Source organism: Streptomyces rimosus (assembly GCF_008704655.1).
Taxonomy (GTDB): Bacteria; Actinomycetota; Actinomycetes; order Streptomycetales; family Streptomycetaceae; genus Streptomyces; species Streptomyces rimosus.
The window spans coordinates 57,672-171,384 of record NZ_CP023688.1 but is presented as its reverse complement, the minus strand read 5'-3'; the positions used below and the strand labels follow the sequence as shown (position 1 = coordinate 171,384).

Genomic DNA, 113,713 nt, shown 5'->3' with positions numbered 1-113,713 from the left:
CGCAGCCAAGCGCAGGTGGCGGGCGCTTCCGGTGGAAGCGGGGGGAGGGGGGACCGCTGGAGGGCGCGGATTCCGGGGCCTGCTCCTTCGCGCATCATGCGCGGTGCGGCGTGACGCCGGGGGCGGTCACTCCCGTACCACGTACGCGCAACTCCCGTACAGTAAAAGTCAGTTGCGGCCTCAACCCGGCATCCGGACAGTGGTCGCATGACCGCGACCGCCCCTCGCACCCCGCCGCCCGGTCTGACCGTGCGACCGGCGACGCCCGACGACGCGGCGGCGGTGTGCGCGCTGCTCAACCAGATCGACGTGTGGGAGATCGGACGTGCCGACACCGACCTGACCGAGGTGCAGGCCGAGCTGAAGCATCCCGAGGCGGACCTGGAGAACGACTCCTGGCTGCTGTTCGACGGCGGCCGGCTGATCGCGTACGGCCTGCTCTGGGACGACTCCGGTGGTGAGCGGATCGACATGGACCACTACACCCTGCCAGGCCGGCTGCCCGGCGCTCTGTACCTGTACGACCTGATGGAGGCACGGGCTGCGGAACGGGCAGCCGCCAACGGAGCCTCGCGCGCGGTGGTACACCTCCACCTCAACGCCACACCGACCATGGACCTGCACGCGCTGCGCGCACGAGGCTGGCGTACGGTGCGCCGCTACCACGTACTGCACCGCCCCCTGTCGGCCGCCACCGACCGGCTTCCCGCGCCGCCGCCCGGTGTGACGCTGCGCTCCTGCCGGACCGAGCCCGACCGCCGGAGCGCCCACGCGCTGCTCCAGGAGTCCTTCGCCGACCATTTCGGCTTCCAGCCGCGGACGTACGAACAGTGGCTGGGCGACATCGACGCCGAACACGCCGACTGGTCGCTCATATGGATCGCCCACCTGCGTGGCCTCGGCGACGTCGCGGCGCTGCGCACCCACAACGCCCGCCCCTCGATGGCCTGGATAAGTTCCCTCGGCGTACTGCCGAAAGCCCGCGGCAACGGCCTCGGCAGCCACCTCCTGCGCCACGCTTTCGGCCACTACGCGGCGCTCGGCCGCCACCGCATCGGCCTCAACGTCGACACGGACAACAGCACTGGCGCACTGGCGCTGTACGAGCGGCATGGCATGACCCTCGACTTCGCCGTGGACGCCTGGGAGCTGATCAAGGAATCGGCGGCCCATACGTAAACAGTGACCGGGGCCGACGGGGCCGTACGCGATGTCCCGTGTGGGCACGTCGCGTACGGCCCCGGCTTCAACCTCGGGTTGCGGTCCGGACTACTCCGTGACCCGAAGGGCCCCGGACGGGCACAGCATGCCGGCCTCGCGCACGGCGTCCCGGTCGTTCTCTCCGATATCGGAGGTCAGGACGGTGACGAGCCCGTCGTCGTCCTGGTCGAAGACGCCGGGCGCGGTCAGGGCGCACATCCCGGCACCGACGCACACGTCGCGGTCGGCGGTCACGTGCATGGTCGCTCCCTTCGCCCCGCTCACCAGGTGACGGGGAGTTCGTTGACGCCCTGGATGGTGCTGCCGGGCCGCAGGGTCAAGCGCTCGACCGGTGTGGCCAGCCGCAGCGTGGGGATGCGTTCGAACAGCGCGCTCAGGATGATTTCGAGTTCGAGGCGGGCCAGATTCTGGCCGAGGCACTGGTGGACGCCGTAGCCGAAGGAGAGGTGGTGGCGGGCCGAGCGGTGAATGTCGAAGGTGTCCGGGTTCTCGAACACCCCGGCGTCGCGGTTGGCGATGGAGTGGACGACGATCACGCCCTCGCCGGCCCGGATGACCTGTCCGTCCACTTCGATGTCGGCGGTGGCGACGCGGGCGCCCGCCACGTCGGCGATGGCGAGGTAGCGCAGCAGTTCCTCGACCGCGCCCGGGATCAGGGACGGATCGTCGCGCAGGGCGGCGTGCTGCTCGGGGTGTTCGAGCAGGGTGATGACGCTCAGGGAGGTCATGGAGGCGGTGGTCTCGTGGCCGGCGACGAGCAGCAGCAGCGCGTTCGAGATCAGTTCGTCGCGGTCGATGGCGCCGTCCGCGAGCTGCCGGGTGACCAGCGCGCCGAGGAGTCCGGGCCCGGGCTCGGACTCCAGGGTGGTGATCAGCCCGTCCAGGTAGCGTTCCAGGTCGTCGCGCGCGCCGGTCGCCTCCTCCGCGCTGGTCGACTGCACCAGGCGCCGACTGGCGTCCTGGAAGAAGTCGTGGTCGGCGTAGGGGACACCGAGCAGTTGGCAGATCACCATGGAGGGCACCGGCAGCGCGAACCGGCTGACCAGGTCGGCGGGCGGGCCCGCGGCGAGCATCTCGTCGAGGAAGCCGTGCACGATTCGCTCGATGTCCGGTCGCATGCCCTTGATGCGCTTGACGGTGAATTCGCTGATCGTCATCCGGCGCCGGGGCCCGTGCTCGGGCGGGTCCATGCTGATGAAGGCGGGGCGGCGATCGCGCAGGCCCGCCAGGCGCGGGGAGGTGAGAGGGAAGTCGGGGTGGGTGCGGTTCGAGGAGAGCCGCGGGTCGGCGAGCAGGGTGCGGGCGGTCTCGTGCTTGGTGACGACCCAGGCGGTGCGGCCGTCGAAGAGGGTCACGGGGCGCAGCGCGTCCTCGCTGTCGCGTAACCGTGCGTACGTCTCGGGCAGCCCGTACGGGCAGGTACGGTCGCTGGGGAAGGCAGGAGCGTCTTGGGCCGGGAAGGCGGTGGAGGTCTCGGTCATCGGTCCCCTCGAAGTCTCTGACACTCGCTTAAGGAACGGTGAGTTCTCTAACTCAGAGGCTAAACTGCGCACTTAGAGAACGCAACGTCCTCTCGGCATACTTCAAGGAGTCACGCTGTCACCGCACGCCGACCGGACCGCCCCGCAGGCCGCCGACCACCGCAAAGGCCCCCGGCGCCGCGGCGAGGAGCTGGAGAACGCGATTTTGACCGCGGCGCTGGAGGAGCTGACGGAGGTGGGTTACGCGGCGCTGACCATGGAACGCGTCGCGGCCCGCGCCCGTACGAGCAAGGCCGCCCTCTACCGCCGCTGGACCGGCCGCGCCGAACTCGTCCTGGATGCCTGCAAGGTACGCGGCTTCTCCGATCTGGACCTGGCCGACACCGGGACGCTGCGCGGCGATGTGATTGCCCTGCTGCGGCAGATGTCGGCGAAGATGGCGACGCCGATCGGAGGCATCCTGCGCGGTCTGCTCGGCGAGATGACCCGCGACCCCGAATTCGCCCGGCTGATCCGCGAACGGATCCACACGGTGGGGCCGGTCGGCATCCGCGGCATCCTGCAACGGGCCGTCGAGCGCGGCGAGGTGCAGCCCTGGGTGCTCGACTCGCGGCGGGCCACCGTCGCCACCGACCTGCTGCGCAACGAGTTCCTGCTGTTCGGCGCCCCCGTCGAGGACGAGACCGTCATCGAGATCGTCGATGACGTGTATCTGCCGCTGGTACTGGCTCCGGCTCCGGAACCGGTGCGGAGCGCGGGGGAGGCGGGGCGGGGCGCTGCGAAGCCGGTGCGGAGTACGGGCGGCCCGGAGGACGACGGTTCGTAGGGCGCGCACCAGCCCGCGCCCTTGTTCATGCCCTGCTCACACACCCGACCCCCGCGCGTACGCCACCGTGCACCCAGCCCCGTGATCTTCGCCAACGGTATGGCCACAGCCCCATGCCGCACGCCTCACGGACACGGAGCCGCACATGGACCGCAGATCCCTTCTCGCCGCCGGCGGAGGTGCCGCACTGGCGGTCGCCGCCGGCGCCCCGCAGGCACAGGCCACCCCGCCGGGGACCATCGGCCGGTGGCCCGGTCGCGACACCGTACGGTTCAACGTCATCAGCGACATCCAAGGGGACCTGGGCGACTTCGGCCGGGCCCTGGACGACATGGCGGCCGTCAACCCGCACAGCGCGGGCCTCGCCGTCGCGGGCGACATCACCCCGCGCGGCTACGACGCCGAGTACGCGCAGGTCGGCGCCGAACTGAAGCGCCACTCCCACCCGCGCGAGGTCGCCTGGGCCATCGGCAACCACGAGTTCTACGTACCGAAGTGGCGCGACCCCGGCACCCTGTCGCAGGACACCTGGCCCAACGGCACCACCGAGGACTCCCTCTTCCGCAGCTTCTACCGCTTCGCCGGGCGCAACACGGTCCACGCGGAAACCTCCTTCGGCGGCATCCCCGTACTGACCCTCGGCACCGAGCGGTACATGCACTACCACGACCCCAAGCTCTGGGACGAGGTCTGGATCAGCGAGGCGCAGTTCGCGTGGCTGGAGAACCGGCTATGGTACTGGTCGCGCCGCCGCCGTCCGGTCATGGTGATCACCCACCACCCCCTGCCCAACACGGTCTCCGGCACCCGCAACAAGCTCTACGCGAGCGACTACCTCCAGGCCGACCGCCTCCTGGGCCTGCTCGGCCGCCACCCCGACGTGTTCCTCTTCTGCGGCCACACCCACTGGGACCTGGAACTCTCCGACTGGGTGGTGCGCCGCGTCGTACCCGGCACCGCGAACCTCAGCGGGTTCACGGTCGTCAACACCGGCGCGATCCAGACGGGTTACCGGGACGACGGCAAGGGCGGCGAAGTCTCCGTCGGCGGCACCTTCAACCAGGGCCTCCAGGTCGAGGTGCGCCGCGACGCTGTCGTCATCAAGGCGCGCGACTTCGCCCGCCGCGCCTGGCTGAAGGAGATCACGGTGCCGCTGGCCGCGTCCTGAGCGCGACCGCGGGCGCTGCCGGTCAGGGCAGATGCGGGTGGGGCGTCTCCGCCCTGTCCCGGTCGTCGCACACCAGGAGCAGTACGGCGGCGCGCTCCGTACCGAGAGAGCGCACTTTGTGCGGCGTGGTCGCCTTGAAGTACGCGGAATCGCCCGGTCCGAGGGTGAGGGACCGGGCGGGGAAGAGCAGCTCGGCCTGACCGTGGTGGACGAAGAGGAATTCCTCTCCCGGGTGGTCCCGGAAGGGCACCGGACCGGTGTCGTGCGGGGGATACAGCATGAACGGGGTCATCTTCTTGGCGCCGGCCTGGAGCGCTATGCCCTCGTAACGGGAGCCGGGCTCGTCGTCGGCGGTGAGCGGCCGCCGGTCCCCGGCCCGGGTGACGGTGACCTCGGTCAGCTCCTCCGTATCGGCGAACAGGTGGTCCAGCGGGACGCCCAGGGCCCTGGCCAGTGAGGCGCCGACGGCGATCGAGGGGACGCTGTGGCCTCGTTCGACCTTGGAGAGATAGCTCTTCGTGACGCCGGAGCGCTCGGCGAGCGCCTCCAGGGTCATCAGCCGCTCCTTGCGCAGCTGCCGTACCCGATTGAACACCGGCCGTTTCCCCCGCTCGCCGACCGCTTCCGCGATCACTGGTCGCCTTCCCGGTCACCGGCGGCTGCCCGTCACGCACACCTTGGTGCGAGGAACACCTTGTGGCATGACACCTTGTGTCCTACGGTGAACCACGTTTCCTCGCAGTGTTGCACGAGACGCGCAGCACCGGAAGACGAGGCCGCCGGCGGACCGGCGCCTCGGAACGGGAGCAGAAGTGGCGAACACCCTGCACGACCCGAAGAACGTACTCATCGACCGCGCCGAGCGGCAGATGGACGACCATTTCGCGGACTCGGACCTGACCACGCGACAGAAGCTGGCCCTGACCTGCCGCATTGCCTACGACGGCGGACACGACTCCGGCCTCGCCGGACAGATCAGCGCCCGCGGACAGCAACCGGGCACCTACTACACCCAGCGCCTGGGCCTCGGCTTCGACGAGATCACCGAGGACAACCTCCTGCTGGTCGACGAGGACCTCCAGGTGCTGGAAGGGGAGGGCATGCCCAACCCCGCGAACCGGTTCCACACCTGGATCTACCGCGCGCGCCCGGACGTCCACTGCATCGTCCACACCCACGCCCTGCACACGGCCGCCCTCGCGATGCTCGAAGTGCCCCTGCTGGTCTCCCAGATGGACACCACACCGCTGTACGACGACTGCGCCTTCCTCAGGGAATGGCCGGGCGTACCGGTGGGCAACGAGGAAGGCGAGATCATCTCCGGCGCCCTCGGCGACAAACGCGCCATCCTCCTGGCCCACCACGGCCAGCTCGTCACCGGCGCCACCGTCGAGGAGGCGTGCAACCTCGCGCTGCTCATCGAGCGCGCCGCCCGCCTCCAGCTGCTCGCCATGTCGGCGGGCACCATCCAGCCCCTGGACCCGGCCCGCGCCCGCGAGGCCCACGACTGGACGTCCACGCACCGGCGCAACCAGGCGAACTTCGCCTACTACGCGCGCAGGGCGCTCCGCAACCACCCCGACTGCCTCACGGACAAGGTGAACCTCTGATGGCCACAGCACCCCTACCGTTACGCGGCATCATCTCCTACCCCGTCACCCCCTTCGCCGCGGACACCGGCGACATCGACCTGGCCGCGCTGCGCCGCCTCGTCGGCGAACTGGTCGACACCGGCAGCCACGCCATCGCCCCGCTGGGCAGCGCCGGCGAAAGCGCGTACCTCACGGAGGGCGAGTGGGACGCCGTCTGCGAGACCACCCTCGACACCGTCGCCGGGCGGCTGCCCACCCTGGTCGGCGTCTCGCACTGGAGCACCGCGGAAACGGTACGCCGCGCCCGCGTGGCCGCCCGCCACGGCGCCACCGCGCTCATGGTGCTGCCGCAGACGTACTGGCAACTGACCGAAGCGGAACTCGAACAGCACTTCGCCACGGTCGCGGCGGCGACCGGCCTCCCGGTGATGCTCTACAACAACCCGGGCACCAGTGGAGTCGACCTCCGTCCGGAAACGGTGGTCGCGCTCGCCCGCAAGATCCCGAACCTCACCATGGTCAAGGAGAGCTCCGGCGACGTCGCCCGCTTCCGGGCCCTCCGTGACCTGTCCGACGGCACACTGTCCGTCTACAACGGGAACAACCCGGTCGCACTCGAAGCCTTCCGTTCAGGCGCCGTCGGCTGGTGCACCGCGGCGCCCTGCCTCGTGCCCCGGTGGTGCACCGAGCTGTACGCCGCGGTGACGGGCGGGGACGAGCAGCGGGCCGACGCGGTGCTGGCGGAGCTCCTGCCGTTCCTGAAGTTCATCGTCGGCCACGGGCTGCCCCGGGCCGTCAAGGCGGGTCTGGAGATCCAGGGCCGAGGGGTCGGACGGCCGCGGCCACCACTGCTGCCGCTGCCGGACGAGGAGACACGGCAGTTGCGCGAGCTGCTGGAACGGCTCGGAAAGGCGGAGGCTGCGGATATGGGGGTGGCGGGGGCGGAGTGAGGTGCGGGGCGGTGCGTACGGACCGGGGCGCGCAGGCAGCCTCCCGGCCGCCGGCCGCCCGTGATCCGTGATCGCCCGTCGTCACCCGCCGGGGGTGACGACGGGCCCGTACGCCCTGGTGCACCCTCGGCGCCGACGCGGGGCAATCCGCACCCGCCTCGGAGACGGAGGGGCCTGCCATGGCCACCACGACCAGCCCGCACCACCGCTCGTCAGGATCCATGGCCGCCGCCGGCGGTCTGACGATCTTCGCCGCGGTGATGCTGTTCATCTCCGGTGTGCTCGACCTCTTCCGGGGCATCATGGGCGTCGCCCAGAACGAGGTCTTCCTCAGCACTCCCAACTATGTGTTCAAATTCGACCTGACCAGCTGGGGATGGATCCACCTGGCCTTCGGGGCCGTCGCCGTGGTCGTGAGCCTCGGTCTGTTCACGGCGGCCACCTGGGCCCGGGTCGTAGCGATCGGCATCGCGGCGCTGCTGATCATCATCAACTTCCTGACCATTCCCTACTACCCGGTCTGGTCGATCACCCTGATCGCGCTGTACGGGTTCACCATCTGGGCCCTGTGCGTGGTCCGCCGCGACACGATCAACGACTAGCCGCGAGGCACCCCGCCCGACCGGTATCAGTCCGCGGGCTTGCACCACACCGAGACGTGCCGGCCGCTCTCGCCGGTAAACGGGGCGCGTGACCAGTCCTCCCACCGGTCGCGCAGCCGCAGCCCGGCGAGCTGGGCCATCAGGTCCAGCTCGGCCGGCCACACGTACCGGAACGGGGTCGACGTGTACTCGGCGCGTCCGTCGACGATCGTCACGTAATGCGAACTCATCGCCTGCGTGGCGACGTCGTACGTGTCGAACGCCCACTGCTTCGGGCCGATACGGAACGGCACCGCGGTCTGGTTGGGCGGCAGCCGGCGCAGCTCCGGTACGCCCACTTCGACGACGAAGCATCCGCCGGGCCGCAAATGGGCCGCGGCATTGCGGAAGCAGGCCACCTGGGCGTCCTGGGTCGTCAGATTGTTGATCGTATTGAAGACGAGATACGCGACCGTGTACGAGCCGTCCGCCCGCGCCGTGGCGAAGTCACCGATCGTCACCCCGATACCGTCCCCGCCCGGCTTGGCGCGCAGCCGTGCCACCATGGCCCGGGACATGTCGATACCGTGCACCGCGATGCCGCGGCCGCTCAGCGGCAGCGCGATCCGCCCGGTGCCGATACCGAACTCCAGGGCCGGGCCGTCACCGGCCAGCTCGGCCAGCAGATCGACCGCCGGGTCCACCGCTTCGGGGCGGAACATGTCCGCCTCCGCCTGGTCGTAGGTGGCCGCGACGCTTTCTCCGAAGTAACCGTCGTCATCGAGCATGTCAGGACCGTACTGACGCAAGAGCGGTCAACGCACGTCATTTTCACCGTAGTTGTTCGAGGGCGGGGCGCGGGGCCTCCCGCCCTCCCACGCTCACCCGGCCCCCGACCGCCGGGCGCCCGCACTCGGTTCCGCCTCACCCGGCGGGCCGGGCTCTGCCTCACCTGGCCCGGGTGAAGAGCCATGGTGCAGGGCGAGCGTGACCGCCGCCTCGTACAGCGCCAGGACGACCGCGATGACGAGGAGGCCCGTCCACGACGAGAGCAGCAGCGCGATCAGGGCCGCGATGATCACGCCGCCGACCCGGAGCGCGTCGGCGTGCTCGCGTACCCACGGGCGCAGAGACGTGCCGGGCTTGCCCAGTCGGCGTCCGGCGCGCGCGGCGAGGCGGCCGGTGGCGCGGGCGCCACGCGACGTGTGGTGGCGCAGGCCGACGGGCAACCGACCAGGACCCACCAGGTACGCCAGGACAGCCAGCACGATGCCGAGCCACAGCAGTTGGTCACCGCGTTCGCGCAGCGTCGTGAAGACCGTCCACAGCGCGTCGCGCGTTCCGTCCCGGTAGACGCCGGACGGCACATGGGCGAGAAGCTGGTCCCGTACCGCCCGCAGCACGCCGGACAGCGCGGTGACAGCGATCACGAGCCACAGGCCCAGCTGGAGCAGCGTACGCCGGGGATTCGGCGAGACCCACAGGGCCAGGCCGAGCAGCAGGGGAACGGAGAGCAGCAGACCCACCAGCGCGCGCTTGAACAGCAGCACGGCCTGTTGCAACTGCCCGAGCGTATGCCGGTCGTAGAGGGTGATCTGCGCGAAGTCGGCCGGCAGCGATACGCCGAGCGCCTTCTCGATCCGGTCGTGCAGGCCGGGCGGGATCTCGCCCGACGACACGGTGGGCAGGTCCAGCCGCTTGCCGAACAGGGTCGGAAGCCGGTCCTCCAGGGCGTTGAGCAGATTGTTGACCAGAGGAAGCAGATTGAGGGTGACCGTGTCGCCTTTTACCTGCACGCCTTCGCTGCGCTGCTCCAGCACCGCGATGATCCGCTCGTGCGCGAGACGGTTGGCGGAACGCCACAGGTCCTGGAACTGCTCCGTCTTGAGCAGCTTGGCGACCGAGTCGCGCATGTAGTCGTGGACGGCGTCGGTGACCGGCGGCGCGATGAACGACGCGCGCGGCGGCAGCGCTCCGGACAGCCGCTGCTCAACGTCCAGCTGGTTGAAGATCTCGTCCGTGAGATAGGCGGCGACGGCCGCGTCCACCGTCGGATCCTCGGGAAGGGCACCCACCGTGGCGACCCAGCGGTCCGTGTTGAGCGCGGTCCGCGCGCCCCATACGCCGACGACCGAGGTGACGGTGAGGACGGCCACCAGGGCGATCACCACGGCGGCAACGACGCGCCGCACGGCCAGCAGCCGTATGCGGCGCTGTTTCCTCGTACTGACGCGGGCCCGCAGCTCCTGTACCTCGGCGCGCAGCCGTTCGAGTTCGCCCCCGCTGCCGTCCTGACGCCCGCTTTCGGGATCGCGCTCACTTCCGGTCGCGGCGCCGCCGGCCGCGCTCGCGTCAGCCGTACCGCCGTGTGCCGTACCGCGATCCGCCGAACCGCCGTGCGCCGTCTCCTCATGGGCCATGGCCTCGCACCTCCGCCGCCACCGTCGCGAAGACCGCGCCATCCGGCCCTCACCTGCGGCGGGTGACGCGGCGTACGGCGCGTACCGGCTGGATGGAGGCCACCCCGTCACCGGGCCCGTCGGAAGGGAGCACCCCATGGCCGGCATCGGCCCCGTACAGTTGCTGACCGTCGCCTTCGGCCCCGACGCGAAGTTCGAGGGCCGCATCATCGAGGAGCTGGGCGTCCTGGAAGCCGGCGAACAGATCCGCGTCCTCGACATGCTCTTCGTCCGCAAGGAGCCGGGCGGGCAGCTCTTCACCCTCGACTACCAGGCGGAGAGCATGGGCGACACCGTCGCCGCACTGCTCGGCCTCTCCGGCGACCGCCCGCCCGTGACAGGGCCGAGGACCCCGTCACCGGACGCCGGTGGCGCCTTCGGCCTGTCCGTATCCGAGATCAGGTCCATGGCCGAAGCCATGGACCCGGGCAGTGCGGCGGCCTTCATCCTCCTCGAACACGTATGGGCAACCGGCCTGAAGCACGCGATCCGCGGTGCGGGCGGGATACCCGTGGCAGAGGGTTTCCTCACCGAAGAGGCACTCGCCCCCGTGGCCGCGGAACTCGCGCTGGCGGCGCGGCGGGTGGAGGAGCGGGGAGCGGGGGCTTAGACGGCCCTGCCGAAGCCATCCGTCGTCGTCACCCCTCACGCACACAAACGGCGGCACGGTGATGCCGAGGCGACTCGGCCTCGTCGAGCAGGGCGACCGCGAAGTCCGCGTACGAGATCCGGTCGGCCGGGTCGCCGTGTTCGGTGATGCGGTAGCGGCCGGTCCGCGCACCACCGTCGTCACCCTGGTCACCCTGGTCATCGTGATTGAAGTCGCCTGCCGGAGCCATGTACGCCCAGTTCAGGCCGGACGACGTCCGCAGTTCCTCCAAGCCTGCCGCGTGGCCGAGAGAGAAGGAGCGGTACTCGTTCGGATAGCCGGGCTCGTCCATCAGGAGGGTGCCGGAGGGCCCCGGCATGATCGACGCGAGCCCGATCGCCACCAGGCGGCCCACCCCCGCCTCCGCCAGTCCGGTGATCAAGGCACGGGCCGACGCCGTGAAGAACTCGGCCGGTGGGGCGGACAGATCCACGGCGGCATTGATGGCGGCATCGTGCCCGACGGCCGCACGGGCGACGCTCAGCGGGTCGGTGACGTCACCGGCCACGATCCGCACGCCGGCCGGGCCGCCGCCGTGGGCCGCGGGATCGCGTACCACGGCGGTGACCCGATGGCCGCGACGGCGCGCCTCGGCAACAGCCTGCCGCCCGGCCCGGCCACCCGCCCCGAAAACCACGATGTCCATGATGAATCGCCTCTCACCTGGGCCGGAGCCCGTTCGCCCGGCCGCTGCCCGGACGCTATCGAGGGGCATGGTTTCCACGGGGATACCGCTGATACGCCACCGAGAGACCGGTGGAGGACCAGCTAGGGTGACGCCATGAGGGAGCCCCTGCCCGCCGACATGTTCGACGAACTGTGCCCTTCGTCGCTCAATCCGATCCGGTTCGGCGACAAATGGGCAGCACTGGTCATCCGCTGTCTGGAGCAGGGGCCGCGCCGTTTCTCCGAGCTACGGGTGCCGCTGAGCCGCGTCACGCCCAAGGTCCTCACCCGGTCGCTGCGGTCCCTCGAACGCGACGGACTGATCAAACGCACCGTCCACGCCGGGTCCACCCCGCACGTCGAGTACGAGCTGACGCCGCTGGGCCGCAGCATGCTCCGCCCGCTGGCGGCGGCCTGCGCCTGGACGGCGGAGCACTGGGACGAACTGCTCGACGCCCGCGAGGCGTACGACAACGCTGCTCGACAGACCGGATAGGTGGGCGACGGGGGACTCGTCAGTCGCGGAGGCTGTCGACGGCCGGGACGACCAGGCCGAACAGGTCCGTGACGGTGGTCAGGGCGGCGGACTGAAGGGCGGCCGCGGACAGAACCGTACCGTCGGGAGCGGTCAGGGCGCGGGTGGCGGTGGTTTCGGCGACGACGGTGGGCCGGTAGCCGAGGTTGAAGGCGCCCTGCGCGGTAAAGGCCACGCACATGTGCGTCATGAAGCCGGCCAGCACGAGATCCCGGCCGCTGCCCGCCCCGAAGCCCAGATCACTCAGGGTCTTCTCCAGCTCCGTCGCGTGGAAGGCGTTGGGGAACTGCTTGACCACGACCGGTTCTCCGTCGACCGGGGAGACCGCGTCGCTGATGGCACCGGTGTGGGCGCGGATGTCGTACGGGGTGTTCGCGCCGCCGTCGTTGATGACGTGAACCACCGGTGTCCCCGCGGCGCGGGCACGTTCCAGCAGGCGGGCGGCGGCCGCGAGGGCCGGTTCGGCGCCGTCCAGGGACATCACGCCGGTGCGGTAGGTGTTCTGGAAGTCGATCATGAGCAAGGCGGATTCGCTCAGCCGAGGAGGCTGCTGGTCCAGTCCGATCACGTTGCGCAGGGTCGTGGAGGGGGAGGAGGTGATGCCGGTCATCGGGAAACCTTTCGCAGGGGAGGGGATGGGGGCATCCGGGCATGACGAAGCCGCACACGCCCCGATGTGTGTAGGTAGTAGGCGCTTATAGATAGGTACTTGTGGATACGGCGGTTCAGGCGGGCCGGGCGCGGAAGCGGCGGCGGTAGGCCGCCGGGGTGGTGGCGAGCTGCCGCCGGAAGGCCCGGTGCAAGGTCTCCGCCGACCCGAGCCCGGCAGCGGCCGCGACCTGGTCGAGCGGGCAGTCGGTGGTCTCCAGCAGCCGCCGCGCCATCTCGACGCGGGCCTCCTCGACGTAGGCGGCGGGACTGCTGCCCGTCTCCTGCTTGAAGACGCGGGCAAAGTGCCGTTCGCTGAGACACATACGGGCGGCCAGCGCCGGCGCGGACAGGTCCGCGTCGAGGTGGTCGGCGATCCACAGGCGCAGCTCGTCGATATCCCGGCGCTCGGCGGCCGGACGGCTCAGCGGTACGGAGAACTGGCTCTGCCCGCCCTGCCGCTTGAGGTACATCACCAGCTGCCGGGCCACCGCCAGGGCCGTCTGCTCGCCCAGATCCTCGGCCACCAGGGCCAGCGCGAGGTCCAGGCAGGCACTGATCCCGGCCCCGGTCCACAGCCGCCCGCAGTCGGAACGGACGAAGATCGGGTCTGCGTCGACCGTGACGTCCGGATGGTCGGCGGCGAGCTGGGCGGCCGTCGACCAGTGGGTGGTCGCCGTCTTCCCGTCCAGCAGCCCGGCCGCGGCCAGCACATGCGCGCCGACACACACCGAAGCCACTCGCCGCGCGTGCGGGGCCATTTCCTTCACCCACGCCACGACCTCGGCATCGATACGGGCAACGGGCCCGTCCTCGCCCATATCGACCGCCCCCGGAACCACCAGGGTGTCCACCTGCCCCCGCACGTCCTCGAAACCCACGTCGGCGAACAGCTGCACCCCCGCCGACGTACGCACCGGCCCGGCAACCGGCCCGGCGAGACGCACCTCATAGCCGGCCCGGCCCCCGGTCTCCCGGTTGGCCAGGGCGAAGACCTCGGCCGGGCCGGTGACATCAAGGAGATCGACATCGGGGAAGACGGCGATGACGACACGGTGTGAAGCGGACATGCATTGATCCTCACCGCTGCCGCCGGCAGCCGCAATGACGATCGACTGTCACATTCGGACACGCCGACCGGCTCGCTCACACCGGGTGCCCGGCGCTACGCAAATACGTTGGCCGCCGCCCCGCGGAACCGGCATAGTGCGCAGATCTGCAGCAGAGAGGACGTATGACGGAATTCGTGTGTGCGGGGTGCGGTGCTGTGCTCAGTGCTCCCCTTTCGCAGGCTGCGCTTCCCGCCCATGCCCATCAGCAATGGGGCAATGGAGTACTGCTCCCGGTTCTCATGGAATCGGGAACCTACGCCGTGGACCCGGAGCCTTCCGGGCCGCCCTGGCGTCCGTGGAGTGAGGTCGGAGAGGAAAAGGCGGCAGACCGCGGCGTGTTCGCGCCGGTCCATACGCTCTCCTTCGGCACCCCGGGAGCGATTGCCATCGCGCCGGGTGACGTTCGCGGCACCGACCTCATTCCGGAAAGGTGCGGCGGCTACTGCTGTGGGCTGGATGGGAGCGACGGCCCCAATCTGGCCTGCGCCCGATGCGGTCTGGCAGTGGCGACCCGTATCGACGACTGCTCATTGTGGCAGGCGGTGTGGTTCGCCCCGGACGCCGTACGCGGCCTGCCCGCCGACGCGTCCACTGGAACGACGGCCGACTGGGATGCGCAGGGGCGCCCGGCAACGCCGCCGATCGATCCCTCCGGGGCCTGGAGCGCGCAGTGGGCCGCGGCGGTCGGAGCTGGACTGGCGCATCTGCTGGCGGCGTCGGGCGGCAGGCCCGTCGCCCTGCCCGACGGCCTCATGACGGACCTGCTCGGCCGCCTGCTCGATGCGTTGCTCCCGTCAGGCACACCGGCGAAGGCAGTGGTTCCGGCAGGGCCGGGCCTTCCCGTCCGGAACTCGGATGACCACATCTTCCTGGTGCCGAAAAATCCACGGACAGGCGAGTTCTGGCGAGCGCCGGGCATCAAGCAGAGCTTCCCTCTGCCTTTTGACATGTGGCGGCACCTGGTCGCCCCTGACGAACGGCTGCTGCTCCCGGCGACAGGAGGACTGCCCGACGGCGTCATACGGGATGATCCGCCGCCGATGCGCCCATGGGAATTGTTCCGGCCCGACAGGAACGTCTTCCTCTACACGCTGGCACGCATACCGGAGGTCCGACAGCCGTGGCTGCGTGAGATCTACGATCGGGTGAATGACCGTGGGTACGCTCACTGCTTCTGACGGCATTCCGTCCTCCACCCCTATGAGCAAGAAACAAAAGAAACAGGGAAGCAACACAATGCCCAGCAGCCCGCCAACGGACGAGGCCGTGCGCCTGCTCGAAGCCGACTTGCGGGCAGAGCGGCAGCCACTCACCGACCTGGACACAGAACACGCCTGGCACGCATTCATCCGCTTCGGCCGACGCCGCTTCGACACACCGAACACTGCCGACGTCGACGGGCAACGATTAGCGCGTTCAAGCCGGTAGGTGTCAGGGTTTTCGAGGAGGCATATAGGCGGCAGGTTGCCAGCGATGGCGAGCTGTCGGCGATACTCAACGTGGCCGGGCCGCCCCCCCCACAGCGACCCGGCCACAACCTCCCCCTACTCCACGCCGATCTGGAACGTAGACGTCGTATTACGAATGTTCTCCGCGTTGTCCCGCAGGGTCAGCCTGCGGAAGGTCGCCTTCCCTGCTGCCGGGCCCTGGCCCGGTTCCGGCATTTCGTTGGCCCAGATTGCGATGCCGGACTTGGCGTTGTACTCGTCGCCGCTCTTCTTCGCGCCGGTGATGGTCACGTCCGAGAATTCGGTGTCTTCGATGCGGTTCTGTGGCTGCTGGCCTGTGTAGTTCGTCTGGAACATGATGCCGTGGTAGGTCGGGTCGGTGATCTGGGCGCCGTTCACCCGGATCGCCCGGAAGGGCTTGGAGGCCGAGAAGAGCCAGATTCCCGGGAAGGTCTGGCCGTTCCAGAAGTGGCCGCCCGCCCGCTCGATGCGGAGGTTTTCGAACGTGGTCCGGCCGGGGCCGAAGCCGTTCATCGGGAAGCCGAAGTCCAGGGAGGAGACGGTCACTCCGGAGTAGACCAGGGTGTCCGCGATGTGGATATTGCGGAAGGTGTTGAGCTGGCCGCCGTAGACGGCCAGGCCCGCGGCCCGCCAGGTGAGTTTGGAGGTGAGGTTTTCGTAGACGTTGTTGCGCTGGTCGCCGCCGCCCGCGTCGAGCGCGGAGAACAGGGCGAAGGAGTCGTCGCCGGTGGACCGGGCCTCGTTGTTGGTCACCAGGTTGTCGGTGGAGCCGTTGGTCATGTTCAGGCCGTCGGCGAAGGTGTCGCGGATACGGTTGTTCCTGAGCGTCATCCGGTCGGTGTTGGCGCCCCAGTAGAGGCAGACCATGTGCTCGGCCCAGATGGTGTCGATGGTGATGCCGGAGATGTTCTGGAAGTCGAATACCTTGCCGGGCCCGTCGATACGGGAGGTGTAGTTGCCGAAGTAGGCGAAGCCGGAGAACGTCGAGCCGTCGGCGCCATCGGCGGCACGGAAGCCCACGTCGGTGTTCTGCTGGCCGGCCGGGGCGTGGAAGCGGGTGAACCACGGCCCGGCGCCGATCACCTTGACCGGCTTGAGGTAGACCTGGAATTTGCTGGAGGTTTCGTAGTCGCCCGGCGGCAGGTAAACGCCCTGGATTTTTCCAGTGGTGTCCATGCGGGCCTTGTCCAGGGCGTTCTGCACGTCCTGGTGACCGAATCCGGTCGGCTGCACGAATGCCTGTGGGTTCGGGTTCGGCGCCGCGGAGACCTTCTCGAAGTCGACGAAGTCGATGGCGTAGGAGGAGGCGTTGTCGGCGTCCTTCTGGAGCCGGATCCTGCTGCCCGCCGGTACGGTGTGGCCGAGGTCGAGGTGCGCCTCGTCGTAGATGTGCCGGGCCGGGCCCGCGCCCGGATCATTCACCGGGGACGCCTCGGGGCCGTAGAGCCAGGCGTACTTGGACGTCAGGTTCAGCGGCTTTGCCTTCGCGCCGTCCACGTACACGTTCAGGGTCGCGTTCGTGCCCCCGCCGCCCGGGGCGTCGGGAATGGAGAAGCGGGTGACCAGGGTGTTGGTCGCCACCGGAGTGGTGAATTCGACGTACTGGCCCGTCTGCTTGAGCGTCACGGCCTTGCGCCCCGACGCCTCGCCCGCCAAGTCGCCGATCTTACGGTTGGGGCCGACCACCTGGGCGCCCCCGCCGACGGCGCCCGATTCCGCCTCGACCGTGGTGTACGGCATGGTGGCGCCGCGAGCGGCCTTGGCGCGCAGCGGCGTGGGCCGGGGCTTTCCGGCTGGGGGAGTGAACGCGGCGCGCGAGGAGCCCTTGCCCGCGGCGACGGTACGGGTGACCGTACGGCTGTCCGGGGACTGGTTGCCCGCCGCGTCCCGGGCCCGCACGCTGTAGACGGTCTTCCGCGCGGCACCGCCGGGCGCCGTGGTGTCCTGCCAATGCGTCGCCGTCGCGGGCAGCCCGGCGCGCAGCCGGCCGTCGGCGTAGATGTCGTACCCGGAGGCTCCGGCGGCACGCTCCCAGCTCAGCGTCGCACCGTTCAGGTGGACGCCGCGGGGCGCCGGTGGGGGCGTGGAGTCGCCCGATGCCGCGCCGTACAGCGCGAGTTCCCCGACCCGATGTGCGCCGACGACCTGGACGTAGCGCACGGGGGCACCGTCCAGGCGCAATGTGACCTTGCCCTTGCGGGCCTGCGTGTCGGACAGGTCCACGAAGTCGCGGCCATTGGCGGAGCCCTGGAGCTTGACCCGCTGGGCCTCGCCGGGCAGGGAGAGCTCAACCCGGTCCAGGCGGCGGGTCGCGCCGAGGTCGGCCCTTATCCAGTGGGAGGCGCTGCCCTTCGCGTACGAGGCCGGATCGCCGTCGTGCGCGCGGGCGGCCCCGTCGCCGCTGAAGGTGGCCGGGAGGGGAGCCGCGCTTCCGCCGTTCGTCGGCGTTCCGGCAGAAGCGGCCTGCCAGCCGCTCAGCATCAGTCCGGTGCTGAGCACGGCGGCCAGTACGGGCCGCCAAGCTCTTCTGCGTGGCGCGGTGCGCTGTGTGGTGTGTTCTGTTGTGCCCATGACGTTCCCTTCTGTGGGGAGAGGGGGCGGTCGTACGCGGGTCAGGCCCGCAGCCAGACCGCCGTGTCCTGCGGCAGCGCGCCTCCTGAAGTCAGGGGGCCGCTCGCTAGGAGGAGTTCTCGGTGGGCGGGGAGGACCATGTCCCGCGGCCCGAAGTTGACGACGCACAGCAAGGTGCTGCCCTCAAGTACGGAGCCACTGCCCAGTACGGCACCACCACGCGCCACCGTCCGCGCGAACGCCAGCGCCTCCGGCGCCTCCGTACGCAGCCAGTGCAGCGGTCCCGCGTCCCGGAAGGAGCGCCGCAGCCGCAGCGCGGTCCGATACAGCGCGAGCATCGAGTCCGGGTCGGCGGCCTGCCGTTCGGCCGCGTAACTCGACCAGTCCGCCGGGCGCGGCAGCCAGCCCGGGCCGTCCTCGCCTTCGGCGCGCCAGGGCAGCGGCACCCGGCAGCCGTCCCGGCCCGGGTCCACCCCGCCGGAACGGGCGTGCATCGGGTCCTGGATCAGCTCGCGCGGGATCTCCGCCTCCGGCAGGCCCAGCTCCTCGCCCTGGTAGAGGTAGACCGAGCCGGGCAGGGCCAGGGTGAGCAGCGCGGCGGCGCGCGCTCGGCGGGTGCCCAGGGCGAGGTCGGTGGGTACGCCGAAACGTTTGCGTTCGAAGGCGAAGCCGGTGTCCTCGGCCCGGCCGTAGCGGGTGACCGTACGGGTCACGTCGTGGTTGGCCAGCACCCAGGTGGCGGGAGCGCCCACGGGGGCGTGCGCGGCCAGCGTGAGGTCGATGGACGCGCGCAGCTCGGCCGTGTCCCAGGGGCGGGCCAGGAAGTCGAAGTTGAAGGCGGTGTGCAGCTCGTCGGGGCGCAGGTAGCGGGCGAAACGCTCGGCGTCCGGCAGCCAGATCTCGCCGATCAGCACGGCCCCGTACTCCTCGGCCAGGCGCCGCCAGGACCGGTAGATGCCGTGCAGTTCCGGCCGGTCGTGGAAGGGGTGCGGGCCGCCGTCGCGGGGCATGTCGGGCAGCCCGTCGGCCTTCGCGAGCAGCGCGGCGGAGTCGATCCGTACGCCTGCCGCGCCGCGCTCGAACCAGAAGCGCAGCACGTCCTCGTGTTCCTGGCGCACCTGTGGGTGGTTCCAGTTGAGATCCGGTTGCTCGGGACTGAACAGGTGCAAATACCACTGCCCGCTCTCGGTACGGGACCAGGGCACGCCGCCGAACTCGCCCACCCAGTCGTTCGGCGGCGCGGGGGAGGGCGGCCGGAAGTGGAACAGCTCCTGTTCCGGCGATCCGGGGCCGGCGGCGAGCGCGGCCTTGAACCATGGATGCTGGTCCGAGACGTGGTTCGGGACGATGTCCACGATGGTACGCAGGCCCAGCTCGCGCGCCTCGGCCAGTAGCGCCTCGGCCTCGGCGAGGGTGCCGAAGGCCGGGTCCACGGTGCGGTAGTCGGCGACGTCGTAACCGCCGTCGGCGAGCGGCGAGAGATACCAGGGGGTGAACCACAGGGCGTCCACGCCGAGCTCCGCCAGGTACGGCAGCCGGGCGCGTACCCCGGCCAGATCGCCGGTCCCGTCACCGTTCGCGTCGGCGAAGGAGCGGACGTACACCTGGTAGATGGCGGCGCTGCGCCACCAGTCCGTGCGGGACAAGGACAGGTCCTTTCGTGCGTGGCGTAGGTACGTATGTGAGGGGGGCAGGCGGGGCAGGCGCCGCCCGCGCCGAGACCCGCGTCAGCCCTTGAGGCACCCCGCGCCGAGACCGGCGATGATCTGTCGCTGGAAGACCAGGAACAGCGCAATCAGCGGCAGCGATGCCATGACCAGGCCCGCGACCAGGCTGTTGAGCGGGGTGTCCTGGGCGACGCGCTGGAGGAACACGCTCAGCGGCTGCTTCGCCGGGTCCGGCAGGACCAGCAGCGGCCAGAGGAAGTCCTTCCACGCGGCGACGACCGACAGGATCGACACCACGGCGAGGATCGGCCGGGACAGCGGCAGCACGATCCGCCACATCGTGCCGAGCGGGCCGGCGCCGTCGATCCGGGCGGCGTCCAGCAGCTCGTCGGGGACGCGGTCGAAGAAGTTCTTCAGAAGGTAGATGTTGAAGGCGTTGGCGGCGGCGGGCAGCCAGACCGCGCTCGGGCTGTTGATGAGATTGCGGTTGACCAGCGGCACGTCGACGACCGTGAGGTAGGCGGGCACCAGCAGCGCGGTGGCGGGCATCATCAGGGTGACCAGCATCAGTCCCAGCACCACGTTCCCGAACCGGGGCCGCAGCTTGGACAGCGCGTACGCGGCCGGTACCTGCACCGCGAGCTGGATCAGCCAGGCGCCGCCTGCCAGCAGCACCGTGTTGAGGAAGTAGCGGGTCAGATCCATCTCGCGCCAGGCGCGGGCGTAGTTCTCCGGGTGCCAGTGCGCGGGGACGTACGTGGGCGGGCTCTGCGCCAGTTCGGCCGAGGATTTCATCGCGCCCGTCGCGGCCCAGTACAGCGGTACGAGAAAGGCGGCGGTGAACAGCGCCAGCGCCACGGCCAGCACCGACCAGTAGACCAGCTTTCCCTTGCGGGTGCGCAGTACGGCCGGGCGGATCAGCGTACGGGCCGAGGCGGCCATCAGTCCTCCTTGGCGCCGCGCGTGACACGCAGGTAGAGGGCGGAGAAGGCGGCGAGGACGAGGAGCAGCAGCAGGCTGAGCGCGCTCGCGGTGCCGAAGTCGTTGTAGACGAAGGCGTAGCGGTAGATGAGGAACATCACCGTGACCGTGGAGTCCTCGGGCCCGCCGCCGGTCATCACGTACGGCTCGGTGAACACCTGCATCGTCGCGACGATCTGGAGGAGCAGGAGGACCAGCAGGACGAACCGGGTCTGCGGGATCGTGACGTGGCGCAGCCGCTGCCACAGGTTCGCGCCGTCCAGCTCCGCCGCCTCGTACAGCTCGCCGGGGATGGTCTGGAGCGCGGCCAGGTAGATCAGTGTGGCGGTGCCCATGTTGGCCCAGGTGGAGACGATCACCAGGGATAACAGTGAGGTCGAGGAGGAATCCAGCCAGTCGGAAGCCGGCAGGTGGAGGGTGCGCAGCACCTCGTTGAACAGCCCGGGGCCCGGGTCGTAGAACCACTTCCACAGCAGCGCCACGACGACCGGCGGCAGCATCACGGGAAGGTAGACCAGGACACGGAAGTACGCGCGGGCGTGCCGGAACTCGTTGAGCAGCACCGCGGTCAAGAACGGTACGAAGAAGCCCAGGACCAGCGCGTATGCGGTGAACAGCGCGGTGTTGCGCCAGGCCGTGGCCAGCAGCGGGTCGTCGAAGAGCTTCTCGAAGTTGGCGGTTCCCGCCCAGGTGCTGCCGGTGGCGAAGTTGACGTGCTGGAAGCTCAGCAGCACATTGCGGATGATCGGCCACCACGAGAACAGCGCGAAGAGCACCACGGCGGCGCACAGGAAGCCGTACGCGGTCAGATGCTCGCGGACGGAACGGCGGAGGCGGGCGGCGCGCCGCTCACGCTCGGCGGTGACCGGGGGCGACACCGGCTTCTCCAGCAGGGGAGCGGTGGCCATCACAGCGCGCTGTAGATCTGGTCGACCTTCTTCTCGGCGGCGGTGAGAAGCGTGTCGATATCGGCGTCCTTCCTGGTGAGCACCGCCTGCATCACGGTGTCGAGCACCGCGTAGACCTGCTGTGCCTCCGGGGGCTCGACCACGCCGGGGACGCGGGGTGCCGCGTCCATGAAGGGCTGGTAATTGGCGACGGGGACGTTGGCGTACTTCCGCTTGGCCTGCTCGACGCGTTCACGGACGGCGCCCTTCCAGATGTCGGGCGTGGGCGGCATGGGCAGCCCGACGGGGAGTTTGGAGTCGATGTTGTCCCGGATGTTCTGCTCGACGAGGTCCGGGTTGAGGTACTTCCACTGGAGCCACTTGATGCCGGCCCTGATCTTCTCGGGAGACGCCTTGGGGTTGAACATGTAACCTTCGCCGCCGATCAGGGTCGACCTGGCGTCGGGGACCGGCGCGAGACCGTAGTCACGGTAGGCGCCGCCGAACTGCTTGGCGATGACGGTGATGTTGTCGGCGGCCGAGACGTACATCCCGAGCTTTCCGCTGCCCATCATCCGCTGCACATCCTCGGCCTGGAGCAGCTGCTTGCTGCCCATCGAGCCGTCCTGCCAGCGCATGGCGTGCAGATCCCGCAGGGTGGCCTTGCCCGCCGCCGAGTTGAACGCGGCCTTCCACTTCCCGTCCCGCTCGGTGGCGATCCGGCCGCCGCGCGAGTACAGCTCGGCGGTGAAGTGCCAGCCGCCCTGGTTGTTCTTGGAGTAGTCGGCGTAGCCGACGGTGCTGTCACCGAGCACCGCGATCCTCTTCGCCGCGGCGCGGACCTCCGCCCAGGTCCGCGGCGGCTTGTCGGGATCCAGCCCGGCCTTCTTGAACAGTGTGCGGTTGTAGAGCAGGCCCATCGAATAGTTGGCGGTCGGCAGACCGTACTGGCGGCCCTTCGCGTCCTGGAACACCTTCATCAGCGCGTCCTGCACATCGCCGCGGTGCGGCATGCCCTTGAGGTGATCGGTGATGTCGGCCGCCTGGTTCCGCCCGATCAGGCCGCGCGTGTCGGTGAAGTAGACGTAAAAGACGTCCTCCAACTGGCCGCCGGCCAGCTTGGCGTTGAACGTCTTCGGGTCCATGAAGCCCTCGTGGGGGACGATGTCGATGTCCGGGTGGGCCTTCTCGAACTGCTCCACGTGCCGGTCGAAGAGCCGCCGCTCGAACGCCTGGGTAGTGGGCGGCTGCCCGTTGACGGAGAGCGTCACCTTGCCGCCCGGCGCGCTCCCGGCGCCGTCGCTGCTGGTGCCGCAGGCGGAGAGCGCGGCCAGGGACACGACGGCGGCGGAGGCGAGCGCGACGGAACGGCTTCTCGTGGATGACATCGGTGGACCCCTCCGGGCGTGAGCGAGGCGTACGGAGTGACGGCGCACACTCAAGCACCGGGGTCAGGGGAGCGCAATATCTCGCGCGATGTCTGCAAAAAATTGACAGAGGTGGAGCGGGGTGTCGGTGGCTTCCCGGAGGGCATGGTGAACTGCCCGGCTGGGCGTGCTTGTTGGCGCGGTGTACGGGGCGAGCCTGCGCGTCCGTACAGAGTGGTGAGCCCGCGCGTCCGTACGGCCCGAGCCCACGCGACCGTGCGGTGGCGACGACCGCACCCGTCAGCCCCGCGCCCCAGGCCCCGCATCCACGACAGCGCGCCGCTTCACCCCGCCCGAACCGGCCCCGTCGACCCCCGTACGACCAGTTCCGGCTCGAAGAGGATCTCGTCGCGGACCACCTCCCTGCCGTCGATCTGCGCCGTCAGCAGCTGTACCGCGGCGCGGCCCAGCGCGTCGATCGGCTGCCGTACGGTCGACAGCGGCGGTTCCGTGACGGTCATCAGCGGCGAGTCGTCGTACCCCACCACCGACACGTCCTGCGGAACCCGCAGCCCGCGCCGGCGTGCGGCGCGCACCGCGCCCAGCGCGATGATGTCGCTGGCGCAGATGACGCCGGTCACTCCGGCGTCCAGCAGCCGGGAGGCCGCCGCGTGACCGCCCTCCATCGAGTACATCCCGCGCACCAGGCGTTCCTCGGGCAGCTCGGCGCCCGCGGACCGCGCCACGGCCTGACCGGCGGCCAGCTTGCGCCGCGAGGGCACGTGGTCGGACGGGCCGAGGGCCAGGCCGATCCGTTCGTGTCCGAGCGAGGCGAGGTGGCGCCATGCCTGCTCCACCGCGACCGCGTCGTCGGTGGAGACGCAGGGGAAGTCGAGCCCCGGAATCGGCGCGTTGACCAGGACCACCGGCAGGTTGCGGTCGTGCAGCAGCCGGTAGTGGTCGTGCGGCGCGTCCGCCTGGGCGTACAGCCCGCCCGCGAACACCACGCCGGAGACCTGCTGCTGGAGCAGGAGATCCACGTAGTCGGTCTCCTGGATGCCGCCCGGCGTCTGGGTGCAGAGCACGGGCGTCAGTCCGCGCTGGGCGAGTGCGCCGCCGACGACCTCGGCGAAGGCGGGGAAGATCGGGTTCGACAGTTCGGGCAGCACCAGGCCGATGAGTTTGCCGCGCTCCCCGCGCAGTTGGGTGGGCCGCTCGTAACCGAGTACGTCCAGGGCCGTGAGCACCGCCTGCCGGGTGCTTTCCGAGACTCCGGGTTTGCCGTTCAGTACCCGGCTGACGGTCGCCTCGGAGACGCCCACCTTCTTCGCCACCTGCGCAAGTCGTCGCGTCATCTGCGCAACACTAGCGCAAGCGTTGCAAGTTGCTTGCGTACGGGGCCGGGCGGGGGCATCGCGGCCGGACGCCCGGGCAGTCGCCGCGTCATCGGCGGCTGCCCGGAGCGTGCCGTTCAGCGGAGCCGGAGGACCGGAAGCCGGGTCAGCGGACGAACTTCCAGGTGACCTGCGGAACCATGTCGGTGCCCGCGGGCACCAGCTTGCGGAAGGCCGCCTGGCTGAGGTCTATGTGGGTCGAGGCACAGGAGGGACACTTGTCCCTGACCGGCACGGTGATGGTCCTGCCGTTGTACGTGACCTGTACCTTCACGCCCGAGCAGAGCGGGTCGTTGTTCGGGTTGGGCGAGGTCCACCAGGCCGCGGAGACGGCGACCAGGTCCTGCGAGGTGGCGTCGATGGGCGTGCCACAGGCGCCGTAGCCCCGGTCGTTGTAGTAGGTCATCTTGCCGTTCATGGTCTGACCGATGGGCACGGCCTGGGCCGTACCCGTACCGAGGGCGATGCCGGTGGCGGCGATCACGCCGCAGACCAGCGTTCTCCAGGGGCGGGAAGTACGCATGGTTTCTCTCCGTCCGAGTGCGTCCGGGGGTGTACCGGTGTCGGCGCGCGCCCGGCAACGCCGGGCGCGGACTTGGGGTACGACGATTCTGAGAGCGCTCTCAGGAACATGAGTGCCATGGACCACGTTCGCCTCACAACCCCCTTTGGGCGCAACAGTCCGGAAATCGCGGGCGTATTCGGCCAGTCTGGCCCGGAATGGCGGACCGGATGGCCGAATTCCGCGGCGTGCGCGGCGAAGATACGGCACGCCATCCGTACCATCGCTCGGGGCCTGCTATCCGAACCACGGCCCAGGCCCTGAAGGAGTCGGTGCGCGAACTCCCGCCGACCGCACGGAAGTCCGGACCCGGTCGGGGCCGGGCCGTTCCGTGCGACCGGTGAGGCGGTACGGGGGTTCACGACCGGGTCACCGGATCAGTAGCACCTCTTGATCTTGTCGATGGCGGTGGGCCAGTTCCACGTGAAGTTCTGCGACCTGTTCTTCTTGACCATGTGGCAGACGAAGTCCCGGCCGCGCTTGAGGTACGCCTTGTACCCGATTTGTACCCGATCTTGCCGCGACACTTGCTCGTGACCTTCAGCTTGTCCGTGAAACCAGAGGCGTTCAGCTTCCCGCGCCGCGCACAGCGGGGTACCGAAGAGTGCCAGGGAATGCGGGCCTTCAGGTCGGCGTCGTGGGGCTTCGCGGTGGTCTGCCGCCGAGGGACGGGCTGTGGTGCCGCGGGAGTTGGCGGCGTTCGCCGGTACGGCGGCACCGGCTCCCAGGGACAGGCTCGCGATCCCCACCCGGACGGCCGTACGTCGGCGACCGGCGGCGACGACGGCGCCGCGCGGCTGTGGGAAGCGGCAAGCGGCCGGCTCAGGGCCACCGACAGCGGATCTTCCGGAAGCGTGATGTCGGTGGCCTTCAGCCCGGACGGCCGCCCCCTGGCCTCCGGCGGCTTTGACGAAGCGGTACGGCTCTGGGACACCCTCACCGAACGGCCGCGCCCGCCCCTGACGGGGCACCGGAGCGCGGTGCACGCGGTGGCCTTCAGCCCGGACGGACGGAGCCTGGCCTCCGACGGCACGGTCCGGCTGTGGGACACCTCCACCCGTAGGTCCCGGACCGTTCTGGCCGGTCACATCGGCGCCGTACGGCCCTGGCCTTCACCCCGGACGGCCGCACCCTCGCGACCGGCGGCGACGACCGTACGGTGTGGCTGTGGGACATCGCCTCGGCCCGGCCGGCAGCAGGTGGCGGGTGACCTCGATGGCCATCAGTCCCGACGGAAGCACGCTGGCCGTGGGACAGACCGACAACAAGGCACATCTGTGGCAGCTGGTCCGGCCGACGCCCGCCGAGGCCACGGCCCCGATCTACCGTACCGTCGGCCGGGACCTGACCGGGCAGGAACGTCTCACTATCTGTCGGGTGTGCCCACCGTGCGGCGTGTCCGCCGTGACACCCGTGGGCCCGTTGAAGGCGCGGTGACGCTACGCCTTCGCCACCGAATTCCGCAGGAACTCGATTCCCTGGTCCAGGGCAGCCTTCAGGTGCTCAAGGCTGCCGGTCGTGATGCGGATCAGGACTCCTCCCTGAATACCGGCTACGAGGGCTTGGGCGCTGCGTTCGGCGTCCAAGCCCGCGTCGATCTCGCCCTGGCTCTGCATACTGCGGATGCCCGCGGCCAATTCCGCCTGCCACTGGGCGAGCAGTTCCGCCGCCACGGCCTGGGCGCCTTCCGTCGTCGGTCTGAGTTGCCCCATAACCGCGTTGAGCGGGCAGTTGGGCCCCTGATTCCGATAACGGTCGACCACTTTGTCGCGCCAGCTCTGCCAGGCGGACCAGGAATCCAGCGCTCCCAGTTCCGGCTGCTGGTCACTGATCACCCCGGCGGCCTCGTGCCGCGCCACGGCGAGGAGCAGCTCGTCCTTTCCGTCGGGGAAGTAGTGGAAAAGCTGGCTCTTGCTCGTCGCGGTGCGCTGCATGACCGCGTCCAGCGTGAAGGAGAAAATGCCCTGCCCGCGGATCTCCGCTGCCGCGCCCTCGATGATGCGCTGCCTGGTGGCGGTTCCCTTGCGCGTCAACGTCATGCGATGCTCACCCAATTCTCGAATCGGCGGCCCGGTCAGGGCACGAGCAGGAGTTTTCCGGTGGTCCGGCGGGATTCGAGGTCGGTGTGGGCCTGTGCGGCGTCCGACAGGGCGTAGCGACCGCCGATGCGCGGCGTCACCTGCCCCTTGCGGATCATGCCGAAGACCTCTCCGCTGCGCTGGACCAGGGCATCGCGCGTGGGCACGTGGTGGTGGACCACGGGGTACGTCAGAAGGATGCTGTTGGGCAGGTCGGTCGGGGTGAGGGACGGGACGCCCATGAACGGCCCGTAGTAGGCGTGCACGCCGTGGGGGCGCAGGGCCAGCTGCGAGGAACGGAAGGTCGCGGCGCCGCCCCCGTCGTACACCACGTGGGCGCCCTCGCCACCCGTCAATTCCCTGACCTTTTCCTCGAATCCGCCCCCACTGGAAACGAGAACGTGATCCGCTCCGGCCTCCCGGGCCAAAGCGGCTTTCTCCTCCCGTGAGACCAGCCCGATCACACGCCCGCCACGGGCTTTGATCATCTGCGTCAGCAGCAGACCGACACCGCCGGCCGCGGCATGCACGACAGCGATATCACCCGGCCTGACGGCATACGTCTCGGTGGTCAAGTGATTGGCCGTCAGGCCCTGCACCATCACCGCGGCCGCGGTCTCGTCGGACACGTCGTCCGGAACTTTGACCAGCGAGGACGCGGGAATGGCGAGCAATTCGGCATAACTGCCGATGTGGTAGAACCAGGCCACGCGGTCCCCTACGGCGAAGTCCTGCACATCGTCACCGAGGGCGGTCACATATCCCATTCCCTCGGCCCCGAGAACCGTGGGCGCGGCCCAGCCGGGGCCGCCGGCCGTCCGTGCTCCCACGTCCATGAAGTTCACGCCGGCGACGGCGAGCCGCACCAGAACTTCGCCCTTTGCGGGTGCCGGATCGGGTAATGCGGTCCACCGCATGACTTCGGGGCCGCCGTGCTGGTCGATGAATATTGCGTGCATGACACGTTCCTTTCCAGGGGGTTGGCCGGGTGCTGTGAGCCTCGGCTGCGAGGAGCGTATGGAGGCAAAAATGGACCCGCAAGTCCACTTTTTCGGCGGGTGTCCGGCCTCTCCGGGGGCCGTCGCACCCGGCTTCTCCGGGCGCCCGGCGCGGCCGGAACACGTCGCCCCCGCTGCGGTCCGGAGCCGTACGGAGGCCGGATGCCACAGGCGACCCGAGCCATGGTGTTACCCTGTCGAACGAACGTGATCTCGGATCGAGGAGACGCAGCCGTGGTGGGTGACGACGACATCTCCGGGTGATACCCGGACCTGATGGCCACCGGCCGGTGCACAGGAGCACCGCCGTGGTGGCCGCCTCGTCGTGCCCTCCACCCGTTCCCGGGCCGCACCGGTGTCCGCCGGGCCGCCCGTTGTGCTTTTCCGAGGTCTTTTCATGTCCGACGCTTCCGTCGTCTGCTCGAACCTGTCCTTCTCCTGGCCCGACGACACCCCCGTCTTCCAGGACCTTTCCTTCACCGTGGGCACCGGCCGCACGGGCCTGGTGGCGCCCAACGGTTCCGGCAAGAGCACCCTGCTCAAGCTGATCGCCGGTGAACTGCGCCCCACCGCGGGCTCCGTGTCCGTCTCCGGCGTCCTCGGCTACCTCCCGCAGAGCCTCCCGCTCGCCGCCGGCCTCACCGTGGCCGAGGTGCTGGGCGTCGCCGACGTGATCCGTGCCCTGGACGCCGTGGAGTCCGGCGATGTGAGCGAGGAGCACTTCACCACCATCGGCGACGACTGGGACATCGAGGAGCGCACCCGGGCCCAGCTCGACCGGCTCGGCCTGACGGGACTGGCCCTCGACCGCGGCCTGAGCACGCTCAGCGGCGGCCAGATCGTCTCGCTCGGCCTGGCGGCGCAGCTCCTCAAGCGCTCCGACGTCCTGCTGCTCGACGAGCCGACCAACAACCTCGACCTCGACGCGCGGCACAAGCTCTACGACGTCCTCGGCGACTGGAACGGCTGCCTGCTCCTGGTCAGCCACGACCGCGCGCTCCTGGACCGCATGGACCGCATCGCCGAACTCGACCGCGGCGCGCTGCGCGTGTACGGCGGCAACTTCACCGCGTACGAGGAAGCCGTACAGGCCGAGCAGGAGGTGGCCGAGAAGAACGTCCGCAACGCGGAGCAGGAACTCAAGCGCGAGAAGCGGGAGTTGCAGCAGGCCCGCGAGCGCGCCGAGCGCCGCGCGAGCAACGCCTCCCGCAACCTCAAGAACGCGGGCCTGCCCCGCATCTTCGCCGGGAACATGAAGCGCGGCGCCCAGGAGTCGGCCGGCCGGGCCGGCCAGATGCACGCCTCGCGGGTCAGCGAGGCCAAGGCCCGCCTGGACGAGGCGGGGCGCGCCGTACGCGAAGAGCAGCGCATCACGCTGGACCTGCCCGCCACCCAGGTGCCCGCGGGGCGCAACCTCTTCCTCGGCGAGGGCCTGCTCGTCCGCCACGGCGAGCGGCCCCTGTTCGCCGGGGACGGCGTCGACCTGACGATCCGCGGCCCCGAACGGATCGCGCTGACCGGCCCCAACGGCGCGGGCAAGACCACGCTGCTGCGCCTGCTCAACGGCGAGCTGGAACCCGACGCGGGCCAGATCAAGCGGGCCGACAGCCGGATCGCCTACCTCTCGCAGCGCCTCGACCTGCTCGACCCGTCCAAGACCGTGGCCGAGAACTTCACCGCGTTCGCCCCGCACCGTACGGAGGCGGAGCGGATGAACCTGCTCGCCCGCTTCCTCTTCCGGGGGCCCCGGGCCCACCTGCCGGTGCACGTACTGTCCGGCGGCGAGCGGCTGCGCGCCACCCTGGCGTGTGTGCTGTGCGCCGAACCGGCCCCGCAACTGCTGCTGCTGGACGAGCCGACGAACAACCTCGACCTGGTCAGCGCCGGGCAGCTGGAAAGCGCGCTGGCCTCCTACCAGGGGGCGTTCGTCGTGGTCAGCCACGACGAACGCTTCCTCGGCCGCATCGGCATCGACCGGTGGCTGCGGCTGGCCGACGGCGAGCTGCGGGAGACGGCGGCCCCCGAGGTGTGAGGCGCCGGCCACGGCCTGGCCCGCGTCCGAGGTGCCTCACCCGGCGGGCCGCGTACCTCCCTCACACCAGGTGGACCACCATGCCCCGACCAGCTCTGCTCGCCTACGACCTCGTCCGCACACTGGGGACCCGACGGGTCCTGGACGGCGTGTCCCTCACCGCCGCACCCGGCCACCGCGTCGGGCTGATCGGCGAGAACGGTGTCGGCAAATCGACACTGCTGCGCCTGCTCGCGGGCGTCGACGAACCCGACGCCGGCCAGGTCACCCGCCCGTACGACCTGGGCTTCCTGCACCAGGAGATGCCGTTCGCCGCTGACGCGACGATCGCCCGGGTCCTGGACGACGCCCTCCGGGAAGCCCGCGCCGACCTGGCCGAACTCGACCGGCTCAGCCGACTGCTCGCCGACACCCCCGAGGACCGCCCCGCCCACGCCGAACTGCTGGAGACGTATGGGCAGCGGCTCGAACAGGCCCAGGAACGCGAAGCCTGGGACGCCGACCGCCGGGCCGCGATCGTCCTCGACGGGCTCGGCCTCGGCGGCATCGCGCACGACCGGACGCTCGGCTCCCTGTCCGGCGGGCAGCGCGGCCGCCTCGCCCTGGCCGCGCTTCTCGTACGCCGCCCCGCGGCCCTCCTCCTGGACGAGCCGACCAACCACCTCGACGACGAAGCGGCCGCCTTCGTGGAAGACCGGCTCCGCCAGCTGCCCGGCGTCGTCGTGGTGGCGAGCCACGACCGGGCGTTTCTCGACGCCGTCTGTACGGAACTGATCGATCTCGACCCGGCCGTGGACGGTCCCGTGCGGTTCGGCGGCAACTACAGCGCCTACCAGGCCGCGAAGCGCGCGGAACGGGAGCGCTGGGAGCGCAGATACGCCGAGGAGCAGGAGGAACTGGAGGCGCTGCGCCGCTCGGCCGGGGTGACCGCGCACCGCGTCGCCCCGGACCGCGGGCGGCGGGACAACGAGAAGATGGGCTACGGCCACCGGGCGGGCCGGGTCCAGCAGCAGATCTCCCGGCGGGTACGCAACGCCACCCGCCGGCTCGAAGAACTGGAGCGGACGCAGGTGGGCGAGCCGCCGCGGCCGTTGCGGCTGCATGTCGGGGCGGTTGCCGTCGAGGCGGAGGAGACGGAGAGGACGGCGGAGACGGCGGAGCTCGTTGACGCCCCTCTCGTAGCGCTGCGGGGCGCATGCGTACCCGGCCGGTTGCACCTCGACCGGCTGGACATCCCGTCCGGAGACCGGCTCCTGGTCACGGGCGGCAACGGTGCCGGAAAATCGACGCTGCTGTCGCTGCTGGCCGGGCGACTCCACGCCGAGGGCGAGGTGCACAGGCGTCCAGGCCTGTCCGTAGGGCTGCTGTCGCAGGACACCACGTTCGAGCGCCCGGACCGTACGGCGCGCGACACCTATACGTACGTACTGGGCGCCGAGCGGGCGGAAGCGGTGCCTCTCGGCTCACTGGGGCTGCTGCACGCCGCGGACCTCGGCAAACCGGTGGGACAGCTGTCGGTCGGCCAGCGCCGCAGGCTCGCGCTCGCCCTCCTGGTGGCGCGCCCGCCGCACCTCCTGCTGCTCGACGAGCCGACGAACCACCTGTCCCCGCGCTTGTGCGACGAGCTGGAGGACGCCCTCGGCGCGGGTCCGGGCACGATCGTCGTGGCCAGCCACGACCGCTGGCTGCGCGGGCGGTGGAACGGCAGGCGGCTGCACCTGCACTCCGGCCGGGCGCACGCGGACGAGAGCGGCGAAGCCCAACTCAGGGGGCGCCCACTGTGTCGCTGACGGGCTTTGCCGCGCCCACGGTCACCCGCCAGAATGGTGACCGTGAATCTCGATCATGTCTTCGTCTGCGGACATCCGGCCCTCGACTTCGCCGCGACGCTCCGGGCCCGGCGCTCCCTGCGCTTCGAGATGTTCGCGGCGCCGGACCGGCTGGACGCGTGGTACGTGGAGTCGACAATCGTGGACTCCGTGGCGCCCAGCCGGCCGTCCGACGTCGAGCGCGCGAAGGCCGTACGGGAAGCGGTCTACGAACTGATCACCGCGCGCCGCCTCGGCGAACCCTTCGGCGACCGGGCCATGGAGGTGCTCAACGCGGCGGCCCGCAAGCCCGCCGCGGCCCCGCAGCTCACCAGGGCCGGGCGCCGGACCGACGCCACCTCGCAGGAAGCGCTGTCCACCGTGGCCCGGCAGGCGGTGGAACTGCTGAGCGGCCCGGACGTACCGCTGCTCAAGGAGTGCGGCAACCCCGAGTGCACCCGCGTCTACATCGACCGCTCGCGGGGCATGCGGCGGCACTGGTGCGGCATGGAATCGTGCGGCAACAAGATCAAGGCCGCTGCGTACCGGGCGCGGAAGAAGAGCGCGCCCGCGACTGCTGCCGGCTAGCTCGCGTTCGCGCGGACGCGGTAGCTGACACCGGGGTAGGGGAGGTCGCCGAAGCTCAGCGAGCCCACCACGTAGACCAGGTCGCCGTTCGTACCGGGGGCGCCCGGACGGCAGCCGGCGTTGAAGTAGACCTCCACGCTCCGGTCGGCGATGGCGCGGAAGGACCGGACGGGAGTGGACAGTTCCTGGCACACGCCGACCTTGTTGAGGTCGGCCTTGACGGCGCTGCCGGTGGTGTTCGCTCCGGTGTAGAAGGTGACTCCCGGAAGCTCGGCCGCACCGGCGGGCGAGCCTGCGGCGCCGAGCATCAGGAGTCCGCTCGCGAGGACTCCGCCGGCAACGGCCGCGAATCTGGTGAACTTTGTGGTCATGTTTCCGCCTTGGGTGGTGGGGATGGGGGGCGGCGCGGACGGTGCGCCGATGGTGTCGGGCTGGGGTCCGGGGCCGAGTCCGGGTCCAGAGCCGGTCAAGCGTCCAGGATGGTTTCGGCCGCCTCGCGCAAGGTGCGGGCGACATCGTGCGGGTCGTCGAGGTATCCGGCCGCCATCGCTCCGTCGCGCAGCACCATGAGCGCCCGCGCCGCCCGGTCCGGGTCGGGGTGCCCGGCATCGTGCGCGACATCGCGCAGAACGCCGCGGAACCAGTCGCGGTGCTCGGCCACGCAGAGGCGTACGTGATGCCGCGGATCGGGATACTCGGCGGCGGCGTTGAGGAATCCGCAGCCGCGGAAGTCCGGCTGCAGAACGCTGTCGGCGATCATGGTGACGATCTCCAGCAGGGCGTCGCGCCCGCGGTGGGCACGGAGGATGGCCTCCACCGCCCGCTTCACCCGGGCGTCCCGCTCCTGCAGGTAGGCGATCACCAGGCCCTCCTTGCCGGCGAAATGGCGGTAGAAGGTGGCCCGGGTAACGCCTGCCTCCCGTACGAGTTGTTCGACTCCCACGGTGTGGATTCCGTTCGCGTAGAACAGCTTTCCCGCGATGTTCAGCAGCCGCTCACGCGGATGGATCGTCCCACTGGCGCTCGAAGTCATGACCACCAGCGTACGGACGGTCCATCGACGCCGGTCGGCCCGTCACCTCAGGGGGCCGTCGGGGCGTCGCCGCTATGTCTTCAGCACATCGTCAGTACGTCGTCACCAGCGGCTTGGTCTCGTCGATGACGTAGGTGGAGAGCATCATCGTCGTCACCGTGCCGACGTTGCGGGCGTTGTGGATCATGCCCGACGGGATGAAGAACGGGTCGCCGGTGCGCAGCCGTTGGGCGGGGCCGTCGTCGAACTCCATCAGCACGTCGCCGCGCACGATGTACCCGACTTCGACTCCCGGGTGGCTGTGGCGGCCGGACTCCTTGCGCTGGGGGATCTCCACGACGGTCTGCACGGTCAGCCAGCCCTTGGCCGGCGACGGGTGCCGCTGGAGTTCGGTCCGGGTGACGCCGCTGGTCGGGTCGTCGGAGGGGGTGGGAGCGGGGTTGGCCGGCGGGGGATCGGGGGTGGCTGCTGTGGTGCTGCCGGAGTGCAGCGGGAGGTGACGGTCGATCATGAGGTGCCCTTCCGGCAGAAAGAACGTTCGTTCTGCCTGATCGCTACGGTACGCAGCTCGCGGACGTCCCGTACAGGCGGAACTTCGGTCAGGTGGGAGGGCGCGGCGACCTGGTGTTTGTGCCCTGGCGGGGTGGCGTGTGGCCGGCTTGCGTCGTGGTGCTCGGGTTCGGAGGTCGGGGGAGTTGTGGGTGCGTGAGTGCACGTCAGGTGCGGTGTGGGTGGTCGGTCTGTGGAGGGTGGGGCAGGCGTTTCTCCCGGTATGCGGGGTGGGTGGGCGTGGATGGCTGGAATTGGTCTTCTGGGGCGAACGTGCCCGTAGTGAAGCGGAGTTGGCGGAAGCCGTGAACGGCTGTCCAGAAGCGGACCTGAACCCGAGCGGGCCTCGCGCATGGGAACGCTTTCGCGTTCGTCACCGTCTTGACCGGTGACGTGATGCCTGCAAGAGTCATGCCGCACTTGGTATGCGGCACGGCATGCGGACGCGGACGGAACAGCACACGGAGGCCCCGATGATCAACAGGCGCACCTTCGGCAAGGCCATGGCGCTGGGTGCCGGCGCGGCAGCCGTATCGCTGACCGGCCCGCAGACCGCACCCGTTGTCGCGGCTCCCCGCTCGGGCGCGAGTACTTCAGGCGGTACGAGCGCATCCGCCCTCCCCGACATCGCCCCCGGTACGCACACGACCTTCGGCCGGATGCGGCACGTCACCGCGGGGCTTTTGAACGTCGGTTACGCGGAGGTGGGCCCCGCGCACGGGCCGGTGGTCATCTGTCTGCATGGCTGGCCCTACGACATTCACAGCTTCGTCGACGTCGCGCCCTTGCTGGCGTCGCATGGCTACCGTGTGATCGTTCCGTACCTGCGCGGTCACGGTTCGACCCGCTTCCGTTCCGCCGCCACGTTCCGCAACGCCCAGCAGTCCGCGGTCGCCCTGGATATCGTCGCCCTGATGGATGCCCTCGGCATCCACCGGGCCGTACTGGCCGGCTTCGACTGGGGCTCCCGGACGGCCGACATCATCGCGGCCCTGTGGCCCGAGCGCGTCAAAGCGCTGGTGTCGGTGAGCGGGTACCTGATCACCAACGTCGAGGCGCAGCAGGAGCCGCTGCCCGCGCGGGCCGAGCACACCTGGTGGTACCAGTACTACTTCTCGACCGAGCGCGGCCGACGCGCGATGGAAGACCGGGACAAGCGCCGCGAACTGTGCCGCCTGGTCTGGGAGACCGTCTCGCCGACATGGGACTTCGACGACGCCACGTTCGCGCGTACCGCCACGGCCTTCGATAACCCCGACTACGCCGACATCGTGATCCACAACTACCGCTGGCGCCTGGGCCTGGCCGAGGGCGAACGCCGTTACGACCGTTACGAGAAGCGGCTCGCCGGCCGGCCGGTCATCACCGTGCCGACCATCACCCTGGACCCCGAGCGCGACCCGTTCACCGCGCCCGGCAACGGCGCCTCGTACCGCGACCGCTTCACCGGCGCGTACGAACACCGCACCCTGACCGGCATCGGCCACAACCTGCCGCAGGAAGCCCCCACCGCCTTCGCCCAGGCGGTCGTGGACGTGGACCACTTCTGATCGACCGACCCTGACTGTTCCCGACCGTCCCTGATTGCCCTGGCTCAAAGACCGGAGGTCGACAATGCAGCACACCACCACCACGCCGGACGGCGCGGCAGCAGCCCGGCACGCGAAGTTCGGCAAGCTGCCCGAGCGCATCCCGTACGAGGACATGGTCACGGAGAAGGCCGTATCGGAGAACCGCCCACAGAACACGTACAACCCCGAAGGATCGTGGAACCACTTCTCCTGCCTGGCGCTGGACCTCGGACTGTAAGGGACATTTGTCAGGTGCATCTGTAGGGGGCACCCGAATATCCGGTGTCTCCGGGGCCATCCGCCCCGCTAGCGTCTCCGCCATGACTCCAGCGGATCTCGCGGCCGTCATCTCCGACGGCGTGCACACGGCCATCCGGTCCGGACACCTCTCCGCAGAGGTGCCTGTGCCCGAGGAGATCCGCGTGGAGCGCCCCCGGCACCGCCACCACGGCGACTACTCGACCAATGTCGCCCTGCGGCTCGCCCCCGCCGCCGGTCTGTCCGCCCGCGCCGTCGCCGAGGTGCTCGCCCCGCTGGTGAGCGCGGCCGACGGCATCGCGAAAGCCGAGGTCGCGGGCCCCGGGTTCCTGAACATCACGCTGGAGAGCGGGGTGCTGGGCGCCCTGGCGCGCGACATCGTGCCGGCCGGTGACGCTTACGGCCGTACCGACCGGCTCGGCGGCGTACGGCTCAACCTGGAGTTCGTCTCGGCGAACCCCACGGGGCCGGTGCACATCGGCGGGGCGCGGTGGGCGGTCGTGGGCGACGTGCTCGCCCGGCTGCTGGAGGCCGCGGGCGCGGACGTGGCGCGGGAGTACTACTTCAACGACGCGGGCGTGCAGATCGACCGGTTCGCGCGCTCGCTGCTCGCCGCGGCGCAGGGCTCGCTGGTGCCGCGGGACGGCTACGGCGGCGCGTACATCGAGGAGATCGCCGCCGCGGTGGTGCGGCGGCGGCCCGGTGTGCTGGAACTGCCCGACTCCGAGGCTGCCCTCGCCGTCTTCCGGGCGGAGGGTACGGCGCTGATGTTCGACGAGATCAAGGCGTCGCTCGCCGCGTTCGGCACCCGTTTCGACGTGTTCTTCAACGAGAAGGACCTGCACGACCGGGGTGACCTGGACGCCGTGGTCGCACGGCTGCGGGAGGGCGGCCATGTCTTCGAGGAGGCGGGCGCGCTCTGGCTGCGCACGACCGAATTCGGTGACGACAAGGACCGGGTACTGGCGAAGAGCGACGGTTCCTGGACGTATTTCACCGCGGACTGCGCGTATTACCTCAACAAGCGGTCCCGGGGCTTCGAGCGGGTCGTCATCATGCTCGGCGCCGACCACGCGGGCTATGTGGGCCGGATGCGTGCCATGGCGGCCTGCTTCGGTGACGACCCGGACACCCACCTGGAGATCCTCATCGGGCAATTGGTCAACCTCGTCAGGGACGGGGAGCCGGTCCGGATGAGCAAGCGGGCGGGCACGGTCGTCACCCTGGACGACCTGGTCGAAGCGGTCGGTGTGGACGCCGCGCGGTACGCGCTCGCGCGGGCCAGTGCGGACGCGGTGATCGATCTCGACATCGACCTGCTCACCCGGCAGTCGAACGACAACCCGGTGCACTACGTCCAGTACGCGCACACTCGGCTGTGCGCCGTGCAGCGCAAGGCACGGGAAGCCGGAATCGACAAGGGCGTGCCGCAGGACTTCGATCCTTCCCTGCTCACCCACCCGCGGGAGGCGGCCCTGCTGGGCATGCTGGCCGAGTTTCCGCAGGTCGTGGCGGGCGCCGCGACGCTGCGTGAACCGCACAGGGTGGCGCACTACCTGGAGGCGCTGGCCGCCACGTATCACCGCTTCTACGACGCATGCCGCGTCCTGCCGCGGACGGGTGAGGACGCGGACGACCGCACCCGGGCCCGGCTGTGGCTGACGGAGGCCAGCAGGGTGGTGCTGCGGAACGGGCTGCGGCTGCTCGGGGTTTCGGCGCCGGAACGGATGTGAGGGGGTTCGGCCGCCCACTGCGGCCGGCCGATCCGAACAGTTACGGGGCCGTCCCCGGCCGGTTTTCCGCCAGCATGCGGGGAATCTCGGTCTGGGCCCAGTGGGAAACGCCGCCGAGCAAGGCGGCGGCCGCATCGATGTCACCCTCTGCCGTAGGGCGTTCCGTCTGGCAGTCGAAGCCTACGAGCCCGGTAATGTCTTCCACGATGCCCGCGAGACGGTACGCCTCCACGACGATCTGCCGCGCCGCCTCGCCGAAATGACGGTACGCGAACTCGATATCGGCCGAGTCCCCGTCATAGTCGAGCTGAATGCGGCCGACGGGCCCGTTGCGATCCAGGGTCAGGTTGCACGGATATTCCTCGACGGATACGGGCCCGATCTCCGCGCTCACCCGGCGCACGATCTCATCCCAAGCGGCGCGCCGATCCGGCGTGAGGTTCATGGGGTTCCGCTCGAAATCCACTTCACCATCCCAAGCCGCGGCCCGCTGGTCGAGCGTTTCCGAGAGCGTACGGCCCGGAAGCCGGCGGACAAGAGTGATCCAATAGGGCATTGGCGCAGCGTACCGGGAGCCAGGCACCGGGCACTATTCCGAATGGGCACGCTCCTCGCGCACGGCGTGCTGAAGCCGATCGCCGATATGGCGAATCAGGTATTCCAGATCCGCGCAGTACACCGAAGGATGATCGAAGCCCGCCCCGTGCACATAACGGTCGGTGTATCTCCCGCCGCCACAGACACCGACCACGGGACAGCTCCGACAGCTGTCGCACAGCGTGGCCAGTCCCCGCATTTGGGCGGCCACGGTATGCGGGTGGTGCAGGGCGTCCTCGAAGTCGTTCCGGAAAATGTCCATTTCCAGGTCGGGCGCGCCCGCGTACGCGGTCTTGAGGGAATCGATGCGTTGAATGGAACCATCGGTGTCGATCACCACAACGGCCAGCGGGGACAGCCCCACCGTCTCGGTCCTGCTCGCCGCGCCGAGTAGCAGCGCCACGATCTCTCCGAACAGGCGCACCTGTACGGGCGGATGGCCGGACGGTGTGTCCCACCACAGGTCGAAGACGTGAGCCAGCCAGTGACCGTACGGGACGGGGCGCGCCGCCCGGCACGCGGGCCCGGCGAACGGGCCGATCCCGGGCGGCGGTTCGGTCCAATTTCCGTACGGCAGCAGGAAATCCAGGCTGGGCGGGCCGAGCGCGACCAAGGACCGGTAGATCTCCCCGGGGCCGGTGTCCACGTCGATGGTGCACAGGATGCCCCCGTACGAGGCGGGGGCATCGGCCAGCAGCCCGGCCGCGCGCCGTACCGAAGGCCACGAGGAGCGTCCGGCGCGGTCGATGCGCCGGCGGTTGAGGTGGGCGCTGCCGCCGTCGAGACTCAGGCCGACGGTGATGCCGGCCGCGCTGAGCCGCTTCAGGATGTCCGCGGTGAGCAGCGTGCCGTTGGTCTGCACCGAGACGGCTGCGGAGCAGTGGTGCGGCAGGGCGTCGCGGACGGTCTGCGCGTAGGCGATGAGTGCGGCGGGGCCGGCGAGCAGGGGCTCCCCGCCGTGCAGGTCGATACGTATCGAACGGAGCCCGTGGGCGGCGACATGCTCGGCGATCCGCTCCGCGGTACGGCGCATGGTGCGCTCGGCCACGCGGACGGGACGCTCGCGCCAGCTCTGGTCGGGGCCCTCGTAGACGTAACAGTAGGTACAAGCGAGGTTGCACCTGCTGTGCACCTTGAGCACGAACTGCCGAAAGGGAACGGGCCGCACCGCCTCACTCATGCAACAGGAGGCGCGTCATCGTAGAACGCGACCGCGCCGCCCGAATCCTCCAGACGCTCGCACACGCCGGGAAGCAGCGTGCTCAGCACCGGATGCTCCGTACAAGACGCCAGCTCCCCGAGCGGCAGAGCACTGAAATCGGGAAGCTGCGCCTCACTCGGCTGTCCGGGCAGGTACGTGTGGGTCATGCCGGCACCTTCCTCGCGCGTGGGGTGCTGTCAGATTGGCATGCTTCGGGGTGGACGCGTGGATGAGTTCGAGCCAAGGCGGGGGGATCAGCGGTGTACCGTTGCCCGCTGGACCGTCTCCGAGAGGCTGGTTTGCCGAATCGTTCGTGGACTGGAGCGACCACTTGACCCCGTATTCTCTCGCGTTCTACATGGACGTGGTGATCTCAGGAACGGTGCTCGGAGCCAGGCCGACGGACAGCCCCGACCGGGTCACCGAGATCCTGGGTTCCGACTTCGCCGAGAACTCCTTCGACGACCACAGCATGTCCCGTGACTATGGAATGGTCGAGTTCTTCTGGCTACGGGATTCGCCGGACCGCCCGTGGGAGGGGCACCACTTCACGCTGGGCGTGCATCAGCTGGCGCGTCACGGCGGCAGCGTCGTCAACGAGGCCATTCGCGAGCGGTACGGCCGCTTCGACCGCCACCTGCGGTTCGACAAACTGGAACGGCTGCTGGGCAAGCGCGGCGTCCCCCTGGAATACGTTCCGGACGCCAACGCGCCGGCGTTCACCCAGCACTGGCAACCCGCTTCACAGGTGTCCGTCCTGGTGTTCCGGGCCCGTGAGGAATGGCAGAAATACCCGCGCAGCGCCGACTGCGTGGGAGACGTGCGCGCCATCTATTCATCGGTGAGCGCTGAGAGCGTGGCCGGGAACAGGAAACGCTATGGGGCTCGCCGGCGCACGGCCTTGACGGGGTAGTTCCCGGGACCGGCTCCCCGTATCTTCGGCCCTATGGCTGACGCATGCTTCGGGCATCCACGGCTCGCCGCGATCTACGATCCGCTCCACCCGGCCCGAGGCGACCTCGACCCGTACGTCCGTTTGGCGACGGAGTTCGGCGCACGTCGCGTGCTCGACATCGGATGCGGGACAGGCGTGTTCGCGCTGCTGTTGGCCGAGCGTGGCGTTGAGGTGACCGGGATCGACCCTGCCCGGGCCTCGATCGATGTGGCCCGCGCCAAACCCGGCGCTGACCGCGTGCGCTGGATTTGTGGTGACGCGACGGCCCTGCCGCCGCTTCGCGTGGATCTCGTGACGATGACGGCGAACGTCGCCCAGGCGATCAGCGATCCGTGGCTGTGGCAGAAGACCCTTCGGGCGGCGTACGCGTCCCTGCGGCCCGGCGGCTGCTTGGTGTTCGAGTCTCGGGACCCTGCCAGGCGCGCCTGGGAAGAGTGGAACCGGGAGTCCTCCTACAAGGTGGCGGACATTCCCGGTGTCGGCCGCGTCGAAAGCTGGGTGCAACTGGTGGAGGTGAGCCTGCCGCTGGTCACGTTTCGTTGGAGTTATGTGTTCGCGGCGGATGGGCAGATCCTGACCTCGGAGTCGACGTTGCGGTTTCGTGAGCGGTCGGAGATCGAGGGGGACCTGTTGTCGCAAGGGTTTGTGGTGGACGACATTCGTGATGCGCCGGACCGGCCGGGGAAAGAATTCGTCTTTCTCGTGCGACGTCCGGAGGCCGGATAAACCATAGGGCACACGGCTCAGGTCACGAACGATGCGCCCCAACAGCGATCAGACGGATCTCCTCAGCTATCAACTCCGGGTCGGTGAGCGGTACATAATGCCCCGACCGGGGAGCGACGACATGCTTGCCCTGCGCGGATTTGGCCGCGCTGCGGGCGTGGGAATCGTTGGCAGCGTGGCGGGTGGACTTGGTCATGCCGTTGCCGGGGAGAGCGCCGGAGATGAGGGTGATGGGAATGTCGCCCAGTTCGGGTGGGGTGTTGCGGAATGTGGCAAGTTCGTCGAGGAAAGTGCGGGCCTGGGCGCGCTGGGTTTTGATCAGGTCGGCGGTGAATCCGTCGCGTTGCATGTCGCGGCGCGCATCCTCGGGCAGGGGTGCGGCTGCGGATCGGTGGACGAGGCCGAGCAGCTGTAGTCGGGCCAGCAGGAGGTTGATCGCGATGGACGTGCGCTCGGCCCGCCGGAACAGCGGGCCGAACAGCAGGTCCGCGCCCTCGTCGGTCGGGTCGACCAGTACCAGGCCGCGGATCCGGTCCAGGCGTCCGGCCGCGGCGAGGCGTACCAGCGGGCCGCCCGCGCTGTGGCCGACGAGTACGTACGGGCCGGGGCCGAAGTGGTCGAGCAGGTCCTGCAAGTCGTCCGCCATGCGACGCATCGTGCGGGAGGCGGGGTCGGCGGGGCTGCGGCCGAGTCCGGCGCGGTCGTAGACGATGGCGCGTGTCCAGGTGCCCACCGTGGGCTGCACCAGGGCCCAGGACGAACGGGTGGCGGCGGCGCCCGCCTCGAAGACGACGGTCGGGACGTCGGAGTCGGCCCCCGTCCCCGCGTCGGAGCCGGTTCCGCCGCGCGGCCCTGCCAGCACCATGGCGTACAGCTTGCGCCCGTCGCGTGTGGGCACCCACTCTGCCTGGCCCTGAATGTGCGTAACAGTGCTGGTGGTTGAGGGCATGGGCTGTCCCGCTCCCCGTTTCGTGGTCGGTCTGGTGACCGTCGGCCCCTGGGGTGGTTAGGGTAGCCTAACCAGGACCCGTGGCCCACCGCCTCACACCACCTGAATCCCCACCAGACACGTGTCGTCATCGGTGTCCGACTTGCTGTGCGTCAGCAGTTGATCGAGCCGGTGTTCCAGCGTGGCCGCGGGGGACTGCGCGGTGGCGAGCAGCTGGGCCAGGGAGTCGTGGATGGCGGTGTCGCGGCGTTCGACCAGGCCGTCCGTGTACATCAGGAGGGTGTCGTCCGCCTCCAGCTGGAGTTCGGCCTCCTCGTAGGCCGCTTGCGCGACGGCTCCCAGGAGCAGGCCGCCGACCAGGGGCAGCCGGGTCGCTTCACGGCCGCGGACCAGGACCGGCGGCAGATGGCCGGCTCTGGCCCAGCGCAGGGTGCGGGTCTCGGGGTCGTACAGGCCGCAGACGGCCGTGGCGGTGACCTGGTCGGTCAGGTGGTGCGCCACGATGTTCAGCCAGGACAGCAGCTGGGCCGGTCCGGCTCCGGTGATGGCGAGACCGCGCAGCGCGTTGCGCAGGACCACCATGCCGGTGGCCGCCTCGATGCCGTGGCCCGCGATGTCACCGACGCAGAGCAGCACGCGCCGGGACGGCAGGACGACCGCGTCGTACCAGTCGCCGCCCACCAGGGACTCGGTTTCCGCGGGCCGGTAACGCACGGCTATCTGGAGGCCGGGCGCGGCGATCGGCCCCCGGGTCGGCGGCATGATGGCCTGCTGGAGTTGCAGCGCGAGACGGTTGCGCTCGGCCGATTCCTGTTCGGTGTGGGCGAGCTGGTCACGGGTGGCGGCGAGCGCCACCTCGGTCCAGTGCTGCGCGGAGATGTCCTGGTAGGCGCCGCGTACGGCGAGGAGGCTGCCGTCGGCGTCGTGTACGGGCTCCGCGATCACCCGGATGTGCCGGGTGACGCCGTCGCGGCGCTGGAGACGGAAGGCGGCCGAGGCGGAGCGCTGGTGGTGCAGTACGGCGCGCAGGAAGCGGCCGATGGCGATGCCGTCGTCCGGGTGCGCGTGGGCGGCCAGGTCGCGCAGCGATACGGGGGTGCCGGTGGGCGGCCGTCCGTACAGGGCGAAGAGCTGCCCGTTCCAGGTGATCTCGTCCGTCAGCAGGTTCTCCTCGAAGCCGCCGATACGGCCGAGGCGCTGGGCGTGCTGGAGCAGGCTGGCGAGCCGGGCGGCCTCGTCCTCGATGCGCCAGATGAGCAGCACGCTGTCCCCGTGGCGGCTGACGCTGATGTCGGCGACGGCGGCCAAGGGGACCTGGTCCACCAGGGCGGTCAGGGTCATCCGCTGGGCGCGGAAGGGCTCTCCGGTGGCGTAGACGCGCTGGACCTTGTCGAAGAGCTCGCTCTCGTCGGCGGCCATCGGGTACGCCTCCAGGAGGAGGGCACCGTTGACGGTGCTGCGGGGGCGGCCCGCCGGGTCCATGAAGCGGCCGTTGGCGTGGTGGATGCGGAAGTCGGTCAGCTCGCCGTCGGGGCCGAGGTGGGGGGTGAGGACGAGGGCGGGGTCGTGGAGTCCGTCGGCCAGGTCCACCAGTTCGGCCACGGCGGGGACGCGCTGGGCGGGGGTGGGGCCGTGCCCGTACGAGGCCGGGGCGGTTTCGAGGGCGTGGGCGCACAGTTCCGCCAGAGCCTCTATCTGACGCATGATCACGGGTGGCTGCGGGGGCAGCGGCTGCTGCCAGCAGATCTCCAGTACGCCGTGGATACGGCCGCCGGTGCCGGCGGGGAGCGCCACGCGGCCGCCGTGCGGGTGGTGTGTCCGGCCGATCGAGGGGATGCCCGTCTCGGACAGGGAGGCGAACCGTACGGTGTCACGTTCGGTCAGCGCCTGGCGGGCGACGGTGACCACGCCGGGAGGCACGTACCGCCAGCGCACCGCCTCGTCGGCGGGAAAGCCCGCGTGACCGGCCAGGGTGAGGGACGTGTCCGAGCCCGCGGTCCAGATGGCGACGGCCGTGGCCCCGAGCGGAGACAGCGCGTGCTGAAGGAGCGAGTCGGCGACGGCTTGCGCGTCACCGGCGGCCAGGGCCGCGCTCTCGGCCGTACGCAGGCGCACTCCGACGGTCGCGCACGCCGCGTCGGCCGGGCCCGTCCCGGCGGGCTCGGTACGGGTGCGGTGCAGGAAGTCACCGGCGATCTCCGCCACGCGGTCGCGGGCCGCCTGGTTGATGATGTCCACGGCCAGCTCCAGCTGGGAGACCGCGGCCTTCTCCGCGAGTTCGGCCAGCTGTCGCGTCGCCTGGGCCGGTCCGCAGCGCAGCCGTTCGACCATGATGCCCTTGGCGAGTTCGATCAGCGCACGCCCGTCGGCCGCCGCATGCGCCGCCTGGACCTCGCTGCGCAGGCGCTCGACCGTGGCGGCCAGCCGGCCGACGGCGGACGTACGGTCCGGCCGGGCGCCGCTGGAGGCGGGGCCGCGCTCCGGCCCGGACGGCACGGGCAGGCCGCCCGGTACGGACGGGCCTCGGCCCGGCCCGTCCTCGGACGCCGGCGACCCGTCGTCCCCGGACGGGGTCCCGACGTGCTCGAAAGGGCTCATGATCGTGTCGATTCCTCGATGCGGTGAGTGCGGCGCGTGCGCGGGTCCCGGACGTGCCCGGCCGACCGGGCACGCCCTCTCAGGAGGCCAGCCACCGGCGGACGCAGGCGATCAGGTCGTCGGTGTCCACCGGCTTGGTGACGTAATCGCTGGCTCCGGAGGCCAGGCTCTTCTCCCGGTCCCCGGGCATGGCCTTGGCCGTGACCGCGATGATGGGCAGCCCGGCGTGTTCCGGCATCCGCCGGATCTCCGCGGTCGCGGTGTAGCCGTCCATCTCGGGCATCATCACGTCCATCAGGATGAGGTCGATGTCCGGGTGTTCGGTGAGCGCCTGGATTCCCTCCCGGCCGTTCTCCGCGTGCCGGACGTGGATGCCGTGCATCTCCAGGATGCCGCTGAGCGCGTACAGGTTGCGGGCGTCGTCGTCCACGACCAGGACGGTACGGCCGCTGAGGCTGTCGTCGACGGGCTGCGGGGCCTCGGGCTCCTCCGGGCGTACCAGCGGCAGCACGTCACCGGGCTGCTCGGCGGACAGATGCAAGGCGATGCGTTCGCGCAGCTCGTCCAGGCTGGAGAGGATTTCCAGCGGCTGGGTACGGGAACGTGCTTGCAGGGTGCGTTCCTGCTCCGCCTCCATACGCCTGCTGTTGTGGGCGAGGACGGCGACGGTGCGTACGGCGGCGTCGCCGTCCATCGCCTCCAGGAAGCGCAGGGCTTCGCCGCCCGACATGTCCAGGTCGAGGACCACGCAGTGGAAGGGCTCAGCGGCCAGTGCTCCGGCGGCCTCCTGGGCGCCGATCGCGGAGATGACCTCGATGGTCTCCGGACGGTCGCCCAGGTCCTGGCCGCCCCCGGCCAGCTCGGCGACCGCGCTCTCGGCCACGTGGGAGAGCAGCCCGCGGGGACGCTCCTCGATCACCAGCAGCCGGCGGGGCGGCGCGGGCGCGGCGGCGGGGGAGTGCGGCCGGCTCTCGCGCCCCGTACCCCACTCGCCCGCCGGTGCCTCGACGGCCGCCGGCCCATCGGTCTGCTCCTGGAAGTCGGCGCGGGCCACGGGCAGATACAGGGTGAAGGTGCTGCCCAGCCCCGGTGTGCTCTGGGCCGTCACCGCGCCGCCCAGGAGGTGGGCGATCTCGCGGCTGATGGACAGGCCGAGGCCGGTGCCCCCGTACTTGCGGCTGGTGGTGCCGTCCGCCTGCTGGAACGCCCCGAAGATCACCGCGAGCTGCTGCTCGGGGATGCCGATGCCGGTGTCCTTGACGCGGAAGGCGACGACGGGGCCACCGCGGCGCACCGTATCGGGCAGTTCGCTGTCGGCGGCGGGCTCGATCCGCAGCTCGACGCTGCCCTCCTCGGTGAACTTGACCGCGTTGGACAGGAGATTGCGCAGGATCTGACGCAACCGGGCATCGTCGGTCAGCAGGTCCACCGGGACGCCGGGCGCGGCACTGATCGTGAAGTCGAGGCTCTTCTGGGTCGTCATCGGCCGGAACGTCGCCTCGACGTAGTCCAGGAGCTGTCGCAGCGCCACCCGCTCCGGATTGATGTCCATCTTGCCCGCCTCGACCTTCGACAGGTCGAGGATGTCGTTGATGAGCTGGAGCAGATCCGAGCCCGCTGAGTGGATGATGCCCGCGTACTCCACCTGCTTGGGCGTGAGGTTTCTGGTCGGGTTCTGCGCGAGCAGCTGCGCCAGGATGAGCAGACTGTTGAGCGGGGTGCGCAGCTCGTGGCTCATGTTGGCCAGGAACTCCGACTTGTACTTCGACGCCAGCGCCAGCTGCTGCGCCCGGTCCTCCAGCTCCTGCCGCGCCTGCTCGATCTCCAGGTTCTTGGTCTCGATGTCGCGGTTCTGGGAGGCGAGCAGTTCGGCCTTCTCCTCCAGCTCCTCGTTGGAGCGCTGGAGTTCCTCCTGCTGCCGCGTCAGCTCCCCGGAGCGCGCCTGCAGCTCCCCGGCCAGGCGCTGCGACTCCTCCAGCAGCTCGTCGGTACGTGCGTTGGCGACGATGGTGTTGACGTTGACGCCCACCATCTCCATGAGCTGTTCGAGGAAGTCCCGGTGCACGGGGGTGAAAGAGGTGAAGGACGCCAGCTCGATGATGCCGAGGACCTGGTCCTCCACGATGATCGGCAGCACGATCAGGCTGCCCGGCGCCGTACGGCCCAGGCCGCTGGAGATGCTGATGTAGTCGCCCGGCACACCGTCGGCGACGATCGTACGGCGGCTGCGCGCGGCCTGGCCGACCAGGGACTCGCCCAGCCCGAACCGGTCGGGCGCGGTGCTGCCGGAGGGACGGCCGTACGCACCGACGAGCCTCAGTACGGTGTCGCCCCCGGTCTCCTCGGCCAGGTAGAAGGCGCCGTACTGGGCCGAGACGAGCGGCGTCAGCTCGTCCATGACCAGCTCGGCGACCACCGCGAGGTCCCGGTGACCCTGCATCAGCCCGGAGATGCGGGCCAGATTGCTCTTGAGCCAGTCCTGCTCCTGGTTGGCCCGGGTGGTCTCGCGCAGGGACCGCACCATGGAGTTGATGTTGTCCTTGAGCTCCGCGACCTCGCCGGAGGCGTCCACCGTGATGGACCGGGTCAGATCGCCCTCGGCGACCGCGCTGGTCACCCCGGCGATGGCCCGTACCTGCCGGGTGAGGTTGCCGGCCAGCTCGTTGACGTTCTCGGTCAGCCGCTTCCAGGTGCCCGATACGCCCTCGACCTCGGCCTGGCCCCCGAGCCGCCCTTCGCTGCCGACCTCGCGGGCCACCCGGGTGACCTCGGAGGCGAACGAGGAGAGCTGGTCGACCATGGTGTTGATGGTGGTCTTGAGCTCCAGGATCTCGCCCCGGGCATCGACGTCGATCTTCTTCGACAGGTCACCGTTGGCGACCGCGGTGGTGACCTGGGCGATATTGCGCACCTGACCGGTCAGGTTGTTGGCCATCGAGTTGACGTTGTCGGTCAGGTCCTTCCACGTACCGGCCACGTTCGGTACGCGGGCCTGGCCGCCGAGCATGCCCTCGGTGCCGACCTCGCGGGCCACCCGGGTGACCTCGTCGGCGAACGCGGAGAGCGTGTCGACCATCGTGTTGATCACACCGGCGAGCGCGGCCACCTCGCCCTTCGCCTCGACCGTGATCTTCTGCGAGAGATCGCCCTTGGCGACCGCCGCGGCCACCTGGGCGATGGAACGCACCTGACCGGTCAGGTTGGAGGCCATCACGTTGACGTTGTCGGTCAGGTCCTTCCAGGTGCCCGACACGCCCCGTACGGTGGCCTGGCCGCCGAGATTGCCCTCGGTGCCGACCTCGCGGGCCACGCGCGTGACCTCGTCGGCGAAGGCCGAGAGCTGATCGACCATCGTGTTGATGGTGTTCTTCAGCTCCAGGATCTCACCGCGGGCATCCACCGTGATCTTCTGCGAGAGATCGCCCTGCGCCACCGAGGTGGCGACCGCCGCGATGGAGCGCACCTGCGACGTCAGGTTCCCGGCCATGAAGTTGACGGAGTCGGTCAGGTCGCGCCAGGTTCCGCCCACTCCGGGCACCTGGGCCTGGCCGCCCAGCCGCCCCTCGGTGCCGACCTCGCGGGCGACGCGCGTGACTTCGTCGGCGAAGGCGGACAGCTGGTCGACCATCGTGTTCACCGTGGTCTTCAGCTCCAGGATCTCGCCCCGGGCGTCCACGGTGATCTTCTGCGAGAGGTCGCCCTTGGCGACCGCGGTGGTGACCTGCGCGATATTGCGTACCTGCGAGGTGAGGTTCCCGGCCATGAAGTTGACGGAGTCGGTCAGGTCGCGCCAGGTTCCGCCCACTCCGGGCACCTGGGCCTGGCCGCCCAGCCGCCCTTCGCTGCCGACCTCGCGGGCGACGCGCGTGACCTCGTCGGCGAACGAGGAAAGCTGGTCCACCATCGTGTTGACGGTGTTCTTCAACTCCAGGATCTCGCCCTGGGCATCGACGTCGATCTTCTGCGAGAGGTCGCCCTTCGCGACGGCGGTGGCCACCTGAGCGATGTCGCGCACCTGGGAGGTGAGGTTGCCGGCCATGGCGTTCACCGAGTCGGTCAGATCCGCCCAGGTGCCCGAGACGCCCGGCACCTGCGCCTGGCCGCCGAGCCGGCCCTCGCTGCCGACCTCGCGCGCCACCCGGGTCACCTCCGAGGTGAACAGGGACAGCTGGTCGACCATGCCGTTGAAGACGGTCGCGATCTCCCCGAGCAGCCCGTCGGCGTCGCCCGGCAGACGGGTCCCGAAGTTCCCGTCGCGTACGGCGGTGAGCCCGGCGAGCAGCTGGCGCAGCTCCGGCTCCCCGACCTTCACCTCGGTGCGCGTCGCCCGCGTCACCGGTCGCGCCTTCTCGCCCGCCGTTCCAGCAGCCATGACCAACCTCGTTCCCTTGACCAGACTGCCAGCGCAAGGCTCGGCGGCGCTATGGTTCCCGCCGCCGAAGGCGCACACCCGTGCCCCGTGCCGACATTTCTCATGACCTTGCCGTACGGCAAATTCGTGAAAGGTTACCCCGAGGCGTCACCGGAAGAAATGATGATCCGCACCTATGGTGTTCCGTCTGTTGTGTCAGGGACCTCGGCGGCCTCCGGGGAGGTATACGGGCGCGGGAGTGCCGTACGGCGATGACTGCAACCACTTGCGGTCCGCCCCTGGTTGAGTGCTGAAATATTGGACGCCCAACGTCGTACGGCTCAAGGGTGCGATGGGGGAATGCACCGCGCCCCCGACGTCTCGGACCGCCGCCGTGGTCGCCGACCGTGTCGTGGCTCAACACGTCCGGCCGTGGGCGCGGGCCTCGGCGGCGGCCTTGAGGTCGCTCAGCCACTGTTCGAGGCCCCTGCGGAGGATCTCCTTGGCGAGGGGGACATTCGATTCGACCTGGGCGCCGCGATGGGTCTCCTCGGTGCTCACGCGGACGCCGCCGGCGACCTTGGTGAAATTCCACACGTGGACGCCCCTGTCGATGCGCAGCCCATCACCGATCGCGGGACCGGTCCAGCGGATGCAGGAGTGGTGCTTGAGCTGCTCGACGGTCGAGGTGATCTCCAGGGTGGTGGCGGGAGTCGTGGGAGTGGCGGGCGCCGGGGTCGTCCACCGGAAAACCGAGCCCTTCCGCAAGGGGCCGTGATCGAGGCGCTTCGCGGTCTCGACAGGAGACTGCCAGGTCGGCCAGCGCTCCACATCGGTCTGGAGCTTCCAAATGGTGTGCAGCGGCGCGTGGATCACGGTTTCGGTCTTCTGCCGGATGAGGGCGTCGGGGTCGACGCCCTTCCCGCGGCAGGTGAGGGACGTGCCGGGGTGGTGAGGGGTGGCTCCGGCGGGCGCGGCGGCGGTGCCGAGGAGGCCGATGACGAGCGGGAGGGTGGACAGGGCGGCGCGGGTGCCGGTTCTGCGGATGCCGGACATGGCGGTCTCCTTGTGGTTGCTCGGTGGGTGGGGCGGGCGTGACGGGCCGTCAGTGGGCGCGGGCGCGGCGGAGGGTGACCAGGAGCGCGGCGGACGCGGCGACGATCAGTCCGGCGAACGCGGGGTGCATGTCCTTGGACAGGCTCTGCGCGCCGTCGGACCGCGCCAGCCATACGGCGAGCGGAGTGGCGTAGGCGACGGCGAGCAGGGCGGCCGCCCGGCGCACCGCCCGGTCGCGGCCGTAACGCAGCGCGCCGGCCGTCGCGATGGCGACCGGGACGACCGCGATCAGGGCGAACTGGCCGACGATCATCACGGGGGCCGCCCAGGAGGAGACGGTCACCGGCAGGGGGATGCGTCGGGTGGTGGGGGTGAGGTGTGAGGTGGCGGTGGTGGTCATGGGGGTTCCTTCGCTCGAAGGGGGCGGAGGGGAGCGCGCTGGGGTGGACGTGTGGTGCGCGTTCCGCATCGGGATAGAAGCTCTCGCGTGAGTTATAGGCTATAACCATTCGGGATGGGAGGGCAAGAGCCGAGGACCCGGGACATCCCGCGCTCGCGGCTCCGGCGCCGGGCTCGGCGAGATCGCCGTATAAGAGATCCATTGCGGGGTATTCGGATCGAGCCGGTCCGACGGAGAGGTGCGGGCCGTGGGATTCCTGGATGCGAGTGCCGGTCACGGCTGCGCGGAAGGTGGGACGTGACATGAGTGTGGGCGTGGAGACGAGATGCGTCCCGGACGCCGAGGACCTGCGGCGGTCGGTGGCGGATCGGTTCGCCACCTGGGCGGATACCGAGGCGCGTGACCTGCCGCTGCCGGGGGCGGGGCGTACGCGGGACCGTTTCGCCGCCTTGTACGCGTTGGGGCGCACCGATCTGTCGCTCGCCCGGCTGGCGGAAGGCCATGCCGACGCCACGGCCATTCTGTGCGAGCTGGGGGAGGCCCCGCCCGGTCCGGGCGAGCGTTGGGGCGTCTGGGCCGCGCAGCCTCCCGGCACCGGGCTCCAGGCGCGCCAGGACGGCGACGGGTGGCTCCTCGAGGGCCGCAAGGCGTACTGCTCGGGGGCGCACTCCTGCACCCACGGCCTGGTCACGGCGGACACCGAGGAAGGCCGCAGGCTGTTCGCCGTACGCACCGATCACCCTGGTTACGCGCCGCTCGAAGGGACTTGGCAGGCCATCGGCATGGCGGGCAGCGACACCCCGGACGTGCGCTTCACGGACGTTCCGGCCCGGCCGGTCGGCGAGGCGGGGACCTACCTGGACCGGCCGGGCTTCCAGCACGGCGGCATCGGCGTCGCCGCCTGCTGGCTCGGCGGGGCGCGGGCGGTCGCCGACACCCTTCAGACCGGTGCCCGTACGGAGGACCCGCTGACCGCCGCGCACCTGGGCGCGGTGGACGTGGCGCTGTACGCCGCGGAAACCGCGCTGTGGGAGGCGGCGCGGGCCATCGACGCCGATCCGCTGGACCGCTCGGGCGCCGCGCGGCTGCGCAGCCTGCGGGTACGGGCGATCGCGGAACGGGCCTGCAGCGACGTACTGGACCGGGTCGGACGGGCGACCGGCGCCGGACCGCTGTGCCACGACCCGCGTCACGCCCGCAACGCCGTCGACCTGACGGTGTACATCCGGCAGCACCACGCCGAACGCAACCTCGCGGAGCTGGGTGCGCTGGTGGGGCAGAAGGCGAGTCCGGAAGTGGGGACGGAAGCGCGATCGGAAGCGGGGCCGAAGCGGTGATCGGTGAGTTCGACCGCACGGCGGCCGCCGAGGCCATCGAGGCGCCCGGCACGCCGGAGGAACAGTGGGCCGCCTGGGCGGAACTGGCGCGGCTGCCCGCCGTACGACCGCCGTCCGGACCCGTCGTGGTGGTCGCCGCCCACCCCGACGACGAGGTCCTGGGCTTCGGCGGCACGATGGCGCAGCTCAGCGGCGAGGTCCGGCTCGTGACCGTCACCGACGGCGAGGGGTCGCACCCGCACCTGGCGGCGGAGCGGATCGCCGCGCTGCGTGCGGCCGAACTGGAGCGTGCGCTCGGCGAACTCGGGCTGCGCGAGCACCGTACGTACCGGCTGCGCATCCCCGACACCGGTGTCGACGCCCACGAGGCGCGGCTGGAACGGGAGCTCGCCGCGGTGCTGCGGGAGACCGGCGCCGCGCTGTGCGTCGCGCCGTGGACGGGCGATCTGCACGCCGACCACGAGGCGGCGGGGCGGGCCGCGGCCGCCGCCGCGCGGGAGACCGGCACGCCCTGCTGGCACTACCCGGTGTGGATGTGGCACTGGGCGTCACCCGGCGATCCGCGCGTCCCGTGGTCCGCCGCCCGACGGCTGCCGCTGTCCCGGCCGGCGCGGACGCGCAAGGAGGCGGCGATCCGCCGCTTCGCCAGCCAGCTCGCGCCCCTCGGCCCCGGTGACGACACGGTGATCCTGCCGCCCGTCGAACTCGCCCACCACACGCGCCCTTTCGAGGTGGTCTTCACATGACGACGAACCGGTCCATCCCGGGTACAGACCGCTCCGTACCCACACCTCCGTCCTACTTCACCACCATGTACGCCGGTTCGGCCGACCCCTGGGATTTGGCGGGCCGGTGGTACGAGCAGCGCAAGTACGCCCTGACTGTCGCCGCGCTGCCCCGCCGCCGCTACCGCCGGGCGTTCGAGCCGGGCTGTTCGGTCGGTGTCCTGACCGGGCTGCTGGCCGAGCGGTGCGACGAGGTGCTGGCCGCCGACCGGGTGCCGGCCGCCGCCGAAGCGGCCGCACGCCGCAACCGCGACCGGCCGCACGTCGAGGTGCGGACCATGGCGATACCGGACGAGTGGCCTGAAGAAACGTTTGACCTGATCGTGCTCTCCGAGCTGCTGTACTACTTCGACGACGCCACCCTGCGCGAGATCCTCAAGCGGACCGTGGCCTGTCTGGAGCCCGGCGGCACCCTCGTGACCGTGCACTGGGACCACCCGGCCGACGGCCACCTCCGTACCGGCACACAGCTCGCCCCGCTGCTCACCGCCGTGGACGAACTCGCGCCCGTCACACAGCTCAACGACGCCGACTTCGTACTGCACGTGTTCACCCGGCGTCTGCCGGACGGCAGTGCCGTCCCCGCGCCCGCGGCAGCCGAGGGGCTGGTGTGAACGGTCCGGTCACCGCACCGGCGGCCCTGGTGGTCGCCGTTCCCGCGCACAACGAGGAGGCGGCGCTGCCCGCCGCGCTCCGGGCCCTGCACACGGCCGCCCGGCAGCCTGAGCTGCTGGCGCGGCGGGTGCGGGTGGTGACGGTGGTCGCCGCCGACGCCTGCTCCGACGGCACCGCGGCGCTCGCCCGCCGGCACGGCGCGCACGTGGTGGAGTTGGAGCGGCGCAATGTCGGCGCGGCCCGGGCCGCCGCCGTCGCGCACGGCCTCGACCTGCTCGGGCCCGCCGCCGATCGGGCCTGGATCGCCACCACCGACGCCGACACGCTGGTGCCCGCCGCTTGGCTCGCCCACCAGGTCGAGCAGGCTGCCGCCGGGTGGGACTGCGTGCTCGGCACCATACGGGTCGCCCCGCACCCCACCTTGAGCGCGGCGGTCGCCCAGCGGCACCGCTCGCTGTACTTCGCCGGGCGGCCCGCCCGCGACCGCGCCTGGGACCACCCGCACGTCCACGGCGCCAACCTGGGGGTCGCCGCCGACGCCTACCTCCGCGCACGAGGGTTCCCCGCTTTGCCGCACAGCGAGGACCACGCGCTGGCGGCCGCCCTGGAACGCGTCGGCGCCCGCATCCTCAGAACGGACCGCTGCCCCGTCCTCACCTCCGGCCGTACGGACTCCCGCGCCGTCCACGGCTTCGGGACGTACCTCCAGGATCTGACCCTCGCGTCCACCACCGGACAGCTCCGCTGAGCGGACGCGACCGGCCGCCCCTCACGGAAACCGGCGCCAGAAGCCCAGGGCATGCTCACGGGCGTAGTCGACCGGGGCGATCCGGTCCGGTGCCAGCGACTGGGTGTACGGACGCGGGTCCGCGGTCCGGTACGGACGCCAGACCGGCAGGCGGGGCCCGTTGGGCGTGCCGGTGCGGGCGAAGGCGGCCCACTGGTCCGTCATGGTGTCCGACAGCCACCGCTGCGCAGCGGTGAAGCGCTTGCTCACCTCCGGCTCCTCGAACACGTAGGGCGTGTCGCCCGCGTGGTAGGCGCCGAAGTCGAAGCGGCCGGGCAGCGGGAGGTACATGGGCGCGTGCCGGTCGGCGAACTCGTAGGCGTATGTCGGGACGTACCGCGAGAGCGCCACGTGCTGCGCGTGAATGCCCCGGGCCCACATCCGGTCGGTGACGACGGCCGACCAGGCGATGGCCGGGGACGGGAACTGCGCCAGCGGGTACCGCGCGCGCACCGCGTCCGCGCGGCCGCCGAACGCCTTGGTGAGCGCCCGGCCGTAATCGTCCCCGGTGAACGGCTTGCCGACGGCGTCGTACAGCATGCCCACGAACGTACGGTGCTCGTCGAGCGTCGCTCCCGAAAGCACCGGCACACGGTGGAAGCGCCCCTCGCGCAGAGCCCTGGCCGGATGCCGCGGCAGCGTCTCGTTGCCGTAGGCCAGGACCTGGAAGGCGTTCATGATGTACGGGACCTTGAGGATCCCCTTGACCGGCAGGGCGCGCAGGCACCGCAGCGTCCGTGCCGGGGCGGGCGCCGTACACCCCAGCGACGAGGTCATCTCCGCGCTGATGTCCTCGGTCTCCCGTGCCGTACGCCAGACGAACCACGGGTATCCGGGCACGTCCGGGCCCATCGTCCCGGCCGGCAGATCCATCATGCCCTCGCCGCTCGACAGGACGGCCCGGTGGAACAGACCGCGCGCCCCGGGTGAGGTGAGGTGTCCCGTGATGGCCGCGGCGCCGAACGAGGAGCCCGCCACGGTCACGTTCCCCGCGTCACCGCCGAACGCCGCCGCGTTGCGCCGCACCCAGCGCAACGCGGCCTGCTGGTCCTGGAGTCCGAAGGTCCCCGACCCCTTCAGTCCCGGGTGGGCGAAGCCGCCGAAGACCCCCAGCCGGTAGTTGACGGTGACGACCACCACGCCGCGATCGGCGAGCCGCCGCGCGTCGAAGAAGCTGCCCGCGCCGACCGACCCGTCACCGTGGATCCACACCAGTACGGGAGCGGGGCGGTGCCGTACGGCGGCCGGCGCGGTGACGTTCAGGAACAGGCAGTCCTCCTCCTCGCTGGACACCTGCGCGTACTGCGACGGCACCTGCGGGCACAGCGCTCCCGGCTTGGCGGCGTCCCTGACTCCCTTCCACGGCCGCACCGGCCGCGGAGCCGCCCACCGATACGCCCCCTTGGGCGCACCGGCATACGGGATGCCCTGGAAGATCCGGTACCGCGCGGACCGTACGCCGCGTACGAGGCCGGCATCGGTCCGTACGGTCACCCGTTCCGCCGCCGCACCGTCACCCGGCCGTACCCCGCCGGGCACCGCCGAGGCGGCGGCGCCCGCACTCAGGAACACCACCGCCAGCGCGGCACCGGCCGGCCTCCTGCGGCCTCTGCGCATCTTCATGCCCCGCTCTCCTCTCACCGACGACACGGCAACGGCGACGGCGACCCTGTGGATACGTGCGCCCGGCCGTCTTCCACGCGGCCACCCTCCCGGGCTACACATCGCACACGCCTCCGGCCGAAACGCCGTTTCTCCCGAAGGCGCGCGATCGCTTCTGGCATCCGCCAGTTCGCGGCACGCGCCCCATGGACAGAGCCGCCTCACGGGAGGCGGCCAGGCCCGGGGAGGCCCCATGGCACCGACCGCACCCGACTTCGGACCGCGCATTGACCCGTACGCGCCGTACGACCCGCAGCGCGACTGCGACCCCGCGGCCAAGCCCGGCGTGACCGGCTTCCGCGACCTGGTCCTCGCCGCCTACCGGGACACCCGGGACCTCGGCATCAGCCGGCCCTGCGGCAGCGGCGGCCAGAGCGAACACAAGGAGGGCCGGGCCTGGGACTGGGGCGTCGAGGTCAACGGCCAGTCCGAGCCGGCGGACGACCTGATCAACTGGCTGCACGCCACCGACCGGCACGGCAACCGCCACGCACTGCTCCGCCGCTTCGGCATCATGTACATGATCTGGAACCGCCGCATCTGGATGGCGAACCGCCCCGACGCCGGCTGGCAGCCGTACCGGGGCAGCAACCCGCACACCAACCACATCCACTTCAGCTTCTCCTGGCCCGGCGCCCGCAAGGAAACCACCTGGTGGACGGACGCGGCTCCCCGGACGAACCCACGGGTGAGTGTGGGGGTGCCGTCGGTGGTGGACACCGGTTCCGGGATGGTGATCTTCGGGGTCGACGGTTCCGGAGGGATCTCGCATCGCTGGCAGAGTGCTACGGGTGGGGCGTGGTCGGCGTGGACTGCGCTGGGGCGTCCCGCGGGGCGTGCGGTGGGGCGGCCGTGGGCTTTGGTCGGCCGGTACGGCAAGTTGGTCGTTTTCGTCCGTGGTGATGACGGCGTGTTGTGGCACACGTGGCAGTCGGAGGCGGGGGAGTGGGCGCCCGAGTGGGTGCCGCTGGGCGGGCGTCTGGCTGGTGATCCGGCGGTGGTGCTGAGTCCGAACGGTGCGTTGTCGGTGTTTGCCCGTGATCCGGAGGGGCGGGTTACGCATACGTGGCAGCGCGGGCCGGAGCAGGGGTACGCGTGGAATGAGACGTGGGCCGATATGGAGGGAGCCGTACGCGGCCGCCCTGTCGTCGTGGTGGGCCGGGACGGCGGGATGGTGCTGTTCGCGCGCGGTACGGACGATGCCCTGCACCATCGTTGGCAGACCGGCACGGGTGGGCCGTGGTCGGCTTGGACCCCGCTGCACGGCCGTTTCACCAGCGACCCCGCCGTCGTCCTGAGTCCGAACGGTGCGCTGTCGGTGTTCGCCCGTGATCCGGACGGGCGTGTCACGCATACGTGGCAGCACGGGCCCGAGCAGGGGTACGCCTGGAACGAGACCTGGGCGGATATGGAGGGTGCGGTCCGGGGGCGGCCCACCGTTCTGGTCGGTCGTGATGGCGGGATGGTGCTGTTCGCGCGCGGTACGGATGACGCCCTGCACCACCGCTGGCAGACCGGCACCGGCGGGCCCTGGTCCGCCTGGACCCCGCTGCACGGCCGTTTCACCAATGACCCCGCCGTCGTCCCGAACCCGAACGGCGCGCTCTCGGTCTTCGCCCGCGATCCGGGAGGCCGCGTCACCCACACCTGGCAGCACGGCCCCGAACAGGGCCATGCCTGGAACGACACCTGGGCCGACATGGAAGGCGATCTGTCCGACGACCCGCCCGAGACCGGGAACACGCCCGCGTCCCCCTCCCACAAGCCGACCGCGGCACCCGCGTAGACAGGAGATCCGCCATGGCCGCCTGCATCGTTCCACCGGACCGTGACCTGGAAGTCACCAAGGCCGTCTACCTCGTCGGACGTGACCTCGGTGTCTCCGGCAAAGTGATGCTCGCCGGCTTCGAGGCCGGCTGGGTCGAGTCACACATGAACAACCTCCCGTGCGGCGACCGCGACTCGCTCGGGGTCTTCCAGCAACGCCCCAGCCAGGGCTGGGGCACCCCGCAACAGATCATGCAGGTGCCCTACGCGGCCACCCAGTTCTTCACGAGGGCCGTCCGCGTCCAGCAGCAGAACCCGCAACTGACCGCCGGCCAGACGGCGCAGCGCGTACAACGCTCCGCGTTTCCCGACCGCTACGACCAGGCCGAGGCCAAGGCCCAGGCGCTGCTCGAAGAGGCACGGAAAGCGGTGGGCCACGTCCCGCAGGCCGCGGCCCGGGTGAGTGTGGGGGTGCCGTCGGTGGTGGACACCGGTTCCGGGATGGTGATCTTCGGGGTCGACGGTTCCGGAGGGATCACCCATCGCTGGCAGAACGCTCCTGGTGGGGCGTGGTCGGCGTGGACTGCGCTGGGGCGTCCCGCGGGGCGTGCGGTGGGGCGGCCGTGGGCTTTGGTCGGCCGGTACGGCAAGTTGGTCGTTTTCGTCCGTGGTGATGACGGCGTGTTGTGGCACACGTGGCAGTCGGAGGCGGGGGAGTGGGCGCCCGAGTGGGTGCCGCTGGGCGGGCGTCTGGCTGGTGATCCGGCGGTGGTGCTGAGTCCGAACGGTGCGTTGTCGGTGTTTGCCCGTGATCCGGAGGGGCGGGTTACGCATACGTGGCAGCGCGGGCCGGAGCAGGGGTACGCGTGGAATGAGACGTGGGCCGATATGGAGGGTGCGGTCCGGGGGCGGCCCACGGTTCTGGTGGGTCGTGACGGTGGCATGGTGCTGTTCGCGCGCGGCGCGGACGATGCCCTGCACCATCGTTGGCAGACCGGCACGGGTGGGCCGTGGTCCGCCTGGACTCCGTTGAACGGTCGTCTGGTCAGTGATCCGGCGGTGGTGCTGAGCCCGAACGGTGCGTTGTCGGTGTTCGCCCGCGATCCGGACGGGCGTGTCACGCATACGTGGCAACGGGGGCCGGAGCAGGGGTACGCGTGGAATGACACCTGGGCCGATATGGAGGGTGCGGTCCGGGGGCGGCCCACCGTTCTTGTCGGTCGCGATGGCGGGATGGTGTTGTTCGCGCGCGGTACGGACGATGCTCTGCACCATCGTTGGCAGACCGGCACCGGCGGGCCCTGGTCCGCCTGGACGCCTCTCCACGGGCGTCTCACCAACGACCCGGCCGTGGTCCTCAACCCGCATGGCACGCTCTCCGCCTTCGGCCGCGGCCCGGACGGCCGTGTCACGCATACGTGGCAGCGCGGTCCCGAGCAGGGGTACGCCTGGAACGACACCTGGGCCGACATGGAAGGCAATCTGGCCGACGACCCGCCCGAGGCCGAGATCGCCTCCCCGGCTGCCTCCTCCCCGGCGTCGGCATAGACGCCGGCAGACCTCCGGGCGGCCGCCCCGCGTGGAACGGGGGTGTGGGGCGACCGTCCGGAGCGCACGGGGGCGGGGGAGCGAGGGTCACAAGCGCCACCGCACCTCGCGGTCCGGCGCGTAGCGGCACATCGCGCCGGTCGACACGGCTGCCTGGAGGTGGGAGGCGAGTTCGGGGTGATGGTCTCGCAGGCGGCGCAGGGTGTCCCGGATGCGGGCCGTGACGTTCTTGCGGGCGCGGTCGGTCTCGTCGCCCAGGCGGCGGGAGCGACCGGCCAGTCCGGCGGCCTTGTGGAGTTCGGCGAGCAGGGCTTCCCGTTCGCGGCCGTACTCCGTGGCCGTGTGGCCGTCGCCGCGTACGGCTGCCCTGTCGATCTCCTCGTCGAGCAATTCCAGGCGCTGCCTGTAGCGGGTCTTCGCCTCCTCGTCCAGGACCATGTCACTTCCGAGGGCGCCCGCCGCCGCTGCCAGGTGCGCGCTGTCCGGGTACAGCAGGCGTACGGCCGGGACCTCCTGGCCGGGACGGCCGAGCAGCGTGTGCAGGTCGGCGAGTCCCTTGGCGTCGGGTACATGGACGGTGCGGCCCGCGTAACGCAAGCGCCACACAGCACCGTTACGTACGAACTCCCTCTCCGCCTGGCTGACTTGGGGGCGCGGGGTGGGGGAGGGCAGGAGGCGCCGGGCGCGTTCGACGATGTGCGTCATGCCCAGTTCGCGGGCCTCCGCTTCCGTGTCGCGCAGGAGCGTGGTGGCTCGGTTCGTGTCGTCGGGGCCCGCGCGGGCGAGCAAGGCGCGGGCCAGTTCCGTACGGGCGCGTACCGACCAGGGGCGGGCGTGCAGCCGGTCGGCGGACCGTTCGGCGGTGGTGAGGTCCCGTACCGCTGCTTCCCACCGCTCCTCGGCGGCGTGCAGCACGCCCGACCACAGGGCTGCCGGGCCGCCGATGTCCCAGCCGAACAAGGAGACCAGCCATTGCCCCCGGTACGGTTCCAGTACCGCGTGCGCCTGCTCGCAGCTCACCGGGTCCCGGGACGCCGCCGCGCTCTGCGACTGGAGCCGGACCCGCAGGGGAGCGATGCCGCGTTCCAGCACGCTGTCGTCGGACGAGCCGCCCTCGGACCATAGCGCCGGACCGTGCGGGGTGGCGTCCTGTTCCAACTCGGTGATGCCCGCCAGCACTTGGGTGTACAGGTGGTCCTGTTCCCGCATCGCGTGGTGGGCCTGCTCCGCTTCCGGGAAGCGGCCCTGGAGGAGGGCCAGTGCCCAGCGGTGGTGGCCGATGAAGTACTGGTAGTAGTTGGCATGGGTGCCGCTGAGAGCCAGTGTCTGCGCGAGCAGGTCGTCGGCCTCGGGGAAGCGGCCCATGAACGCGTACACGACGCTGCGGTCGATGACCGAGATCATGCTGGTACGGGGCAGTCCGCAGGCGTCCGCTCCGGCCACCATGTCGGAGAACTGCCGCAGAAATCTGGGGTCGTCCTGCTCCAGCAGGGCGACCCACCGCATCGACGCCGCCAGATGCTCCATCCACACATCGGCCCGGCGGCGGGACACTTCCATCAGCTCCCCGGCCACGTGGACCCGCTGTGCGGCCGTGCCGGGTGCCCACACCGCGTGCAGGCGGGCCCACAGCCCCAGGTGCAGGGCGTCGTCGTCCCCGGCGGCACGGGCGGCCGCCACGACGCGACGGGCCACCTCGTCGACCGGGCCCGCGTCAGGTGCGTCGACCGGGCCCGCGCCGGACTCGTCGGCCGCGGGGCGAGGCCCGGGAACCAGCGCGCGGTGTGCCTCGCGCAGCGCCCGGGTCTTGAGCCCCGTTCCGTCGCCCCGGCCGTCCGCATGGTGCAGCGTGAGCGCCACCCGGCCCACGAGTCCGGCGTCGCCCGTACCGGACGCCAGCGCGGCGGCGTCCTCGTACACCAGCCAGGAGCGTTCGTGTTCGCCGAGGAGCTGGAGTTCGGCGCCGAGGTCGAGGGCGAGCAGCACGTGGCGGCGTGGATCGCCGGTCCCGAGCCGTTCCAGCGCGCGCCGGTAGTGCGCCACGGCCTCCTCACTGGCCAGCCTGCTCACCGCGTGCCGGGCGGCGGCCACCAGGATGTCCACCGCCTCGTCGGCGTCGAGGTCCGGGCCGGCGAAGTACGCGTGCCGGGCCAGGTCGGTCGGCCGCGCCCGGTCCCCGGCGCCGGCGGTGTCCCGCAGGGCGCGTACGGCGGCGGCGTGCAGGTGGCGGAGCCGGTCCTCCGCCAGCCCGTCGTACAGGGTCTCCCGCACCAGGTCGTGGGTGAAGACGTACGCGTCCGCCGACGACTCCAGCAGCCCGGCCGCGACCGCCTCCCCCAGGAGGCCGGTGGTGACGGCTTCCGGCGTTCCGGCCGTACGGGCCAGCGTCCGCCGCTCGAACCGGCGGCCCAGCACGGCCGCGGCGCCGAGCAGCCGTACGGCCGGTTGGCCGAGCAGCGCCAGCCGCCGGTGCACCACGGCGCGTACGCCGGGCGCGACGGCGGCCACGGGCTGGCCGGCGGACCACAGGCGGGCCGTCTCCTCCACGAAGTACGGATTGCCGCCGGTGCGTGCGAACATCCCCGCGGTCATGGCCGCGTCCGGGCGGGCCCCGACCGTACGCGCGACCAGCTCGGCGACCTGAGGCGGGGTCAGGCCGGTCAGTGCGAGCGTGGTGGCCTTCGCCGCCAGTCGCGGCAGCAACGGCCGCAGCGGATGGTCGGGCCGCTGCACCTCCACGTCGCGGTACGTCCCGATCACCAGCAGCCGCTCGAACCAGGTGTGCTGCGCCGTGAACTCAAGCAGGCTCAACGAAGCGGCGTCCGCCCAGTGCAGGTCCTCCAGCACCACGGTCACCGGGCGGCGCTGCGACAGGACGGTCAGCAGGGTCGTCACCGCGTCGAACAGCTCGAAGCGCAGCGCTTCCCCGGTGCCCGTGCCGTCACCCAGCAGGACGGAGAGCGCTCCTCCGGCGGCCGTCGCCGCCTCCTCCCACTCCCCGGCGGACGCACCGCGCCGCAAGCTCCGTACGGCCTGCGTCCACGGCCAGAAACCGGGCGTGCTGTCGGAGTCCCAGCAGGTTCCGCGCACCACCAGCATGCCGCCGCGCTCCCGCTCCTCGTCCACCGCGCTGCGTACCAGCGACGTCTTGCCGATGCCCGCCTCGCCCGTGACCAGCACCAGCCCGCCGTGACTGGCGCGCGCCCGCTCCAGGCGGGACCGCAGCATCCGTACGCTGTGCTCCCGCCCGATCAGCGCGGTGTCCATTCGTCCTCCCGGGAGTGGGCTCGCGGTACCTCCACGCCCGGCCGCACGCCGCGTCAGCGGTACGGCGGTCCGCGGCCGGGTGCGCCCTCGCCGCCTTGATAGCCCCGGGACGGGAGGCGCCGTGGCGTTACGTACCGATGTCACCTTCCCGAGTGCAACGGGACCGCGCCCGGCTCCTCAGTGGCACCTCCCGCTGCCGCTGTAGCAGGGTGTGTAAGCGGGGTCGGGCTTGGGCGCGGGGCCCGGGTGGGCGCGGTCGTACTCGTGCTGGGCGAGCAGGAGCAGCGCGGCCACCACTCCGGCGGCAAGCACCTGCGACACCACCGTCCACGGGGCGCGGGACAGCAGCGCGAGCCCGGCGATCACGATCAAGGCGATGAGGAAGTGCTGCGTCCAGGCGAGCTGCGCGAGCTGGGCCGCTTCGATGCGCGCCCGCCTGCCCTGCGCGGCCCACACCTCCATGCCGTACCCGAAGCCGACCCACAGGAATACGGCGGCCTCCACGAGGAACAGCACGATGCCGAGGGCGATGTCCCGGCCCAGCGGCGTCCTGCGCGACCAGGGCAGTCGTCCGGGCCGGGGCGGAGGGGTGGGGGGCGGTGCGTACGTCATGTCGGCACCCTGCCGGGTGGCCGTGGGGCGCGCATGAGTACGCGCACTCAGTTTGTGATCAAGAATGGGTCACTGTGCTCAAAAACGGGTCGCATGAGCGGATCGCCGCGGCGGCGCCCGACTTCTAAAGCCCCTTCGGCTCCCTGTTCTACGGGTGGCTCGTTGGGGTGTGTGTTTCCGGGGATGTCATGGTGACGTGCAAAGTGGAAATGCTTCCTCATGGTAGGGGCGTTCCGCCCCGAGACCGGAAACAGCGATCGAGCCACGGCTCATTCCTTGCTCGCACCGACGTTCCGGCTGACGCTCCCGGCTCAGTCGGCGGTTTTCCCGCCTGAAGAGTTCGGGTGCGTCAGGTAATCCGTCAGCACGGCCCGCTGCGCGGAATCGATCAGATGGGGCCTGCGGCGCGTGGTGTTCCAGCAAGCGGACAGCACGTGTGCTTCGGCGAACGGTGTGTCCGCGCAGCCGACGAGGGCGTGCAGTTCCACGGCGGACGGTCTGATCCGCAGCACGCGAAGGGAGATGATCAGCGGTTCGGCCTGCCAGTGAAGAGGCCGGTGATAGTCGATGTGCTGGCGCAGAGTGAGGTAGGCCAGTCGGGGCGTCGAGCCTGAACTCGGAATGGCATGGTGCGCGAGTTTCATGACCAGCGCACCGCGTGCTTCTTCGATGTAGGAGGCGATGGCCGCGTCGCCGACGATTGCGTGGGCGTTCATGTCGGACCAGCGGACGGTCACGCCGTGCAGGAACGCGTTCATGGGCGTTTTCCTTTTCCCGCCGGCCCGGTGCCGGCTGCCGGAAGCTACCCGCGGTGCGGGAAGACCATCCCCGCGGAGCGCGACCAAGGAGGATTTGTGGCTGCACACGCCGATGAGCCGATCCGCCTGGCGGTGGGGGAACTGGCACGGTTTCTCGGCGCGGACGTCGACGACCCCGCCTTTCTGACCGATCCTCACAGATGTCTGACGCCCGGGATACGCGAGAAATCCGTGCACCGGCTGCCCGGAGGCGCCCTGGCCGTTCTCGGTTACACGGCGTGCGCCGAGGTGCTGCGTGATACACGGTTCGGCCACGGTGCCCGCGAACTGTACGAGACCACCCTGCTGGGGCTGCCGGCCCGGTCTTTTCTCCAACTGGACGCACCGGGGCACACCCGGCTGCGCGGCCAGGTCGCGCGGCATTTCACCGCACGGCGAGTACGGGCCTTGGCCGAGAACGTCGGGTATTACAGCACTGCTCTCGTACGGGAGCACGCGGGCCGCCCGGGGGATTTCGTGGCGGATTTCGCCGAGCCGCTGGCGATGTCGGTCATCAGCGACGTACTGGGCGTGCCGCCCGAGGATCGCCCCGCCTTCCACCGTGACGCCCGGCTGGTCGTCCGCGGACTGGACCAGCCGGCCCGCGCCATGGACGAACGGGCCGTCGCCCAGGCGCGGTTCCGCTTCGTACGGTTCTTCCGCCGCCGGGCGCAGGCGCGCCGCCAGGCCGGGACGCGGCACCGGGCGCCCCGGGACGGCCTGCTGGACGCCTTGTCGCACCGGCCGGACGGCAGCCCGGCCGACATCCGCGAGCTGGTCACCACGTGCAGCCTGCTGCTGAGCGCCGGATACGACACCACGGTCAGCCTGCTGTCGCACGCGGTGGCGGAACTGGGCGGCGCACCGTCCGGGCAGGGGTGGGCGCTGGCCCGGGACCCGCAGACGGTGGGCGCGGTCGTGGAGGAGGTGCTGCGTCTGCACTCTCCCGTGCAGATCGCTCCGCGCGCCGCGGTGCGTGACGCGGCCCTGGACGGGCTGCCGGTGGCCCGCGGCACGATCGTGCTGCCCCTGCTGCCGGCGGCCAACCGGGACCCGGACATCTTCGACAGCCCGCACACCTTCCGGCCCCGGCGCTATCTCGCCCCGGCAGCTCAAGGCCGTTCGACAGCAAGGCATTTGGCGTTCGGAGCGGGCGCGCATTTCTGTCTGGGGGCGGCCCTGGCCCGGCTGACCGCCCACAGCGCGCTGGCTGTTCTGGCCGCCTGCCCGCCCAGACCGCGCGACGCGCCCCGTACGTACAGCGAAGGCGTCGTCGTACGCGGCCTGCGCAGTCTGCCGGTCACCTGGCCGCACCGGCCCGCGGAACGGCCCCCGCACCCTCCGGCCGACGGCGCGGCCGCGTACGTCGAGCCGTCGTGCCCCATCCCCCACGCGCAAAGGAGCGTCACATGACCAGCCGCCTCTTCCCGTACCTGGTCAGCGAGCTGGAGCAGGCTTTCGGCATCGACCGTGCGGCCGCCACGCCCGAGTCCACGATCGAAGCGCTGGGGCTGGACTCCCTGGCACTGATGGAACTGGTGGTGCGGTACGAGGACGAACACGGCGCCGAACTGCCCGAAACGGCCGCGAGCCGGCTGGGCACCACGTCCACACTCGCCGACATCTGCGCCGTACTGGAACGTGCCCTGCCCGACGAGCAGCGGCCCGCCCAGCCCGCCGGGGGAACGCCGTCATGAGCGAGCCCGTGGCCGTGACGGGCATGGGGGTGCTCACCCCGGCCGGCTCCGGGGAGCGGGCGCTGTGGGAGCGCCTGTGCCAGGGCCGGTCCACCGCGGCGTCCGACCCCGCCCTCAAGGGCATGCCGGTCGATTTCTCCTGCCGGGTGCCCGGCTTCGACCCGGCCGGTGTGAAGAGCATCGCATGGCGTACGAACCGCTTCATCCAGCTGGCGGTGGTGGCCGCCCGGATGGCGGTCGCCGACGCCGCGCTGACGCCAAAGCGGTGGGACAGCCGCCGGATCGGCGTCGTGCTGGGGGTCGGCGCCTCCAGCATGGAGCACTGGCCCGGCGAGACCGAGAAGCTGCTCCAGGGGCGGCTGCGTGCCGTCTCCCCGCTGGCGCTGCCCCGTTCCATCCCCAACATGGCCGCCGGAGAGGTCGCCCTCGACCTCGGGGCGACCGGTCCCAACCTGGCCGTCTCCACCGCGTGCGCCTCGGGGGCCAGCGCTCTGGGCGTGGCCAAGGACCTGTTGGCCGCCGACCGCTGCGATGTGGTGCTGGCCGGCGGGGCCGAGGCCCCCAGGGCGTCGGAGATGGTGGCCCTGTGCTTCTCCCGGATGTCGGTGCTGTCCCGGCGGTGCCAGGACCCCGAGCGCGCCTCCCGGCCCTTCGACGCGGGCCGGGACGGGTTCGTGCTGGGGGAGGGGGCAGCGGTTCTCGTACTGGAGAAGGCCGGGCACGCCCGGACCCGCCGGGCCGGAGTACGAGCCTGGCTCGCGGGTTACGGTGCCTCCGCCGACGCCCATCACCCCACCATACCCGACCCGCGGGGCAAGGGCGCCGCAGCCGCCATCGACGCCGCGCTCGCCGAGGCCGGCCTGCGGACCGGCGACATCGACCACGTCAACGCCCACGGCTCCTCCACCGACTTCAACGATCTCTTCGAGGCGCGCACCCTGAGCCGCGTCTTCGACCGGCCCCCGCCGGTCACCGCGAACAAGGGCTGCCTGGGCCACGGGATCGGCGCCGCCGGCGCCATCGAGGCCGCGTGCAGTGTGCTGACCTTGCAGCACCAGCTGATCCCGCCGGTGGCGAACTTCACGCGCCCCGACCCGCGTATCGACCTCGACATCGTGGCCGGTACGCCCCGCCCGCACGGTGTGGAAGCGGTGCTGAGCAACTCCTTCGGGTTCGGCGGGCAGAACGCCGTGCTGGTCCTTACCCGGGCCTGACCGGTCCGCTCGGCCTCGCCGTCCAGCCAAGGAGACACCGTGTGCGGAATCACCGGATGGACCGCCTACGACCGTGACCTGACCGGAGGGGCGGAACGCGCCGCCCTGACCGCCATGACCGCCACCATGAAGTGCCGCGGCCCGGACGCCGAAGGGCAGTGGGCGGGCCCGCACGCGGCTCTGGGCCACCGGCGCCTGGCCGTCCTCGACCTCCCCGGCGGCAGCCAGCCGATGGGCGTTACGGAGGACGGCCGTACTTTGGCCGTCCTCACCTACAGCGGCGAGCTGTACAACTACCGCGACCTGCGGCGCGAACTACGCAGCAGAGGCCACCGGTTCCGTACCGCCAGTGACACCGAGGCCGTCCTGCACGCCTACCTGGAGTGGGGGCGGTCCTTCACCACCCACCTGAACGGCATGTACGCCCTGGCCATCTGGGATGCCCGTACTGAGGAACTGCTGCTGCTCCGCGACCGCGTCGGCATCAAACCGCTGTACTACTGCCGCGCCGGGGCCGGTTCCGAGGTCTTGTTCGCCTCCGAGCCCAAGGCTCTGCTGGCCCACCCGGCCGTTGAGGCGGAGGTCTGCGCCGACGGTCTGCGCGAGTTGCTGTCGCTGGCCAAAACTCCCGGACACGCCATCTATACGGGCCTGCGCGAAGTCCGTCCCGGCCATCTGGTCACCATCAGCCGTACGGGCATCACCGAGGAGCGCTACTGGGCCCTGCGGGCGCGCGAGCACACCGACGACCTGGACGTGACCGTCTCCACGGTGCGCGCCATGCTCGAACAGATCATGATCCGCCAGACCGTCGCCGACGTCCCCCTGTGTTCCCTGCTGTCCGGGGGCCTGGACTCCAGCGCCATCACCGCTCTGGCCGCCCGCACCGCCCACCGGCCGGGCCGTGCGGGCGTACGTTCCTTCTCCGTCACCTTCGACCAGCACGAGCGGGACTTCGTCCCCGACCTCATGCACGTCGACTCCGACCAGCCGTACGTGCGCGCGCTGGCCGGCCATGTGGGCACCGACCACACCGACATCACCCTGGCCACGGCCGGGCTGATGAACCACGCGAACCGCCGTGCCGCGCTGCACGCCCGCGACCTGCCCTCCGGCCTCGGTGACTTCGACCTCTCCGCGCTGCTGCTGTTCCGGGCCGTGCGCGAGCACTCGACCGTCGCCCTGTCCGGTGAGGGCGCCGACGAGCTCTTCGGCGGCTACTTCTGGTTCCACGACCCGCAGACCGTCCGGGCCGGCACGTTCCCCTGGCGCGCGGCCATCGAGGTCTACACCCGCGCCGGCTTCGGCGACGCGCCGATGTCCACCCGCCTGCTGGACCCCGCGCTGGTCCGCGCCCTCGACCTGCCCGGCCACCGGCGCGAACGGTACCGCCGGGCGCTGGCCGAAGTACCGCACCCGGAGCACGCCGGCCCCGTCGAGCACCGGATGCGCGAGATCACGTATCTGCACCTGACCCGCTTTCTGCCGATGCTGCTCGACCGCAAGGACCGCATGAGCATGGCGAACGGCCTCGAAGTCCGCGTCCCCTTCTGCGATCACGAACTCATCGAGTACGTCTTCAACGTCCCCTGGAGCATGAAGACCGCCGCCGGGCGGGAAAAGAGCCTGCTGCGCGCCGCCGTCGCCGACCTGCTGCCCGAGGCCGTCCTGAACCGCCCCAAGAACCCGTACCCCACCATCCAGGACCCGCGGTACACCGACGCCCTCCGCACGGCCCTGGCCGACCTCGCCCACGACAGTTCGGCGCCCATCAACGCCCTGCTGGACCGGGCCGCCGTCAGCAAGGCCCTCAACGGCGACGCCAGCCCCAGGGACATGCGCTACGCCGCCGAACTCGTCCTGGACCTGAACACCTGGCTCGATGACTACCGCGTCCGCCTGGACCTGCCGTGATCCCCCCTGGGCGAAACGTCGCGGCACGCTGGGCCCGCTTCACCGCCCGCCGCGGCCGATGGATCGCCCTGGGCGCGGTCCTGTTCGCCGCGGCCGCCCTCCTGCTCGGCAGCCGCGTCGCAGGGCACCTCTCCCACGGCGGCTGGACGCCCACCGGCGCCCCGTCCGTCACGGCCGAACAGCGCCTGGCCGACACCTTCGGGACGGGAAGCGAACACCTGGTCCTGGTGGTCCGGGCCGACGGCCACACTGCTGAACGCAGGGTCGCGGCCCACGGAAGCGCACTCGTCCGCGCACTGCGCCACGACCACCGCGTCGCCCACGTCGCCTCGCCCTGGGCCCCGGACGAACGCCGCCTGCGCGCCACGGACGGCGCCGCCTACGCGATCCTGGTCCGCTTTCACGGCAGCGACAGCCAGGTGCATGCCGCCGGCGCCGATGTGCTGCGCCGTACGACGGGACGGCACGGTCCGCTGACGGTCACCGCGACGGGCGAGAGCGCCGTCGTCGCCGAGACCGAACGGCTCAGCGACCGCGATCTGCGCACCGCCGAACTGATCGCGGCACCGGTGACCTTCGCCGTCCTCCTGCTGGCCTTCCGCAGCCTGCCCGCCGCGCTGCTGCCGGTGGCCGTCGGCGCACTGTCGGTGGCCGGCACCATGGCCGGCCTGCGCCTCCTGACGAGCCTCCTGCCGGTCTCCCTGCTCGCCCTGAACATCACCACCGCCCTCGGCTTCGGCCTGGCCGTCGACTACAGCCTCCTGATCGTCGCCCGCTACCGCGAACAGCGCGCCACCGGCCGGTCACCCGGCCAGGCCCTGGCCACCACCGTGGGCACCGCCGGACGCACCGTCGCCGTCTCCGCCCTCACCGTCTGCCTGGCCCTGGCCGCCCTGCTGTTCTTCCCACTGCCCCTGCTCAGATCCCTGGCCTTGGCCAGCATCATGGTCACCGTGCTGGCCGCGGCCACCACCCTGATCCTCATACCCGCCGCGCTGGTCGCCCTCGGCGACCACCTCGACCGCTGGGACCCGCTGCGCGCGGTACGCAGACGCCGCGCGGGCCCCGCCACCACCGCCCACCTGTGGCGGCGGCTGGCCCACTGCGTACTCCGGCGCCCCCTCACCACGGCCCTGCCCGTCCTGCTCGCGCTGGCCGCCCTGGCCGCGCCTCTGCTCGGCGCGCGCTTCGGTATCCATGACGACCGCATGCTCCCGCCCACCTCAGCCACAGCCCGCGCCTCCGCCCTGCTGCGCCACCACTTCGATGTCGCCGAACGCCGCCCGGCCGCCCTCCTGCTGCCCGGCTATCAGGTCCGCACCCGTCCCGGGCCCGTCGCCGACTACGCCCGGCGCGCCTCCGACCTGCCCGGCGTACGGCGCGTGGACGCCGCCACCGGCTCGTACCGCCACGGCCGCCCCGTACCACCGCCGCCGCACATCCGCCCCGCCGCCTTCGCCACCGCCCACAGCACCCGGCTGTCGGTCGTGGCCGACGGAGACCCCCTCTCCCCGGACGGCGCCCGCCTCGCCGAGCGCCTGCGCGCGCTGCCCGCCCCCGCGCCCGTTCAGGTGGCGGGCCTCAACGCCCGGATGGCCGACACCACCGAGGCCATCGTCAGCCGCCTGCCCGCCGTCCTGGCGACCATCACCGCAACCGTCTTCCTCGTCCTGCTCCTCCTCACCCGCAGCCTGCTGCTGCCCCTCAAGGCCCTGCTGCTCAACGCCCTGACCCTGGCCGCCACCCTCGGCACCGTCGTCCACCTCTTCCAGGAAGGCCACGCGCCCTGGCTCACCGGCGACATCGCCGTCACCCACATCACCGACCTCACGGTCCTGTGCCTGATGTTCAGCATCGCCTTCGGCCTGTCCATGGACTACGAGATCTTCCTCATGGCCCGCATCGTCGAGGAACACCGCCGCACCGGCGACACCCGCACCGCCACGGCCGTCGGCATCGAGCACACCGCCCGCGTCTTCACCGCGGCAGCCCTGATCGTCGCCGTCGTCATGGGCGCCCTGGCCGCCTCCGGCCTCCTCGCCCTCAAGACGATCGGCACCGGCCTGGCCGTGGCCGTCCTCCTCGACGCCACCCTCGTACGGGCCGTCCTCGTCCCCGCCTTCATCCGCCTCGCCGGACGGGCCAACTGGTGGCTGCCGCGGGTCACAGCTCGACGTGGACGGTGCCGGTCCGCCGGCCGGCCATGAGCTCGCGGAGGGCGCGCGGGGCCTGGTCGAGGACCTTCGGCACGGTACGGAGGAAGGAGAGCGTGCCGTCGCGCAGCCTCCGTCCGAAGAGTCCGGTCCACTCAGGGACGATGTCGAGGTGGTCGAACAGGGGCGCGCCGCGCAGGGTGATGCTGCGCGTAATCAGTGCCATGGGGCCGATGCCGATGGCCGGCGCGTCACCGAGCTGCCCGGCCAGGGCCCCGATCAGCGCGACGCGCACGCCGCTCCGGGCCACGGCCACCGCCGCCTTCAACTGGTCGATGACCACGTCGACACCGTCGGGCGCCGCCGCGCGCAGCTGCTCCTCGACGCAACCGGCATCGCGCAGCACGGCGGCGTCGTAACCCAGCTCCTTGGCCGGGATGTCCGCCTTGCGCTGCGAGCTGGTGGAGCCGATGACCCGCGCCGCGCAGCCTGGCGATCTGCCCGGCCGGCGGCCATTCCGCGCACCAGTACGAACACCGGGCCTCCACCCCACCCCCACCACCCGCTACGCTGGTCAATTCGCCCACTCCGATGCCGGGAGTGCCGCTTGAGCGCGTTCTTGCGTCCGTCCTCCGACCGGGCCGTCATTCGCTGTGATCAGTGTCCGGGGCGGCCCGTCCTGTCCACCCACCGGGAGGAGACCGACACCCGCCGCTGTGTGCGCTGCCAGGGCGAACACCGGTGGCTCGCCCAGCCGCACCCCGATGACCACCTGTGCGCGGTGTGCCGCAGGGAGTGTCCCGGCTGCCAGGCGCCCACCTCCAACGGCGAGCGCTGCCGCGCCTGCCGGGACCGCTGCCGTACCTGTGCCGGGCCGTTGCCGCTGCGTCCCGAGTACGTCTCCGGCATCACGCATGTCGAGCCGGGCAAGCGCAGGGACCGCCGCCGCAAGTGGGTGCGCACCTACTTTCCCCGCTCCTGGGACCGGGACCAGTGCGACGCGTGCCAGACCGCGGCGAGTGCGAAGGACCCGCTGCGGGCGGTGCTGGCCGCGCTGCCGGACAAGCTCGTGCTCGCCTGCGGGGGTGGCGTCCCGCCCGCCGTCGTCGACCTCGTCCGCGACGAACTCCAGCGGCATTCCGCCGCCCGCATCGCGGCCCGTGTCGAGCGGCGCTGGTGGCAGAGCTGGGCCGGCCGTCCGCTCAGGCGGGACGGCGACGCGCACCGCGACGGCTACGGGCCCGATGACGTCGCGGTGTGGCTGCTGACCCCCACCGCCTGCAACGGCCGGTGCGAGGACGGCTGGCTCCTGGCGCCGCCGGAGCGGCCCGACCGCGACGACGAACCGTGCCCGGTCTGCCGGGGCGGGTGGCTGCTGTCCGCCCGGCGCGAGGAGTCCGACGCGGACGACGATGTGGCCGAGCCGAAGCCGGCCGCGGCGCGTTCGCTCGCCGACGCCGTGAGCTACCGGCCCCCGATCCAGGAGTGCGCCGGCCGCGGCGGCACCTGCGGACGGCCCGTCACTTCCCCGCACACCCAGTGCCCCGAATGCCTCGACTGGCCCTGGTGCGTCTGCCGGCGCCGTCGCCGCAACCCCGGCCGGGCTGCCTGTCCTGCCTGTTCCGCGGGCTGAGCGCTACGAGGTGTCCTGTCCGGCGTGATGCCTCTCACGTCCACCTGCAGCACCATTCGAGCCGATCTCGATGCGCTCGAAGGAGCGGTGTAGGGCACACATTTCAGCCCTGACGGCTTCGCCGTTCCGCGCGGTGTCCATCGGCCGGCGGTGTTCCCGCCGTCGCGTGAGGAAGCGCCGCACCGCCGGTAACCCCCGTACGGGAAGTGGCGGAATCGGCACGTCCGCAGCCGTGATTTCCGGCCGCCGAGCGCCCCGCGCGCCCCTCCCGTCACGCCTCACGAAGCGGCTCAAAACCGTCGAAAGCATATGTTTGGCGGGCATTCGGCCGGGGAGTGATCCCCTCGTTCTCAAGATTGTTCTCGCGGCGGTCCCACCACAACAGGACCTCTTCAGCCGCACTTCCCGACCCGGAGGAGCTCCTTCATGCTGCCCGCCATGGCGCGCCACGACCGTGAACGTTTCCTCGCCGAACCGCGCGTCGGTGTCCTGGGCGTCGCCGACACCAGAAGCGACGGCCGGGCGCCCCTGGTCGTGCCGGTCTGGTACGGCTACGAGCCCGGCGGCGAGATCGTGGTCGAGACGGGCCGCCAGACCGTCAAGGCCCAACTACTGCGCGCTGCCGGGCGGTTCAGCCTGTGCGCGCAGGACGAGGGGCGCCCGTACCGGTACGTCAGCGTCGAGGGGCCCGTCACCGAGGAGGCCCCGGTGGACCCGGCCGTACGCGAAGCCCTGGCCCACCGGTACCTGGACCCCGAGGAAGCGCGCGCCTATCTGGCGGCGACCGCGGACCAGCTCAAGGACGACGTCGTCTTCCGTATGCGCCCGGAGCGCTGGCGCAGCGCCGATTTCGCCGCCTTCGCGGCGGACTTCGCCGAAGGGGCCGCGGCCGAGGGCAGCGGCGCCACGGCCTGAGCCGCCCGTCCGCGCGTCGCCGCACCGTACGAAAGCCTTGAAGCGAGAGGGACTTGATGACCGACGTCTACGCTCCGATACGCCCGTTGTTCCAGCCCGCGGCCCAGCCGGCCTCCGGCACGCCCGCGTCCGGCTACCCCCGGAACAGCCGTATCCAGGAGCTGTTCGAGGCGCAGGCGGCGGCCCGGCCGCACGCCCCGGCGGCCCGGCACGGTGAGCGCACCGTGACCTACGCGCAGCTCGATGCCCACGCCGACGCCCTGGCGGCGCGCCTGACCGCCTCCGGAGCACGGGCCGGTGACCTGATCGGCGTGTGCGGCAGCCGCTCGCTGGAGGCGCTGGTGGCGCTGGTGGGCATCCTCAAGGCAGGCTGCGCGTACGTACCGCTCGACGAGGACCTTCCGCCGGCCCGCCTGCGGGCCATGGCCGAGGACGCGGGACTGCGGATCGCCGTCACTCTGCCGGGCAGCACCCGCCGGGTGCGCGGCCTGCGCGCGTCGGTCGAGGTCGGCGCCCTCGACCGGCCCGCCGGCAGCCCTCCGCCCGGCACCGACCCGCCCCGCCCCGGCTCCGCCACCGACTGCGCCTACGTGGCGTTCACCTCCGGTACGACCGGCCGCCCCAAGCCCGTCGCGATCTCCCACCGCGGCGTGGTCCGCCTGGTCCTGTCCGATGCCGAACTCTCCCCGCCCGCCCCGGGCGACGGGGTGCTGCACGCCTACGGCCTGTCCTCCGACGCCTCGACGATCGAGATCTGGGGCGCGCTGCTCACCGGCGCCTGCCTGGTCATCGCCGACCGGGAGGAACTGCTCTCACCCGCCGCTCTGGAGCGGCTGATCGATGAGCACGGCGTCACCGTGGCGTACCTGACGACGAGCGTCTTCCACCTCGTGGCCCGCACCCGCCCCGAGGCGCTGGCCCGGCTGCGCTTCGTCTCCGCGGGCGGCGAGGCGATGGACCCGCGCCTGGCGAACGCCGTCCTCGCGGCCTGCCCCGGCACCACCGTGGTCAACTTCTACGGACCGACCGAGAACGCCGTCGTCTCCACCGCCCACGTGCTCGCCCCCCTTCCCGACGACGCCGCGCACGTCCCCCTGGGCCGCCCCTTCGGCGCCTCCACCTGCCACGTCGTGTGCCCCGACGGCTCGCTCGCGCGGCCGGGGGAGGAGGGGGAGCTGTACGTGGGCGGGGACGGGCTGGCCCTGGGCTACCTAGGCGACCCGAAGCTCACCGCCGAACGGTTCATATCCCTGCCCGCCGTGGAGCCGGACGGCCTGCTGTACCGCACCGGCGACCGGGCCGTACGGCACGCCGACGGGCAGCTGGAGTACCGCGGCCGGTGCGACCGCCAGGTCAAGCTGCGCGGCGTACGCATCGAACTCGACGAAATCGAAGCCCGATTACGAGCCCACCCCGAGGTCGGTGAAGCGGTCGTCGAAGCCGAAGCCGGTTCCCTGACCGCGTACCTCACCGCCACTGCCCCCGGCGGCCTGCTGCCGCTGTCCGCCTTGCGCGCATACTGCGCCCAGTGGCTGCCCGCGCAGGCCGTCCCCGAGCTGGTGCCCCTGGACCGCTTCCCGGTCACCAGCGGCGGAAAGGTCGACCGCGCCCGGCTGAAATCCGCCGCGCCACGCCCGGTCCCCGCGGCGGCGCAGGCCACGGACGAGCCGAAGGCCGACGGCCTGCTCGGCGTCCTGACCGAAGTGTGGCAGCGGGTGCTGCGCGTCCGGCCCACGCCCCAGGACGACTTCTTCGTCCTCGGCGGCGACTCCCTGCTCGCCTCGGAGACCGTCACCCGCACCCTCGCCGTGCTCGGCATCGACGCCGCCCTCGGCTCCTCGCTCATCAGGGCCCTGCTGGCCGCGCCCACACTCGAAAGCTTCGCCACCGCCGTGGACGAGGCCCGGGGCGGCTCCGGTGGGAAGGCGGACGGGCAGCCGGCCGTCGACTTCGCCCGCGAATGCGAACTCGGTTTCGCCCTCCCGCCCGCCCACGGCCCGGCACCGCACCCGCACGACCCGAAGAACGTCCTGCTCACCGGCGCTTCGGGATTCGTCGGCGGCTTCCTGCTGCACCAACTGCTGCGCTCCACGGACGCCCGCGTCCACTGCCCCGTACGGGCGACGACCCCGGCCCACGCCCGGCAGCGGGTACACACCGCGCTCGCCCGCTACGGACTGCACCTCGACGAGGCCGACTGGCAGCGCGTGGAGTGCTTCCCCGGCGACCTGACCCAGCCGCGGCTCGGTCTCGACGCCGGCCACGCCGAAGCCCTGTCCCGCGACCTGGACCTGGTCCTGCACAACGGCGCGCGGGTCAACTTCCTCTACCCCTACGAGGAACTGCGCCCCGCCAACGTCGACGGCACCCGCGAGGTCATCCGGATCGCGGCGCCCCGCCGGGTGCCGGTGCACTTCATCTCGACCGTCGCCGTCGTCGCCGGCTTCGGCACCGCCGGGGTGGGCGAGGTGGACGAGGACCTGCCGCTCGCCCACGCGGACGGGCTGACCATGGGCTACGCGGAGAGCAAGTGGGTCGGCGAAGGAGTGCTGCGCCACGCGTCGGCGCAGGGGCTGCCGGTGGCCGTGTACCGGCCGTACGAGGTGACGGGCGACCGTACGCACGGCGCGTGCAACACCGAGACGGCCATCTGCTCGCTGATCAAGATGATCGCGGAGACCGGGATGGCCCCCGACATCGAGCTGCCGATGGACTTCGTGCCCGTCGACCACCTCGCCGAGTCCGTGGTGCACATCGCCACCCACCGCCTCGCCGACGGCCGGGTCTACCACCTGACCAACCCCCGCCCGGCCATGCTGTCCGACGTCCTCGACCGGATGCGCGCCGCGGGCTTCAGCCTGCGCGTGATGCCGTACGACCAGTGGGTCGGTGAGCTGGTGCGGCACGTCGCGGAGAACCCGACGAGCGCCACGGCGCCGTTCGTGTCCTTGTGCGTGGACCGCAGCCGCAACGCCGACATGTCCGTCAAGGAGATGTACCTCGCGGGCACCTTCCCCGTCCTGGGGCGGCGCAACGCCGAAGAGGCGCTGGCCGGCAGCGGACTGCACTGCCCACCGGTCGACGCCACACTCCTGGACCGGTACCTGGAGTACTTCTTCACCTCCGGCTACCTCACGCGCCCGGAGCCCGCACCGGTCCACGGCAAGTCGTACGCCACGTCCCACACCGCCACGCCGGGATCGGAGCACACCGCATGAGCCACCCCGAAGCCCTCATACCGGTCCCGGAGGTCGAGCCCGGTACCGCGGGGCCGCCGTGCGCCTACGCCCGGCTGCGGACCGAGGCGCCCGTGGTCAAGGCGCAGCTGCCCAACGGCGAGACGGGCTGGCTGATCAGCCGCTACGAGGACGCCCGCGCCGCGTTCGCCGACCCCCGGCTCGTACGGCCGCTGCTGTCGGCCTGGCCGCCCCGCGAGGGAAGCGACGCCCCGCCGCCGTGCCTGCCCACCTTCCTGGAGATGACCGGCGCCCACCACGAACGCGTGCGCCGCACCGTACTGCCGCTGTTCGGCAGGCGGCGGCTCGCCTTCATGGAGCCCCGCGTCCGGGCGATGGCGGAGGAACTCCTCGACACGATGGTGGCCGGGGCCGACGGGGGAGTGGCGGATCTCGTCGCCTCCTACGCCGAGCCGCTGCCGCTGCGGGTGCTGTGCGCGACCGTCGGCCTGCCGTACGAGGACCGCGAGACCTACCTGCCGCACACCCTCGCGCTCCTGGGCGCGTCCGGCCTCACGATGGAGGAGGTACTCGCGGCCCTGTACGCGCTGCAGGACTATGCGGACGACCTCATCTCCCGTAAGGAGAAGACGGACGGCGAGGACGAGGACTACATCCGGCTGCTGCTGGCGGAGGCACGCCGGCCGGACAGCGAGATCACCCGCGACGACGTCGTCAGCTTCGTCGTCACCATGCTGATGGCCGGCTACAAGACCAACATCCAGCACACCGGCAACGCCCTGCTCGCGCTGCTCACCCACCCCGAGCAGCTGAAGGCGCTGCGCGAGGCGCCCGAGCGGACCGGCGCCGCGGTGGAGGAACTGCTGCGGTACGTCCCGCTGATGAACGCCATCAACATCCTCGTCGCCACCGAGGACTTCACCCTCCACGGGCAGAACATCAGGGCCGGGGACGCGGTCGTGCCCGTACCGGCGTCCGCCAACCGCGACCCGGACGCCTTCGCCGAACCCGACCGCCTCGACCTGACGCGGACTCCGAACGCGCACATCGCGTTCGGGCACGGCCCCCACGCCTGCACCGGCGGCCACCTGACCCGTATGCAGCTCGGTATCGCCATCCAGGTACTGCTGGAACGGCTGCCCGGCATCGAACTGGCCGTCGCGGCGGACACCATCCCCTGGGACGAGTCCACTCCACTGCGCGCACCGGCCCGGCTCCCCGTGCGCTGGTGAACCCTCCGTACAGCCGGCCACTCATCGACGACCCCAGCCAGCCCAGCGATTCCAGCGACTCCAGCGATTCCAGGAAAGAGGTCCGCACCACGTGACCGCCGAGAACCACACCGCGCAGCCCCAGGCGCCCGCGCCCGACGGGATCCCGTACGACGAGCCCCTTCCGCACTACCCCTTCAGCACCAAGGGGGACCGGCTCGCCCCCGAACTCGACGAGCTGCGCAGCCGCTGCCCCGTGGCCCGGGTCAGCACCAACTCCGGTGAACAGGCGTGGCTGGTGACCGACTACGGGCTCGCCCAGCACGTACTGCGGGACCGCGCCTTCGCCCGCTCCGTGCTGGGCGAGGCGGACAGCCCCGCCCAGGACGCCCCGATCCTCGCGCCCGAACTGCTCGACGCCATGAACCACCTCCAGCAGGCCGGGCTGCGTGCCGAAGTGCTCCGCTCGCTCGGCCGCGACCAGCCCGACCTGCCCGCCGACTGGGTCGCGCGGGTCACCGGCGAAGGGCTGGACGCGATGATCCGCGAAGGCGCCCCCGGCGACCTCCAGCGCCACTTCGCTGAGTGGGTCGCCGCCCAGTGCATGTGCCGCCTCCTCGGCGTGCCCTTCGAGGACCATGCCTGGCTCGCCGTACGGGCGGACCTGGACCTGACCATGGTCACCCCCACCCCCGAGGAACTCGCCCGCAACTGGGAGGAGATCCGCGCCTACATGGCCGCGCACATGACGGCCCGCCGCCCCGGCGAGCCCCGAGGCCTCGTGGACCGCCTCGCCGACCTCAACGCCGCGCACCAAGGGCTGACGGAGCGGCAGCTGTCGAACATCGTGTCCGTCCTCTTCGTCAGCGGCTACGAGGACTTCGCGAGCTTCCTGGGCGTCGCGGCCTACAACCTGCTCCAGCACCCGGAGACCATCAGCGCGGTGCGCGCCGAGCCGGAGACCATGCCGCAGTGCGTGGAGGAGCTGCTGCGGTGCAGCGTCGTGCTGGGCAACGCGATTCCCCGCTTTGTCACCGCCGACGCGCGGATCGGCCCGTCCCAGGTCAAAAAGGGCGACATGGTCCTGCTCTCCCTGGACGCGGTCAACTACGACTCGACCGCGTTCCCCGACCCCAAGACCTTCGACCCCACCCGCTCACCCAACCCCCACCTGCGCTTCGGCTACGGCCGCCACCACTGCCCCGGCGCCCACCTGGTCCGCCGCCAGTCCGAGGTCGCCTTCCGCGTCCTCCTCGACCGCCTGCCCGGCATCCACCTGGTGGTGCCGCCGCAAGAGGTTCCCTGGCACCCGAACCGCATGGCGATCATGGCGGCGGAGATTCCGGTGGCGTGGTGAGGGGGAGGGACACCGTGTGACCTGCCGTGATCCCGCGGTCCGGAGCGGTTGACGCCGGTCAGTCCGCTTGCGATTCGCAGGATCCGGAGTCGGTCAGCGCGCTCGCGGTCAGGCTGAGGTGCCGGGCCAGGACCGCGGCCGCGGTGTCGGCGTCGCGGGCCAGCGCCGCCTCCTCCAGCCGGCGGTGCTCGTCGGCACCGTCCCGGTCGGGGTCGCGGTGCGCCGACCAGCGGCGGGCCAGTTCGCTCGCGGTCCACATACGGTCGAAGGTCTCCAGCAGGACGGGGTTGCCGCACCCCTCCAGCAGCGTGCGGTGGAAGGCCCGGTGGGCCTCGGACCAGGCGCTGCTGTAGTGGCGGCCCTCCTCCGCCACGTACGCCGGGGTGCGGGCCAGGCGGTGGTGGGCGGCCCGTACGCGGGCCTCCCAGTCGAGGTCGCCGCGCTCGACGGACATACGCAGGACGACCGGCTCGATCGTGCGCCGCGCTTCGGCGATCTCCTGCCAGCGGCGGTCGGAGAAGGCGGGGACGGCGAAGCCGCGGTTGTGCAGCCGGTCGGCGAGGCCGTCCCCGACCACCCGCACCAGCGCCTCGCGTACGACGGCCAGGCTCACCCCCTGTTCCCTGGCCAGTTCCTGCGGCTTGAGGGCCTCGCCGGGGGCGTGGTCGCCCCGCATGATCGCGTCCCGCAGGCGTGTGTAGACCTGCTCGGAAAGCATCTGTTTGCCCGACGGGGTGGTGGAGGCGGCGGCCGTCTGTGTCATGGCCCTCAGCATAGACGGTCAATCAGATAATCGATTATTGGTGTTATCGTCGATCCATCGAGGCGTGGCGAAGCATCCGTCACGCCCCTGGCCGCCTCACCATGACCGGCCACGGCCCTGGCCCCGGCCACGGGCCACCCGTCGAAAGGAACGACGCGATGAGCGCCAACGACCCCTTCGCCCGCCTCCCCGAGGCAGCCGCCTTCACCGTCACCAGCACCACCGTCACCGACGGCGCCGCCTGGCCCGCCGAGCAGTTCTCCGCCGGCGTCCCCGGCGGCAAGGACCGCTCCCCGCAGCTCTCCTGGAGCGGCGCCCCGGAAGGCACCAAGAGCTACGCCGTAACGGTGTACGACCCGGACGCCCCCACCGGCTCCGGCTTCTGGCACTGGGCGGTCGCCGACATCCCCGCCACCGTCACCGAACTCCCCGAAGGCGCGGGCGACGACACCGGCTCGGGCCTGCCCGGGGGCGCTTTCCAACTGCCCAACGACGCCCGCGCCGCCCGCTACATCGGCGCCGCCCCGCCCGCCGGCCACGGCCCGCACCGCTACTTCGTCGTGGTGCACGCCCTCGACGTCGAATCCATCGGCGTCCCGGCCGACGCCACCCCGGCCGTCCTCGGCTTCACCATGGCCGGCCACATCCTCGGCCGCGCGGTGCTGACGGCCACCGCGGAGATACCCGCCTGACGGACGCCCTCGGGCCACCTGCCCGAGGGCCACGCTCGGAGGCCCGCTGCCACCGCGGTGTCGGGCGGACTCCCGAGCCCCGACAGCGCCCCTCACCTCTCCAGGAGAACAACCACGATGCCTCCAACTACCCTCCCCGATCAGTCCCGCCCGCTTACCGGACGCATGGACATGGATGCCGTACGGGAGGCCAGCCGCGCCGTCAACGCGGCCCACCTGTTCATCTACCTCGTCCCCGAGACCGCGGAGGAGGCCGCGAAGCTCGGCGTGACCGACCGCGGTCCGGCGTACTTCGCGTTCCGGTCGGCCGCGATGGGCGCGGTCCCGTGGCAGGTCGTACTCGCGGCCTTCTACAACTTCAGCCCCCGGGCGGTGCGGGCCGTGGAGGGCGTGTGGGAGACCGCGTCCCCCGAGCAGTGGCAGACCGCCCGCTTCGCGTCCGCCGAACGCGCCCTGCGCCGCGTCGGCGTGAGCCTCACGGCCGAGCAGATCGCGGAGGCCCGGTCACTGATCGACCCGGTGGTCGCCGGCGCCGACTACGCGGGCAAGCCGCTGGCCGCCGCCAACGCGTCGGTCGCCCTCCCGTCCGACCCGCTCGTCGCGCTGTGGCAGCAGATCACCGTACTGCGCGAGTGGCGCGGCGACGCGCATCTGCCCGTGCTCGCCGACCACCGGCTCGGGCCGTGCGACTGCCTCGCCCTGCACGCCGCGGCCGGCGGCGTCCCGATCGGCATCCTGCGCACGACCCGCCGCTGGACCGACGCGGAGTGGGCCGCGGCGACGGCACGTCTCGTCGCGCGCGGCTGGCTCGCCGCCGACGGCTCCGTGACCGAGGTCGGCACCGCGGCGCGTGAGCGGATCGAGGCCGAGACCGACGAGCGCTGCGCCGCACTGTGGGCGCCGATCGGCGACGCGGGCGCCCGCCGGCTCGCCTCGCTCATCGCGCCGATCGACGATGCGTTCACCGCGGCCGGGACGTACGCGACCCTGCGCTGACCGCGGCACAACCGCGCACTTCGGACGCTGCGCGCGAGGCGGCGGGCGAGGAAATCCGTCGCGCCCCGTGAGGTGCGTCGCTAGCCTCGGCCCACAACGCAACGTGGTGCGGGACGCGACCGCGAAGGGGGCCGGCATGGAGCCGGAAGGCGTACGGACCGACCGTCTGGGCGTACTGCTCGACCAGTTCGACCAGGCCAGGGAGATGGCCCAGGTGCGGCTGACCGGGCTCGGTGACGAGGAGTACCTGTGGGAGCCCGTGCCCGGCTGCTGGTCGATCCGGCGCCGGGGCCGGGCGTCGACGCCCAGGGCTTTCGGGCCGGGCGAATGGCTGCTCGACCTGGGCGCCCCGGACATCCCGGCGAGCGAGTACGCCGAGATCGCCCGGCAGGCCGCCGACGGCATGTCCGTCACCAAGATCGCCGACGACTGGAGCGTCAGCGTCGAACGGGTCGAGCAGGTCCTCGCCCACACCGGCGTGCCGGAACCCGACGCGACACCCGTCACCACCATCGCGTGGCGCCTGGGACACCTCCACTTCCACTTGGCCGGCCAATGGGAGTGGACCTTCGGCGAACGGCGTCACGAGCCGAAACTGCTCGTCGAATTCAGCCCCTCCGCCGCCGTGGCGGTCGAGCGCTTCTGGGAACTGATCGACCGCTGGCGCGACAGCGTGGGCGCCGTCACCGCCGAGCAACTCGACACGGTCGGCTTCTCGCAGTACCCGTACAGCTCCGACCCCGACAATCCCTACATCGCCGTACTGTCGGGCACCTGCCACGAATTCATCCACCACATGGCCGAGATCGCCCTGCTCCGCGATCTGTGGAGGGCCCGCACCTGAAGCAGGTGGCGAATGCGCCGGTCGCCGGCGCGACACCGTCGGCGACCGGCCCAAAATCACGTGCGCCCTTCGCCTCGTCATGCTGGGGTTGTCCGCTGTGAACGCACATTTCCCCGCTGAAGCGGACCTGATGGACAGGATGGCACGGAACCTGGCGGAACATGCCTGTCACCTGCATCGGAGCATGACCGGCGCGACCGTCACGGAGACGGGTGACCTCCTGGTCGCCGACAGCGGCCTGGACGACGACACGTTCAACATCGTCGCCGCGGCCCGCTTCACCGCCACCACCGCACCGGCCCGTATCACCGAAACCGCTCGGACACTGGCCCGCACCGGCCGCCTTTTCTCCTGGTGGGTGGGGCCTGCCTCGACACCATCGGACCTCACCGCCCGCCTGACGGCCGCCGGCCTGCCGGTGTCCGAACGCGAGACGGCCATGTGGGCCGAGCTGGACGACACCCTGCCACCGCCCGCCGCCCAAGGACTGCACATCCGGACGGTGACCACGCCCGAACAGCTCACCGACTACGCCACGGTCCTCGCCGCGAACTGGAACCCGCCGGCTGACACCGTCCGCCGCTTCTTCACCCAGGCCGCCCCACAGGCACTGGCCGCGCACTGCCCGGCCCGGTACCTGGTCGGCTACGTGGCGGGCCGTCCGGTCTGTTCGGCCGAAGTGTTCCATCACGCGGGGGTCGCCGGGATCTACAACATCTGCACTCTGGCCACCCACCGCCGACGTGGCTACGGAGGTGCCATCACGCTCGCGGCACTCCGCGCCGCCCGCGACCGAGGTCACGGCATCGCGGTCTTGCAGGCGTCCGCCGACGGTGAGCCTGTTTATCGCCGTTTGGGGTTCCGCTCCTGCGGGGAGTTCACCGAACACGCCATCAACCCTTGAACCCTTGGGACTCCGCTGGTCCTTGGCCCGCATTCCCTGAATGGCGCTGATTGCCTACCGACCCCGCCGTGCCGCTGGTCTACTGGCCGCCGAGCATCTCGGCCGCGAGCACCGCGCGTTGGTGCAGTCACCACATCTGCGGAAGGCCCGAGCAAGACCACAAGGAGCGTCCACCCATGGACCAGGAAAACGTGAGCGCCACCCTGACCATCGCCGCACCCGCGGCGAGCGTGTTCGCGGTGCTGGCGGATCCGGCGACGCACGCGGCGATCGACGGCACCGGCTGGGTTCAGGAAGCCGTCGACCGGGCGCCGCTGACCGGGACGGGGCAGATCTTCCGGATGGCCATGTACCACGCCGACCATCCGAACGGTGACTACCAGGTGGCCAACAAGGTGCAGGTACTTGACCCGCCGCGCGCCATCAGCTGGCTGACGGGGCAGGAGAAGGAGGACGGTCGCCTGGAGTTCGGCGGCTGGTTCTGGCGGTACGACCTCGCGCCGCTCGGTCCGTCCGAAACCGAGGTCACGCTCACCTACGACTGGTCGGCGGTGCCGCAATCCGTCCGGGAGTACCTCCGGTTCCCGCCGTTCGAGCCGGACCATCTCATCAACTCGCTGCACCACCTGGCCGGGCTCGTCTCCGGCAGGTGAGGGCGAACGGCTCGCTCTCCCAAGCTAGAACGGCCATCCTGTGGTACAGGAACACAAGTCCCTGCTCCGTGACTACTTGACCGAGCTCGCCGCGGATTACACCGATCCCCGTGGCGTCGCCGCGCAGATCCACATCATGATCGAAGGGGCCATGGTGACCTCCTCGCTCCTGGGTGCGGAGGCCACCCGCCAAGCCCGCGACGGTATCTGTGCGGTACTTGCCGCGGCCGAGGGCTCGCGCGGCAAGTAGGTCGCGGCGTCGCCTCCTCGCGTGGTTTTTACGGTTTTATGGCGTTCCGCGTATCGGCTGCCGGGGGAGGAGAGGGGCGAACAGGGAGACTGATGGAAGCCCTGTGAACCGCCGAGCGAGAGTGGAGTGTTCGCGATGCGTACCACCGGAAAGTTCGCTGCCATTGCTGCCGCCGCTATGCTGGTCGGCACGGCCGGAGCAGCGCAGGCGGCCCCGACGGCGGCCGGCGAGCAGGCGTCCGCCGCCACCGGCACCCGCTGCCACACCGGCGACTTGCGCTACGGCTGGGACTCCGCGCACGGCGGCCGGCCGGACATGGACGCCACCAACCAGCAGATCGCGGCGATCCGCCTGAAGAACACCAGCGGGCGCACCTGTACTCTGCACGGCTTCCCCGGCGTCCGCCTGATCGGCAAGTCCGGCGAGACGTGGGACCTGCGCCGCTCCGCGGACAGGCCGAGCACCATCACCCTGCGGCCCGGCGACGACACGGCCCTGGCCACCATGAACATCCTGCCGGTCGCCAAGAACGACGCCCACGCCTTCGTCCCGGCCAAGGTCCTGCTCACCCCGCCCGACGAAAAGCGCCACGCCACCCTCAACTGGCCGTACGGCGGCGCCATCCTGAACCAGTCCGGCGCGACCCGCCCCGGCACCTTCGTCAATCCGGTCGGCGTGGGCTGAGGGCCGCACCGCGGCGGTTCTGCGTCTTCAAGGCGGGGGACGGTACGGGTTGGTGATGCCCGGGCTGGTGAATACCGGCCTCCACACCCTGGCATTGTCCGTACGGCCAAGAGGTGACCTCCAAGTTCGTTCCCCCGGACAAAGAAGCCGGGGGTTCGCCCTGCATACGCTGCGACGCAGTTCATCGAGTCGCTCGGAGGCATGGGTGAGGACGGGTGCCCAGGCGAACCGCCGGGCCTCGACCTCTCCCTCCCCGCCTCCCGTACGAAAGGCACCGTCGTGTCCGTGGACCTGCATGACCGCGCCATCGTCGCCGATGCCCACAATGACCTCCTCATGGCGGTTGCCGCCCGCTCCCCGGCGAAGTGGGGCAGCTTCTTCCGGGAGCGGTGGCTGCCCCAGCTGCGTGAGGGCGGTATCGACATCCAGGTCCTGCCGGTGTTCATCGACGATCAGTACCGACCCGAGGGGGCGCTCCGGCAGACCCTCCGCATGATCGAGTGCGCCCACGTCCTCGCCGAGGCCAACGCCGATCAGGTCGCTCTGTGCCGCAACGGTGCCGACATCGACGTGGCCCTCGCCGAGAACAAGATCGCCCTGGTACTCGCGCTGGAGAGCGCGCCGGGCATCGACGCCTCCGTCGAACTGTTCTCCACCCTGTTCCGGCTCGGCGTGCGGATCGCCTCGATCGCCCACTGGGGACGTACGCCGCTCGCGGACGGCAGCCGGGAGGACGCGACCGGCAGTCGGCTGACGGCTCCCGGCGTCCGGGCGCTGCGGGAGATGGAACGTCTGGGCATGCTCTTCGACATCTCCCACCTGGGGGCGAGCGGAGTCTCCCACGTACTGGAACTCGCCACCCGCCCGCTGATCGCCACCCACTCCTGCGCCCGCGCCCTGCGCGATCACCACCGCAACCTCACCGACGACCAGATCCGAGGGGTGGCCGGCACCGGCGGCATGGTGTGCGTGAACTTCGTCCCGGACTTTCTCACCGATGACGAGACGAAGGTGAGCGTCGACCGGGTCGTCGACCACATCGAACACGTCATCTCCGTGGCCGGAATCGACCACGTCGGCCTCGGATCGGACTTCGTCCGCGAGGTCATCGCGGACGTCACCCCGCCCTGCTGCGAGAACGCCGACGACGAAGACCCCGTGTTCGACTTCCCCGGCCTGGAAGGCTCGGCCGGCATGCCGCTGGTCACCGAGGCGATGGTCCGCCGGGGCGTGCCCGAGGAGGACGTCCTGAAGGTTCTCGGCGGGAATATGCGGCGGCTCATGAGTACGTACATGGGCTCCTGAGTAAGGACACCTGCCTGAACCCGCCCACGGGCTGAAGCCCGCTCGACTTCCCACCACATCCCCACTCCCGACGTGGCTCCGACCTGCGCGTTCGACGCCACGCGGCACCCCAGCCTGCCGTAAATACCCCGTTACGGGCCCTCCCTCCACCGACCCGCCAACCCACTGAACCCTCACCTCCGGAGACCCCACCCCCGTGCCACACCACCCCGCACAAGCGGCCCCGCACCGACCGCAGATCACACCCCGCCCACCCCCTCCCTGACCACCATGCTCGCCGACCTCGAAGAACTCGTCTCCTGCGAGTCCTTCTCGGACGACCACGCGGCCGTGGCCCGCAGCGGCCAGGTCGTCGCCGCGCAGGGCCGCCGACTGCTCGGCGCCTCGCCCAGGACGCTGAACATCGAGGGCGTCACCCACGTGCAGTGGACCTTCGGAACCCCGCGCATCCTGCTGCTGGGCCATCACGACACCGTCTGGCCGATCGGCTCTCTCAAGACCCACCCCTGGTCGGTGGAACAGGGCATCGCCCGCGGCCCCGGGGTCTTCGACATGAAGGCAGGGCTGGTCCAGATGTTCCACGCCCTCGCCTCGCTACCCTCCCTCGACGGCCTCTGTGTGCTCGTCACCGGCGACGAGGAGACCGGCTCGGCCACCTCCCGTGCGCTCATCGAGGACGTCGCGCGCCAGTGCTCGGCCACGCTCGTCCTGGAGCCCTCGGCACCCGGCGGAGCCCTGAAGACCAGCCGTAAAGGCGTGTCCCTCTACGACATCACCGTTCACGGGCGTGCCGCCCACTCCGGACTGGAACCGGAGAAGGGTGTCAACGCGGCCACCGAACTCGCTCATCAGCTGCTGGCTCTGGGAGGCGTCGCCGACACCGTCATCGCCTCCACCGGGCCCGGGACGAGCGTGACTCCCACCCTGATGAAGGCCGGCACCTCGAACAACACCGTGCCCGCGCGGGCCGCGCTGAGCGTGGACGTGCGCGTGCCGAACGCCGCGGCGCAGGAAGCGGTCGACCAGTTCATCAGGGCTCTCGAACCGCGGATTCCCGGCGCCCGCGTGGCGGTCGAGGGCGGTCCCAACCGGCCGCCCCTAAGTCCCGACGCCTCGGCTGAACTGTTCGCCCTGGCCACCGAACAGGCCGTACGGCTCGGCCTCGGCCCGCTGCGGCAGGCGGCCGTCGGCGGCGCCTCCGACGGCAACTACACCGCCGGGGTCGGCTGCCCCACGCTCGACGGTCTCGGCGCGGTGGGCGACGGGGCGCACGCCGACCATGAACACGTCGTCACCGCCACGATGCCGGCCCGCGCCCGGCTCCTGGCCCAGCTCGTCGGAGCCCTGCGATGAACGGGGCGACCGTCCGGGAACTCCACCTCATGGAGGACTTCGAGGCCGTCAGCCTTCTCTACGCGGACATCTGGGGGAGCGAACCCGGCGACTCGCCGATCTCCGGCGAGATCATGCGGGCCCTCTCCCACGCGGGCAACTATGTGGCCGGAGCGTACGAAGGCGGCCGGCTGGTGGGGGCGTCCGTCGCCTTCCTCGGCGAACCCATAGGCACCAGCCTGCACTCGCACATCACCGGCGCCGTCATGGGACACGGCGTGGGTCTCGCCCTCAAGATGCACCAGCGGCAGTGGGCACTGGCCCGCCGCCTGACGCGCATCACGTGGACCTACGACCCGCTCATCCGCCGCAACGCCTACTTCAACCTGGTCAAACTCGGTGCGCGCCCGGAGGAGTACCTGACCTCCTTCTACGGCGCGATGGACGACGCGATCAACGGCGGCGACGAGTCCGACCGGGTACTGGCCGCCTGGTACCTCACCGAGCCCACCCCTTCCCCGCTTGAGGTGACCGAGCTCCCCACCGGCGCCGCCCACCGCGTCCTCAACCGCGAAGGCCGCCCGGAGATCGCCAAGACCGACGCCGAGACCGTACTCGTCGACCTGCCCGACGACATCGAAGCCCTGCGCCGCACCGACCCCGGCGCCGCCCGGGCCTGGCGGCTGGCCGTACGGGAAACCCTGGGCGACCTGCTCACCGAAGGCGCCCGCGTCGTCGGCCTCCACGAACGCCGCCGCTACGTGATCCAACGCACCGCCTCCCACCCCTGACCGCCTCCGCCCCCACCTGCCCCCCGTAAGAGGAGCCACCGACCGTGAACACAAAGATCACCGGTGTCGAGCTGCGTCGGATCGCGATGCCGCTCGTCGCCCCGTTCCGTACCTCCTTCGGCGTGGAGACCAGCCGCGATGTGCTGCTGGTCCGCGTCGTCACCACCGAGGGGGAGGGGTGGGGCGAGTGCGCGGCCATGTCCGAGCCCCGCTACTGCTCCGAGTACGTCGACGGCGCTCAGGACGTTCTGCGCAGGTTCCTCATACCGGCCCTGCCGAGGGACGGCGTGGACGTACACGCGGTGGGACGCGTCCTGGAGCCGTTCACCGGCCACCGCATGGCGAAGTCCGCGCTGGAGACGGCGGTGCTGGACGCCCGGCTCCGCGGCGCCGGCGAGTCCTTCGGCTCGTACCTGGGCGCCGCGCGGGACCGGGTACCCTGCGGCGTCTCGGTCGGGATCATGGACTCCGTACCCGAACTCCTCGACGCCGTGGACGCGTATCTCGCCGAGGGCTACGTCCGGATCAAGCTGAAGATCGAGCCCGGCTGGGACGTCGAGCCGGTACGCGCCGTCCGCGAGCGCTACGGCGACGAGCTGCTCCTGCAGGTCGACGCCAACGCCGCCTACACCCTGGCGGACGCCCGGCAGCTCACCAAACTCGACGACTTCGACCTCCTGCTGATCGAACAGCCGCTGGCCAACGACGACATGGTCCAGCACGCCGCCCTGGCCAAGCTGCTGCGCACCCCGGTCTGCCTGGACGAATCCATCGAGTCCGCCGCCGACGCCGCGGCGGCCATCTCCCTCGGTGCCTGCTCCGTCATCAACATCAAGCCACCCCGGGTCGGTGGCTACCTCGAAGCACGCCGCATCCACGACCTCGCCCGCGCCCACGGCATTCCCGTCTGGTGCGGCGGAATGCTGGAGACCGGTATCGGCCGCGCCGCCAATGTCGCCCTGGCCGCCCTGCCCGGTTTCACCCTCCCAGGCGACACCTCCGGCTCCAGCCGCTATTTCGCCACCGACATCACGGACCCGTTCGTCCTCACCGACGGCCATCTCCAGGTACCGGCCGGTCCCGGACTCGGTGTTGAGCCGCTGCCCGACGTTCTCAAGGAGGTCACCACCTCCAGCGAATGGATCGCGCTGTAAGCACCGGAATCAACCTGGCAAAGGAGAAAGCATGCGATGCAGGAAGAGTCTTCTCGTGGCCTTGGCCTTTACCGCCTCATTGGCGATGGTGTCCACCACGGCGCCCGCCGCTTCGGCCGAGACACCGCGGTGTGACGCAAAGCCCCTTCAGACGGCGCTCAAAGCGCTGAAGGAGGTCGGCGCCTCAGGAATCAGCGTGACGGTGAAGAGCCCCCGCTGCGGCGTCTGGAACGGCGGTGTCGGCCTCGCCGATCTCAAGACGGGCCGTAAGGTCGTCGGCAACGAGCACAGCCGTATCGCCAGCGACACCAAGACCTGGACGGCCACGGTCGTTCTGCAGCTCGTCGGCGAAGGCAGGATAAAGCTCGACGACACCGTGGACCATTATCTGCCGGGCCTCATCCGCACCAAGTCCTACGACGGGCGCAAGATCACGATCCGGCAGCTCCTGCAGCACACCAGCGGCCTGCCCGATTACCTGGACGCGCCGTACTGGCACGACCTGGACGCGCGCCGCTGGGACCACGTGGAGCCCTTGCAGACCGTCGAGCAGGCGCTGACGCTGCCCCCGCCCGACGACAGGACTCCGGCCGGCTTCTCCTACTCCAACACCAACTACAACCTGGCCGGTCTGATCGTCACCGAGGTCACCGGCCGCGACATCGGCACCGAGATCGAGCAGCGGATCATCGAGCCCCTCGGACTGCGCGAGACCTATTGGCCCGGCGACCGGACCAAGCTGCCCGAGCCGGATCTGCGCGGCTACGCGGAGCGGAACGGGGCGCTGCGGGACAGGACGGAATGGAACACCTCCGGAGCCGACGCGTCGGGAGCGCTGGTTTCCACCGGAGCCGACGCGACCACGTTCTGGACCGCGCTGATGACCGGGAAACTGCTGGCTCCGGACCAGCTTGCCGAAATGAAGAAGACCGTCCCGGACGGCTCGTCGGGGGAACGGTACGGCCTGGGCGTCGAGCGCTACGAGCGCGCTAGGGGCTTCGTCACCTGGGGACACAGCGGCCATATGGAAAGCGGCCACAAATTCAGGAACGCCGTCACCGATGACGGCCGACGGGCCGTAACCCTGCTGATCGGCTCGGAAACGTTCGACTCGGATCGGGTCGACGCCATCATCGGCGACCTCATCCGCGACCTCCGCTGACCGGAATCGGCTCGGTTTCTGGTCAGTACGGAACATTCTGCTCGGGTGGCACGGCGGAATCCCGCCGTGCCACCCCCGCCAGCACCCTCAACTGCAACCAAAGCACCAACCGTTCATCGGGATCCTCCAAATCGATCCCCAATTGCCGCCCGGCCTGCTTCAGCCGGTAACGGCAGGTATTGGGATGGACGGAGAGCAGTTTCGCCGCGCCCGCCACGTCGCAGCCCGCGTCGAACCAGGACACCAGGGTGCGGGCATAGTCGGTGCCCTGCCCGGCGTCCACCGCCAGTACCCGCTGCCAGGCGCCCGCCCTCAATTCCCGCCGCCCTTGCATCACCTCGGCAAGCCGCAGCAGCGTCGCCCGCGGACGTACCTCGTCGATCGTGGCCACCGGCAGCGCGTCGTGCAGCAGCCGCAGCACCACATCCGCGTCCGCACGCGAGTCCACCACCCCGCCGAGGTCCGCCGTCACTTCGCCGAGCCCCGCCCGGACCGGTACCCGCAGCGACCGCCCGGCCTGGCGCACGATGTCTTCAGCCAGCTGCCGGTGCCGCTGGTGAACCGTCTTCCGTTCCTGCGCCGCCCGCGCCGCCCCGTCCTTCTCTCCGGCCGCGGGCAGCAGCGCGTACACCACCCCGTCCAAAAGCACGCACGCCTGCCGCCCGTAGCGCGCCTCGCACTGGAGGCGTACGACATCCAGCAGCCTGAGGCAGGCCCGCTCGGCGTCCGGGGCGCTCGCCGCGAAGTCCAGCATGAACGCGGCCACGCGGACCGCGTCCAGCCCCAGGCGGTGCGCTGCCGTCGAGGCGTCCGCCGAACCGTCCAGCAGCCGGCGCACCAGGTCGGTGTTCTGATGGCGGGCCAGTTCCTTGGCCGCGCGGGTGCGCAGCAGGAGCAGCGCCGCCGTCGACGCGCCCTGGGTCAGGGTCGCCTCGGCGTCCGGAGCGAGCGTGCCGCCGTCGACCACCCAGACCGAACCGAGGGTTTCGCCGCCGGCCCGTACGGCGATGGCGAGCCGCGGCAGTTCGCCCGCCGTGAGCGGGGGCAGCCGTACCGGCCCGTCGGAGGAGACCACCAGCCGGACCTGTTCCGCGTTGTCCGCGCTGCCCGGGACCTGAAGACCGAGGATGCCCTGGCGGCGGTCCTCGTCGACCGGCTGACCGGGGACGGTGGAGTAGGCGAGGATCCGCTGATGCGGGTCTTCCACGGCTGTCGCGCCGCCGGTCGCCGCCGCGATCGCGTCGGCCAGCGCGAACAGGTCCGCGAGCCCGCCGCCTTGCGCGGCCCGCGCGCCGATCGCCGAGGCCAGCATCAGGTGGACGTGGTGCCAGGCCGCCTCCTCGTCCACGGCGAGCAGCGCCATGCCGTACGCCTCGGCCTCGCTGACCGGAGGCCCGTCCGCAGCCCGCACCACGACCCCGGCCATCCCGGCCTCCGCCGCGGCCCGCACCAGCGGCCCGGCCGCGGCCGCCCGCACGCCGACCGCGAGCAGCAGGGCGCCGGGGGCGCGGGGCAGCGGAGCGTGCGCGTCGTACAGCAGCGCCTCGGTGACCGGGACGGCGGGTCCGTTGGGCGCGGTGAGCAGCCGCAGGGGCGGGCTGCCGACGGCATCGATCAGGTCGCCGAGCGTACAGGCGTCCACAGGTGCTCCTTGCGGTGATGCGGTCGTCGGTGGCGCCGCTCGGCGGTCGCACCGTGGTGGGGCATGCCCGTGATCTTCCCGACTTCCCCGATCCCTCAGGCGGGCGGCCAGTTCCGCAGGGCCGCGTCGGCGACCTGCTGCAACTCCTCGCGGGTGATGCCGCTGGCGGCCTGGACGGCGAGGCCGTTCGCCACGGTCATGACGTAGCGGGCGAGCACTGCGGGATCGGAGTCCGGCGGCAGGTCGCCTTCGTCGACGGCCCGACGGAACCGGTCGCGGAGCTGGTCGGTGCTCTCGTTGCGCCAAGCGGCGAGGGCGTCCCGGGCGGTGCGCGCGGTGTCGCCGGCGGCGAGGGACGCCTGAACGCCGAAGCAGCCGGCGGGGCAGCCGGGGCGGGTGGTGGTCCGGACGGAGCCGTTGAGGAACGCGGTGGCCACCTGTCGGGCGGTCGGTTCCCGCAGGGCCCTGGCACCGTACGAGGCGGGGCCTTCGGCGTAGCGCTCCAGGGCCTTGTGGAACAGGTCCTCCTTGTTGCCGAACGCCGCGTACATGCTGGTACGGGTGATGCCCATGGCGCTGGTGAGGTCGGTGAGGCTGGCGCCTTCGTAACCCCGTTCCCAGAAGACCCGCATGGCCTGTTCGAGGGCCTCGTCGGCGTCGAATCCTCTCGGCCGGCCGATCGGCGCCCTCCGCTGCGTCTCCATGCCCTCGATCATAACCCTTCTGTACCGACCGGTGCGGAAGTGCTACGGTCCCGTTCAGTACCGATCGGTACTTAAATGGATGGAGGTCATTCACATGGGACAGCTGGAAGGCAAGACCGCCGTCGTCACCGGCGGCAGCACCGGGATCGGCCTGGCAGCCGCCGTACGACTGGCGGACGAAGGCGCGCACGTGTTCATCACCGGCCGGCGCAAGACCGAGCTGGACGCGGCCGTCGAGACCATCGGCGCGACCAGGGTCACCGCGGTGGCGGGTGACATCGCGAACCCGGCCGACCTGGACCGGCTGTACGAAGCCGTCCGCGCCCGGGGCCAAGGGCTCGACGTGCTGTTCGCGAACGCGGCGACCGCCTCGCTGGTGACCCTCGGGCAGATCACTGAGGAGGACTTCGACCACATCTTCGGGATCAACGTGCGCGGCACGCTGTTCACCGTGCAGAAGGCGCTGCCGCTGCTCAACGACGGCGCCTCGGTCATCCTGAATGCCTCCACCGCCGCCGACAACGGCAAGGAGGCGTTCACCCTGTACGCCGCTTCCAAGGCCGCCGTCCGCTCTTTCGCGCGGACCTGGGCCAACACCCTCAAGGATCGCGGCATCCGGGTCAACGCGATCTCGCCCGGTCCGATCGACACCCCCGGAATCACCCATCTCTTCGGCGAGGAGAACGCGGCCGACGTCAGGGCACAACTCGCCCAGACCTCGGCACTCGGCCGGATGGGCCGCCCGGAGGAAGTCGCCGGACTCGTGGCATTCCTCGCCTCCGACCAGAGCAGCTTCATCCTCGGCGCCAACCTGTACGTCGACGGAGGCGAGAACCAGATCTGACCCACAGGAGACATCGGCCGCGGGGTACGCGCGGCTGCTGCCCGGCCCGGATCGCCGGCAAGCGCCCGGGCCGGGCGTGTGCGGAACAGGGCCGATCCAGCCGGCCGGAATCCGACGGCGAACGTTCGTGGACGTCGGGGCCCCCTTCCTCGTTGACCACCCGGGACCCCAGGTGCCCGAGAGAAGCAGGGTTCCCTACGGCAACGCCGAAGCCCCCAGCCGAACCACGGCATCCGAGGTCGCGTCGTCCGCCGGGTGGTAAGCCCAGATCCTGTGGCCGTCGGCTCCCGGTAGTTCCAGGACGTGCTGGTTGAGTGTGAGAGGTCCGACACGCGGGTGATGGAGCAGTTTGCGGTCCATCGCCTTCTCGTAGAGGCGGTGCTCGCTCCATGCAGTGCTGAAGACTTCGCTGCCGGCGGTCAGCTCGTCCACCAGCTCGGTCAGACGGGGTGCCCCGACCTCGTATCCGGTTTGGGTACGGAGGGCTGCCACCATGCAGCGGGTCAGTTCGGGCCACTCCAAGAAGAACGACTGCGCCCCGGGGGCGAGGAAGACCATGCGGGCGTAGTTGTCCTGGGGCTCCAGCCCTTCGTGGAGGAGAGCGCCGGGCGTATTGCTGCCCACGATGTCGAGCCACCGGTTCACCAGCAGGGCAGGCACCGTCATGGCACCGAGCAGCCGGTGGACCTCCTCCAGCCGTTCCGTGCCCATGCCGGGAACCACTGCGACCGTGGACGCCCCACCGGCGGGGGCGGCGAGCTCACGGAGATATCGCGCTGCCGTGGTGTCCAGCAGCAAGGCCGTACTCAGCCCCTCCAGTACCGCGCGGGACGGTCGCCGTTCCCGTCCCTGTTCGAGGCGTACGTAGTAGTCGGTGCTGATCCCTGCCAGGAGCGCTACCTCGTCCCGCCTCAGCCCCGGCACCTGGCGCTTTGCCCCCGGAGCCAGCCCGTGCCGTTCGGGGTGCACCTGTTTCCGTCTGGCGCGCAGGAAGCCCGCCAGCGGCCCGCCGTCACCGCTGCGGCTGCTCGAAACGCCCATGTCACCAGCATAAGGACGCGGCGTTCGGGGGGCGCCCGTGCGCCCCTGGGGTGGGTGTGCCACTCCTACCCGCCCGTCCGGCCGGCTGACTACCGTCCCGGCGCGTGAGAGAAAGAGAGCAGTCGATGTTTGTCATCACCGGTGCCAGTGGCCGTACGGGACGGGCCGCCGCTGTGCGGCTGCTGGCGCAGGGGTATCCCGTCCGGGCCATCGGCCGCTCGGCCCGGCGGCTCGCCGGCCTGGCCGAGCGGGGCGCCGAGGTGTGGGAAGCCGACCAGAGGGACGCCGCCGCACTGACCGACGCCTTCCGCGGCACGGACGGCATCTACGCGGTCATCCAGCCCAATTACCTTCCCGATCACCCCGACTTCGGCGCCTTCCAGGACCAGGTGGCGGCCGCCCTGACCCAGGCGGTGGCCGCGTCCGGGGTGACCCGCGTCGTCGGGCTCAGCAGCTGGGGAGCGCAGCATGCCGAGGGCACCGGCCCGGTCGCCGGGCTGCACCGCTTCGAGCAGCGCCTCTCGGCCGTCCCCGGAGTGGACGCGCTGTGGCTGCGGGCCGGCTACTTCATGGAAAACCTGCTGGACCACATCGATGCCGTCAGGACCCTGCGCCGCATCAGTGCCCCCTTCGACCCCGATCTTCCGCTGCCCTTCGTCGCCACCCGCGACATCGGGGCCAGAGCCGCGGAAGAACTGGCCACCGGCACCTGGCGCGGTACGGAGGTCCTGGAACTCCAGGGGGAACGCGACGTGAGCATGCGGGAAGCCACCGGCGTGATAGCGAAAGCCCTGGGCGTGACCGACCTCGTCTACGAGCGGATCGACCTCGCGGCCTTCCACGCGGAACTCCGCAGGAACGGCGTGTCCGCCAACGTCGCGGACATGATGGCCGAGGTGGGGAATTCCCTCAACCGCCGGCATACGCGCATGCAGCAGCCCCGTACCGCCCGCACTTCGACCCCCACCTCCATCGAACGGTTCGTGGAAGAAGAATTCGCTGCGCGGTACCACGCGGCGTCCGAATAAGAGGACATTACCTGGCGGCGGTCGTCGCGGCGGTGAATGGCGAAAGGCAGCGCCCCTCCGCCCGCGACGACGCCTCCCCGTCGGCTCAGTTCTCCACGTTGTAGAAATGGATCGGTGAATTCGGCTTGAAGCCGATACGCGGGTACACCGGGGCTCCGGCGGCGGTCGCGTGCAGCGTGGCGCGGGTCAGCCCGGTGGCCTGGTGGCCCTCGTACAGGGCCTTGCGGGTGACCGCCTCGCCGTAGCCCCTGCGCTGCCACTGCGGGTCGGTGGCGACGAAGGCCACGAAAAGGCGGCCATCCGCTTCGAGGGTGGCGGCGCAGGCCACCGGCGTGTCGCCGCGCAATGCCAGGTAGGCGTACACCTCGCTCTTCCAGAGCATGGACCCGACGAGCCCTTCGCGGCCGTCCTCCAACGGGAACCCGTAGGCGCGCGAATTGAGGTCCGCGTATGCCTGTAACTGCTCGTCGGTGCTCACGCGTACGAAGGTGAGGTCGGGGTGTACCGGGTCGGGGACCGGGAGCAGGTCGCCGGCCATGCCCGTACCGGGAAAGGCGTACCGCAGACCGGCTCGCTCGGCCGCCGTCCTGAACACGGAGCGGGCCTCGTCGTCGAGGAGGTCTTCGAAAAGCCACAGGTAGCCGGGGTGCTTCTTCGCGCGCATGATGTCCGCTGCCTGGTTCAGGCGGTGTCGGACGAGTTCCGCTCCCGCGCCGACATCGGTCAAGGCGAGGCAGTTCCAGAAAGAGAACCGGCTGTCGACCCAGCGGACGGCAATTCCCGGCAGGTCGCGCACATCCGCGTCCGTATCGCGGTCGAGCACCAGGGTCCGCCAGGCGGTGGCGAGCTGTTCCACCGATTCGATGGATTCCGCGCAATCGGTCACCGTACCTCCACACATGATCGAGCTTGTGACGTCTCGTGAACGGGCCGTCGGCGACCCGGCTCCACGGGCCCGACGGGGACTTTTCTCGCGCCGCCTGTTCGGGGCCGCATCACACGATGCCTTCGAGGTCTTCGTCCTGGGTCTGGACGGTGCTGGAGCGGCGCTCTACGTAGGAACGGCGTCCGATACGCCACCACAGGGCGGCCAGCGCGAGGGCCGCCACCGTGGCGACGGGCGTGTAGTTGAAGGTGGTGGCGCTGACCGGGCTGGTCTGCGGCAGCATGAACAGCGCTGTCACCACACCCGCCCACAGCACCGCCGTCCAGCCGATCGGCCGGCTCCAGCGGCCCAGGTGCCAGGGCCCGGGCGCCCACTTGTCACGGTGGCGCAGCCGCAGCAGTACGGGAATGGCGTACGCCGGCGTGAAGCCGACCACCGAGATGGCGGTGACCGCGGAGAACGCGCTGGCGGAGTACAGGGACGGCAGGGCGAGTACGAAGGCGACGCAGATCGCGAGCCAGACGGCGTTGGCCGGGATGGCGGTGCGGCGGCTGACCTTCTGCCAGCGGGCCCAGCCCGGCAGGGCGCCGTCCCGCGCGAACGCGTAGATCATGCGGCTGGCGGAGGCGGTCACCGTGTACCCGCACAGGAACTGCGCCACGATGATCACCAGCAGTAGAGCCTTGGCCGTGGCCACGCCCAGCGCGTCCAGGAAGATCTGCGCCACCGGCACGCCGGTCGGACTGGCCAGGGTCGCGGCGTAGTCCTGCACGGCGAAGATCAGGGCTGCCAGCAGGATGCCGCCGGCGACCCAGGACACCGCCACCGAGCGGACGATGCCGCGGGCCGCGGCGACGGAGGCCCGGCTGGTCTCCTCGCTCAGGTGGGCGGAGGTGTCGTAACCGGCCAGGGCGAAGCACGGCAGCAACATGCCCAGCAAAATCACGTACACCGGCGCGCCCCAGCCGGTGTTGTTGGTGAATTCGGAGAACACGAAACCGGCCGGCTGGTGGTGGGAGGGGATGAACGTCAGAGCGCTGATGATGACGACCGCCCCGGCCAGATGCCACCACGCGCTCACGGAAGTCAGCACGTTTATCAGCCGGGCGCCGAAGAGATTCAGCACCGCGTGCAGTACGAGAATGACCGCGTACAGCGCCAGCAGTCCCCCCGGGGACGGCACGATGCCCCATTGCAGGTTCGCCCAGGCGGCGGTGAAGGTGGCAATGCCGTAGTCCTGGGCCGCGATTCCGGCGAGCAGCCCCAGGAGATTGAGCCAGCCGGTGTACCAGCTCCACCGCTCACCGCCGAGCTGGCGGGCCATGTAATAAAGGCCGCCGCTGGTGGGATAGCGGGAGGTGATCTCGGCCAGCGCCGCCGCCAGACACAGCACCAGCGGTCCGACGGCGAGCCACCCCCACATCACCACGGCCGGGCCGCCGCTGTTCAGGCCGAACCCGAACAGCAGCAAAGTGCCGGACATGATGGAGATGACCGACAGGGAAGCGGCGAAATTACCGAACGCGCCCATGCGCCGGTGCAGTTGCTGCGTATAACCGAGCTCCTTGAGCAGACGCTCGTCCTCGTCGAGCGGTCCGGACTGCTGCCGTCGTGCATGTGCCGAAGTACGCATCGTGGATCTCCGCAAAGGAAAGCAGAAAGGGAAAGGGTGGGGCGGCCTGTCGGGCCGCCAGGGGCGTCGGCGGTGCGCGCCCGGAAAGCCGGTGGGACTTCACAGGCTGCGTTCCTCCGTATGCGGGCGATGAGACTTCAGACAGGCGTCGCGATCTGTCTCGAAGGTCTCCCGCCACTGGTGGGGGTGCTGCGCGTGGTACTGCCACGGGTCCCGCGTGGCGAAGACGCCGATGGCCTCGAAGACCATTGCCGCCCAATGCGGAAAACCGCCCCTCACGAGCGCGTACGCCAAGTGGTTCAGGTCCAGCTGGGAACTGGTCGCCGGATCGCAGTTCCCGAACCAGCCCGTGAAAGCCCGCGTGATGGCCCGGGTGATGTCCTCTCGGTTCCAGAGCAGATTGACCACGCCCTCACCGCTGTCCCGCCGCTCCCGGTGCTCCTGCACCCGGGCGTATATCGGCAGCAGAAGCAGCGGTGAATCGGCCGGCGCGAGCGAGACCGTCCAGCGCGCGAAGTCCGTCGCGACCGCGCGCCGGCCCGCGGGACCCGGACGGGACTGGAGAGCCTGGGACATGCGGTGCCACGCCTCACGGTTGAACGGGTCCCGCCGGTGCGCCTCCCTCAACAGCCCCCACGGCCCGGGCGGCAACAGATACTCCGGCTGCGGCGGCGGTACGCGATGCTGCGGATGGCGCCCGATCGCGTCCGTCTCGGTCAGGGCGATGAAGCAGTTCCAGGGCACCGGATCCCTGGGGTTCAGGGCGGCGGCCCGGCCACTCGCCTGCCAGGCCCCGTCCGCCAGCTTCTCCAGGCGCTGCGCCTGTTCAGGGCTCGTCGCCGTCTGTTTCCGGTGGGCCCGCAGCACCCGTTCGGTGGCGACCCGGGCGTACATCACCTGCGCGGCGATACTGTCCGGCTCCTCTTCGAGCCACAGTTCCACGGTGTTGGTCTCGGCCGCCGCCACGCCCAGGACCTGGGTACGGGAGGTCCACTGCGCCCAGTACCCGGTCCGGGCCAGCACCTGCCGCATCTGCATCCAGTAACCTGCCCGGATGTCCTGCACTGCCCGATAGAGGTCCGGGTCCCGACCGGCCGGGTGCGAGGCGGTCATCGGGGCCCCTCCCGTCCGGCCTGGCGGGAAGTGGGGCCTGCGGAAAGAGGAGCTAAGGCTGGTCTGTGCGTCTTCATACGGCGACCGGCCGGTACGGCTTCGACTCCGACGGGCCTGTGGTGCGTTGGCCTGCTCCCCGGCCGCTGCCGTCGGCACCGCGCTGCGGCGGTTGGTGGGGACATGACACCGGGTGGTGAGCAGACGCGGGCATGGACAGGGGATTCCTCTGGGCAGGGTGCGGGTGCGCGGTCCCACGGGACGGCGGGGCCGGGCCGGTGCGCAGGCGCGAGCGCGCACGCGTACCGGCCGTCCCGTCACCATGTCCGAGGCGGACCGGCGGATGCCTGACAGCTACCTAAGCGCCTGGGGAAGTGCATGGCCAGAGGAATCCGAGGTTGACCGGTTATGGAGATACGGATTCGGCCATGGGCGGGGCCGGTGGGTACGCGCCGCAAGGTGGTTGGTCCCGAGCCCGCAGCGACCTTGCAGGCCGATGGGGGAGGGTGGAGGGTACGGCTGCTCATCGCGGGCGTGCCCGGCTCGTCCCGTACCTGCTGAGACTGGCTGGAGAGCGCTTACTCACCGGGCGGTCCGCTCATCGGGTGGTCCGCTCATCGGGTGGTCCGCTCATCGGTGATGACGGCTACGACGGTCAGCCCACCGGCTTGCGCTCGGGAACGGACGACGGCGCTCCGGCCCAACGGCGCAGGGCGGCCTCAAGATTGCCGACGGCGGCGGCGCCGGTGGTGTCGGAGGCCCAGGCGACCACCCCGTCCGGGCGTACCAACACCCCGACAGGCTCCGCGTGTTCGTCGGTCACGCTGCTCACCCGCCCGCCCCACGCCTCGGCGAGGCGGGCGAACGCACCGTCCGGAGTGCGGTCGAGCAGCAGGGACCCGCCACCATGACCGTGGTCGACCAGACGGGACCCGTCCCTCAGCCACAGATCGGGCACGAACCGCCCGACCAGCGGATGGTCACCGGGCAGGTCGAGGCGCTGTGTGACGCCGGAGATCTGCTTGACGGCGTACGTCGTGCCGTCCCGGGTGCTCAGCAGACCGGCGACGACCTCCCGGAGCGCGGCCGACTTGGCGTCCCCGCGCATCACCCCGACCTGGGCCCGCGTCCAGTCCAGTACCCAGGCACCGAGGGGACGCCGCTCCGCGTCGTAGCTGTCGAGCAGCCCCTCGGGTGCCCACCCGGCGACCACGGCACCGAGCTTCCAGCCGAGGTTCATCGCGTCGCCGACCCCGAGATTGAGCCCCTGACCGCCGAACGGCGAGTGCACGTGCGCGGCATCACCGGCCAGCAGCACCCGCCCCGACCGGTACCTCGCCGCCTGACGGGCGTTGTCGGACCAGCTGGTCGCGGCGCCGCGCAGCGCGGTCAGCGTGACATCGGTGCCGGAGACCCGGCGCAGACTGGTCTGCACCTCCTCCAGGGTGACCGGCGTCCTGCGGGACCGGCGCTCAGCATGCGGGAGACCGGAGCGGGCGCTGTCGAACTCCACGGTGACCACCCGCCCGGGCTGCGGCCCGTACCGGTACGCCCCTCGGGTCGACCACGCCCATCCATCCGCGAGCTTCTCCGGGTCGGCGATGTCGGCGACCGCCAGAAACCCGGTGAGCTCGGGGTCCGTGCCGGGGAAATCGATGCCCGCGAGGCGGCGTACGGTGCTGCGCCCGCCGTCGCACCCGACCAGCCACCCGGTACGCACCGTGCCGGCGGTGGTGCCGACGAGCACACCATCGCCGGTGTCTTCGAGCGTGGTGACCTCCACCCCGCGACACACCGGCACGCCGAGCCGTGCGACATGGCCGGCCAGCAGCTCCTCCAGCTCCCGCTGCGGCACCATCCGCGCGCCGTCGACCGCGGTGTGGGCGGCGAGGTCGGGATCGGACCAGTCCACGAGGTCAGCATCGAGGACCATCCCCGCGAAATGCCCGGTGAACCGGGGCATGCGCGCTCGCCGACCGTCAGCGGGCCGCTCGTCGTCAGCCACGCGAGCGAACGACCCGACCCGCTCAAGCATCTCCCGCTGCACCTGTTCGGCGGCGGGCAGCAGACCCCGGCGGTCCAGGGCCTCGGCCGTCGGCACGTTGATCGCACCCGCCTTCATCCCCCCGTCGGGCTCGCCCAGTCGCTCGATCACCTGCACCGACGCCCCGGAAAGCGCCAGCTCCGCGGCGAGTACAAGGCCCACTGGCCCCGCTCCGACCACGGTCACGTCCATGTCCTGCTGCACATTCGTCTTCACGAACACTGTTCTACTTACGAACACTGTTCGCGTCAAGTTATGATGACCAGGTGAACCCGAGAGAGCGACGCGCGGCACGCCACCAGCCGCCGAATCCCCAAGCCGAAGCAGCCTCCAGGCCGCGGCGCCGCAAGGCCCCGATCACCGTGGAACAGGTCATCGACACCGCGCTGGGCGTCATCGCCACAGAGGGTTACGAGGCGCTGACCATGCGCCGACTGGCCGGTGCGCTCGACACCGGACCCGCCTCGCTCTACGCCCATGTGGTCAACAAGTCCGACCTCGACGAACTGCTCATCGGACGGCTGTGCGCCGAGCTCGTACTCCCCGAGCCCGATCCCGCGGCCTGGCAGGAGCAGATCCGCGGCGTATGCGCCCAGCTGCGCGACCAGTACCTGAAATACCCCGGCATCTCCCGCGCCGCGCTGGCCATGGCTCCCACCGACCGGGAGACCCTGCGCGTCGGCGAGGGACTCCTGGCGGTCCTGCTCGCCGGCGGCATCGCACCCCAGGCCGCCGCCTGGGCCGTCGACGCCCTCCTGCTGTACGTGGCCGCCTACTGCCTGGAGGTGTCGATCGCACGCCGGCGAGCGGCCCACGACGACGCCTGGGTCCTCGACCGCGACGAACTCCAACGCCGCCTCACCGCCCTGCCCGCCGCGACCTTCCCCCACACCATCCGCCACGCGGCCGAGCTGACCGCGGGGGAGGGGCACGAGCGGTTCGATTTCACTCTTGGGGTGATGGTTGGGGGGCTTGTGGGGCGGTAGGGAGGCTGGGGCTGTGGTTGGCATGGGGGTGGGAGCGGGCTTGTGGCTGGGGTACGAGGTCCGGAGACGGTGCGCACGTCGTGTGACACCGGCGATGATCAAGTGCTCGCGGCCGGTGTCCGTGATCGCGGTGGCGAAGTGCTCGTCATCGGAGGTGTTGGCTACGCCCGCTTGATCCGGGTGGTGGCCTCTGCACGGCCACGCGTCAAAGACGCGAGTCGATCCGTCCGCGTACGTCGTGCCGGAGGACCAGCCCGGTGGCGTCGGCGAAACCCAGCACGCAGAGCAGGGGCAGCGCTGCGGCGTACACCACCAGCCAGGTCAGTCCGTCGGTTCCCTCCGCGCCCGGGGCAGAGCCTGCATTCTGGGAGGAGTTGCCGACAAGGTTGTGGAGAAGCGAGGGGAAGGCTGCCGGAGGCGAGAAGCCACCATGCCGTCAGGCCGAGCCAGAATCTGGCGACCCGGATCACGGCCGTCGCGACCGGCCACGGACGTGCGGTCGTGGGGGCGACCCGGGCTGGTACCCCCGCTCACTGGTAGACCGGCCGCAGAACGCGCCGCAGGGCGTGCTGCGTACGGCGCGGGAAGCCGATCAGCGGGAATCTGCCGTCCGGCATCGCCAGGTGCGGCGTCCATTCGGCGCCGAACCGGATCATGGCTCTGACGTACCGCTCCCGCAGGACGCGCTGCCGCAGCCGCTGCGGCGAGCGCTTCGGTCTGCCAGATCTCGTCCGAGACGTGACTGCGGTCGGCCCCCAGGCGCGGCAGCCGGGCGGACGGGCGGCCGAGCACGACCTGCTCATCCGCGGGAAGGTCTTCCGTACTGGCGAGCACCCGGACCGTGTACCGCCGCCCACGCAGCACCGCCCACACACCTGGCACGACCAGTGCGAGACCAGCCGGCCACCGGGGCGGACGCCGCGGTGAGGTCGGGGAGTTGCCTCCGGGCGGTTCCACCATCCCCGTTACTGCTCTCTGCCGTCGCGGAGGCTGTGAACTATGCATGCCCAGTCAGCCGTTGAAGAGGCGCGCGGGACTTGCGAACGCATCAGGCTCGGTGGTGTACGGCACGGGGTTCTGGCGGCCGGCGTAGGGTCCGTTGGGGAGGTGCGGAGGTTGAGTTTCCGACTGGCGGCGTACGCCGTGTGTATTGAGGACGGACAGGTGCTGCTCGCCCGCCATGTATCACCCAATGGCGAGAGCAACTGGACGCTGCCGGGTGGCCGGGTAGAGCACGGGGAGGACCCGTTCGATGCGGTGATCCGGGAGGTCGCCGAGGAGACCGGCTGCAACGCGGAGGTCGAACGCCTCCTGGGCGTGGACTCCCGGCTGATCCCCGCGGCCGACCGCCCCAGGCCCGGCCTGCCCGACCACCAGAACGTCGGCATCTTCTACCGAGTCCGCATCACCGGCGGCCAACTCCGCCCCGAACCGAACGGCGAAATCGCCGAGTCGGTCTGGACGCAGATCGGTGATGTGGCTGGCCTGCGTCGGTCATCGTTGGTCGATATCGGTCTCGATCTGGCGGAGAGGCTTCCGGTGACGGGGCATGTTGCTCCTGTCGCGGTTGGGGGTCTCATTCAGCACTGAGGGCTGGGTTTTCGGGGCGGTTGGGCTGAGTGGGGTCAGGGCCCTTGGGTTTCGGTCGGCATCGAGTAGATAGGCGGACGACTCGCCGTCCCGGACATCTTCCCTTGCTGCCCTTTCCTCCGCTCGTCCTCTTGCCCGCTTCCACTCCGTGTGTGAACTCCGGACGAGCCGATCGATCAGCCGCAACGTGCTCCACAGCCGTACCGCGCTGGTCAGCCCGGCCGACGAGGGGCGCATGCTGTAGTTGTAGTGGTCGAGGATGGGCTTCCGTGACGCGGTCCAGTCCGTGTCGACGCGTCATCAGACCGCCTTGGCGGTGCTCGTCCACGGTCACTCTCGGCGGGTGCCGCTGGGCGGAGACTCGGCTTCGCACGCTTGGACATCGTGCCCCGCCCTTCTCCGCCCATACCCGCCGACGAGCCGAACGACAGCCCGCGCAGCCGGCCTTCAGCCGTTCGCTACGCCGCTGCCTTCGTACGAACCGAGCCCCTCGATCAGGGCGGCGAGGGCGGGATCACCGGCGAAGCGGTCCGCGTGAATTTTGCGGATCTTGTCAGCGATTTCCGGGTCCTCGTCGTCGGTGAGGTCCTGGGAAATCATGTTCCGAACCAGCGGTAGACCGATCTCGTCGACCTGGCGATGGAGCGGGGCGTGCATGTACGCGCGGTACGCGTCGATGTCCTTGACCACGAAGAGAGCGCCGTAGTCGAAGTCGCCGCCGATGTCACGGCCGACGGCCCAGTGTTCGACGGCGTCAATCTCCTGGCCCATCCTGCGCAGCAGGCCGAGCGCTTCGTCGACCTTGTGCTTGGGGGCGTCGGGGCGCATGGCGAGGCGAATCTGGTGATAGATCACGGCAGTTCTCTTTCGTTCCGAGGGCAGGATGCATCGAGTGCGAAGCTTCAGCTTCTTGCGATAGTTATAACTTATAACCCAAGGGATGGGTGACGCAAGGTTCTCCGTCCCGCCGTCGGCCAGGGCGCCCACGACAACGGCGGCGACAGGGCGCACAGCAACGCCGTCGTCGACATCGGGCGAGCCTGCAACAGTCACCGTGAACATGGCGCCGACCACGCGGTTGGGCACCATGCGTGGCGAGGGTGGTCAGGGCCGCAGCCTGTGCTCTCTCGACTCCGGGGCCGGAGTGGTTTTTCCAGTGGCGGCGGGCTGTCACCGCGGCTGACGCGTCAACCGTGCTGGCGTTGGGCGACGTTGCGGGGCACGGCGCCGGGGCAAGCTGACTTGGTCCTGACCTGAGCGCCGACACTGGTGACGGTCGCGGCCCAGGTGTTGGGGGCGCTGGCACGGGCGCATGCCGGTGTCAGCCCTCGTAGACCCTCCGCAGTCCGGTACGAGACACGGGCGGCGCAGCAGGTCGTTCTCCTACCAGCCGCCGGGGCGCCCGGCCGCAGCGTGCCTTCTTGTCGGTGCGCCGGTTATTCGCGCGTTCGAGACCGCTCCGCACTGTGCGGACCGGTAAGACGCTCGACGGAGCGTGCCCCCATCACCAGAAGCATGAGAACTGCGGTGCATCCGCCCAGCAGCATGACCGTGGACGGAGAGGTGCGGTCCAGGATGACTCCGCCTGTGAGTGCGCCGGCAGAGATCGTTGCCTGGAAGGAGGCGGTGAACAGAACCGACGCCGCTTCCGGGGTGTGTGGTGCCGCCTTGGAGAACCAGGTCTGCGACGCGACTGGCACGGCACCATACGCGATACCCCACACGATCAGCAGAACCACCGCGCCCGCATTCCAGCGGCCCAATACTGGGAGCAGGAGGGTCGATGCGGCGATCAGTCCGGCCGCAAGCCCGAAGACACTCCGGGGATATCGGGCCACCCACGCGCCGCCCAGAAAATTTCCGAGGATGCCGGCGGCACCGTAAAGCAGCAAGAACGTAGTGATCAAACCACCGCTGACGTGAGTGACCTGCTCCAGGAATGGTGTGACGTAGGTGTAGGTGGCGAAGTGGGCCATCACCATCAGGAACGTCAGCAAGAGAGCGAAGCGGGTGCCGGCACTGCGGAGCATGCTTCCGAGGACACTCAGTCGTGTGGACTGGACCGGGGGAAGAGACGGTACGAAGACGAACAGCATGACCAGCACGCCGGCTGCCAGAACTCCCATGACGTTGAGAGCCGTTCGCCATCCGGCGAAATGGCCGATAAGGGTGCCGACCGGTACGCCGAGAACGGAACCCAACGGAACAGCAGAAAAGATCACAGCAGTTGCCCTGCCGACGAAGGCCGGTGGCACCAGTCGGCCGGCCAGCCCCGCGCCGATTGGCCAGAAGCCGCCGATCGTTATTCCGACCATGATCCGAGAGACCAGCACGAGCCAGTAGTCGGGTGCCGCGGTGGCGAGGAAGTTCGCCAGTACCAGCAGAAGCATGAATACGCACAGCATCAGCCGGCGGTCGAAGCGTGCTGTGGCCGCGGTGACGAGCGGAGCGGCGGCAGCCGCCAGAAAGCCGGGCATGGTCATCATCAGCCCGGCCATTCCGTCCGACACGGTGAAATCGGAACCGATCGAGGTCAGCAGGCCGATCGGCAGAATCTCGGTGGTGACGATGGCAAAGATTCCCATCATGACCGAGACCACCGCCAGCCACCCCATCAGCGGGACTCGAGAGGGCGCATATTGACTGTTGGGAGCAGCGGCGGTGGTAATCGACATCGTGTTCCGTCCTGTATGGGCTGGCGCGTTTCGCGATCAGTCCAGCAGGTCTTGTCGACAGGTGGCTGGCAGCTCTGCGACTGCACCGTTGCCTTCACGGGTGATGTCGTATATCCGCCACCATGGGCAACGCACGCGTCCCAGCCTGGCGGCTGCGTCTCTCCCTCCGCGGTTACGCAACGCACGAGGTCCCGTTGGTTGCGATCTGCACGTAGAAGGTGGGTATACAGCGACCGAATGCCACCGGGAGTGATGCGCGGGTGCTGCCAAAGGCAACGAAGACGGCGCCCCCGAAGCGCGTCCGCGCAGGGCTGTGAGGAGGGGCAAGCCGGCGGAGCGCCGCGATGAGTCGTGAAAGCCCCTGCGTTGATCGCGCGCGAGACCGGCGAGCAGCTTCGTTCACCAATGAGTCGCTTGGACCGCTACGAACGCGTCCACGTCAGCTCCGACCCGAGGGCATGAACGTTTTCACACCGCCCTCGGGCCGGCGTCCGGGCTGCCCCCGAGGACCTGATGAATCTGAGGGCCTGGATCACAGGTAGAGCGCCCGGTTGATCGGAATACCCTGCTCCTGGCAGCCGCGCTCGTAATGGTCGATGAACCAGAAGACGTCGATCACTTCGGTCACCCTGTCCTGCTCGTCGAGGAACTCCACCGGCCCGTTCAGCCAGAAGACGGTCTTCATGCCCTCATCGGAGACCAGGGTGTGGGTGCGGCCCGGACTTTCCCGGATGAAGTCGCCCGGGCGGCCGACCCAGTCGTACTCCAGGTAGCGCCAGCTGCCATCGAGTACATAGCCGGAAACCGGGCCACGGTGGCGGTGGCGGCCCAGCACTCCGCCGGCCTGTACCCACAGGACGTTCGCGGCCGAGCTGCTGCGGATGTCGAACGTCAGATGCTTGATCATCACCTGCGGGACAAACGGGAGCCAAGGCGAGTCCGCCTCCGCGATATGCCCTTCGGGCAGCGCGTACTGGTCCCGGCGCCGGTCGATCCTCGCTTCGATCGCGGCCAGGCTGTCCGCATCCGGATTCGAGCTGATCGTCATGGCTGATGTCCTTCCTGAGGCGGCTGGGACGGACTCGAACGCTACCCATGCTCGGCTTCTCCCGGTCCGGCACAACAGTGACTTCCAGGACGTTGGGCACGGTCGGCAGCTGTTCTCCCTTCTAGGAGGGCGACTTCGTACGCGCTCAGTGCGGTCCTCGAATTCGGCGTGAGAAGGGCGTACGGCTGGAGACTGCGGTGCCTGCTTTGGCCTATCGCTGGGTATAGCCCTCTCTCAGCGGGCCGCCGACGAGATCGAGCACTCGCTCGGCCGCGACAGCGAGCGGTGCCGTGTCGGCATGCTCGGCTACGCGCTGATGGCCGTCCAGCAAGGCTTGGCCGTGTACGGGATCCGCGCTCAGGAGTCTGCGAGGCAGCCACTTGCCGATGCCTGTCCAGGCTCTGTGGTGGGCGGTTAGCAGGTGCGCGGCTTCGCGCAAGGTGTGGTCGGTCAGGGACAGCTGCTCGTAACGGTTGGTCGACGGGACGTCGATCAAATCGTCCATGAAGCAGGTCAGAAAATAGCGGCCGCGCTCCCACTCAGCGGGGGTGAGGGGGATGGGGCCCGCCGCGAGTGACGAGCGGGCCTGTACGCGTGCGCGCTCGAGATCGCCGTAAGGGTCCAGGAGAGGCATGCCTTGGTCGTAGATGAACAGAAGAGTGCCTCGGCGGTTGCCCCGGTTGTGCTCCAGTGCCTGCTGGAAGTCCGTAACGGTGTGGATGAACAGCTCGGCCAGACGACCGTTGTGGCGGATGACTTGGCGGCGGCTGGTGTCCGAGTCGGGCAAAAGGACGGCCACGTCCAGGTCGCTGCTTGCCGAAGTGTGTCCTCGGGCGGCTGAACCGCCGAGGAGGGCGCCCACGGCGTGCGGGAAGTGGTGGTGTACCAGGCGGAGGGCTTCGGACGCCGGGCTGTCGTGATCCTTCATGGGCGTTGAGCGTGTCAGTTTTGTTCAGTCGGGACCAGCTCTGGACACGCTGCCTGTGAAGCCGGCCGTCCGGGCGTCAGGCTTGTGGTGGCTGGGGTAGGAGGACGTCCGTGTGCGCGGTGTTGGAGTGTCGGCTGTGGTTTGTTGGTGTGCCGTGGCCCGAGCCGCTTCGTACCGGCGCGACACAGCTCGGACCGATCCGCCTATTTCGCCGTCATCGCGGAGACCAGTTCGCTCAGCCCGCTGAACTGCCAGTCGAAGTTGTCGGAGCTCGTGGGCGGGTCACCGACCGGTCGTCGGACGTATGCGGTGCGCATGCCCTGCGCCTGGGCTCCGCGGAGGTCCCAGGCGTGCGCGGCCACCATGAGTACGCGTTGGGGTGGGCATCCGGCGGCGTCGAGGGCGAGTTGGTAGGCCTCGGGTGCCGGTTTGTAGGCCGAAGCGGCTTCGGCGGACAGGGCTTGGTGCCAGCGCAGCCCGGCGTGGGCGTTGAGCCGCAGCAACGTGGTGCGGTCTGCGTTGGAGAGGCCGGGCACAGGGTAGTGCTGTGTGAGCCGTTCGAGACCGGCGACGGAATCGGGCCAGGGCGGCAGACGCTGTCCTGCTGTGGCCAGTCGGTTGACGGCCGCGGGATCGGTGAGGCCGGCGTGGTCGGCGACCCGTTGAGCGGCCTCTGCGTCGATGATCGCGGTATTGGCGTACGTGCGCCGGCCTTGCTCGATGCGCTGCTGCTCATGCTCGCGGTGCTGTTGCCACACGGTGAATAGTGCGTTGACAGACGCGTTGTCCGAGGATGTGGGCAGCTCGGCGCGGATCGCCGCTCGAAGTCCGCGGGGTTCGTCGACCAGGGTTCCGAGGATGTCGAAGACAACGACCTCGATGTCGCGGATTGCGGCCACGCGCGTCCCCCTGTCCGGATAGTCGTCACCAGTCCAGCAGGTGACGATGTTCCCATTCGTCGCGTCACTGGTCAATACGGTGACGTGGGCTCTGGGCGTGAGCGGGCATTCAGGGCTCCAAGCGCCAACTACACACTGAGCGATGCTTCTTCGAGGCCCCGTCGCATCGCGGCGCGCAACGAACCGGCCCCGCGATGCTGCCGATGACACCGAGAATCCAGCGGGCGGCGCGGCCGAAGCGTACGTCCAACAGGCCATCGCGGCCCGGCCACCGGGCGCCCGGCCCTCACTCGCCGAAGGCCGCCTGGGCGAGACGCAGGCCGACGGCGGGGGCCTGGTTGTCGGCGGAGGAAGTGCCGAGGGCGTAGACGGCCCGGCGGTGGAGGTCACGGGTAGCGAAGACGCCGCTGCGGTAGCCGGGGTCGCTGCCGGTCTTGCCCCACAGGGTGGAGCCGTCGGGCAGCGGGACGTACATCAGGCCGACGCTGAAACAGGCCGTCCCCTTGGCGGGACCCATGTTGCAGTTGGACTCGTTCGCGTAGGGGAGCGGCTTGCCGTCGATGCCGCGAGGTATGGCGAACAGTTCGGCGGCCTGGGCCGGGCGCAGCAGGCTGCCGTCGAACAGGCCGGTGATGAAGCGGTCGAGGTCGCCGGTGGTGGAGGTCATGCTGGCGGGCAGGCCGCCCTGCACGTTGACGTCGACGAGGTCGCCGTTGTTCCTGGGCAGGTAACCGGGGAGGTACGGGCGGGGTACAGGGGTGCTGTGACCGGCCACGTGGGGGACGGTCTCGTACATTCGCAGCGGCTTCAGGACGCGCTCGGTCACCTCGTACTGGTACGAGTGCCCGGTGATGTGCTCGATGAGCTTGCCGGCGATCCGGTAGCCGAAGGAGTTGTACTCCTGCTTGGTACCGGGGCTGAAGCGCGGACCCGGCGCGGGCCGGCCCTTGGGGTGGAGGGTCTGCCGGATCACCTGGTCGAAGGTGAGGTAGTCGAAGCGCCGGTCGAGGGCCTGGTCCGGGGTGGTCGCGGGGGCGCCCTCGAAGTCCTGGGGCAGCCCGCTCGTGTGATTGAGCAACTGCCGTACGGTGATGGGTTCCTTGAACCGCTTCTTCGGCAGCAGGTGAGGCAAGTAATGCTGCACGCTCCGGTCGAGGTTCACCCGACCTTCGGCGGAGAGCTGAAGGAGTATGACCGCTTCCATGGGTTTGGCGATGCTGCCGATTCTGAAGTGCGCATCGCTCCTGATCCGCTTGCCGGTTACGAGATCTCCGTCGGTCCCGCGCCAGCTCTGCCCGTCCTTGTGGACCTCGGCGATGGCACCGGCGGCGCCATCGCTCGGACGCAGGCGGATGGCCTCGTTCAGGGCGGTGCGATTCAGGTCCGGGGACGTGCTGGTTGCCGCCTGTGCGGGGGTGCTGATGAGCAATACGGCGGCGGTCGTGGCGGCGGCCAGAAAGCGAGCCGATGAGCGGTGCATGCGAACTCCATTTGCGCGGGCAATGATCGGCGAACGAAGTCGAGTTTCCCGGGCCGGGGCCGCCACAACGTCCGGGAAGTCCCTGATCGGTCCCGGAGCTTGCCCCTGAAGGATCAGGCCGGTTCTCCGGCTGCCCTGGGCGTATACGTCGGGACCGTGGACCGACGCCCGTGCACCCACGCCCGTGCGCCCGAGATGGATCAGGTCTCCCGCTCGACCAGACACCCCTACTGACCGGCATGCCCCGCACGATCAGCCTGCGGATAGCTCCCCTTCCCCAGCTCAGGCCGCTCATCGCCCGAACCGGCCAGCACCTCGGGTTCGCCCACCCCAGAGCCCGTTTCGTAACCGCGCGGCCTGAGTGCGGCGGCCACGAACGACGCGACCAGCGGTCGGCGGTCCTGCTCGTTCCAGGCGAGTACGAGGCGGCTGGGCGGTGCGTCGGCCACCGGGACGCAGACCAGGCCGGGCAGGGCCGGTTCGACCAGTGAGCGGGGGAGTACCCCGATCATCCGGCGCATCGTGATCATGTGGAGCAGCTGGACGACGTCGGCGACCTCGGGGCCGGTGCCGTCGCCCCCAGGCACTCCCTTCCAGCGCGGCAGCGTCTCGCCTTCCAGGTCGGACATGCGTACCGAAGCGCGCCCGGCCAGCCGGTGCCCGGACGGGACGATGGCCACGCGGTCCTCGGTGTGCAGCGTCTCGTGGGCCAGGCCGTCGAGGTCGTCGAGCGGCGCGTAGAGCAGACCGACGTCGGCCCGGCCGTCGCGCAGGAAGTCGGAGCGGTCGGCGGGGCCGCTGAACAGGATGTCCACCCGGCGGGCGTCGGGCCGGCGGGCGTACTCGGCCAGGATTCCGGAGAGCAGGCCGGCGTCGCCGCCGGGCTTGAGTACGAGTCGCAGGTGGGCCTGGACGTCGCCGGCCCGCCGGGCGCTCTGGACGGCGGCGCTGACCGCGTTGAGCGCGTGCCGCCCGTGTTCCTGCAACGCCTCCCCGGCCGGGGTGAGCTCGACGTGCCGGCTGGAGCGGACGAACAGCGGGACGCCGAGCCGGGTCTCGATCCGCCGTATCGCCTTCGACAGCGCCGGCTGGGCGATGGAGAGGCGGGCGGCGGCCCGTCCGAAGTGCAGCTCGTCGGCGAGTGCGAGGAAGTATTCGAGCTCGCGTGTTTCCAGTTCGACCATGCCTCCAGGTTATCGCCCGATTCCGAACCGGTCTTGGACGGCGATGGTGTGCGGCCCTAAGAATGGGCTCGTGATCCAGCAAACGATGACTGATTCCTTCGACCAATCCCTGCCCGTCGCCGCATTGGGCCAATGCCGTGTGGGCATAGAACGAGCCATGCTCGGCACCGGTACCGCGCAGTCGGTCGTGGCCCGACGTCACTTGCCGGTCCCCGGCGAGGGGGCCGTTCCCGCACTGATCGCGACTGAAGCTCCGGCCGCGTTCGTTGGGGTCGCCGTGGCCTACGCCCAAGCGGAGGCGAAAGGGTTCACCGCGCCGGACCTGCCCGAAGTCCTCGATCGATGGCAGGCACGGCGCCCGTACAAGGTCACCTGGGCGAACAGCGAGCCGCTGGTATGAGCGACATTCCCCAAGAGGTGAGCCCCCAGAAGATGAGCTCCCGGAAGGCGAACCCCCGGAAGGCGAACCCCCGAAAGGTGGGGCTCGTCACCGGCGCCGGCAGCGGGATCGGCCGGGCGGCGGCGCTCGCATTTGCCCGGAGCGGCGCCGCGGTCGCCGTACTCGACATCGACGGTGGCACGGCGGCCGAGACAGCCGAGACGATCAGGAAAGACGGTGGGGATGCGCTGGCTTTGACCGTCGACATCGCCGACGAACTTTCTGTGCGTACGGCCGTCGGGCGCACGGTCGCGGCGTACGGGGGCCTCGATTTCGCTGTGAACAATGCCGGCATGGCCTCGCATCACCGGCAGCTCGACCAGATGAATTCGGAAGAGTTCGAGCGCGTGGTGCATGTCAACCTGGCCGGGGCCTTTTTGTGCATGAAGTACGAGCTGCCCTTGCTCAAAGGCGGCGGCGCGATCGTCAACATCGCTTCCAACGGGGGCCTGTACGCGATTCCGCGCGCCCCCGCCTACGTGGCCGCCAAGCACGGCATCGTCGGGCTCACCAAGGCCGCGGCGGTCGACTACGCGCCGGACAACATACGGGTCAACGCCGTCTGCCCCGGCCCGACCCTCACCCCGGGGTTCGAGCAGGTGGCGGCCGGTACCGACATGATCGCGATGCAGGGGGCGATCACACCGCTCGGCCGACTGGCCACGCCGGAGGAGGCCGCGGCAGCGGCGGTCTGGCTCTGCTCGGATGCCGCTTCCTACGTCACCGGGATCGCGCTGTCGGTCGATGGCGGGCGGCGCGCGTGAGGGCCCGGCTACGTGTGAGGGCTCGGCTACGAAGGGCGGACGCGCACGGACAGGACATGGTGGTACTCGGTCTCGATGCGGCCCGGGCCCAGCGCTGTCCGGCGGCCGATGGGGTGCCGCCGGGTCGGGACCACGGCGGGCGATGGCCCGTAGAGCTTGTCGAAATCGCAGCCGCAATCAGCGAAGGCAACGTCGGCGAATAGCCCCGTCGGCCGGACGGCGGGACCACCCCCACCGGGCCCCAGGGCCCGTTAACTCAATTCACTCTCAGTTATTCAGTCAGAGAACGGTTCATTATGCGCATCGCAATACTCGGCGCCTCCGGGCGGGTCGGCCGCCTGCTCATCGACCAGGCACTTGAGCGGGGACACGAGGTCGTGGCCCTCGTCCGTACTCCGGGCCGGGTCACCGTGCCCGCGTCGCGGCAGGTCGACATCAGGCAGGCGGATGTTTTCTCCCCCCGGACTTTCCCAGACCTGGACGACGTCGACGTGGCCGTCTCGGCCATCGGTATCGGAAAGGA

At 70.6% G+C, this 113,713-nt stretch carries 104 protein-coding genes and 3 pseudogenes (2 of these 107 only partly in view); 55 read left to right on the top strand and 52 right to left on the bottom strand.

All coding sequences use genetic code 11. The annotated features are described in order from the left end of the window. A protein-coding gene (locus tag CP984_RS00755; RefSeq protein WP_226048771.1) for a serine hydrolase crosses the window boundary here: on the bottom strand, positions 1-95 show its 5' portion. 487 nt of this gene lie to the left of the window's left edge; only the first 95 of its 582 coding nucleotides appear in the window; the start codon lies at positions 93-95; its stop codon lies beyond the left edge, outside the window. A gap of 112 nt (positions 96-207) precedes the next feature. Here CP984_RS00755 and CP984_RS00750 point away from each other — a divergent pair, with 112 nt between their 5' ends. Continuing rightward, a complete protein-coding gene (locus CP984_RS00750) occupies positions 208-1,179 on the top strand; it encodes a GNAT family N-acetyltransferase (RefSeq protein WP_003980290.1) in 972 nt (323 codons plus the stop codon). A 90-nt stretch (positions 1,180-1,269) separates the two neighbouring features. Here CP984_RS00750 and CP984_RS00745 read toward each other — a convergent pair whose 3' ends face one another. After that, a complete protein-coding gene (locus CP984_RS00745) occupies positions 1,270-1,461 on the bottom strand; it encodes a ferredoxin (protein WP_003980291.1) in 192 nt (63 codons plus the stop codon). Positions 1,462-1,481: 20 nt separating this feature from the next. Further along, the gene (locus tag CP984_RS00740; protein WP_003980292.1) at positions 1,482-2,702 is read right to left on the bottom strand and encodes a cytochrome P450; all 1,221 of its coding nucleotides are present in this window, start codon (positions 2,700-2,702) and stop codon (positions 1,482-1,484) included. A gap of 205 nt (positions 2,703-2,907) precedes the next feature. Here CP984_RS00740 and CP984_RS00735 point away from each other — a divergent pair, with 205 nt between their 5' ends. Together CP984_RS00735 and CP984_RS00730 are read left to right on the top strand one after the other, a co-directional pair. After that, complete coding sequence (locus CP984_RS00735; protein ID WP_003980293.1) at positions 2,908-3,528, top strand: TetR/AcrR family transcriptional regulator; 621 nt, start codon at positions 2,908-2,910, stop codon at positions 3,526-3,528. A gap of 145 nt (positions 3,529-3,673) precedes the next feature. Then, positions 3,674-4,696: a metallophosphoesterase family protein gene (locus CP984_RS00730; protein WP_003980294.1), complete on the top strand. Its 1,023-nt coding sequence runs from the start codon at positions 3,674-3,676 to the stop codon at positions 4,694-4,696. A gap of 22 nt (positions 4,697-4,718) precedes the next feature. On the opposite strand, the gene CP984_RS00725 is transcribed toward CP984_RS00730, so the two are convergent. Further along, complete coding sequence (locus tag CP984_RS00725; RefSeq protein WP_003980295.1) at positions 4,719-5,330, bottom strand: helix-turn-helix domain-containing protein; 612 nt, start codon at positions 5,328-5,330, stop codon at positions 4,719-4,721. A gap of 178 nt (positions 5,331-5,508) precedes the next feature. Here CP984_RS00725 and CP984_RS00720 point away from each other — a divergent pair, with 178 nt between their 5' ends. The 3 genes from CP984_RS00720 to CP984_RS00710 all read left to right on the top strand — a co-directional run bounded on the left by CP984_RS00720 (position 5,509) and on the right by CP984_RS00710 (position 7,840). Continuing rightward, positions 5,509-6,306 (top strand): aldolase, encoded by a 798-nt coding sequence (locus tag CP984_RS00720; protein WP_003980296.1) that lies wholly within the window; start codon positions 5,509-5,511, stop codon positions 6,304-6,306. Then, on the top strand, positions 6,306-7,238 hold the full coding sequence (locus tag CP984_RS00715) for a dihydrodipicolinate synthase family protein (protein WP_003980297.1): 933 nt from the start codon (positions 6,306-6,308) through the stop codon (positions 7,236-7,238). Before CP984_RS00720 ends, CP984_RS00715 begins: the two co-directional genes overlap by 1 nt. A gap of 179 nt (positions 7,239-7,417) precedes the next feature. After that, a complete protein-coding gene (locus tag CP984_RS00710; RefSeq protein WP_003980298.1) occupies positions 7,418-7,840 on the top strand; it encodes a DUF7144 family membrane protein in 423 nt (140 codons plus the stop codon). Positions 7,841-7,866: 26 nt separating this feature from the next. Here the strand turns inward: CP984_RS00710 and CP984_RS00705 are convergent, their stop codons facing one another. Next, on the bottom strand, positions 7,867-8,607 hold the full coding sequence (locus CP984_RS00705; protein ID WP_003980299.1) for a class I SAM-dependent DNA methyltransferase: 741 nt from the start codon (positions 8,605-8,607) through the stop codon (positions 7,867-7,869). 93 nt (positions 8,608-8,700) lie between these two features. After that, positions 8,701-10,239 (bottom strand): hypothetical protein, encoded by a 1,539-nt coding sequence (locus CP984_RS00700; RefSeq protein ID WP_003980300.1) that lies wholly within the window; start codon positions 10,237-10,239, stop codon positions 8,701-8,703. A 136-nt stretch (positions 10,240-10,375) separates the two neighbouring features. Here CP984_RS00700 and CP984_RS00695 point away from each other — a divergent pair, with 136 nt between their 5' ends. Further along, positions 10,376-10,888 carry a hypothetical protein gene (locus tag CP984_RS00695; protein ID WP_003980301.1) on the top strand — a complete coding sequence of 171 codons (513 nt, stop codon included), beginning with the start codon at positions 10,376-10,378 and terminating at the stop codon, positions 10,886-10,888. 28 nt (positions 10,889-10,916) lie between these two features. Here the strand turns inward: CP984_RS00695 and CP984_RS00690 are convergent, their stop codons facing one another. Continuing rightward, entirely contained in the window at positions 10,917-11,573 is a 657-nt protein-coding gene (locus CP984_RS00690) for an NAD(P)-dependent oxidoreductase (RefSeq protein ID WP_003980302.1), read from the bottom strand. Between the two features lie 135 nt (positions 11,574-11,708). On the opposite strand from CP984_RS00690, the gene CP984_RS00685 reads away from it, so the two are divergent. Further along, positions 11,709-12,089 (top strand): winged helix-turn-helix transcriptional regulator, encoded by a 381-nt coding sequence (locus CP984_RS00685; protein ID WP_003980303.1) that lies wholly within the window; start codon positions 11,709-11,711, stop codon positions 12,087-12,089. A gap of 19 nt (positions 12,090-12,108) precedes the next feature. Here the strand turns inward: CP984_RS00685 and CP984_RS00680 are convergent, their stop codons facing one another. Then, on the bottom strand, positions 12,109-12,738 hold the full coding sequence (locus CP984_RS00680; protein WP_003980304.1) for an isochorismatase family protein: 630 nt from the start codon (positions 12,736-12,738) through the stop codon (positions 12,109-12,111). Between the two features lie 115 nt (positions 12,739-12,853). Further along, positions 12,854-13,846: a GlxA family transcriptional regulator gene (locus CP984_RS00675; RefSeq protein WP_003980305.1), complete on the bottom strand. Its 993-nt coding sequence runs from the start codon at positions 13,844-13,846 to the stop codon at positions 12,854-12,856. A gap of 164 nt (positions 13,847-14,010) precedes the next feature. Here CP984_RS00675 and CP984_RS00670 point away from each other — a divergent pair, with 164 nt between their 5' ends. Next, the gene (locus CP984_RS00670; RefSeq protein ID WP_030190346.1) at positions 14,011-15,066 is read left to right on the top strand and encodes a hypothetical protein; all 1,056 of its coding nucleotides are present in this window, start codon (positions 14,011-14,013) and stop codon (positions 15,064-15,066) included. After that, the gene (locus CP984_RS00665) at positions 15,038-15,316 is read left to right on the top strand and encodes a hypothetical protein (RefSeq protein WP_129820800.1); all 279 of its coding nucleotides are present in this window, start codon (positions 15,038-15,040) and stop codon (positions 15,314-15,316) included. Before CP984_RS00670 ends, CP984_RS00665 begins: the two co-directional genes overlap by 29 nt. Positions 15,317-15,432: 116 nt before the next feature. On the opposite strand, the pseudogene CP984_RS00660 reads toward CP984_RS00665, so the two are convergent. From CP984_RS00660 to CP984_RS41005, 9 genes and pseudogenes are all read right to left on the bottom strand, one after another. Beyond that, positions 15,433-17,109: pseudogene (locus CP984_RS00660) on the bottom strand (glycosyl hydrolase); the annotation flags it as partial. Positions 17,110-17,499: 390 nt separating this feature from the next. Next, positions 17,500-17,838 (bottom strand): annotated as a pseudogene (locus CP984_RS42890) (discoidin domain-containing protein); the annotation flags it as partial. A gap of 131 nt (positions 17,839-17,969) precedes the next feature. Continuing rightward, positions 17,970-19,574 (bottom strand): glycoside hydrolase family 13 protein, encoded by a 1,605-nt coding sequence (locus CP984_RS00655; protein ID WP_003980308.1) that lies wholly within the window; start codon positions 19,572-19,574, stop codon positions 17,970-17,972. Between the two features lie 81 nt (positions 19,575-19,655). After that, the gene (locus tag CP984_RS00650) at positions 19,656-20,537 is read right to left on the bottom strand and encodes a carbohydrate ABC transporter permease (RefSeq protein ID WP_003980309.1); all 882 of its coding nucleotides are present in this window, start codon (positions 20,535-20,537) and stop codon (positions 19,656-19,658) included. After that, entirely contained in the window at positions 20,537-21,484 is a 948-nt protein-coding gene (locus tag CP984_RS00645; protein WP_030190341.1) for a carbohydrate ABC transporter permease, read from the bottom strand. The genes CP984_RS00650 and CP984_RS00645 overlap by 1 nt, the downstream gene beginning before the upstream one ends. After that, entirely contained in the window at positions 21,484-22,851 is a 1,368-nt protein-coding gene (locus tag CP984_RS00640; protein ID WP_003980311.1) for an ABC transporter substrate-binding protein, read from the bottom strand. Before CP984_RS00640 ends, CP984_RS00645 begins: the two co-directional genes overlap by 1 nt. Positions 22,852-23,174: 323 nt before the next feature. Continuing rightward, positions 23,175-24,185 carry a LacI family DNA-binding transcriptional regulator gene (locus CP984_RS00635; RefSeq protein WP_003980312.1) on the bottom strand — a complete coding sequence of 337 codons (1,011 nt, stop codon included), beginning with the start codon at positions 24,183-24,185 and terminating at the stop codon, positions 23,175-23,177. 145 nt (positions 24,186-24,330) lie between these two features. Beyond that, a complete protein-coding gene (locus tag CP984_RS00630; protein WP_003980313.1) occupies positions 24,331-24,747 on the bottom strand; it encodes a cysteine/serine endopeptidase inhibitor in 417 nt (138 codons plus the stop codon). A 416-nt stretch (positions 24,748-25,163) separates the two neighbouring features. Continuing rightward, positions 25,164-25,313 (bottom strand): hypothetical protein, encoded by a 150-nt coding sequence (locus CP984_RS41005; protein WP_156100251.1) that lies wholly within the window; start codon positions 25,311-25,313, stop codon positions 25,164-25,166. Positions 25,314-25,400: 87 nt separating this feature from the next. Between CP984_RS41005 and CP984_RS42740 the strand changes: the two are divergent. Both CP984_RS42740 and CP984_RS42885 read left to right on the top strand, forming a co-directional pair. Continuing rightward, a pseudogene (locus CP984_RS42740) lies at positions 25,401-25,823 on the top strand (WD40 repeat domain-containing protein); the annotation flags it as partial. A 68-nt stretch (positions 25,824-25,891) separates the two neighbouring features. Further along, positions 25,892-25,996, top strand: coding sequence for a WD40 repeat domain-containing protein (locus tag CP984_RS42885; protein WP_233273125.1), 105 nt, complete (start codon positions 25,892-25,894; stop codon positions 25,994-25,996). 229 nt (positions 25,997-26,225) lie between these two features. Here the strand turns inward: CP984_RS42885 and CP984_RS00620 are convergent, their stop codons facing one another. Continuing rightward, positions 26,226-26,825 carry a TetR/AcrR family transcriptional regulator gene (locus CP984_RS00620; protein ID WP_003980314.1) on the bottom strand — a complete coding sequence of 200 codons (600 nt, stop codon included), beginning with the start codon at positions 26,823-26,825 and terminating at the stop codon, positions 26,226-26,228. Between the two features lie 35 nt (positions 26,826-26,860). Beyond that, positions 26,861-27,823 (bottom strand): quinone oxidoreductase family protein, encoded by a 963-nt coding sequence (locus tag CP984_RS00615; RefSeq protein WP_030190335.1) that lies wholly within the window; start codon positions 27,821-27,823, stop codon positions 26,861-26,863. Between the two features lie 436 nt (positions 27,824-28,259). Here CP984_RS00615 and abc-f point away from each other — a divergent pair, with 436 nt between their 5' ends. The 3 genes from abc-f (at position 28,260) to CP984_RS00600 (ending at position 32,290) form a co-directional block, all read left to right on the top strand. Beyond that, positions 28,260-29,894: a ribosomal protection-like ABC-F family protein gene (gene abc-f / locus CP984_RS00610; RefSeq protein WP_003980316.1), complete on the top strand. Its 1,635-nt coding sequence runs from the start codon at positions 28,260-28,262 to the stop codon at positions 29,892-29,894. A gap of 80 nt (positions 29,895-29,974) precedes the next feature. Then, positions 29,975-31,684, top strand: coding sequence for an ABC-F family ATP-binding cassette domain-containing protein (locus CP984_RS00605; protein WP_003980317.1), 1,710 nt, complete (start codon positions 29,975-29,977; stop codon positions 31,682-31,684). Positions 31,685-31,726: 42 nt separating this feature from the next. Continuing rightward, complete coding sequence (locus CP984_RS00600; RefSeq protein WP_030190333.1) at positions 31,727-32,290, top strand: CGNR zinc finger domain-containing protein; 564 nt, start codon at positions 31,727-31,729, stop codon at positions 32,288-32,290. Here CP984_RS00600 and CP984_RS00595 read toward each other — a convergent pair. The 3 genes from CP984_RS00595 to CP984_RS00585 form a co-directional block, all read right to left on the bottom strand. After that, positions 32,287-32,661, bottom strand: a complete 375-nt coding sequence (locus CP984_RS00595) for a hypothetical protein (protein ID WP_003980319.1) — start codon at positions 32,659-32,661, stop codon at positions 32,287-32,289. The genes CP984_RS00600 and CP984_RS00595 overlap by 4 nt on opposite strands. Positions 32,662-32,756: 95 nt before the next feature. Next, a complete protein-coding gene (locus tag CP984_RS00590; protein ID WP_003980320.1) occupies positions 32,757-33,323 on the bottom strand; it encodes a TetR/AcrR family transcriptional regulator in 567 nt (188 codons plus the stop codon). Between the two features lie 91 nt (positions 33,324-33,414). Then, a complete protein-coding gene (locus CP984_RS00585) occupies positions 33,415-33,834 on the bottom strand; it encodes a cupin domain-containing protein (RefSeq protein WP_003980321.1) in 420 nt (139 codons plus the stop codon). A 511-nt stretch (positions 33,835-34,345) separates the two neighbouring features. On the opposite strand from CP984_RS00585, the gene CP984_RS00580 reads away from it, so the two are divergent. From CP984_RS00580 to argS, 3 genes are all read left to right on the top strand, one after another. Next, positions 34,346-35,422 carry an alpha/beta fold hydrolase gene (locus CP984_RS00580; protein WP_030190327.1) on the top strand — a complete coding sequence of 359 codons (1,077 nt, stop codon included), beginning with the start codon at positions 34,346-34,348 and terminating at the stop codon, positions 35,420-35,422. A 64-nt stretch (positions 35,423-35,486) separates the two neighbouring features. Then, positions 35,487-35,681, top strand: a complete 195-nt coding sequence (locus CP984_RS00575; protein ID WP_003980323.1) for a hypothetical protein — start codon at positions 35,487-35,489, stop codon at positions 35,679-35,681. Positions 35,682-35,763: 82 nt separating this feature from the next. Next, the gene (gene argS, locus CP984_RS00570; RefSeq protein ID WP_003980324.1) at positions 35,764-37,434 is read left to right on the top strand and encodes an arginine--tRNA ligase; all 1,671 of its coding nucleotides are present in this window, start codon (positions 35,764-35,766) and stop codon (positions 37,432-37,434) included. Between the two features lie 40 nt (positions 37,435-37,474). On the opposite strand, the gene CP984_RS00565 is transcribed toward argS, so the two are convergent. From CP984_RS00565 to CP984_RS00555, 3 genes are read right to left on the bottom strand one after another with little or no spacing between them, the layout of a single operon-like run. Next, on the bottom strand, positions 37,475-37,990 hold the full coding sequence (locus CP984_RS00565; RefSeq protein WP_043978182.1) for a hypothetical protein: 516 nt from the start codon (positions 37,988-37,990) through the stop codon (positions 37,475-37,477). 33 nt (positions 37,991-38,023) lie between these two features. Next, positions 38,024-39,211 carry an FxsB family cyclophane-forming radical SAM/SPASM peptide maturase gene (locus CP984_RS00560; RefSeq protein WP_031008242.1) on the bottom strand — a complete coding sequence of 396 codons (1,188 nt, stop codon included), beginning with the start codon at positions 39,209-39,211 and terminating at the stop codon, positions 38,024-38,026. Next, on the bottom strand, positions 39,208-39,399 hold the full coding sequence (locus tag CP984_RS00555) for a YxD-tail cyclophane-containing RiPP peptide (protein WP_003980327.1): 192 nt from the start codon (positions 39,397-39,399) through the stop codon (positions 39,208-39,210). The genes CP984_RS00560 and CP984_RS00555 overlap by 4 nt, the downstream gene beginning before the upstream one ends. Positions 39,400-39,563: 164 nt before the next feature. Here CP984_RS00555 and CP984_RS00550 point away from each other — a divergent pair, with 164 nt between their 5' ends. Continuing rightward, entirely contained in the window at positions 39,564-40,145 is a 582-nt protein-coding gene (locus tag CP984_RS00550) for a hypothetical protein (protein ID WP_003980328.1), read from the top strand. A gap of 33 nt (positions 40,146-40,178) precedes the next feature. Beyond that, positions 40,179-40,913 (top strand): class I SAM-dependent methyltransferase, encoded by a 735-nt coding sequence (locus CP984_RS00545; RefSeq protein WP_003980329.1) that lies wholly within the window; start codon positions 40,179-40,181, stop codon positions 40,911-40,913. Between the two features lie 22 nt (positions 40,914-40,935). Here the strand turns inward: CP984_RS00545 and CP984_RS00540 are convergent, their stop codons facing one another. From CP984_RS00540 to CP984_RS00520, 5 genes are all read right to left on the bottom strand, one after another. Beyond that, entirely contained in the window at positions 40,936-41,811 is an 876-nt protein-coding gene (locus CP984_RS00540) for an alpha/beta fold hydrolase (RefSeq protein WP_003980330.1), read from the bottom strand. A gap of 144 nt (positions 41,812-41,955) precedes the next feature. Further along, positions 41,956-44,460 carry a SpoIIE family protein phosphatase gene (locus tag CP984_RS00535; RefSeq protein ID WP_030190303.1) on the bottom strand — a complete coding sequence of 835 codons (2,505 nt, stop codon included), beginning with the start codon at positions 44,458-44,460 and terminating at the stop codon, positions 41,956-41,958. Positions 44,461-44,539: 79 nt separating this feature from the next. Then, complete coding sequence (locus CP984_RS00530; protein WP_032922844.1) at positions 44,540-48,832, bottom strand: HAMP domain-containing protein; 4,293 nt, start codon at positions 48,830-48,832, stop codon at positions 44,540-44,542. Between the two features lie 396 nt (positions 48,833-49,228). Then, a complete protein-coding gene (locus tag CP984_RS00525; RefSeq protein ID WP_003986854.1) occupies positions 49,229-49,867 on the bottom strand; it encodes an SRPBCC family protein in 639 nt (212 codons plus the stop codon). Positions 49,868-49,916: 49 nt separating this feature from the next. After that, positions 49,917-50,267: a hypothetical protein gene (locus CP984_RS00520; protein ID WP_003986855.1), complete on the bottom strand. Its 351-nt coding sequence runs from the start codon at positions 50,265-50,267 to the stop codon at positions 49,917-49,919. 302 nt (positions 50,268-50,569) lie between these two features. On the opposite strand from CP984_RS00520, the gene CP984_RS00515 reads away from it, so the two are divergent. From CP984_RS00515 to CP984_RS00500, 4 genes are read left to right on the top strand one after another with little or no spacing between them, the layout of a single operon-like run. Beyond that, entirely contained in the window at positions 50,570-51,604 is a 1,035-nt protein-coding gene (locus CP984_RS00515; protein WP_003986856.1) for an acyl-CoA dehydrogenase family protein, read from the top strand. Continuing rightward, the gene (locus CP984_RS00510; protein ID WP_003986857.1) at positions 51,601-52,350 is read left to right on the top strand and encodes a PIG-L deacetylase family protein; all 750 of its coding nucleotides are present in this window, start codon (positions 51,601-51,603) and stop codon (positions 52,348-52,350) included. The genes CP984_RS00515 and CP984_RS00510 overlap by 4 nt, the downstream gene beginning before the upstream one ends. Further along, on the top strand, positions 52,347-53,003 hold the full coding sequence (locus CP984_RS00505) for an SAM-dependent methyltransferase (protein ID WP_003986858.1): 657 nt from the start codon (positions 52,347-52,349) through the stop codon (positions 53,001-53,003). The genes CP984_RS00510 and CP984_RS00505 overlap by 4 nt, the downstream gene beginning before the upstream one ends. Beyond that, positions 53,000-53,752 (top strand): glycosyltransferase, encoded by a 753-nt coding sequence (locus tag CP984_RS00500; RefSeq protein ID WP_003986859.1) that lies wholly within the window; start codon positions 53,000-53,002, stop codon positions 53,750-53,752. The genes CP984_RS00505 and CP984_RS00500 overlap by 4 nt, the downstream gene beginning before the upstream one ends. 21 nt (positions 53,753-53,773) lie before the next feature. Here the strand turns inward: CP984_RS00500 and CP984_RS00495 are convergent, their stop codons facing one another. Continuing rightward, positions 53,774-55,414, bottom strand: coding sequence for a carboxylesterase/lipase family protein (locus CP984_RS00495; RefSeq protein WP_003986860.1), 1,641 nt, complete (start codon positions 55,412-55,414; stop codon positions 53,774-53,776). A 232-nt stretch (positions 55,415-55,646) separates the two neighbouring features. Here CP984_RS00495 and CP984_RS00490 point away from each other — a divergent pair, with 232 nt between their 5' ends. Both CP984_RS00490 and CP984_RS41000 read left to right on the top strand, forming a co-directional pair. After that, positions 55,647-57,239 (top strand): hypothetical protein, encoded by a 1,593-nt coding sequence (locus CP984_RS00490; RefSeq protein ID WP_139679673.1) that lies wholly within the window; start codon positions 55,647-55,649, stop codon positions 57,237-57,239. 14 nt (positions 57,240-57,253) lie between these two features. Next, on the top strand, positions 57,254-58,768 hold the full coding sequence (locus CP984_RS41000; protein ID WP_176564528.1) for a hypothetical protein: 1,515 nt from the start codon (positions 57,254-57,256) through the stop codon (positions 58,766-58,768). An 87-nt stretch (positions 58,769-58,855) separates the two neighbouring features. On the opposite strand, the gene CP984_RS00480 is transcribed toward CP984_RS41000, so the two are convergent. The 3 genes from CP984_RS00480 to CP984_RS40995 form a co-directional block, all read right to left on the bottom strand. Continuing rightward, a complete protein-coding gene (locus tag CP984_RS00480) occupies positions 58,856-62,035 on the bottom strand; it encodes an ATP-binding protein (RefSeq protein ID WP_003979995.1) in 3,180 nt (1,059 codons plus the stop codon). Between the two features lie 177 nt (positions 62,036-62,212). After that, positions 62,213-62,647, bottom strand: a complete 435-nt coding sequence (locus tag CP984_RS00475) for a DUF6234 family protein (protein WP_030190880.1) — start codon at positions 62,645-62,647, stop codon at positions 62,213-62,215. 311 nt (positions 62,648-62,958) lie between these two features. Then, positions 62,959-63,405 carry an acyl-CoA thioesterase gene (locus tag CP984_RS40995; protein WP_003979997.1) on the bottom strand — a complete coding sequence of 149 codons (447 nt, stop codon included), beginning with the start codon at positions 63,403-63,405 and terminating at the stop codon, positions 62,959-62,961. A 96-nt stretch (positions 63,406-63,501) separates the two neighbouring features. Here CP984_RS40995 and CP984_RS00465 point away from each other — a divergent pair, with 96 nt between their 5' ends. Genes CP984_RS00465 through CP984_RS00445 form a run of 5 tightly spaced genes read left to right on the top strand, consistent with a single transcriptional unit; the run spans position 63,502 to position 70,476 of the window. After that, on the top strand, positions 63,502-64,857 hold the full coding sequence (locus CP984_RS00465) for a cytochrome P450 (protein ID WP_003979998.1): 1,356 nt from the start codon (positions 63,502-63,504) through the stop codon (positions 64,855-64,857). Continuing rightward, entirely contained in the window at positions 64,854-65,141 is a 288-nt protein-coding gene (locus CP984_RS00460) for an acyl carrier protein (protein WP_003979999.1), read from the top strand. Before CP984_RS00465 ends, CP984_RS00460 begins: the two co-directional genes overlap by 4 nt. Then, complete coding sequence (locus tag CP984_RS00455; RefSeq protein ID WP_003980000.1) at positions 65,138-66,355, top strand: beta-ketoacyl-[acyl-carrier-protein] synthase family protein; 1,218 nt, start codon at positions 65,138-65,140, stop codon at positions 66,353-66,355. Before CP984_RS00460 ends, CP984_RS00455 begins: the two co-directional genes overlap by 4 nt. 39 nt (positions 66,356-66,394) lie before the next feature. Continuing rightward, positions 66,395-68,269, top strand: a complete 1,875-nt coding sequence (gene asnB / locus CP984_RS00450; protein ID WP_003980001.1) for an asparagine synthase (glutamine-hydrolyzing) — start codon at positions 66,395-66,397, stop codon at positions 68,267-68,269. Next, complete coding sequence (locus tag CP984_RS00445; RefSeq protein WP_003980002.1) at positions 68,266-70,476, top strand: MMPL family transporter; 2,211 nt, start codon at positions 68,266-68,268, stop codon at positions 70,474-70,476. The genes asnB and CP984_RS00445 overlap by 4 nt, the downstream gene beginning before the upstream one ends. On the opposite strand, the gene CP984_RS00440 is transcribed toward CP984_RS00445, so the two are convergent. After that, the gene (locus CP984_RS00440) at positions 70,433-70,975 is read right to left on the bottom strand and encodes a zinc-binding dehydrogenase (protein WP_157849115.1); all 543 of its coding nucleotides are present in this window, start codon (positions 70,973-70,975) and stop codon (positions 70,433-70,435) included. The two genes, CP984_RS00445 and CP984_RS00440, sit on opposite strands and share 44 nt — an antisense overlap. A gap of 54 nt (positions 70,976-71,029) precedes the next feature. Here CP984_RS00440 and CP984_RS00435 point away from each other — a divergent pair, with 54 nt between their 5' ends. The 5 genes from CP984_RS00435 to CP984_RS00415 all read left to right on the top strand — a co-directional run bounded on the left by CP984_RS00435 (position 71,030) and on the right by CP984_RS00415 (position 78,735). Beyond that, complete coding sequence (locus CP984_RS00435) at positions 71,030-72,055, top strand: hypothetical protein (RefSeq protein WP_226048580.1); 1,026 nt, start codon at positions 71,030-71,032, stop codon at positions 72,053-72,055. Between the two features lie 426 nt (positions 72,056-72,481). After that, positions 72,482-72,970: a pyridoxamine 5'-phosphate oxidase family protein gene (locus CP984_RS00430; protein ID WP_003980005.1), complete on the top strand. Its 489-nt coding sequence runs from the start codon at positions 72,482-72,484 to the stop codon at positions 72,968-72,970. Between the two features lie 56 nt (positions 72,971-73,026). Next, the gene (locus CP984_RS00425; protein WP_003980006.1) at positions 73,027-76,188 is read left to right on the top strand and encodes an amino acid adenylation domain-containing protein; all 3,162 of its coding nucleotides are present in this window, start codon (positions 73,027-73,029) and stop codon (positions 76,186-76,188) included. Then, positions 76,185-77,399, top strand: a complete 1,215-nt coding sequence (locus tag CP984_RS00420; RefSeq protein WP_003980007.1) for a cytochrome P450 family protein — start codon at positions 76,185-76,187, stop codon at positions 77,397-77,399. The genes CP984_RS00425 and CP984_RS00420 overlap by 4 nt, the downstream gene beginning before the upstream one ends. Positions 77,400-77,490: 91 nt before the next feature. Further along, a complete protein-coding gene (locus CP984_RS00415) occupies positions 77,491-78,735 on the top strand; it encodes a cytochrome P450 (RefSeq protein ID WP_003980008.1) in 1,245 nt (414 codons plus the stop codon). A gap of 58 nt (positions 78,736-78,793) precedes the next feature. Here the strand turns inward: CP984_RS00415 and CP984_RS00410 are convergent, their stop codons facing one another. Beyond that, positions 78,794-79,498 carry a GntR family transcriptional regulator gene (locus CP984_RS00410; protein WP_003980009.1) on the bottom strand — a complete coding sequence of 235 codons (705 nt, stop codon included), beginning with the start codon at positions 79,496-79,498 and terminating at the stop codon, positions 78,794-78,796. A 158-nt stretch (positions 79,499-79,656) separates the two neighbouring features. Here CP984_RS00410 and CP984_RS00405 point away from each other — a divergent pair, with 158 nt between their 5' ends. From CP984_RS00405 to CP984_RS00355, 12 genes are all read left to right on the top strand, one after another. Next, positions 79,657-80,190, top strand: coding sequence for a YbhB/YbcL family Raf kinase inhibitor-like protein (locus CP984_RS00405; protein ID WP_003980010.1), 534 nt, complete (start codon positions 79,657-79,659; stop codon positions 80,188-80,190). 165 nt (positions 80,191-80,355) lie between these two features. Beyond that, positions 80,356-81,186 carry an SCO6745 family protein gene (locus CP984_RS00400; RefSeq protein WP_003980011.1) on the top strand — a complete coding sequence of 277 codons (831 nt, stop codon included), beginning with the start codon at positions 80,356-80,358 and terminating at the stop codon, positions 81,184-81,186. A 136-nt stretch (positions 81,187-81,322) separates the two neighbouring features. Continuing rightward, positions 81,323-82,030, top strand: a complete 708-nt coding sequence (locus tag CP984_RS00395; protein ID WP_003980012.1) for a DinB family protein — start codon at positions 81,323-81,325, stop codon at positions 82,028-82,030. A 139-nt stretch (positions 82,031-82,169) separates the two neighbouring features. Continuing rightward, on the top strand, positions 82,170-82,934 hold the full coding sequence (locus CP984_RS00390; protein ID WP_030190862.1) for a GNAT family N-acetyltransferase: 765 nt from the start codon (positions 82,170-82,172) through the stop codon (positions 82,932-82,934). A gap of 68 nt (positions 82,935-83,002) precedes the next feature. Beyond that, entirely contained in the window at positions 83,003-83,587 is a 585-nt protein-coding gene (locus CP984_RS00385) for an SRPBCC family protein (RefSeq protein ID WP_226048579.1), read from the top strand. Positions 83,588-83,663: 76 nt separating this feature from the next. After that, entirely contained in the window at positions 83,664-83,837 is a 174-nt protein-coding gene (locus CP984_RS40990; protein ID WP_156100304.1) for a hypothetical protein, read from the top strand. A 135-nt stretch (positions 83,838-83,972) separates the two neighbouring features. Continuing rightward, complete coding sequence (locus CP984_RS00380; protein ID WP_003980016.1) at positions 83,973-84,521, top strand: DUF4232 domain-containing protein; 549 nt, start codon at positions 83,973-83,975, stop codon at positions 84,519-84,521. A gap of 279 nt (positions 84,522-84,800) precedes the next feature. Then, on the top strand, positions 84,801-85,826 hold the full coding sequence (locus CP984_RS00375; protein ID WP_030190861.1) for a dipeptidase: 1,026 nt from the start codon (positions 84,801-84,803) through the stop codon (positions 85,824-85,826). 270 nt (positions 85,827-86,096) lie between these two features. Further along, positions 86,097-87,179 (top strand): M20 family metallopeptidase, encoded by a 1,083-nt coding sequence (locus CP984_RS00370; RefSeq protein ID WP_003980018.1) that lies wholly within the window; start codon positions 86,097-86,099, stop codon positions 87,177-87,179. After that, positions 87,176-87,949 carry a hypothetical protein gene (locus tag CP984_RS00365; RefSeq protein WP_003980019.1) on the top strand — a complete coding sequence of 258 codons (774 nt, stop codon included), beginning with the start codon at positions 87,176-87,178 and terminating at the stop codon, positions 87,947-87,949. The genes CP984_RS00370 and CP984_RS00365 overlap by 4 nt, the downstream gene beginning before the upstream one ends. 44 nt (positions 87,950-87,993) lie before the next feature. Continuing rightward, positions 87,994-89,103: an o-succinylbenzoate synthase gene (gene menC, locus CP984_RS00360; RefSeq protein WP_003980020.1), complete on the top strand. Its 1,110-nt coding sequence runs from the start codon at positions 87,994-87,996 to the stop codon at positions 89,101-89,103. Between the two features lie 31 nt (positions 89,104-89,134). Next, positions 89,135-90,265: a serine hydrolase domain-containing protein gene (locus CP984_RS00355; protein ID WP_032920330.1), complete on the top strand. Its 1,131-nt coding sequence runs from the start codon at positions 89,135-89,137 to the stop codon at positions 90,263-90,265. Between the two features lie 22 nt (positions 90,266-90,287). Here the strand turns inward: CP984_RS00355 and CP984_RS00350 are convergent, their stop codons facing one another. Then, positions 90,288-91,907: a PucR family transcriptional regulator gene (locus CP984_RS00350; RefSeq protein WP_043979541.1), complete on the bottom strand. Its 1,620-nt coding sequence runs from the start codon at positions 91,905-91,907 to the stop codon at positions 90,288-90,290. A 95-nt stretch (positions 91,908-92,002) separates the two neighbouring features. Next, the gene (locus CP984_RS00345) at positions 92,003-92,611 is read right to left on the bottom strand and encodes a TetR/AcrR family transcriptional regulator (RefSeq protein ID WP_003980023.1); all 609 of its coding nucleotides are present in this window, start codon (positions 92,609-92,611) and stop codon (positions 92,003-92,005) included. 94 nt (positions 92,612-92,705) lie between these two features. On the opposite strand from CP984_RS00345, the gene CP984_RS00340 reads away from it, so the two are divergent. Next, positions 92,706-93,455: an SDR family NAD(P)-dependent oxidoreductase gene (locus CP984_RS00340; RefSeq protein WP_003980024.1), complete on the top strand. Its 750-nt coding sequence runs from the start codon at positions 92,706-92,708 to the stop codon at positions 93,453-93,455. A 195-nt stretch (positions 93,456-93,650) separates the two neighbouring features. On the opposite strand, the gene CP984_RS00335 is transcribed toward CP984_RS00340, so the two are convergent. Beyond that, positions 93,651-94,496 (bottom strand): helix-turn-helix domain-containing protein, encoded by an 846-nt coding sequence (locus CP984_RS00335; RefSeq protein ID WP_003980025.1) that lies wholly within the window; start codon positions 94,494-94,496, stop codon positions 93,651-93,653. A gap of 125 nt (positions 94,497-94,621) precedes the next feature. Here CP984_RS00335 and CP984_RS00330 point away from each other — a divergent pair, with 125 nt between their 5' ends. Then, complete coding sequence (locus CP984_RS00330; RefSeq protein WP_003980026.1) at positions 94,622-95,524, top strand: NmrA family NAD(P)-binding protein; 903 nt, start codon at positions 94,622-94,624, stop codon at positions 95,522-95,524. An 85-nt stretch (positions 95,525-95,609) separates the two neighbouring features. On the opposite strand, the gene CP984_RS00325 is transcribed toward CP984_RS00330, so the two are convergent. From CP984_RS00325 to CP984_RS00310, 4 genes are all read right to left on the bottom strand, one after another. After that, a complete protein-coding gene (locus CP984_RS00325) occupies positions 95,610-96,410 on the bottom strand; it encodes a GNAT family N-acetyltransferase (protein WP_003980027.1) in 801 nt (266 codons plus the stop codon). A gap of 109 nt (positions 96,411-96,519) precedes the next feature. Then, positions 96,520-98,043: an amino acid permease gene (locus CP984_RS00320; RefSeq protein WP_003980028.1), complete on the bottom strand. Its 1,524-nt coding sequence runs from the start codon at positions 98,041-98,043 to the stop codon at positions 96,520-96,522. A gap of 99 nt (positions 98,044-98,142) precedes the next feature. Next, on the bottom strand, positions 98,143-99,156 hold the full coding sequence (locus CP984_RS00315; protein WP_003980029.1) for a hypothetical protein: 1,014 nt from the start codon (positions 99,154-99,156) through the stop codon (positions 98,143-98,145). Positions 99,157-99,808: 652 nt separating this feature from the next. Further along, complete coding sequence (locus CP984_RS00310; RefSeq protein ID WP_030190821.1) at positions 99,809-101,389, bottom strand: FAD-dependent monooxygenase; 1,581 nt, start codon at positions 101,387-101,389, stop codon at positions 99,809-99,811. A 74-nt stretch (positions 101,390-101,463) separates the two neighbouring features. Between CP984_RS00310 and CP984_RS00305 the strand changes: the two genes are divergently transcribed. Beyond that, positions 101,464-102,183 (top strand): TetR/AcrR family transcriptional regulator, encoded by a 720-nt coding sequence (locus CP984_RS00305; protein WP_031009332.1) that lies wholly within the window; start codon positions 101,464-101,466, stop codon positions 102,181-102,183. A gap of 530 nt (positions 102,184-102,713) precedes the next feature. Here the strand turns inward: CP984_RS00305 and CP984_RS42535 are convergent. Continuing rightward, positions 102,714-102,839 (bottom strand): hypothetical protein, encoded by a 126-nt coding sequence (locus CP984_RS42535; protein ID WP_255304195.1) that lies wholly within the window; start codon positions 102,837-102,839, stop codon positions 102,714-102,716. Between the two features lie 460 nt (positions 102,840-103,299). Between CP984_RS42535 and CP984_RS00300 the strand changes: the two genes are divergently transcribed. Next, a complete protein-coding gene (locus CP984_RS00300; RefSeq protein WP_030190818.1) occupies positions 103,300-103,773 on the top strand; it encodes an NUDIX hydrolase in 474 nt (157 codons plus the stop codon). A 447-nt stretch (positions 103,774-104,220) separates the two neighbouring features. Here CP984_RS00300 and CP984_RS41765 read toward each other — a convergent pair whose 3' ends face one another. The 7 genes from CP984_RS41765 to CP984_RS00265 form a co-directional block, all read right to left on the bottom strand. After that, positions 104,221-104,862: a Dabb family protein gene (locus CP984_RS41765; protein ID WP_226048578.1), complete on the bottom strand. Its 642-nt coding sequence runs from the start codon at positions 104,860-104,862 to the stop codon at positions 104,221-104,223. Positions 104,863-105,209: 347 nt separating this feature from the next. Continuing rightward, positions 105,210-106,448, bottom strand: coding sequence for an MFS transporter (locus CP984_RS00290; RefSeq protein WP_030190815.1), 1,239 nt, complete (start codon positions 106,446-106,448; stop codon positions 105,210-105,212). 532 nt (positions 106,449-106,980) lie between these two features. Then, entirely contained in the window at positions 106,981-107,496 is a 516-nt protein-coding gene (locus CP984_RS00285; protein ID WP_003980035.1) for a 2,4'-dihydroxyacetophenone dioxygenase family protein, read from the bottom strand. A gap of 211 nt (positions 107,497-107,707) precedes the next feature. Beyond that, the gene (locus CP984_RS00280; RefSeq protein WP_003980036.1) at positions 107,708-108,424 is read right to left on the bottom strand and encodes a nucleotidyltransferase domain-containing protein; all 717 of its coding nucleotides are present in this window, start codon (positions 108,422-108,424) and stop codon (positions 107,708-107,710) included. A gap of 203 nt (positions 108,425-108,627) precedes the next feature. Further along, the gene (locus CP984_RS00275) at positions 108,628-109,323 is read right to left on the bottom strand and encodes a haloacid dehalogenase type II (protein ID WP_003980037.1); all 696 of its coding nucleotides are present in this window, start codon (positions 109,321-109,323) and stop codon (positions 108,628-108,630) included. A 286-nt stretch (positions 109,324-109,609) separates the two neighbouring features. Beyond that, positions 109,610-110,803, bottom strand: a complete 1,194-nt coding sequence (locus CP984_RS00270; protein ID WP_003980038.1) for a serine hydrolase domain-containing protein — start codon at positions 110,801-110,803, stop codon at positions 109,610-109,612. 227 nt (positions 110,804-111,030) lie between these two features. Beyond that, positions 111,031-111,987, bottom strand: a complete 957-nt coding sequence (locus CP984_RS00265) for a LysR family transcriptional regulator (protein ID WP_003980039.1) — start codon at positions 111,985-111,987, stop codon at positions 111,031-111,033. Positions 111,988-112,057: 70 nt separating this feature from the next. Between CP984_RS00265 and CP984_RS00260 the strand changes: the two genes are divergently transcribed. The 3 genes from CP984_RS00260 to CP984_RS00250 form a co-directional block, all read left to right on the top strand. After that, on the top strand, positions 112,058-112,387 hold the full coding sequence (locus CP984_RS00260) for a hypothetical protein (RefSeq protein ID WP_030190809.1): 330 nt from the start codon (positions 112,058-112,060) through the stop codon (positions 112,385-112,387). Between the two features lie 32 nt (positions 112,388-112,419). Beyond that, positions 112,420-113,190, top strand: coding sequence for an SDR family NAD(P)-dependent oxidoreductase (locus CP984_RS00255; protein ID WP_003980041.1), 771 nt, complete (start codon positions 112,420-112,422; stop codon positions 113,188-113,190). 296 nt (positions 113,191-113,486) lie between these two features. Next, positions 113,487-113,713 carry the beginning of an NAD(P)-dependent oxidoreductase gene (locus CP984_RS00250; protein ID WP_003980042.1) on the top strand. 385 nt of this gene lie beyond the right edge of the window, so 227 of the gene's 612 nt are visible here — the first part of the coding sequence; its start codon is at positions 113,487-113,489; its stop codon lies beyond the right edge, outside the window.

Excerpts from the sequence above, each read along its gene's own strand:
- CP984_RS00545 (WP_003980329.1), top strand. The coding sequence starts at position 40,179 with ATGGCTGACGCATGCTTCGGGCATCCACGGCTCGCCGCGATCTACGAT.
- CP984_RS00400 (WP_003980011.1), top strand. The coding sequence starts at position 80,356 with ATGGACATGGATGCCGTACGGGAGGCCAGCCGCGCCGTCAACGCGGCC.
- CP984_RS00700 (WP_003980300.1), bottom strand. The coding sequence starts at position 10,239 with ATGGCCCATGAGGAGACGGCGCACGGCGGTTCGGCGGATCGCGGTACG.
- CP984_RS00425 (WP_003980006.1), top strand. The coding sequence starts at position 73,027 with ATGACCGACGTCTACGCTCCGATACGCCCGTTGTTCCAGCCCGCGGCC.
- CP984_RS00615 (WP_030190335.1), bottom strand. The coding sequence starts at position 27,823 with ATGCACGCAATATTCATCGACCAGCACGGCGGCCCCGAAGTCATGCGG.
- CP984_RS00605 (WP_003980317.1), top strand. The coding sequence starts at position 29,975 with ATGCCCCGACCAGCTCTGCTCGCCTACGACCTCGTCCGCACACTGGGG.
- CP984_RS00730 (WP_003980294.1), top strand. The coding sequence starts at position 3,674 with ATGGACCGCAGATCCCTTCTCGCCGCCGGCGGAGGTGCCGCACTGGCG.
- CP984_RS00270 (WP_003980038.1), bottom strand. The coding sequence starts at position 110,803 with ATGCACCGCTCATCGGCTCGCTTTCTGGCCGCCGCCACGACCGCCGCC.
- CP984_RS00355 (WP_032920330.1), top strand. The coding sequence starts at position 89,135 with ATGCGATGCAGGAAGAGTCTTCTCGTGGCCTTGGCCTTTACCGCCTCA.
- CP984_RS00520 (WP_003986855.1), bottom strand. The coding sequence starts at position 50,267 with ATGACCACCACCGCCACCTCACACCTCACCCCCACCACCCGACGCATC.
- CP984_RS00750 (WP_003980290.1), top strand. The coding sequence starts at position 208 with ATGACCGCGACCGCCCCTCGCACCCCGCCGCCCGGTCTGACCGTGCGA.
- argS (WP_003980324.1), top strand. The coding sequence starts at position 35,764 with ATGACTCCAGCGGATCTCGCGGCCGTCATCTCCGACGGCGTGCACACG.
- CP984_RS00585 (WP_003980321.1), bottom strand. The coding sequence starts at position 33,834 with ATGATCGACCGTCACCTCCCGCTGCACTCCGGCAGCACCACAGCAGCC.
- CP984_RS00365 (WP_003980019.1), top strand. The coding sequence starts at position 87,176 with ATGAACGGGGCGACCGTCCGGGAACTCCACCTCATGGAGGACTTCGAG.
- CP984_RS00675 (WP_003980305.1), bottom strand. The coding sequence starts at position 13,846 with ATGTCCGCTTCACACCGTGTCGTCATCGCCGTCTTCCCCGATGTCGAT.
- CP984_RS41765 (WP_226048578.1), bottom strand. The coding sequence starts at position 104,862 with ATGGTGCCCAACCGCGTGGTCGGCGCCATGTTCACGGTGACTGTTGCA.
- CP984_RS00290 (WP_030190815.1), bottom strand. The coding sequence starts at position 106,448 with ATGTCGATTACCACCGCCGCTGCTCCCAACAGTCAATATGCGCCCTCT.
- CP984_RS00740 (WP_003980292.1), bottom strand. The coding sequence starts at position 2,702 with ATGACCGAGACCTCCACCGCCTTCCCGGCCCAAGACGCTCCTGCCTTC.
- abc-f (WP_003980316.1), top strand. The coding sequence starts at position 28,260 with ATGTCCGACGCTTCCGTCGTCTGCTCGAACCTGTCCTTCTCCTGGCCC.
- CP984_RS00495 (WP_003986860.1), bottom strand. The coding sequence starts at position 55,414 with ATGAAGATGCGCAGAGGCCGCAGGAGGCCGGCCGGTGCCGCGCTGGCG.
- CP984_RS00280 (WP_003980036.1), bottom strand. The coding sequence starts at position 108,424 with ATGAAGGATCACGACAGCCCGGCGTCCGAAGCCCTCCGCCTGGTACAC.
- CP984_RS00560 (WP_031008242.1), bottom strand. The coding sequence starts at position 39,211 with ATGAGTGAGGCGGTGCGGCCCGTTCCCTTTCGGCAGTTCGTGCTCAAG.
- CP984_RS00340 (WP_003980024.1), top strand. The coding sequence starts at position 92,706 with ATGGGACAGCTGGAAGGCAAGACCGCCGTCGTCACCGGCGGCAGCACC.
- CP984_RS00645 (WP_030190341.1), bottom strand. The coding sequence starts at position 21,484 with ATGGCCACCGCTCCCCTGCTGGAGAAGCCGGTGTCGCCCCCGGTCACC.
- CP984_RS00670 (WP_030190346.1), top strand. The coding sequence starts at position 14,011 with ATGACGGAATTCGTGTGTGCGGGGTGCGGTGCTGTGCTCAGTGCTCCC.
- CP984_RS00580 (WP_030190327.1), top strand. The coding sequence starts at position 34,346 with ATGATCAACAGGCGCACCTTCGGCAAGGCCATGGCGCTGGGTGCCGGC.
- CP984_RS00370 (WP_003980018.1), top strand. The coding sequence starts at position 86,097 with ATGCTCGCCGACCTCGAAGAACTCGTCTCCTGCGAGTCCTTCTCGGAC.
- CP984_RS00480 (WP_003979995.1), bottom strand. The coding sequence starts at position 62,035 with ATGGACACCGCGCTGATCGGGCGGGAGCACAGCGTACGGATGCTGCGG.
- CP984_RS00710 (WP_003980298.1), top strand. The coding sequence starts at position 7,418 with ATGGCCACCACGACCAGCCCGCACCACCGCTCGTCAGGATCCATGGCC.
- CP984_RS00515 (WP_003986856.1), top strand. The coding sequence starts at position 50,570 with ATGAGTGTGGGCGTGGAGACGAGATGCGTCCCGGACGCCGAGGACCTG.
- CP984_RS00635 (WP_003980312.1), bottom strand. The coding sequence starts at position 24,185 with ATGACGCGACGACTTGCGCAGGTGGCGAAGAAGGTGGGCGTCTCCGAG.
- CP984_RS00380 (WP_003980016.1), top strand. The coding sequence starts at position 83,973 with ATGCGTACCACCGGAAAGTTCGCTGCCATTGCTGCCGCCGCTATGCTG.
- CP984_RS00320 (WP_003980028.1), bottom strand. The coding sequence starts at position 98,043 with ATGCGTACTTCGGCACATGCACGACGGCAGCAGTCCGGACCGCTCGAC.
- CP984_RS00475 (WP_030190880.1), bottom strand. The coding sequence starts at position 62,647 with ATGACGTACGCACCGCCCCCCACCCCTCCGCCCCGGCCCGGACGACTG.
- CP984_RS00620 (WP_003980314.1), bottom strand. The coding sequence starts at position 26,825 with ATGACGTTGACGCGCAAGGGAACCGCCACCAGGCAGCGCATCATCGAG.
- CP984_RS00680 (WP_003980304.1), bottom strand. The coding sequence starts at position 12,738 with ATGACCGGCATCACCTCCTCCCCCTCCACGACCCTGCGCAACGTGATC.
- CP984_RS00530 (WP_032922844.1), bottom strand. The coding sequence starts at position 48,832 with ATGGCTGCTGGAACGGCGGGCGAGAAGGCGCGACCGGTGACGCGGGCG.
- CP984_RS00410 (WP_003980009.1), bottom strand. The coding sequence starts at position 79,498 with ATGACACAGACGGCCGCCGCCTCCACCACCCCGTCGGGCAAACAGATG.
- CP984_RS00310 (WP_030190821.1), bottom strand. The coding sequence starts at position 101,389 with ATGGACGTGACCGTGGTCGGAGCGGGGCCAGTGGGCCTTGTACTCGCC.
- CP984_RS00690 (WP_003980302.1), bottom strand. The coding sequence starts at position 11,573 with ATGGACATCGTGGTTTTCGGGGCGGGTGGCCGGGCCGGGCGGCAGGCT.
- CP984_RS00575 (WP_003980323.1), top strand. The coding sequence starts at position 35,487 with ATGCAGCACACCACCACCACGCCGGACGGCGCGGCAGCAGCCCGGCAC.
- CP984_RS00590 (WP_003980320.1), bottom strand. The coding sequence starts at position 33,323 with ATGACTTCGAGCGCCAGTGGGACGATCCATCCGCGTGAGCGGCTGCTG.
- CP984_RS00405 (WP_003980010.1), top strand. The coding sequence starts at position 79,657 with ATGAGCGCCAACGACCCCTTCGCCCGCCTCCCCGAGGCAGCCGCCTTC.
- CP984_RS00565 (WP_043978182.1), bottom strand. The coding sequence starts at position 37,990 with ATGCCCTATTGGATCACTCTTGTCCGCCGGCTTCCGGGCCGTACGCTC.
- CP984_RS00460 (WP_003979999.1), top strand. The coding sequence starts at position 64,854 with ATGACCAGCCGCCTCTTCCCGTACCTGGTCAGCGAGCTGGAGCAGGCT.
- CP984_RS00490 (WP_139679673.1), top strand. The coding sequence starts at position 55,647 with ATGGCACCGACCGCACCCGACTTCGGACCGCGCATTGACCCGTACGCG.
- CP984_RS00705 (WP_003980299.1), bottom strand. The coding sequence starts at position 8,607 with ATGCTCGATGACGACGGTTACTTCGGAGAAAGCGTCGCGGCCACCTAC.
- CP984_RS42535 (WP_255304195.1), bottom strand. The coding sequence starts at position 102,839 with ATGATCCGGTTCGGCGCCGAATGGACGCCGCACCTGGCGATGCCGGAC.
- CP984_RS00395 (WP_003980012.1), top strand. The coding sequence starts at position 81,323 with ATGGAGCCGGAAGGCGTACGGACCGACCGTCTGGGCGTACTGCTCGAC.
- CP984_RS00420 (WP_003980007.1), top strand. The coding sequence starts at position 76,185 with ATGAGCCACCCCGAAGCCCTCATACCGGTCCCGGAGGTCGAGCCCGGT.
- CP984_RS41000 (WP_176564528.1), top strand. The coding sequence starts at position 57,254 with ATGGCCGCCTGCATCGTTCCACCGGACCGTGACCTGGAAGTCACCAAG.
- CP984_RS00630 (WP_003980313.1), bottom strand. The coding sequence starts at position 24,747 with ATGCGTACTTCCCGCCCCTGGAGAACGCTGGTCTGCGGCGTGATCGCC.
- CP984_RS00455 (WP_003980000.1), top strand. The coding sequence starts at position 65,138 with ATGAGCGAGCCCGTGGCCGTGACGGGCATGGGGGTGCTCACCCCGGCC.
- CP984_RS00285 (WP_003980035.1), bottom strand. The coding sequence starts at position 107,496 with ATGACGATCAGCTCGAATCCGGATGCGGACAGCCTGGCCGCGATCGAA.
- CP984_RS00430 (WP_003980005.1), top strand. The coding sequence starts at position 72,482 with ATGCTGCCCGCCATGGCGCGCCACGACCGTGAACGTTTCCTCGCCGAA.
- CP984_RS00535 (WP_030190303.1), bottom strand. The coding sequence starts at position 44,460 with ATGAGCCCTTTCGAGCACGTCGGGACCCCGTCCGGGGACGACGGGTCG.
- CP984_RS00315 (WP_003980029.1), bottom strand. The coding sequence starts at position 99,156 with ATGACCGCCTCGCACCCGGCCGGTCGGGACCCGGACCTCTATCGGGCA.
- CP984_RS00335 (WP_003980025.1), bottom strand. The coding sequence starts at position 94,496 with ATGGGCGTTTCGAGCAGCCGCAGCGGTGACGGCGGGCCGCTGGCGGGC.
- CP984_RS00390 (WP_030190862.1), top strand. The coding sequence starts at position 82,170 with ATGGCACGGAACCTGGCGGAACATGCCTGTCACCTGCATCGGAGCATG.
- CP984_RS00345 (WP_003980023.1), bottom strand. The coding sequence starts at position 92,611 with ATGGAGACGCAGCGGAGGGCGCCGATCGGCCGGCCGAGAGGATTCGAC.
- CP984_RS00745 (WP_003980291.1), bottom strand. The coding sequence starts at position 1,461 with ATGCACGTGACCGCCGACCGCGACGTGTGCGTCGGTGCCGGGATGTGC.
- CP984_RS40995 (WP_003979997.1), bottom strand. The coding sequence starts at position 63,405 with ATGAACGCGTTCCTGCACGGCGTGACCGTCCGCTGGTCCGACATGAAC.
- CP984_RS00255 (WP_003980041.1), top strand. The coding sequence starts at position 112,420 with ATGAGCTCCCGGAAGGCGAACCCCCGGAAGGCGAACCCCCGAAAGGTG.
- CP984_RS00640 (WP_003980311.1), bottom strand. The coding sequence starts at position 22,851 with ATGTCATCCACGAGAAGCCGTTCCGTCGCGCTCGCCTCCGCCGCCGTC.
- CP984_RS00685 (WP_003980303.1), top strand. The coding sequence starts at position 11,709 with ATGAGGGAGCCCCTGCCCGCCGACATGTTCGACGAACTGTGCCCTTCG.
- CP984_RS00695 (WP_003980301.1), top strand. The coding sequence starts at position 10,376 with ATGGCCGGCATCGGCCCCGTACAGTTGCTGACCGTCGCCTTCGGCCCC.
- CP984_RS00665 (WP_129820800.1), top strand. The coding sequence starts at position 15,038 with ATGACCGTGGGTACGCTCACTGCTTCTGACGGCATTCCGTCCTCCACC.
- CP984_RS00525 (WP_003986854.1), bottom strand. The coding sequence starts at position 49,867 with ATGTCCGGCATCCGCAGAACCGGCACCCGCGCCGCCCTGTCCACCCTC.
- CP984_RS00650 (WP_003980309.1), bottom strand. The coding sequence starts at position 20,537 with ATGGCCGCCTCGGCCCGTACGCTGATCCGCCCGGCCGTACTGCGCACC.
- CP984_RS00555 (WP_003980327.1), bottom strand. The coding sequence starts at position 39,399 with ATGACCCACACGTACCTGCCCGGACAGCCGAGTGAGGCGCAGCTTCCC.
- CP984_RS00715 (WP_003980297.1), top strand. The coding sequence starts at position 6,306 with ATGGCCACAGCACCCCTACCGTTACGCGGCATCATCTCCTACCCCGTC.
- CP984_RS00595 (WP_003980319.1), bottom strand. The coding sequence starts at position 32,661 with ATGACCACAAAGTTCACCAGATTCGCGGCCGTTGCCGGCGGAGTCCTC.
- CP984_RS00265 (WP_003980039.1), bottom strand. The coding sequence starts at position 111,987 with ATGGTCGAACTGGAAACACGCGAGCTCGAATACTTCCTCGCACTCGCC.
- CP984_RS00330 (WP_003980026.1), top strand. The coding sequence starts at position 94,622 with ATGTTTGTCATCACCGGTGCCAGTGGCCGTACGGGACGGGCCGCCGCT.
- CP984_RS00505 (WP_003986858.1), top strand. The coding sequence starts at position 52,347 with ATGACGACGAACCGGTCCATCCCGGGTACAGACCGCTCCGTACCCACA.